Origin of the sequence: Cupriavidus pauculus, from assembly GCF_008693385.1 — a bacterium.
In the GTDB taxonomy this organism is placed as follows: Bacteria; Pseudomonadota; Gammaproteobacteria; order Burkholderiales; family Burkholderiaceae; genus Cupriavidus; species Cupriavidus pauculus_D.
The window spans coordinates 1,254,079-1,368,921 of the sequence record NZ_CP044065.1; the positions used below are offsets into that span (position 1 = coordinate 1,254,079).

102 protein-coding genes (2 of these 102 cut by a window edge) are annotated in these 114,843 nt (G+C 64.7%); 51 read left to right on the forward strand and 51 right to left on the reverse strand.

The window, feature by feature from the left end:
* Positions 1-1,108: the 5' portion of a J domain-containing protein gene (locus FOB72_RS32420; RefSeq protein WP_223851483.1), read on the reverse strand. 176 nt of this gene lie to the left of the window's left edge; 1,108 of the gene's 1,284 nt are visible here — the first part of the coding sequence; its start codon is at positions 1,106-1,108; its stop codon lies off the left edge, out of view.
* Positions 1,109-1,313: 205 nt separating this feature from the next.
* Positions 1,314-2,753, reverse strand: coding sequence for a PLP-dependent aminotransferase family protein (locus tag FOB72_RS05730; protein WP_150371653.1), 1,440 nt, complete (start codon positions 2,751-2,753; stop codon positions 1,314-1,316).
* Positions 2,754-3,094: 341 nt separating this feature from the next.
* On the opposite strand from FOB72_RS05730, the gene FOB72_RS05735 reads away from it, so the two are divergent.
* From FOB72_RS05735 to FOB72_RS05760, 6 genes are all read left to right on the forward strand, one after another.
* A complete protein-coding gene (locus FOB72_RS05735; RefSeq protein WP_150371654.1) occupies positions 3,095-4,702 on the forward strand; it encodes a cbb3-type cytochrome c oxidase subunit I in 1,608 nt (535 codons plus the stop codon).
* A gap of 3 nt (positions 4,703-4,705) precedes the next feature.
* A complete protein-coding gene (locus FOB72_RS05740; protein WP_191002200.1) occupies positions 4,706-5,305 on the forward strand; it encodes a cbb3-type cytochrome c oxidase subunit II in 600 nt (199 codons plus the stop codon).
* A 16-nt stretch (positions 5,306-5,321) separates the two neighbouring features.
* Complete coding sequence (locus tag FOB72_RS05745; protein ID WP_150371655.1) at positions 5,322-5,930, forward strand: c-type cytochrome; 609 nt, start codon at positions 5,322-5,324, stop codon at positions 5,928-5,930.
* Between the two features lie 46 nt (positions 5,931-5,976).
* The gene (locus FOB72_RS05750; protein ID WP_223851427.1) at positions 5,977-6,672 is read left to right on the forward strand and encodes an SCO family protein; all 696 of its coding nucleotides are present in this window, start codon (positions 5,977-5,979) and stop codon (positions 6,670-6,672) included.
* Between the two features lie 11 nt (positions 6,673-6,683).
* On the forward strand, positions 6,684-7,295 hold the full coding sequence (locus FOB72_RS05755; protein ID WP_150371657.1) for a hypothetical protein: 612 nt from the start codon (positions 6,684-6,686) through the stop codon (positions 7,293-7,295).
* 139 nt (positions 7,296-7,434) lie between these two features.
* Positions 7,435-8,619, forward strand: coding sequence for an HD-GYP domain-containing protein (locus tag FOB72_RS05760; protein WP_150371658.1), 1,185 nt, complete (start codon positions 7,435-7,437; stop codon positions 8,617-8,619).
* Between the two features lie 39 nt (positions 8,620-8,658).
* On the opposite strand, the gene purT is transcribed toward FOB72_RS05760, so the two are convergent.
* Positions 8,659-9,861: a formate-dependent phosphoribosylglycinamide formyltransferase gene (gene purT / locus FOB72_RS05765; RefSeq protein ID WP_150371659.1), complete on the reverse strand. Its 1,203-nt coding sequence runs from the start codon at positions 9,859-9,861 to the stop codon at positions 8,659-8,661.
* A gap of 43 nt (positions 9,862-9,904) precedes the next feature.
* On the reverse strand, positions 9,905-10,807 hold the full coding sequence (locus FOB72_RS05770) for a LysR family transcriptional regulator (protein ID WP_150371660.1): 903 nt from the start codon (positions 10,805-10,807) through the stop codon (positions 9,905-9,907).
* Positions 10,808-10,935: 128 nt separating this feature from the next.
* Here FOB72_RS05770 and FOB72_RS05775 point away from each other — a divergent pair, with 128 nt between their 5' ends.
* The 3 genes from FOB72_RS05775 to FOB72_RS05785 are packed head-to-tail and all read left to right on the forward strand — an operon-like array spanning position 10,936 to position 14,273.
* Positions 10,936-11,913 carry a Bug family tripartite tricarboxylate transporter substrate binding protein gene (locus FOB72_RS05775; RefSeq protein ID WP_150371661.1) on the forward strand — a complete coding sequence of 326 codons (978 nt, stop codon included), beginning with the start codon at positions 10,936-10,938 and terminating at the stop codon, positions 11,911-11,913.
* A gap of 40 nt (positions 11,914-11,953) precedes the next feature.
* Positions 11,954-13,324: an MmgE/PrpD family protein gene (locus FOB72_RS05780; protein WP_150371662.1), complete on the forward strand. Its 1,371-nt coding sequence runs from the start codon at positions 11,954-11,956 to the stop codon at positions 13,322-13,324.
* Between the two features lies 1 nt (position 13,325).
* Entirely contained in the window at positions 13,326-14,273 is a 948-nt protein-coding gene (locus tag FOB72_RS05785) for a D-2-hydroxyacid dehydrogenase family protein (protein ID WP_150371663.1), read from the forward strand.
* A gap of 128 nt (positions 14,274-14,401) precedes the next feature.
* On the opposite strand, the gene FOB72_RS05790 is transcribed toward FOB72_RS05785, so the two are convergent.
* The 4 genes from FOB72_RS05790 to FOB72_RS05805 all read right to left on the reverse strand — a co-directional run bounded on the left by FOB72_RS05790 (position 14,402) and on the right by FOB72_RS05805 (position 20,036).
* Positions 14,402-16,066 (reverse strand): MBL fold metallo-hydrolase, encoded by a 1,665-nt coding sequence (locus tag FOB72_RS05790; RefSeq protein WP_150371664.1) that lies wholly within the window; start codon positions 16,064-16,066, stop codon positions 14,402-14,404.
* 142 nt (positions 16,067-16,208) lie between these two features.
* Complete coding sequence (locus FOB72_RS05795) at positions 16,209-18,581, reverse strand: DNA polymerase II (protein WP_150371665.1); 2,373 nt, start codon at positions 18,579-18,581, stop codon at positions 16,209-16,211.
* 3 nt (positions 18,582-18,584) lie between these two features.
* Positions 18,585-18,971 (reverse strand): hypothetical protein, encoded by a 387-nt coding sequence (locus FOB72_RS05800; protein ID WP_150371666.1) that lies wholly within the window; start codon positions 18,969-18,971, stop codon positions 18,585-18,587.
* 69 nt (positions 18,972-19,040) lie between these two features.
* On the reverse strand, positions 19,041-20,036 hold the full coding sequence (locus tag FOB72_RS05805) for a Bug family tripartite tricarboxylate transporter substrate binding protein (protein ID WP_223851428.1): 996 nt from the start codon (positions 20,034-20,036) through the stop codon (positions 19,041-19,043).
* 234 nt (positions 20,037-20,270) lie between these two features.
* Between FOB72_RS05805 and FOB72_RS05810 the strand changes: the two genes are divergently transcribed.
* The 4 genes from FOB72_RS05810 to FOB72_RS05825 all read left to right on the forward strand — a co-directional run bounded on the left by FOB72_RS05810 (position 20,271) and on the right by FOB72_RS05825 (position 24,938).
* A complete protein-coding gene (locus FOB72_RS05810) occupies positions 20,271-20,573 on the forward strand; it encodes a DUF3649 domain-containing protein (RefSeq protein WP_150371667.1) in 303 nt (100 codons plus the stop codon).
* A complete protein-coding gene (locus FOB72_RS05815) occupies positions 20,570-22,249 on the forward strand; it encodes a PepSY-associated TM helix domain-containing protein (RefSeq protein ID WP_150371668.1) in 1,680 nt (559 codons plus the stop codon). The genes FOB72_RS05810 and FOB72_RS05815 overlap by 4 nt, the downstream gene beginning before the upstream one ends.
* Positions 22,246-22,635: a DUF3325 domain-containing protein gene (locus tag FOB72_RS05820; protein WP_150371669.1), complete on the forward strand. Its 390-nt coding sequence runs from the start codon at positions 22,246-22,248 to the stop codon at positions 22,633-22,635. The genes FOB72_RS05815 and FOB72_RS05820 overlap by 4 nt, the downstream gene beginning before the upstream one ends.
* Positions 22,636-22,766: 131 nt before the next feature.
* The gene (locus tag FOB72_RS05825; protein WP_223851429.1) at positions 22,767-24,938 is read left to right on the forward strand and encodes a TonB-dependent receptor; all 2,172 of its coding nucleotides are present in this window, start codon (positions 22,767-22,769) and stop codon (positions 24,936-24,938) included.
* Positions 24,939-24,979: 41 nt separating this feature from the next.
* Here FOB72_RS05825 and FOB72_RS05830 read toward each other — a convergent pair whose 3' ends face one another.
* Entirely contained in the window at positions 24,980-26,017 is a 1,038-nt protein-coding gene (locus FOB72_RS05830; protein WP_223851430.1) for a Bug family tripartite tricarboxylate transporter substrate binding protein, read from the reverse strand.
* 154 nt (positions 26,018-26,171) lie between these two features.
* Here FOB72_RS05830 and FOB72_RS05835 point away from each other — a divergent pair, with 154 nt between their 5' ends.
* Positions 26,172-28,202, forward strand: a complete 2,031-nt coding sequence (locus tag FOB72_RS05835; RefSeq protein WP_150371670.1) for a S9 family peptidase — start codon at positions 26,172-26,174, stop codon at positions 28,200-28,202.
* A gap of 6 nt (positions 28,203-28,208) precedes the next feature.
* Here the strand turns inward: FOB72_RS05835 and FOB72_RS05840 are convergent, their stop codons facing one another.
* The gene (locus FOB72_RS05840) at positions 28,209-29,132 is read right to left on the reverse strand and encodes a LysR substrate-binding domain-containing protein (RefSeq protein WP_150371671.1); all 924 of its coding nucleotides are present in this window, start codon (positions 29,130-29,132) and stop codon (positions 28,209-28,211) included.
* Between the two features lie 114 nt (positions 29,133-29,246).
* On the opposite strand from FOB72_RS05840, the gene FOB72_RS05845 reads away from it, so the two are divergent.
* The 6 genes from FOB72_RS05845 (at position 29,247) to FOB72_RS05870 (ending at position 35,353) form a co-directional block, all read left to right on the forward strand.
* Positions 29,247-30,032, forward strand: a complete 786-nt coding sequence (locus FOB72_RS05845) for an HpcH/HpaI aldolase family protein (protein WP_150371672.1) — start codon at positions 29,247-29,249, stop codon at positions 30,030-30,032.
* Positions 30,033-30,075: 43 nt separating this feature from the next.
* On the forward strand, positions 30,076-31,044 hold the full coding sequence (locus FOB72_RS05850) for a Bug family tripartite tricarboxylate transporter substrate binding protein (protein ID WP_223851431.1): 969 nt from the start codon (positions 30,076-30,078) through the stop codon (positions 31,042-31,044).
* Between the two features lie 130 nt (positions 31,045-31,174).
* Positions 31,175-31,819, forward strand: a complete 645-nt coding sequence (locus tag FOB72_RS05855; protein ID WP_150371673.1) for an HAD hydrolase-like protein — start codon at positions 31,175-31,177, stop codon at positions 31,817-31,819.
* A 107-nt stretch (positions 31,820-31,926) separates the two neighbouring features.
* Positions 31,927-32,934, forward strand: a complete 1,008-nt coding sequence (locus FOB72_RS05860) for a zinc-binding alcohol dehydrogenase family protein (protein ID WP_150371674.1) — start codon at positions 31,927-31,929, stop codon at positions 32,932-32,934.
* Between the two features lie 125 nt (positions 32,935-33,059).
* Positions 33,060-34,166, forward strand: coding sequence for an energy transducer TonB (locus FOB72_RS05865; RefSeq protein WP_150371675.1), 1,107 nt, complete (start codon positions 33,060-33,062; stop codon positions 34,164-34,166).
* Positions 34,163-35,353: a S41 family peptidase gene (locus tag FOB72_RS05870; protein ID WP_150371676.1), complete on the forward strand. Its 1,191-nt coding sequence runs from the start codon at positions 34,163-34,165 to the stop codon at positions 35,351-35,353. The genes FOB72_RS05865 and FOB72_RS05870 overlap by 4 nt, the downstream gene beginning before the upstream one ends.
* Before the next feature lie 103 nt (positions 35,354-35,456).
* On the opposite strand, the gene FOB72_RS05875 is transcribed toward FOB72_RS05870, so the two are convergent.
* From FOB72_RS05875 to FOB72_RS05885, 3 genes are all read right to left on the reverse strand, one after another.
* On the reverse strand, positions 35,457-35,807 hold the full coding sequence (locus FOB72_RS05875; RefSeq protein ID WP_150371677.1) for a hypothetical protein: 351 nt from the start codon (positions 35,805-35,807) through the stop codon (positions 35,457-35,459).
* 210 nt (positions 35,808-36,017) lie between these two features.
* A complete protein-coding gene (locus FOB72_RS05880) occupies positions 36,018-36,257 on the reverse strand; it encodes a DUF2789 domain-containing protein (RefSeq protein WP_150371678.1) in 240 nt (79 codons plus the stop codon).
* A gap of 43 nt (positions 36,258-36,300) precedes the next feature.
* Positions 36,301-36,708, reverse strand: a complete 408-nt coding sequence (locus tag FOB72_RS05885; RefSeq protein ID WP_150373763.1) for a PRC-barrel domain-containing protein — start codon at positions 36,706-36,708, stop codon at positions 36,301-36,303.
* 248 nt (positions 36,709-36,956) lie between these two features.
* On the opposite strand from FOB72_RS05885, the gene FOB72_RS05890 reads away from it, so the two are divergent.
* Positions 36,957-38,630 carry an S-layer protein gene (locus tag FOB72_RS05890; protein WP_150371679.1) on the forward strand — a complete coding sequence of 558 codons (1,674 nt, stop codon included), beginning with the start codon at positions 36,957-36,959 and terminating at the stop codon, positions 38,628-38,630.
* A 108-nt stretch (positions 38,631-38,738) separates the two neighbouring features.
* Positions 38,739-39,905, forward strand: coding sequence for an alcohol dehydrogenase (gene yqhD / locus FOB72_RS05895; protein WP_150371680.1), 1,167 nt, complete (start codon positions 38,739-38,741; stop codon positions 39,903-39,905).
* 14 nt (positions 39,906-39,919) lie between these two features.
* Here the strand turns inward: yqhD and mqo are convergent, their stop codons facing one another.
* From mqo to FOB72_RS05915, 4 genes are all read right to left on the reverse strand, one after another.
* Complete coding sequence (gene mqo / locus FOB72_RS05900) at positions 39,920-41,635, reverse strand: malate dehydrogenase (quinone) (RefSeq protein ID WP_150371681.1); 1,716 nt, start codon at positions 41,633-41,635, stop codon at positions 39,920-39,922.
* Positions 41,636-41,728: 93 nt separating this feature from the next.
* Complete coding sequence (locus FOB72_RS05905) at positions 41,729-42,163, reverse strand: cupin domain-containing protein (protein ID WP_150371682.1); 435 nt, start codon at positions 42,161-42,163, stop codon at positions 41,729-41,731.
* Positions 42,164-42,266: 103 nt separating this feature from the next.
* A complete protein-coding gene (locus FOB72_RS05910; RefSeq protein WP_150371683.1) occupies positions 42,267-42,878 on the reverse strand; it encodes a carbonic anhydrase in 612 nt (203 codons plus the stop codon).
* 30 nt (positions 42,879-42,908) lie between these two features.
* Complete coding sequence (locus tag FOB72_RS05915; protein WP_150371684.1) at positions 42,909-43,550, reverse strand: HD domain-containing protein; 642 nt, start codon at positions 43,548-43,550, stop codon at positions 42,909-42,911.
* A gap of 119 nt (positions 43,551-43,669) precedes the next feature.
* Here FOB72_RS05915 and FOB72_RS05920 point away from each other — a divergent pair, with 119 nt between their 5' ends.
* The 3 genes from FOB72_RS05920 (at position 43,670) to FOB72_RS05930 (ending at position 47,756) form a co-directional block, all read left to right on the forward strand.
* Positions 43,670-44,671, forward strand: a complete 1,002-nt coding sequence (locus FOB72_RS05920; RefSeq protein WP_150371685.1) for a GlxA family transcriptional regulator — start codon at positions 43,670-43,672, stop codon at positions 44,669-44,671.
* Positions 44,672-44,949: 278 nt separating this feature from the next.
* The gene (locus FOB72_RS05925; RefSeq protein WP_150371686.1) at positions 44,950-46,146 is read left to right on the forward strand and encodes an MBL fold metallo-hydrolase; all 1,197 of its coding nucleotides are present in this window, start codon (positions 44,950-44,952) and stop codon (positions 46,144-46,146) included.
* A gap of 122 nt (positions 46,147-46,268) precedes the next feature.
* A complete protein-coding gene (locus tag FOB72_RS05930; RefSeq protein ID WP_411859826.1) occupies positions 46,269-47,756 on the forward strand; it encodes a M20/M25/M40 family metallo-hydrolase in 1,488 nt (495 codons plus the stop codon).
* Here FOB72_RS05930 and FOB72_RS05935 read toward each other — a convergent pair.
* The 5 genes from FOB72_RS05935 to FOB72_RS05955 form a co-directional block, all read right to left on the reverse strand.
* Complete coding sequence (locus tag FOB72_RS05935) at positions 47,753-48,367, reverse strand: YitT family protein (protein ID WP_150371688.1); 615 nt, start codon at positions 48,365-48,367, stop codon at positions 47,753-47,755. The genes FOB72_RS05930 and FOB72_RS05935 overlap by 4 nt on opposite strands.
* A gap of 112 nt (positions 48,368-48,479) precedes the next feature.
* Positions 48,480-49,532, reverse strand: a complete 1,053-nt coding sequence (locus FOB72_RS05940; protein ID WP_150371689.1) for a porin — start codon at positions 49,530-49,532, stop codon at positions 48,480-48,482.
* 443 nt (positions 49,533-49,975) lie between these two features.
* Positions 49,976-51,307 (reverse strand): sulfatase, encoded by a 1,332-nt coding sequence (locus tag FOB72_RS05945; RefSeq protein ID WP_150371690.1) that lies wholly within the window; start codon positions 51,305-51,307, stop codon positions 49,976-49,978.
* 33 nt (positions 51,308-51,340) lie between these two features.
* Positions 51,341-52,312 (reverse strand): Bug family tripartite tricarboxylate transporter substrate binding protein, encoded by a 972-nt coding sequence (locus tag FOB72_RS05950; protein WP_150371691.1) that lies wholly within the window; start codon positions 52,310-52,312, stop codon positions 51,341-51,343.
* 54 nt (positions 52,313-52,366) lie between these two features.
* On the reverse strand, positions 52,367-53,728 hold the full coding sequence (locus FOB72_RS05955; RefSeq protein WP_150371692.1) for an arylsulfatase: 1,362 nt from the start codon (positions 53,726-53,728) through the stop codon (positions 52,367-52,369).
* A 77-nt stretch (positions 53,729-53,805) separates the two neighbouring features.
* On the opposite strand from FOB72_RS05955, the gene FOB72_RS05960 reads away from it, so the two are divergent.
* The 3 genes from FOB72_RS05960 (at position 53,806) to FOB72_RS32930 (ending at position 55,696) form a co-directional block, all read left to right on the forward strand.
* Positions 53,806-54,813 (forward strand): LysR family transcriptional regulator, encoded by a 1,008-nt coding sequence (locus FOB72_RS05960; RefSeq protein WP_150371693.1) that lies wholly within the window; start codon positions 53,806-53,808, stop codon positions 54,811-54,813.
* Positions 54,814-54,956: 143 nt separating this feature from the next.
* Positions 54,957-55,376: a YidH family protein gene (locus tag FOB72_RS05965; RefSeq protein WP_150371694.1), complete on the forward strand. Its 420-nt coding sequence runs from the start codon at positions 54,957-54,959 to the stop codon at positions 55,374-55,376.
* Entirely contained in the window at positions 55,361-55,696 is a 336-nt protein-coding gene (locus FOB72_RS32930; protein WP_191002202.1) for a DUF202 domain-containing protein, read from the forward strand. The genes FOB72_RS05965 and FOB72_RS32930 overlap by 16 nt, the downstream gene beginning before the upstream one ends.
* 20 nt (positions 55,697-55,716) lie before the next feature.
* Here FOB72_RS32930 and FOB72_RS05975 read toward each other — a convergent pair whose 3' ends face one another.
* Both FOB72_RS05975 and FOB72_RS05980 read right to left on the reverse strand, forming a co-directional pair.
* Positions 55,717-56,664, reverse strand: coding sequence for a Bug family tripartite tricarboxylate transporter substrate binding protein (locus FOB72_RS05975; protein ID WP_191002203.1), 948 nt, complete (start codon positions 56,662-56,664; stop codon positions 55,717-55,719).
* A gap of 146 nt (positions 56,665-56,810) precedes the next feature.
* Complete coding sequence (locus tag FOB72_RS05980; protein ID WP_150371697.1) at positions 56,811-57,635, reverse strand: aspartate dehydrogenase; 825 nt, start codon at positions 57,633-57,635, stop codon at positions 56,811-56,813.
* A gap of 127 nt (positions 57,636-57,762) precedes the next feature.
* On the opposite strand from FOB72_RS05980, the gene FOB72_RS05985 reads away from it, so the two are divergent.
* Positions 57,763-58,710, forward strand: a complete 948-nt coding sequence (locus tag FOB72_RS05985) for a LysR substrate-binding domain-containing protein (RefSeq protein WP_191002204.1) — start codon at positions 57,763-57,765, stop codon at positions 58,708-58,710.
* Positions 58,711-58,752: 42 nt separating this feature from the next.
* Here the strand turns inward: FOB72_RS05985 and FOB72_RS05990 are convergent, their stop codons facing one another.
* The 7 genes from FOB72_RS05990 to FOB72_RS06020 form a co-directional block, all read right to left on the reverse strand.
* Positions 58,753-59,595, reverse strand: a complete 843-nt coding sequence (locus tag FOB72_RS05990) for a carbohydrate ABC transporter permease (RefSeq protein ID WP_150373764.1) — start codon at positions 59,593-59,595, stop codon at positions 58,753-58,755.
* 32 nt (positions 59,596-59,627) lie between these two features.
* Complete coding sequence (locus tag FOB72_RS05995) at positions 59,628-60,527, reverse strand: carbohydrate ABC transporter permease (RefSeq protein WP_150371699.1); 900 nt, start codon at positions 60,525-60,527, stop codon at positions 59,628-59,630.
* A gap of 26 nt (positions 60,528-60,553) precedes the next feature.
* On the reverse strand, positions 60,554-61,873 hold the full coding sequence (locus tag FOB72_RS06000) for an ABC transporter substrate-binding protein (RefSeq protein ID WP_150371700.1): 1,320 nt from the start codon (positions 61,871-61,873) through the stop codon (positions 60,554-60,556).
* 66 nt (positions 61,874-61,939) lie between these two features.
* The gene (locus FOB72_RS06005) at positions 61,940-63,028 is read right to left on the reverse strand and encodes an ABC transporter ATP-binding protein (protein WP_150371701.1); all 1,089 of its coding nucleotides are present in this window, start codon (positions 63,026-63,028) and stop codon (positions 61,940-61,942) included.
* Positions 63,029-63,073: 45 nt separating this feature from the next.
* Complete coding sequence (locus tag FOB72_RS06010; protein ID WP_150371702.1) at positions 63,074-64,810, reverse strand: IlvD/Edd family dehydratase; 1,737 nt, start codon at positions 64,808-64,810, stop codon at positions 63,074-63,076.
* A 238-nt stretch (positions 64,811-65,048) separates the two neighbouring features.
* Positions 65,049-66,398 (reverse strand): MFS transporter, encoded by a 1,350-nt coding sequence (locus FOB72_RS06015; protein WP_150371703.1) that lies wholly within the window; start codon positions 66,396-66,398, stop codon positions 65,049-65,051.
* A 61-nt stretch (positions 66,399-66,459) separates the two neighbouring features.
* The gene (locus FOB72_RS06020; protein WP_150371704.1) at positions 66,460-67,503 is read right to left on the reverse strand and encodes a succinylglutamate desuccinylase/aspartoacylase family protein; all 1,044 of its coding nucleotides are present in this window, start codon (positions 67,501-67,503) and stop codon (positions 66,460-66,462) included.
* Between the two features lie 295 nt (positions 67,504-67,798).
* Between FOB72_RS06020 and FOB72_RS06025 the strand changes: the two genes are divergently transcribed.
* Positions 67,799-68,713, forward strand: coding sequence for a Bug family tripartite tricarboxylate transporter substrate binding protein (locus tag FOB72_RS06025; RefSeq protein ID WP_223851432.1), 915 nt, complete (start codon positions 67,799-67,801; stop codon positions 68,711-68,713).
* 14 nt (positions 68,714-68,727) lie between these two features.
* Positions 68,728-70,221 carry an N-acyl-D-amino-acid deacylase family protein gene (locus FOB72_RS06030; protein WP_150373766.1) on the forward strand — a complete coding sequence of 498 codons (1,494 nt, stop codon included), beginning with the start codon at positions 68,728-68,730 and terminating at the stop codon, positions 70,219-70,221.
* On the opposite strand, the gene FOB72_RS06035 is transcribed toward FOB72_RS06030, so the two are convergent.
* Positions 70,172-71,083 carry a LysR substrate-binding domain-containing protein gene (locus FOB72_RS06035; RefSeq protein ID WP_150371705.1) on the reverse strand — a complete coding sequence of 304 codons (912 nt, stop codon included), beginning with the start codon at positions 71,081-71,083 and terminating at the stop codon, positions 70,172-70,174. The two genes, FOB72_RS06030 and FOB72_RS06035, sit on opposite strands and share 50 nt — an antisense overlap.
* Positions 71,084-71,207: 124 nt before the next feature.
* Here FOB72_RS06035 and FOB72_RS06040 point away from each other — a divergent pair, with 124 nt between their 5' ends.
* The gene (locus tag FOB72_RS06040; RefSeq protein ID WP_150371706.1) at positions 71,208-72,083 is read left to right on the forward strand and encodes a LysR family transcriptional regulator; all 876 of its coding nucleotides are present in this window, start codon (positions 71,208-71,210) and stop codon (positions 72,081-72,083) included.
* Positions 72,084-72,134: 51 nt separating this feature from the next.
* Here the strand turns inward: FOB72_RS06040 and FOB72_RS06045 are convergent, their stop codons facing one another.
* A complete protein-coding gene (locus FOB72_RS06045) occupies positions 72,135-72,365 on the reverse strand; it encodes a tautomerase family protein (protein WP_150371707.1) in 231 nt (76 codons plus the stop codon).
* A 387-nt stretch (positions 72,366-72,752) separates the two neighbouring features.
* On the opposite strand from FOB72_RS06045, the gene FOB72_RS06050 reads away from it, so the two are divergent.
* The 3 genes from FOB72_RS06050 (at position 72,753) to FOB72_RS06055 (ending at position 75,436) form a co-directional block, all read left to right on the forward strand.
* Positions 72,753-74,183 (forward strand): sensor domain-containing diguanylate cyclase, encoded by a 1,431-nt coding sequence (locus tag FOB72_RS06050; protein WP_150373767.1) that lies wholly within the window; start codon positions 72,753-72,755, stop codon positions 74,181-74,183.
* 397 nt (positions 74,184-74,580) lie between these two features.
* Complete coding sequence (locus FOB72_RS32135) at positions 74,581-74,745, forward strand: hypothetical protein (RefSeq protein WP_191002205.1); 165 nt, start codon at positions 74,581-74,583, stop codon at positions 74,743-74,745.
* Positions 74,746-75,163: 418 nt separating this feature from the next.
* A complete protein-coding gene (locus FOB72_RS06055; protein ID WP_150371708.1) occupies positions 75,164-75,436 on the forward strand; it encodes a hypothetical protein in 273 nt (90 codons plus the stop codon).
* Positions 75,437-75,453: 17 nt separating this feature from the next.
* Here the strand turns inward: FOB72_RS06055 and FOB72_RS06060 are convergent, their stop codons facing one another.
* The 3 genes from FOB72_RS06060 to FOB72_RS06070 all read right to left on the reverse strand — a co-directional run bounded on the left by FOB72_RS06060 (position 75,454) and on the right by FOB72_RS06070 (position 78,993).
* The gene (locus tag FOB72_RS06060) at positions 75,454-76,905 is read right to left on the reverse strand and encodes an FAD-binding oxidoreductase (protein WP_150371709.1); all 1,452 of its coding nucleotides are present in this window, start codon (positions 76,903-76,905) and stop codon (positions 75,454-75,456) included.
* 24 nt (positions 76,906-76,929) lie between these two features.
* The gene (locus FOB72_RS06065; protein ID WP_150371710.1) at positions 76,930-77,904 is read right to left on the reverse strand and encodes a tripartite tricarboxylate transporter substrate binding protein; all 975 of its coding nucleotides are present in this window, start codon (positions 77,902-77,904) and stop codon (positions 76,930-76,932) included.
* Between the two features lie 162 nt (positions 77,905-78,066).
* The gene (locus tag FOB72_RS06070) at positions 78,067-78,993 is read right to left on the reverse strand and encodes a LysR family transcriptional regulator (RefSeq protein WP_150371711.1); all 927 of its coding nucleotides are present in this window, start codon (positions 78,991-78,993) and stop codon (positions 78,067-78,069) included.
* 123 nt (positions 78,994-79,116) lie between these two features.
* Here FOB72_RS06070 and FOB72_RS06075 point away from each other — a divergent pair, with 123 nt between their 5' ends.
* Genes FOB72_RS06075 through FOB72_RS06085 form a run of 3 tightly spaced genes read left to right on the forward strand, consistent with a single transcriptional unit; the run spans position 79,117 to position 82,881 of the window.
* On the forward strand, positions 79,117-80,007 hold the full coding sequence (locus FOB72_RS06075; RefSeq protein ID WP_150371712.1) for an oxaloacetate decarboxylase: 891 nt from the start codon (positions 79,117-79,119) through the stop codon (positions 80,005-80,007).
* Positions 80,004-81,500 (forward strand): M81 family metallopeptidase, encoded by a 1,497-nt coding sequence (locus FOB72_RS06080; RefSeq protein WP_150371713.1) that lies wholly within the window; start codon positions 80,004-80,006, stop codon positions 81,498-81,500. Before FOB72_RS06075 ends, FOB72_RS06080 begins: the two co-directional genes overlap by 4 nt.
* A 19-nt stretch (positions 81,501-81,519) precedes the next feature.
* Positions 81,520-82,881: an amidase gene (locus tag FOB72_RS06085; protein WP_150371714.1), complete on the forward strand. Its 1,362-nt coding sequence runs from the start codon at positions 81,520-81,522 to the stop codon at positions 82,879-82,881.
* A gap of 17 nt (positions 82,882-82,898) precedes the next feature.
* Here FOB72_RS06085 and FOB72_RS06090 read toward each other — a convergent pair whose 3' ends face one another.
* From FOB72_RS06090 to FOB72_RS06120, 7 genes are all read right to left on the reverse strand, one after another.
* Entirely contained in the window at positions 82,899-84,020 is a 1,122-nt protein-coding gene (locus FOB72_RS06090) for an NAD(P)/FAD-dependent oxidoreductase (protein WP_263364755.1), read from the reverse strand.
* Positions 84,021-84,078: 58 nt separating this feature from the next.
* On the reverse strand, positions 84,079-84,876 hold the full coding sequence (locus tag FOB72_RS06095) for a hypothetical protein (RefSeq protein WP_150371716.1): 798 nt from the start codon (positions 84,874-84,876) through the stop codon (positions 84,079-84,081).
* A gap of 255 nt (positions 84,877-85,131) precedes the next feature.
* Positions 85,132-86,469, reverse strand: coding sequence for a hypothetical protein (locus FOB72_RS06100; protein WP_150371717.1), 1,338 nt, complete (start codon positions 86,467-86,469; stop codon positions 85,132-85,134).
* Positions 86,470-86,679: 210 nt separating this feature from the next.
* Positions 86,680-86,970 (reverse strand): hypothetical protein, encoded by a 291-nt coding sequence (locus FOB72_RS06105; RefSeq protein ID WP_150371718.1) that lies wholly within the window; start codon positions 86,968-86,970, stop codon positions 86,680-86,682.
* A 1,131-nt stretch (positions 86,971-88,101) separates the two neighbouring features.
* A complete protein-coding gene (locus tag FOB72_RS06110) occupies positions 88,102-88,617 on the reverse strand; it encodes a hypothetical protein (protein ID WP_150371719.1) in 516 nt (171 codons plus the stop codon).
* Between the two features lie 8 nt (positions 88,618-88,625).
* Positions 88,626-89,768, reverse strand: a complete 1,143-nt coding sequence (locus tag FOB72_RS06115) for an XRE family transcriptional regulator (RefSeq protein WP_150371720.1) — start codon at positions 89,766-89,768, stop codon at positions 88,626-88,628.
* 139 nt (positions 89,769-89,907) lie between these two features.
* Complete coding sequence (locus tag FOB72_RS06120) at positions 89,908-90,216, reverse strand: helix-turn-helix transcriptional regulator (protein WP_150371721.1); 309 nt, start codon at positions 90,214-90,216, stop codon at positions 89,908-89,910.
* A 208-nt stretch (positions 90,217-90,424) separates the two neighbouring features.
* On the opposite strand from FOB72_RS06120, the gene FOB72_RS06125 reads away from it, so the two are divergent.
* The 5 genes from FOB72_RS06125 to FOB72_RS06145 all read left to right on the forward strand — a co-directional run bounded on the left by FOB72_RS06125 (position 90,425) and on the right by FOB72_RS06145 (position 95,963).
* Positions 90,425-90,880, forward strand: a complete 456-nt coding sequence (locus FOB72_RS06125) for an antitoxin Xre/MbcA/ParS toxin-binding domain-containing protein (protein ID WP_150371722.1) — start codon at positions 90,425-90,427, stop codon at positions 90,878-90,880.
* Between the two features lie 277 nt (positions 90,881-91,157).
* Positions 91,158-92,738 carry an amino acid adenylation domain-containing protein gene (locus tag FOB72_RS06130; RefSeq protein WP_150371723.1) on the forward strand — a complete coding sequence of 527 codons (1,581 nt, stop codon included), beginning with the start codon at positions 91,158-91,160 and terminating at the stop codon, positions 92,736-92,738.
* A 142-nt stretch (positions 92,739-92,880) separates the two neighbouring features.
* A complete protein-coding gene (locus FOB72_RS06135; RefSeq protein WP_411859827.1) occupies positions 92,881-93,099 on the forward strand; it encodes a phosphopantetheine-binding protein in 219 nt (72 codons plus the stop codon).
* Positions 93,100-93,113: 14 nt separating this feature from the next.
* Positions 93,114-94,886: a serine aminopeptidase domain-containing protein gene (locus FOB72_RS06140; protein WP_191002206.1), complete on the forward strand. Its 1,773-nt coding sequence runs from the start codon at positions 93,114-93,116 to the stop codon at positions 94,884-94,886.
* 294 nt (positions 94,887-95,180) lie between these two features.
* Complete coding sequence (locus FOB72_RS06145; protein ID WP_223851433.1) at positions 95,181-95,963, forward strand: H-NS family nucleoid-associated regulatory protein; 783 nt, start codon at positions 95,181-95,183, stop codon at positions 95,961-95,963.
* Positions 95,964-96,407: 444 nt separating this feature from the next.
* Here FOB72_RS06145 and FOB72_RS06150 read toward each other — a convergent pair whose 3' ends face one another.
* From FOB72_RS06150 to FOB72_RS06180, 7 genes are all read right to left on the reverse strand, one after another.
* The gene (locus tag FOB72_RS06150) at positions 96,408-98,690 is read right to left on the reverse strand and encodes a xanthine dehydrogenase family protein molybdopterin-binding subunit (RefSeq protein WP_150371726.1); all 2,283 of its coding nucleotides are present in this window, start codon (positions 98,688-98,690) and stop codon (positions 96,408-96,410) included.
* Positions 98,687-99,175: a (2Fe-2S)-binding protein gene (locus tag FOB72_RS06155; RefSeq protein WP_150371727.1), complete on the reverse strand. Its 489-nt coding sequence runs from the start codon at positions 99,173-99,175 to the stop codon at positions 98,687-98,689. Before FOB72_RS06155 ends, FOB72_RS06150 begins: the two co-directional genes overlap by 4 nt.
* On the reverse strand, positions 99,172-100,461 hold the full coding sequence (locus FOB72_RS06160; protein WP_150371728.1) for a c-type cytochrome: 1,290 nt from the start codon (positions 100,459-100,461) through the stop codon (positions 99,172-99,174). Before FOB72_RS06160 ends, FOB72_RS06155 begins: the two co-directional genes overlap by 4 nt.
* Before the next feature lie 372 nt (positions 100,462-100,833).
* Complete coding sequence (locus FOB72_RS06165; protein WP_150371729.1) at positions 100,834-101,775, reverse strand: GlxA family transcriptional regulator; 942 nt, start codon at positions 101,773-101,775, stop codon at positions 100,834-100,836.
* A gap of 37 nt (positions 101,776-101,812) precedes the next feature.
* Positions 101,813-103,255, reverse strand: coding sequence for an efflux transporter outer membrane subunit (locus FOB72_RS06170; RefSeq protein ID WP_150371730.1), 1,443 nt, complete (start codon positions 103,253-103,255; stop codon positions 101,813-101,815).
* Positions 103,256-103,264: 9 nt separating this feature from the next.
* Positions 103,265-106,432, reverse strand: coding sequence for an efflux RND transporter permease subunit (locus FOB72_RS06175; protein WP_150371731.1), 3,168 nt, complete (start codon positions 106,430-106,432; stop codon positions 103,265-103,267).
* 37 nt (positions 106,433-106,469) lie between these two features.
* Positions 106,470-107,645: an efflux RND transporter periplasmic adaptor subunit gene (locus tag FOB72_RS06180; protein ID WP_223851434.1), complete on the reverse strand. Its 1,176-nt coding sequence runs from the start codon at positions 107,643-107,645 to the stop codon at positions 106,470-106,472.
* A gap of 284 nt (positions 107,646-107,929) precedes the next feature.
* On the opposite strand from FOB72_RS06180, the gene FOB72_RS06185 reads away from it, so the two are divergent.
* From FOB72_RS06185 to FOB72_RS06195, 3 genes are read left to right on the forward strand one after another with little or no spacing between them, the layout of a single operon-like run.
* Entirely contained in the window at positions 107,930-108,250 is a 321-nt protein-coding gene (locus tag FOB72_RS06185; RefSeq protein ID WP_150371733.1) for a DUF3817 domain-containing protein, read from the forward strand.
* A complete protein-coding gene (locus FOB72_RS06190) occupies positions 108,247-108,663 on the forward strand; it encodes a DUF2269 family protein (RefSeq protein WP_150371734.1) in 417 nt (138 codons plus the stop codon). The genes FOB72_RS06185 and FOB72_RS06190 overlap by 4 nt, the downstream gene beginning before the upstream one ends.
* Positions 108,664-108,682: 19 nt before the next feature.
* Positions 108,683-109,639 carry a GlxA family transcriptional regulator gene (locus tag FOB72_RS06195; protein WP_150371735.1) on the forward strand — a complete coding sequence of 319 codons (957 nt, stop codon included), beginning with the start codon at positions 108,683-108,685 and terminating at the stop codon, positions 109,637-109,639.
* A gap of 72 nt (positions 109,640-109,711) precedes the next feature.
* Here the strand turns inward: FOB72_RS06195 and FOB72_RS06200 are convergent, their stop codons facing one another.
* Positions 109,712-110,614: a LysR family transcriptional regulator gene (locus FOB72_RS06200; RefSeq protein WP_109581052.1), complete on the reverse strand. Its 903-nt coding sequence runs from the start codon at positions 110,612-110,614 to the stop codon at positions 109,712-109,714.
* 138 nt (positions 110,615-110,752) lie between these two features.
* Here FOB72_RS06200 and FOB72_RS06205 point away from each other — a divergent pair, with 138 nt between their 5' ends.
* The 5 genes from FOB72_RS06205 to FOB72_RS06225 form a co-directional block, all read left to right on the forward strand.
* Positions 110,753-111,739 (forward strand): 2Fe-2S iron-sulfur cluster-binding protein, encoded by a 987-nt coding sequence (locus FOB72_RS06205; RefSeq protein ID WP_150371736.1) that lies wholly within the window; start codon positions 110,753-110,755, stop codon positions 111,737-111,739.
* A 66-nt stretch (positions 111,740-111,805) separates the two neighbouring features.
* Positions 111,806-113,065, forward strand: a complete 1,260-nt coding sequence (locus tag FOB72_RS06210) for an aromatic ring-hydroxylating dioxygenase subunit alpha (protein WP_150371737.1) — start codon at positions 111,806-111,808, stop codon at positions 113,063-113,065.
* A gap of 1 nt (position 113,066) precedes the next feature.
* Positions 113,067-113,540 carry an aromatic-ring-hydroxylating dioxygenase subunit beta gene (locus FOB72_RS06215; RefSeq protein ID WP_109581055.1) on the forward strand — a complete coding sequence of 158 codons (474 nt, stop codon included), beginning with the start codon at positions 113,067-113,069 and terminating at the stop codon, positions 113,538-113,540.
* 10 nt (positions 113,541-113,550) lie between these two features.
* Positions 113,551-113,865, forward strand: coding sequence for a non-heme iron oxygenase ferredoxin subunit (locus FOB72_RS06220; protein ID WP_109581056.1), 315 nt, complete (start codon positions 113,551-113,553; stop codon positions 113,863-113,865).
* 13 nt (positions 113,866-113,878) lie between these two features.
* A protein-coding gene (locus FOB72_RS06225) for an NAD-dependent succinate-semialdehyde dehydrogenase (RefSeq protein ID WP_150371738.1) crosses the window boundary here: on the forward strand, positions 113,879-114,843 show its 5' portion. It continues 487 nt past the right edge of the window; 965 of the gene's 1,452 nt are visible here — the first part of the coding sequence; the start codon lies at positions 113,879-113,881; its stop codon lies off the right edge, out of view.

A 114,843-nucleotide genomic window follows, 5' to 3' on the forward strand; every position in this document is an offset into this window, starting at 1 on the left:
TGCCCGGCGCGATATTCTCCATCGTGAACGATGTGCCGCTGCGCACGTAGCTCGTGCGGACCGGCAACGGTCGCGTGTTGTCCATCGACACGAGTTTCAGGAACACGTCGAACTTGTTGCGCGTATTGTCGATCGTCACCATCGACAGGCCGTCGGTGTTCAGCACGGGATAGCCGGGCACATAGCCCGAGCGTTCCGGCCACGGCTCGCCCTTCGGCGTGAGCGTCGGGCGGATATAGCGCGTCTCTTCGCGGGTGGAGATGATGCTCGACGCGATGGCGGCGGGCGAGGGTGGCGAGGGCGGGGGCGCGGCGGCTGCGGTCACCGCCGGCGCCGGGTCCGTGGCGGCATTGGCGGCGGGCGTCTCGATGCTCGCACCCGGTACCCAGTCGCTCAGCAGCACGAGGATCGCGGTCGCGGCCAGCGAATACACGATCAACGACCACGACCGGCCCGAGAGGCGCGCGGGCTGGAAGCCATCTTCGCGCATCGGACGTTCCTCGCGGCGCCTGTTGCGGCTTTCGCGCTCGTCGGCACGCTCCCGTTCGCGGCGGTCCCGGTCGGCGCGCTCGGCGCGGCGCTGCTGTTCGGCCTCGTGCTCGCGGCGCTCCCGCTCCCGCTGGCGTTCCTTCTCCTGTTCCCGTGCCTTCTCCCGCGCTTTCTCCCGCTCCTTCTCGGCCCTTGCCGCCTTCTCGGCTTCGGCCTTGCGCGCGCGTTCCCGCGCCGATTGCGCCGATTGCGCCGATTGCGCCGATTGCGCCTGCGACGGCTGCTGGGGCTGGGCCTGCGGCCGCGGTGGCGCCTGCGGGCGCGGCGCGGTACCGGCCGCAGTACCGGCAGCGGTGCCGGGCCGGGCCGCCGCGGGCCGCCGGCCGCGCTGGGCCTCGAGTTTCTCCTGCGTGGCGATCCAGCGGTCGTGTTCCTCGCGCTTGACCGGGTCGCTCAGCACTTCGTAGGCGGCGTTGATCAGCCGCATGATGCGGTTGGCCTCGTCGCCGTCCGCATGACGGTCCGGATGGTATTTCTGGCTCAGCGACTTGTACGCGGCGCGAATGACCTCGAACGGCGCGTCGCGGGAAACCTTCAGGTTGTCGTAATGGGTGTGCATCAACAGGGGGCGGCAAGGCCGGGAGTGGCCCGCTCGTGTTAACGGCAGGCTGGCCGAATTTTGAAGTGTCGCCGTTCCTGAAGGGGTTGGGAAGTCGCCTAATGTGGGGAGGCAGACGCACGGCCGCAGGTTCGTCCCCCGGCTTGTCCCTCGATCGGGTGCCTCGGTTCGCGTGCCTCGGTTCGCGCGCCTCAGTTCGCGCGCCTCAGTTCGCGCGCCGCTCCAGCGCCGTCTTCAGCCGGTCCACGCCCGCGCGGATGCGGTCGGTGCCGATGCCGCCGTAGCCGAACAGCAGCCCCGGCCGCGGCCGCGCCGCGACGTACATGCCCGAGATTCCGTAGACGCCCACGCGCGCGGCCGTGGCGCGTTCGATGACCATGGCTTCCGCCGTGGGGTCCGTGGCGCGGATCTCGGCCGCGAGGTGGATGCCGGCCGAGGAGGGCAGCGGCACGAGCCAGGGCGACAGCTCGTGCTCGAGTGCATGCCGCAGCAGCGCGCGGCGCGCCGCGTACTCCTTGTGCATGCGCCGCAGATGCTTGGAGAAGTAGCCGTCGAGCATGAACTTGGCCAGCGCGGTCTGCGTCATCGTGCAGCTGTGCCAGTCCCCGATCTGCTTGGCCTTGCGCATCGCCACGCCGAGCGGCGCGGGTGGAATCACGTAGCCGACGCGCAATTCGGGGAAGATGGTCTTGGAGAACGTGCCCACATAGGCGACCACACCGGCCTTGTCGAGGCTCTTGAGGGACTCGACGGGACGTCCCTCGAAGCGGTACTCGCCGTCGTAGTCGTCCTCGACGATCAGCGCGCCGTGATGCTGCGCCCAGTCCAGCAGCGCAAGCCGGCGCTCGAGGCTCATCGGCATGCCGAGCGGAAACTGATGGGACGGCGTCACATAGACGATGCGCGCCTCGGGGGGGAGCCGGTCGACGACGATCCCTTCGGCATCGACGGGCACCGGCACCACGTTCGCGCCGGCAGCGAGCAGGCTGGTGCGCGCCGGCGGATAGCCGGGGTCCTCCACCGCGACGATGTCGCCGGGCCGCAGCGCCACGCGCGCGAGCAGGTCGATGGCCTGCTGCGCGCCCTGGGTCATGATCACGTCCTGCCAGTTGCTGACCACGGCGCGGCTGAAGGCGAGGTAGCGCGAGACCGCGAGGCGCAGTTCCTGCTCGCCGGCGGGGTCGCGGTAGCCACCGGGCGCGCGCGCGAGCACACGCAATGCGTGGCTGACGCACCGGCGCCACTGGTCGAACGGGAACAGCGCCTTGTCGGTGACGCCGCCGATGAAGTCGAACTCGGGCGGCCGTTCCCGCGAGGGCATCGGCAGCACATCGGGCAACGATTCCCAGATTTCGACCGAGGGCTGCAGCATGGCCGTGCGCGGCGGCTTCGGCGCCAGCCGCGTCATTTCGTCGGCCACGAACGTGCCGTCGCCCGTGCGCGACCGCAGGTAGCCCTCGGCAATCAGGCGCTCGAACACGTCGAGCGTGGTCTTGCGCGAGACGCCGAGCTGCATCGCGAGCTCGCGCGTGGAGGGTAGCCGCTCCCCCGGCGCGAGGCGCCCGTCGATGACCCCGGCGCGCAACTGCCGGTAGATCTGGCCCGCCAACCCCTGGCGGCCGTGAATCGTCAAGTGCACGTTCATGGTGATGAAGGACGTTCGGTGCTTGGTTTTAGTGGTCACGTCACACATCGGAAGCGAGCTTGATTCTAGATACCGGTGGGCATCATCGCCAAGGCGGTTCCGTGCATTGCCGGGCAATTCTAAAAAAGATGCATTATCGGTGCAACTTATTTGTCGTCATGCGGCCCGCGCACCGGAGAAGCGTACGGGACGCTGCCGCACCGCGTCAAACGGGTGTTCGGGTGGTCACCCCAAAATCGAGGGAAGTGGCTATGTGTGGTTATCCAGTCGCTGCCGTAAATTCCGCAATGTCGGGCCTGCCCGCCCGGCGCGGCACGCGTCCGTCCATCACCGCCATTGCCATGAATACCATCGCTATCCTGCTATCGGCCTTTCTGCTGTCGGTGTTCGCACTGCTGGCATTCATCTGGGCCATGCAGCGCGGCCTGTTCGATACCTCGCCGGACGCCGCGCGCGTGATCTTCTCCGAAGGCGAGACCGGTCACCCCGAAGATCCTTCCGCGCCGAACGGCGGCCAGGGCATCGTCGATCCGTCGCGCGATGCGGCCGACCGCTCGTCCGCGCAGGTCGTGTTCCTGTTCCTGTGCTGCGCGATGGTCTGGCTCGTGGTCGCGTCGGCGGCCGGGCTGACGGCCTCCATCAAGCTGCACGAGCCGGATCTGTTCGCATCGGTGCCGTGGCTGTCGTTCGGCCGCATCCGTACCATCCACCTCAATGCCGTGGCCTATGGCTGGGCGCCGATGGCCGGGCTCGGCATCGCGCTGTTCCTGCTGCCTCGGCTGCTCAAGACGCCGCTCGTCGGGGGACGCTGGGCCGTGGTGGGCGCCGCGATCTGGAATGCCGCGCTGATCGCGGGCATCGGCAGCATCGGGGCCGGGATCTCGGACGGCCTCGAATGGCTCGAGATTCCGTGGCAGGTCGATATCCTGTTCGTCGCGGGCGGGGCGCTGGTCGGTATTCCGCTCTTGCTCACGCTCGTCAACCGCACCGTCAGCCATCTGTACGTCTCGGTCTGGTATATGGGGTGCGCGCTGTTCTGGTTCCCGGTGCTGTTCCTCGTGGCCAACTTCCCGGGGCTGCATTTCGGCGTGGAGCAGGCGACCATGAACTGGTGGTTCGGCCACAACGTGCTGGGCCTGTTTTACACGCCGCTCGCGCTGGCCTCCATCTACTATTGCCTGCCCAAGATCATCGGGCAGCCCGTGAGGTCGTATGGCATGTCGCTGCTCGGTTTCTGGGCGCTGGCGTTCTTCTACGGGCAGGTTGGCGGCCACCATCTGGTGGGCGGTCCGGTGCCGGGCTGGCTCGTCACGCTGTCCATCGTGCAGAGCATGATGATGCTGATTCCGGTCATCGCGTTCTCGATCAACCTGCACCAGACGCTGAAGGGCAACTTCCGCCGGCTGATCGACTCGCCAACGCTGCGTTTCGTGACGTTCGGCAGCATGATGTACACGGTCAGTTCCGCGCAGGGCTCGTTCGAGGCGCTGCGGGCCGTCAACCGTATCACGCACTTCACGCACTACACGGTCGCGCACGCGCATATCGGGCTCTATGCGTTCGTGAGCTTCGCGTTCTTCGGCGCGATCTACTTCATTCTCCCGCGCGTGATCGGCCGCGAATGGCCGTACCGCTGGATGATCTACTGCCACTTCTGGCTCGCCGCCGGCGGCATCGGCGTGTACTTCGTCGGCTTGTCGATCGGCGGCTGGTACCAGGGGCTCGCCATGCTCGACGCCTCGCGCCCGTTCATGGATTCGGTGACGCTGACCATTCCGTACCTCAAGGCCCGGTCGATCGGCGGCGCGATGATGCTGGTCAGCCATCTGTTCTTCGCCGCCAATTTCGTCAGCGCGATCTTCGGGCTCGGTCCCAATCGCCACCGGCCGGCCCTGTTCCATCAGGGACGCGATGGGCATGAGGGTCGAAACCCCGCGCAGGGAGTCTGAACCGTGAACAATGAAAGCGCCCTGCTGGCCGGGGGCATGACCATGCTGGCGCTGGCCACGAGCGCGCTGGTCGTGATTCCGTACCTCCAGCTCAAGGACATCAAGCCGACCGAAGGCATCAAGCCGTACACGGCCGCGCAGCTGCGCGGGCGCGAGGTCTATATCGCCAACGGCTGCATCTACTGCCATTCGCAGCAGCCGCGCGACAGCAGCTTCGCGCCCGATGCCAGGCGTGGATGGGGCCGGGTCTCGGTGGCCGGCGATTACTACTACGACAATCCGCATCTGCTCGGCACGATGCGGACCGGACCGGACCTCATGAATATCGGTGTGCGGCAGCCGAGCGCGGACTGGCACCTGGGCCATCTGTACCAGCCGCGCGCGTACGTGGGCGGCAGCATCATGCCGAGCTATCCGTACCTGTTCGACGTGAAGGATGCGGCCGAGCCCGGCGACAAGCCCGTGGCGCTGCCGCCCGGCTACGCGCCGCCGAACAAGGTGGTGGTGCCGAAGGCGGAGGCGCTGGACCTCGTGGCCTATCTGCAGTCGCTGAACCGGACCGGCGCGGTATTGCCGCCGGACGGCGGCATGTCCCCGAAATAAGCACGGAGCCTCGCAGATGGATGAACGATCCGAAACCCAGCAGGCCGCGGCGGCACGGGCGCGCGAGAACGTCGACCCGCATGAGGGCAGGGCGCCGATTCCCAGGACGGTGCTCGCGCTGATTGCGGGGCTGATCGCGTTTGGCGCGATCTATATCCTGATGGCGCCGATCAACGTGCCGTCGGGGCTCGGCGACGCGCGCACGACCGCCGATCTGGTCGGCAAGCCCAGGCCGGCCGGCGGCGCGGTGGATGGCGCGGCGGTGTTCCAGAGCCGCTGCGTGGCCTGCCATCAGGCCACGGGGCAGGGCCTGCCCGGCGTGTTTCCGCCGCTGGCCGCGTCGGAATGGGTCAATGGCAAGGACACCCGGCTCGCGGCCATCGTGCTGCGGGGAGTCAACGGCAAGCTGACCGTCAGGGGGACGGCCTACAACGGGGCGATGCCGCCGTTTGCGGACCAGCTCGGCGATGCGGAGCTGGCGGCCGTGCTGACGCATGTGCGCAGCCAGTGGGGCAATACGTCGCCGCCGGTCACGGCGGAGACCGTGGCGGCGGTCCGGGCCGAGACCGCGGACATGAAGGCGCCGTTCGATGGCGACGCGGCGCTCGGCAGTCCGGGTGGCTAGCGGGGCGAGCGTCGTTTCCCATGCCGGGGCGCGACCGCGCTGGCCGGTGGTATGGCTGCTGCTTGTCATTTCGCTGAGCGGCGCGGGGCTCTATGCGCTGACGGACGGGCTGACCGCGTGGACGCTCGATCAGCGGCGCGAGAACCGGATCGCGGCGGGGGCGATGCGGCTGCCAGCCGTGGCGGTTTGGGACCAGCAGGGGCGGGAGGCGGTGTGGTTCGGCGCCGACGCCAGCGATCTGCCCGATGCCCGTTTGGGGGCCGCCGCGTCGCCCCCGGCGCAGTCCTCCCCGCAGGACGCGATCTATCTGGTCGATGTCATCTACACGCGCTGCATGACCGTCTGTCGTGCGCTGGGCGCCGAGTTTGCGCAACTGCAGGCCCGCATCGCGGCCGACGGCTTGTCGGGGCGCATCGGATTGCGCTCGCTGTCGTTCGACCCGCGCGACGGGGTCGCGGATCTGGCGGGGTATGGGCGCGAGCACCGTGCGCGGCTACCGGACTGGGCCGTGGCCACCGCGGCCGATCCCACGGCCATGCGGGCGCTGCTGCGGGAGGCGGATGTGATTGCCATTCCGGACGGGTTTGGGGGCTTCGAGCATAACGGCGGCCTGCATGTAGTGGATGCACGGGGCCGTGTTCTCGGGACGTTCACGCTCGAGGCGTATCAGGACGCGTACGCGTTCGCGCGCGCCGCGTTGCCCGCCGCCGGCGCGGCGAACGTCGACGGCGGGGCGCCGTGATGCGCGGGCCGATGCTCCCCCGCGCCGCATGGCTGGCCGCCGCCGGCCTGCTCGCGCTCCCCCCCATCCGCACCGTGCTCGAAGGCTCGATGGCGTTGCAGATGCTGGTGCTTCTGCCAGCCGTATTCGCGCTGGGCTTCCTGCTGCCCGGCTTCCTCGCGCCCCGCACCCGCGGGCAACTGGCCGCAACGCTGCGGCCTGCCGCGCTGGCGCTGCTCGTCATCGCCACCGTCGGCTATGGCGCCTGGATGCTGCCGATCGCGCTCGACCTCACCCGTCTCTCCGTCCCCGTCAACCTCGCCAAATACGCCACCGTGCTGGCCGCCGGCATGGCTGCCTATGTCGCCTGCCGGGTCAGCGCGTGGCCCCTCGTGCTGTTCTTTGGCGGCAATATGGTCTGGATGGGCCTGACGGTCGGCGCGCTCTTCCTCGACGCCGAGACCCGGCTGTGCGCCAGCTACCTGATGGGCGACCAGCGCGTGGCCGGTGCCGGCCTGATCGCATGGTCCGTCGCGCTCGGCGGGTGGCTGCTGGTCTGGGTGGGCCGGCGCGCTAACCATTCCGGGCGCCCTAAAGAGTTGCGTGGATCTGCCGTTAATGCGGGCGACGTGGGTTCTCATTGATTGCAGAGCGTAGCGGCAGGCGTGCCGCCAGACGCCGGGGGCCACGCGGGGTCGATATGGCGTCGATGAAGGGAGCCACGTCAGAGCTTCCTCTCCGGGATCGCGAAAGATATCGCGCCCATCTCAAAGGGCTAAGTGCATGCTGAGAAGAATCAAGGCGGAGCAGCTGCAGGTCGGAATGTTCGTTGCCAGGCTCGGCGGACCCTGGATCAACCACCCGTTCTGGCGCTCCCGCTTCCTCGTCACGAGCGACGAGCAGGTCGAGCAGATCCAGGCGGCCAACGTGCAGGATGTCTGGATCGACATCCTCAAGGGCCGCAATTTGCCCACGCCCGCCACGCCGGATGCGATGGAGGCGGACGTCACGGACGACGACGGGACCGAGTTCGAGGACGAACTCGAGCGCGCGCGCGAACTGATCAAGTCCGCGCGGCAGCTGGTCGGCAACATGTTCGGCGACGTGCGGATGGGACGCGCGCTGGAAAGCCAGGGTGCGCTGCTGCTCGTGGACGCCGCATCCAATTCGCTGACGCGGCATTCGCAGGCGCTGATCGCGCTGTCGCGGCTCAAGGAGAAGGACGACTACTCCTATCTGCATGCGTTTTCGGTCTGCGTGCTGATGATTGCCGTCGGCCGTACGCTCAAGCTGCCCGATGGCGAAGTGCGCGAACTCGGGATTGCGGGCCTGATGCACGATATCGGCAAGCTCACGCTGCCCGAATCGATCCTGCAGAAGGGGCCGGACCTCACGCCGCGGGAAGAAGAGGCCATGCGGCGGCATCCGTCGGCGGGATACCGGATCCTGAACGAGGCGCGGCTCTATACCAATATTCCGCTCGACGTCTGCGTCCACCATCACGAGCGCGTGGACGGGCGCGGGTATCCGTTCGGCCTGGTCGAGCACGAGATCAGCGTGCACGCGAAGATCGCGGCCATCTGCGATACCTACGATTCGCTGACTTCGCCACGCCCCGGACATCTGCCGTGGTCGCCGGCGCGGGCCATGGAATATATCGCGGTGCGGGTCGATACGCTGTTCGACCGGCGCGTGTTCAAGGCATTTACGCGCACGGTGGGGATCTATCCGATCGGCACCGTGCTGCGGCTGCGGTCGAACCGGCTGGCGGTGGTGTGCGGGCAGAACGAGGACGAACCGCTACGGCCGCGGGTCATGGCGTTCTACTCGGTATCGGAATCGGTCGCGCAGGCGCCGCAATTGATCGACCTGATGCACAGCGACGAGACGGTCGTGGCGTTCGAGGACGCGCGGCAGTGGGGGTATTCGGACGAACAGCTGATGGCGATGTACGCGCCGCACGGATAGGGCCGGTCGCCCTCTCCGGGCGGGAGAGGGCGCTGCCGATCAGGCCACGCGCGGCTTCACGCGGCTGGCCGCGTCCTTCGCGCGCTCGCGCGCGACTTCCACGTCTTCCGCATAGGCCAGCGCCACACCCATCCGGCGCTTGGTGAAGCTCTCCGGCTTGCCGAACAGCCGCACTTCGGTCTGCGGCACGGTCAGTGCATCGGCCACGCCATCGAAGACCACACCGGTCGCATCCACGCCGCCATAGATCACCGCGCTGGCGCCGGGGCTCTTCAGCGCCGTGCTGACCGGCAGGCCCAGGATCGCGCGCGCATGCAGTTCGAACTCGTTCTGCCACTGGGTAATCATCGTCACCATGCCCGTATCGTGCGGACGCGGGCTGACCTCGCTGAACCAGACCTGTTCGCCCTTGACGAACAACTCCACGCCGAACAGGCCCTGCCCGCCGAGGTTGCCCGTGACTTCGCGCGCGATATGCTGGGCGGTCTGCAGTGCCTTCGGGTGCATCGGATGCGGCTGCCAGCTTTCGACGTAGTCGCCGCTGACCTGCACGTGGCCGATCGGCTCACAGAAATGGGTTTCGACATCGCCGTCCGCACCCTTGGCGCGCACCGTCAGCAGCGTGATCTCGTAGTCGAAATCGATAAAGCCCTCCACGATGATGCGGCCATGGCTCACGCGGCCGCCGGCCATCGCGTAATCCCACGCGGCCTTGACGTCCGCCGGGCCGTCGATCTTGCTCTGGCCCTTGCCCGAGCTGCTCATCACGGGCTTGACCACGCACGGGTAGCCGATACCGCCGTCGATCGCGGCCTGCAGTTCTTCGAGCGAATCGCAGAACTTGTACGGGCTGGTCGGCAGGTTCAGCGTTTCCGCCGCCAGACGGCGAATGCCTTCGCGATCCATGGTCAGGCGCGCCGCGCGCGCGGTCGGGATCACACGGACGACGCCGGCCGCTTCCAGCGCCTCGAGCGTCGGCGTGGCGATGGCCTCGATTTCCGGCACGACCAGATCGGGCCGCTCGGCCTCGATCAGCGCGCGCAGCTGGTCGCCATCGGTCATCGCGATGGTGCGCGCGTGGTGCGCAACCTGCTGACCCGGCGCGTTCTCGTAACGATCGACGGCGATCGTCTCGACGCCGAGCCGCTGCAGCGCGATCAGGACTTCCTTGCCGAGCTCGCCCGAGCCGAGCAGCATGACTTTGGTGGCCGAGGGGGAGAGGGGAGTTCCGAGCGTGGTCATGGCGGTGTACGGAGGGGGCAAATGAAAAGCGGCATTGTAACGCTTACGGCCTGCGACGCTCGGCACTGGTCTTCTGCAGCATCTCGTACAACTGCGCCGCCGCCGGCGACAGCGACCGTCCCCGCCGCCGGATCAGCCCCACCGTGCGCGTGACGGTCGGTTCCACCAGCGGCACGCTCTTGAGCGTCGGGTGCTTGCCCGGCGGCATCGCCAGCCGCGGCACGGCCGCCACGCCCAGCCCGGCCTCGACGAGGCTCACCAGCGTGGACACGTGCCGCACCTCGCAATACCACTGCGGCCGCACGGGCACGTCGGTCAGCGCCAGGTCGAGCAGCATCCGGTTGCCGCTGGCCTTGCCGACGGTCATGTAGTCGTACTGGCCAAGCTCGGACCACGTGACCTTGCGCTTGCGCGCCAGCGGATGATCGGGCGGACAGGCCACGACGAACGGCTCCTTGAGCACGGGTTCGAACTCGACGTCGGGCTCCTGCGTCCCGATGTAGTTGAGCCCGAAGTCCGCCTCGTTCCGCACGACCATATTGAGCACCTCGTTGGCCCCCTCGTCGATCAGCCGCACCACGATGCGCGGATATCGCGCGTGGTACTGCCGCAGCACCGCGGGCAGGAAATAGCGCACCGCCGACGGCACGCAGGCCACCGTGACCTCGCCCGTGATGCGCGTGGCGACGTCGCGAATACCCAGCAGCGATTCCTCCAGCCCATTGAGCAACTCGCGCGCCTTGCGCGAGAACTCGCGGCCCACGGCCGTCATTTCCACCGACCGCGTGGTGCGATCGAACAACCGGACGCCGAGCGCGTCCTCGAGTTTCTCGATACGCCGCGACAGTGCCGGCTGCGAGAGATGGAGTTCGGACGCCGCGGCGCGGAAGCTGCTGAGTTCGGCCACCGCGACGAACGCGCGCAGATCGGAGAGATTGAAATTCATGCAAACCTTGCATCAATCGTGAGAAAAGTTGCAATTCACAGTTTATCACCGGGCGTGGATGATACGGACTCGAAAGCAGGATCCAAGAAAACACGCCCGGTGCGGAACCGAGGCGCAATGGAGGAGACATGAACCCGACCCGCCGGACGCTGCTCAAGGCCAGCGCGATGCTGCTCGCCGTCCCTGGCCTCGCGGAGGCCCAGGACCCCTTTCCCAACAAGCCGCTGCGCTACGTCGTGCCGGTATCCGCGGGCGGCGGTTCCGACCTGATCGGCCGTACCGTCGCGGACCGCTGGGGCCGCGCGCTGGGCCAGTCGATGGTGGTGGAGAACCAGGCCGGCGGCGGTGGGGTGATCGCCTGCCAGATGACGGCCAAGGCCACGGCCGACGGCTATACCGTGATGCAGGGCTATGTGGCCACGCACGGCACGAACCCGGCCACGCGCAAGGTGCCGTACGACCCGGTCAGGGATTTCACGCCCATCGGCATGATCGGTGCCACGCCGAACGTGCTGGTGATCGGCGCGAACGTACCCGCCTCGAACCTCGGCGAGTTCATCGACTACGTGCGCAAGCATCCGGGCGCGGTGAACTACGGCTCGGCCGGACCCGGCTCGCTGACCCATCTGACGATGGAACTGTTCGCGCAGCAGATCAAGGCACAGATGACCCACGCCGCGTATCGCGGCATCGCGCCCGCGTTCAACGACCTGATCGGCGGCCAGACACAGGCGATGTTCCCGGGTCTCTCGGCCGCGCTCCCGCATATCCGCTCGGGCCGCGTGAAGCCGCTGGCCGTCACGGGCAACGCGCGCCATCCGCTGCTCAAGGACACGCCGACGCTCGACGAGGCCGGCCTCAAGGGCTTCGACGCCATGCAGTGGTATGGCGTGGTGGGCCCGGCCGGCATTCCGCCCGATATCGTGGCCAGACTGAACGGCACGCTGAACACGGTGCTCAAGAGCCCGGACCTGGCGGAGAAGTTGTCGTCGGAGGCGCTGCAGCCGCAGCCGATGTCGCCGGACCAGTTCCGCCGCTATATCGCCGACGAAGTGGCGCGCTGGGGCAAGCTCGCGCGCGAACGCGGCATCCATCTCGATACCTGATCTCTCCATCCCCCACGACTCTTATTCAAGGAAACGATTCATGGCCCGCAATACCCACGTCGCCGCAGACCACAACGCCCCGCCGGTGACCCGCATTCTCGGCAGGTACGTCGCCACGCATCCGTCGCGCGGCTGGAGCGATGCGGTCGATCACGAAGCGCACCGCACGTTCATGAACTGGCTCGGTTGCGCGGTCGGTGCCGCGCAGCACGAGTCCGCCGTGGCCGCGCTGGCCGCGGTGGCCGAACTCCAGCCGGCCGCGCAGGCCACGGTGCTCGGCCGCGCGCAGCAGGTCGATATGGCCAGCGCCGCGCTCGTCAACGGCATTACGTCGCATACGTTCGACTTCGACGATACGCACCTGAAGACCATCATCCACCCGGCCGGCCCGGTGGCGTCCGCCGTGCTGGCGCTGGCCGAGCACACGGGCGCGAGCGGCCGCGCGGTCATCGACGCGCTGGTGCTCGGCATCGACGTGGCCTGCCGCGTGGGCAACGCCATGTACCCCGACCACTACGACCGTGGCTGGCATATCACTGGTTCCACGGGCATGCTCGGCGCGGCCGCCGCGTGCGCGCGCCTGATGGGCCTCGACGAAGACAAGACCGTGATGGCGCTCGGCATCGCCGCCTCGCAGCCCGTGGGCCTGCGCGAGCAGTTCGGCACGATGACCAAACCGTTCCACCCGGGTGGCGCAGCGCGTGCCGGCCTGATGTCGGCGCTGATGGCCAGGCATGGCTACACCGCGAGCGCGAAGGCCCTGGAAGCGCCACGCGGCTTCATGCAGGTGATCTCCGCCAAGTCCGACTGGAACGAGATTACCGACGAGCTCGGCACGCGCTTCGAGATCTCGTTCAACACGTACAAGCCGTTTGCCTGCGGCATCGTCATCCATCCGAGCATCGACGCGTGCGTGCAGCTGCGCGAGCAGGGCGTCACGCCGGAGAACGTCGAGCGTATCGAGCTGATCGTGCATCCGCTGGTGCTCGAACTGACGGGCAAGAAGGAGCCGACCGACGGCCTGCTGGCCAAGTTCAGCGTGTATCACGGCTGTGCGGCCGGCCTGATCTTCGGCCGCGCGGCCGAGGAAGAATTTTCGGACCATATCGTCACGCGCGACGACGTGGTGGCGCTGCGCCGCAAGGTCGTGGCCACGGCCGATGGCGGCGTCGATGAGGCGGCCGCGTTGGTCAAGGCCGTGCTCAAGGATGGCCGCGAGATCAACGTGCGCGTCGATCATGCGATTGGCTCGCTGCAGCGCCCGATGACCGACGCCAACCTCGATGCCAAGTTCCATGCGCTGGCCGATCCGATTCTCGGCGAAGCCCGCGTGCGCGAGCTGATCGGTGCGTGCTGGCGGCTGGGGGACGCGGCCGACGTGCGGACCCTTACCGCGCTTGCGCGTCCGTAAGATGACCGGGCCGAGAATCGTCGTTCTGGGCGATTACGAACGCGCGCTCGCGCGGCTGGCGGACTGGTCGGCGATCGAGGCACGCGCCGACGTGGTCTTCCACCACGCGCCTGTGCGCGGCGAGGCTTTGGCGGCGGTCCTGCGCGAGGCCGAGGTACTGGTGCTCGTGCGCGACCGCACGCCGCTCGATGCGGCCACGCTTGCCTTGGCGGACAAGCTGCGATTCGTCGTGTTTACCGGGACGCGCAATACCACGCTCGACCTCGAGGCGCTCAAGGCGCGCGATATTCCGGTAGCCAATACGGAGTGGGGCCCGTCGAAGGAAAGCACGTGCGAGATGACGTGGACGCTGATCCTTGCCGCCGCGCGTCAGCTGGAGGCGCAGGTGGCGACGATGCGCAACGGCGGCTGGCGGCCCGCGCAGAGCCTGCCGCTGCCCGGCGTGCTCCATGGCGAGCGGCTGGGGCTGATCGGCCTTGGCGAGATCGGCAAGCGTGTCGCGCGGGTGGGCAAGGCGTTCGGCATGGAGGTGGTGACGTGGAGCCCGCGCATGACGCCGGAGCGCGCGGCGGAAGAGGGCGTGACGGCCGTCAGCCTGGAGGCGTTGCTGTCGACGTCGCGCGTGGTCAGCCTGCATCTGGTGCCGACGGCGGCCACGGCCGGGCTCATGAATGCCGAGCGGCTGGCGTTGATGCGACCCGATGCGATCCTCGTCAACACGTCGCGTTCGGCGCTGATCGACATGGCCGCGCTGCCGCAGGCGCTGGACCGCGGCCGCCCGGGGCTGGCCGCGCTCGACGTGTTCGATGTGGAACCGGTGCCGGCGGCGGACCCGCTACGGCAGCGGCCCGATTTGCTCGTCACGCCGCATATAGGATTTGTGAGCGAGCCTGTGTTTGCGATGTTTGCGAAGGGGGTGGTGGGGGCGTTGGAGGGGTGGCTGCGTTAAGCGCGGAAACAGTGCCTGCAGCGCTCAGGGCCCTCCGTTGGCCCTCTCCCCCGGCCCCTCTCCCCCAACCCCTCTCCCCGCCGGGGAGAGGGGAGCAACCCGTTGGCATGCGACGCGGTGCCCGCCCATCAGGCCGCGGGCGCCGCCAATCCCCACAATGCCCCGTTCTCCACGGCCACCCCATCCACAACAAGCTTCCGCAAATGCGCAAGCAGCGACCGCTGCGCCACCGGATGCATACGCTCCGGCACGTCGTCATAGACGCTGGCCAGCACCGTGGAAATATCCGCTGGCCCCAGCGCGCGCAGCGCATTCACGACCTTGGCCTCCCGCTGTTGCCGATGCCGGATCAGCAGACGAATCGCATCGTGCGGCTTTGGCATCAGGAAGCCATGACCGGGCGCGATCCATTCGAGGTCTTCGTCCAGCAGCGCATGCAGGCTGCCGAGGTAGGCATGCATATCGCCATCGGGCGGATTGATGACCACGGTCGAGCCCTGCATCACGTGGTCGCCCGTGAACAGCAGCTTCTCCTGTTCGAGCAGATAGCAAAGATGGTTCGACGCATGCCCGGGCGTATGGACCACGCGCAGCGTCACGTCCGGCCCGAGTTCGATGCGTTCGCCATGGTCCGGCGTGCGATCGGGCGCGAACGTCGGGTCCTGGCGGTCCTGCACGGGCGTGGTGCGCCCCAGCACCGTGGCGCCCGTCGCCGCGCGCAGCCGCACGGTGGCCGGCGAATGGTCGAGGTGCGTGTGCGTGACGAGGATCCAGCGAATGGGACCCGGCGCGGCGGCAAGAATGGCGTCGACGTGCGCGGCATCGTCGGGGCCCGGATCGAGCACGGCCCATTGGCCATCCGCGCCCGCGAGCAGATACGTATTGGTGCCCGGGCCGGTCATCACGTTGCCATTGTTGGCCGTCACGCGCATCACGCGATCGGACAGCCTGACGGGCACGTCGGGCTCCAGCGCATAACGCCCGCTCACCGCGCCATCGGGATCGATGCGTCCGATCTCGGCATACGGGGCTTCCTCGGGCATCACGGGCCGCACACCCTTGGGCCCGTTGGCAAGCCGCGGCATGATCCGCACGATGCTGCGCTGCTCGCGCGCATAGGCAATGCACGCCTCCGCGCCGCGGAAATGCGAGATCGACTGGAGCATCTTGCGCGTGACGTTGACGAACGACATGCCGCTGGATGCGTCGAGCGCCTCGGCGGGACGGATCCAGCGATGATCGACGGCCTCCACGCCATCGTGCGTCGCGGTCTGCCCCGGCGGCACGTGCGCGAGAAAGAATCGCGTATCGAAGCGCTTGGGCAGCCCCGGCGGCGTCAGCCAGTGGCTGACGTAGACCAGCCGGTCCACGGCGATGCGCAGGTTCAGCGTCTCGCAGACATGGGTCAGGCCCTTGCCACCGTAGCGCGCCGCGTCGCGCAGCGCGTCGAGCGTGGCGGTCTCCAGCGCATCGAGCTTGATCAGCGGCGCCGTGCCGGCCGGTGCCGACGCATCGTGCGCGAACAGCAGGCCCGCTTCCTCGAATGCCTCGCGAATCGCGCACAGGTAATAGTCGAGACCGCCGTCCTCCACCTCGAGCCGTGCATTGGCACCGTCCGCGTCGAGGCCCACGCAGAGCGGGTGGAGCGCGGCGTCCTGCGGGTCGAGCGTGCCGCCCGGAAACACCCACGCGCCGCTGCTGCGATCGTCGCTGCGTTCGGGGCGCTGCATCAGCAGCACTTCCATGCCGCGGGGGCCGTCGCGCAGCACGAGCACGCTGGCTGCCTTGCGCATGGCCTTGGGTGAGGCAGGGGAGGCAGGGGAGGCAGACGCTGCGGGGGACGGCGAGGGAGGCATGGGGAGGGCGCGGCTGGCGGAGATAGCTGGCAGTGTACCGGTTTGCCGCGCCGCCCGAACCTAGCAGTGCAGCATGGCTTCAGCCCCCGAACAGATCGCGCTGCCCGGTCAGCAGCGTATCGAAGTCGTCGCCGAGAAACGGCAGGATGGCATCGGCCACGGGCTGCAGCTGCTTCTCGACGTAATGCGCGTAGTCGATCGGGGAGCGGCGCGCTTCCATCGGCTCCGGCCCGGCCACGGTCATCACATAGCTGATCCACCCGCCATGCTGGTACTGGCGCGGGCGTCCCTGGCTCTCGTTGTATTCGTCGGCCATGCGCGCCGCGCGCACGTGCGGCGGCACATTGCGCTGGTAGTCGTCCAGCTGCCGCCGTAACCGCTTGCGGTACACGAGCTGGTCATCGAGCTCCCCCGCGAGCGTGCGCCGCACGATGTCGCGCACATACTCCTGATAGGGCTCGCGATCGAAGATCCGCTGGTACAGCGTCTGCTGGAACTGCTGGGCCAGCGGCGACCAGTCGGTGCGGACGGTCTCCAGTCCCTTGAAGACGATGTCGGTCGTCCCGTCGGCGCGGCGCACCTGACCGGCATAACGCTTCTTGCTGCCGAGGTCGGTCCCGCGGATCGTCGGCATGAGAAAGCGCTGAAAGTGCGTTTCGAACTGGAGCTCGAGCGCGCTGGCGATGCCGAACGTGCGTTGCAGATGGTCGCGCCACCACTGGTTGACGTGCGCGACCAGCGCCTTGCCGATGGCACCGGCTTCGGCCTCGTCATGGGCGCGCCGCAGCCATACGAACGTCGAGTCGGTGTCGCCGTAGATCACGTCGTAACCCCGCGCCTCGATCAGCGCGCGCGTCTGCCGCATGATCTCGTGCCCGCGCAGCGTGATGGACGACGCGAGCCGCGGATCGAAGAAGCGGCAGCCGCTCGATCCCAGCACGCCGTAGAACGCGTTCATGATGATCTTGAGCGCCTGCGACAGCGGCTTGTTGCCCTCGCGCTTGGCGGCCTCGCGGCCCTGCCACACGCGCTCGACGATCGCGGGCAGGCAATGCGTGCCGCGCGAGAAGAACGCGCCGCGATAGCCGGGAATCGCGTTCCTGGGGTCGGGGTCGGCCATGCCTTCGACGAGCCCGATCGGATCGATCAGAAACGTGCGGATGATCGACGGATACAGGCTCTTGTAGTCGAGCACGAGCACGGACTCGTAGAGCCCCGGGCGCGAGTCCATCACGAAGCCGCCCGGACTGGCTTCGGGCTCGCGCGCGCCGAGATTCGGCGCCACATAGCCCTGCCGGTGCATCAGCGGCATGTACAGATGCGTGAACGCGGCCACCGAACCGCCGCTGCGGTCGGCGGGCAGGCCCGTCACGCTCGCGCGTTCGAGCAGAAAGCGCAGCAGTTCGGTCTTCTCGAAGATACGCGTGACGAGCACGCAGTCCTGCAGGTTGTAGCGGGCGAGGGCGGGCTTGTCTTCCGCGAACATGCGGTCGATCTCGTCCATGCGGTCGTATGGCGTGCCGATGGCCTTGCCTTCGCCGAGCAGCGTCTGCGCGACGGCCTCGAGCGCGAACGACGGAAAGCTCCATGTGGCGGAGCGCAGCGCCTCGATGCCATCGATGATGAGCCGGCCCGCGGCCGCGGCGAAGTAATGTTGCTCGCGATTGCCATGCTCGCGCCATTCCATCTCGGCACCGCCGCGGCCGAGCCGCAGCGGCACATCGAGCTTGCGCGCATGTTCCTGGAGTACGCGCAGGTCGAACTGCACGAGGTTCCAGCCGATGATCGCGTCGGGATCATGCCGCGCGATCCACTGGTTCAGCGCTTCGAGCAGCGCCGCGCGCGAGTCGCAATACTCGAGCGCGAAGTCCGCATCGGGGTCGGGGGTGCCATTTGGCGGGCCCAGCACGTAAACCTGCCGCTGCCCGCAGCCTTCGAGCGCGATCGAGTACAGCTCCCCGAACGACGTGGTTTCGATATCGAGCGATACCAGCCGCAACGGCGGGCGGTAGTCGGGCGCGGGCTTCAGATGCGCGTCGCGCACCACGCCATCGGCACCGGGCCGGCCATCGAACCACACCGGCGCGGTGATAAAGCGCTCCATCAGGTAGCGTTCGGGCGGCCGGATATCGGCCTCGTAGACATCGACGCCGGCCTGCAGCAGGCGCTTCTCCAGCTTGATCAGTTGCCGGTGCTGCTGGACATACAGCCCAAGCACGGGCTGCCGCTCGAAGTCGCGCAATTGCAGCGGCCGCAGTTCCACGCCGCGCTCGTCGCGCAACACGGGCTCGGCGAGCGCGCGCTGGGCCTCGGGAATAAAGGCGGTGGAGGTCTGGACGGGCAGGCGCACGAGGCGCGGCCCGTCATCGGTGGCCAGCCAGAACTCGACCTCGGTGCCTGCCGCGGTATCGCGCCAGTGCCGGGTAAGGATGAAGCCCTGCCGAGCAGCCAAACGTCAGCGCGGTGCGTCCACGAGCAGCGCGGCGGACAGCCGGCGAATCCGGCGATCGACAAAATAGCCGCCACCCTCGACATAGCGCAGGAAATGCCGGCCGCAAATCGTGCAGCCCCACACATCGCAACGGTTATACGGGTAGTAACGCGGCGCGATGGGTGCCTCGGGCGACCAGAACTGCGTGCGCTCGGGGTGATATTCGTCGAACGTCGGCTCGTCGTCGGACTCGCGCAACGTGCCGGCTTCCTTCAGCTGTTCGTCGGGAAACGAGACGGGCTGGCTCTCCCACGCCGCGGTGAGCGACTTCGCGCACGCGCAGTCGGCGGTCACGGCATCGGATGCGCGGGCAAGCGCGAGCAGGGCAGGGTAATCGAGCAGGGCAGGCATATAGACGGCCGGGAGCGAGGCTCCCGGCGGTTAGTCAAACGCAAACGGGAAAGACCGAGAGGATACCCCTCAATCCACCGTCGCGCCCGATGCCTTTACCGCGGCGCCCCACTTGGTGATGTCGGTGGCGATGAACTGCTGGAACTGCTGCGGCTTCATGACCATCGGTTCCACGCCGAGGCCGGCCAGCTGGGCCTTGACGTCGGGCGAGGCGAGGATGGCCTGTACCTCGGTATTCATGCGGTCGGTAATCGCCTGGGGCAGGCCGGCCGGGCCGAGCAGACCGTACCACGGCTGGGCGTCGAAGCCCTTGATGCCGCTTTCCGCGAGCGTCGGCACGTCAGGCAGCGCCTGCGAGCGTTGCGCGCCGGTGACGGCCAGCACCTTGAGGTTGCCGGCCTTCACCTGCTGCATGATCGGCAGCGGGTTTTCGAACGCGAGCGGCACCTGGCCACCGACGAGGTCGTTCAGCAGCGGGCCCGACCCCTTGTACGGGATGTGCTGGATCTTGGTCTTGGCCGCCACGTTGAACATCTCGCCGATGATGTGCTGCGGCGTGCCGGAGCCCGCCGAGCCGAAGGCGAGCTTGCCTTCCTTGCCCTTGGCGATGATGTCGTTCAGCGAGGTCAGGCCCGACTTGGCGTTGACGGCCACGACGAAGCTCGTGCGCGCGAGCGGGGATACGGCCGTGAAGTCCGCGTCGGGACGGTAGTTGAGCTTGGGATAGAGCGCGCCGGCGATCACGATCGGGCCGCTGGCCGCGAGCAGGAAGGTATAGCCGTCAGGCTTGGACTTGCCGACGTAGGCGGTACCGATATTGCCGCCCGCGCCGGCGCGGTTCTCGACGACCACGGGCTGGCCGAGCTTTTCGCCGAGGCGCGTGGACAGCAGGCGCGCGAGCACGTCGGTCGTGCCGCCCGGCGCATACGGCGAAACCAGCACGATCGGCTTGCTGGGCCATGCTTCCTGTGCCTGCGCGGCGGGGGAGGCCACCAGTGCGGCGGTCGCGGCGATGGCGCCCATCGCGAGTAGCGCGGTCGCACCGCGTCGAGTCATGACTTTCATTACTGCGTCTCCATCGATCTCGGGATCGTTGTAATAGGGATTGAGGCCACACCATTCTACGCGCGTGCCAAGGGACGTCACCTGCGCAAAACCCGCAAGAGCATTTAGCGTTTTCGCTACATGTCTGCAAATGTCTCTATTCGTATCCCTTATTGACATAAGACAACTGACGACAATGGTGATGCGAACCATTATCATATGCGTTTGCAATTAGACGTCAGGTGACGCTTCAGCATGACCCAGGCCCTCACGGTCCGCTACCGCCTCGCGGTGGCGTCGCGCGCGCTAGCCGCCATTTTCGGCGGTTATGGACTGGCGGCCCTGTCCGCCGGCTGTCTCTCCCTGGTGCTGATCCGCTGGACCGGCATGCCGCGGTCGGAGGCCGTGGTCACCGCCACGCTGCTCGCGTTCGTCTGGTACGTGCTCGCCGTGATCTGGGTGTTCGCCACGCGCAATGCATGGCGCGCGTGGGTGGGCCTCGCGATACCGTGCGCGATCTTCGCGCTGGGCTGGTGGGCGATGGGAGGGCAGGCATGACCGAACTCGGAAAACCGCTGGGCCTCCGCCAGTCGATGTCCTGGCTGCACACGTGGTCGGGCCTCCTCGTCTGCTGGGTGCTGTTCCTCGTCTACTGCTGCGGTACCGCCGCCTACTTCAAGGAAGAGATCACGGTCTGGATGCGACCGGACTGGCACGCGAAGCTGGCCGCGCCGGTGCCCGTCGAGCAGGCCGCCGACAACGCGGTGGCCTATCTGAAGAAGAACGCCCCCGACGCCGAGCGCTGGTTTATCCAGCTGCCGACGGACCGCCGTCCCATTCTCTCGATGTTCTGGACGCGCAAGCCGAAGGAAGGCGAGAAGGCCACGCCCGCGCGTGACCGCCTGGAGCGCCGCAACCTCGATGCGGCCACGGGCGAGCCCCTCGCCAGCGCGCGGGAGACGCGTGGCGGCGAGTTCCTGTACCGCCTGCACTTCGATCTGCACTACATGCCCGTGCAATGGGCGCGCTGGATCGTCGGCGTCTGCACGATGTTCATGCTCGTCGCGATCATCAGCGGCATCATCACGCATCGCCGCATCTTCGCGGACTTCTTCACGTTCCGGGCACGCAAGGGCCAGCGCTCGTGGCTGGATGGCCATAACGTGGCCGCGGTGCTCGCGCTGCCGTTCCACCTGATGATTACCTACACGGGCATCGTCACGTTGCTGTTCATGTATATGCCGTTCGGCATCCAGGCCGCTTACCCGGGCGACGAGAAGACCTTCTTCACCGACCTCGGCTTTCGCGACCGGCAGGTCAAGGCCTCGGGCATCGAGGCGCCGCTGGCCCCGGTGGGACCGATGATCCGGCAGGCAATGGCGCACTGGGACGGCACGACGCCCACGCGGATCTCGATCGAGCGTCCCAACGACGCAAGCGCGAAGGTGGCGGTGGTCCGCGACGCGGGCCGCAATATGAATTCGCAGGCCCCGACCGTGGTCTTCGACGGAACCACCGGCAAGCAGGTGGGCGTGCTCAATGACGACCCCAGGGCCGCCAACCAGACGCGCGGCGTGATGGTGGGCCTGCATATCGCGAACTTTGCGCCGTACGCCATGCGCTGGCTGTTCTTCGTCTCTGGCCTGGCCGGTTGCCTGATGGTGGCGACGGGCGCGCTGCTGTGGGCCGTGAAGACGCGCCAGCATCATGCCAGGCGCATTGCGCAGACGGGGCGGACGCCGTTCGGCCTGCGCCTCGTGGAAGCGCTGAACATCGGCGCGATTGCCGGTGTGCCCATCGCGATGGCGGCGTACTTCTGGGCCAACCGGCTGCTGCCGGCCGAGCTTGCGCAGCGGCCCGACATGGAAGCCCGCGCGTTCTTTATCGCCTGGGCCGCGGTGGCACTGATCGGCCAGATCCGGCCGACGCGTGGCACGTGGCGCGTGCTGCTGTCGGCCGCCGCCGCGATGTTCGCGTTGCTGCCGGTGCTCGACATGCTGACCACGCCCGCCTCGCTCGGCGAGCTGCCGCTGCCGGTTCTTGCCTTCGACGCCGTCGTGTTCCTGCTCGGCGCGGGCTTTGGGCTTGCGGCCTGGCTCGTGGGACGGAAGAAGGCCGCAGGCAAGCAGATTACGGACAAGCAGATAGCGGAGAAGCAAGCGGGGAAGAAGCCCGCTGCGTCCGCGGTGGCCAGTACCGCGCCGGCGCGCGAGATGGCCGGAGACCTGCGATGAACGCCGGCGTCCTCGCTGCCACCGCCGCCACACTCGCCAGCCTGGGCTTCGCCCTCGGCGGTTTCTCGTGGCTCGGCCTGACCATCGGCCGCCATCATGCCGATATCCACGGCCGGGGCACCGAACCCGCGCGCGATCAGGTCGTGCGGTTGCGGCTGCTGGGCTTCCTCGCGCTCGCGCTGGCTCTTGCCGCCTGCGTGATGGCACAGGGCTGGGCGTTCGGCTTCGTGTACTGGATCGGCGTCCTCTCGATCTGCGCGTGGGTAGCGGTGGCCACGTTCGCCTGCGCCCCCCGCGTTGTCCGCCGCATCGCGCTTGCCGCGGTCGGCCTCGCCGTGCTCGCGGCAATCGGTGCCCTGAGCGCCGAAGTCCTCATGCGTACGTAATCCCATGATGCTCCGCCCAAGACGCGGAGCCAGTTCACACCGTCGACGACGTCCTTCGCCGCCTTGCGAAGGGGGACGCGCTCGGCCTGCTTTATCCAGAAACAAAGACATCAGATACCGGGAGCAACACCTTGTCTTACACCAACCCATCGTCTTCCGCGACGCGTCTGCCGGCGCGTCCGCGTCTGTGCTGCCTCGTTGCCGCGCTTGCGGCGGCTGGCACGCTGCCCACCCTCGCATTCGCGCAGGAAGCCACGCTACCCGCGGTGACGGTGCGCGCCGACGCCGGCACCGATGCGCTGCCGCCCGCCTATGCCGGCGGCCAGGTCGCGCGCGGTGCCCGCATCGGGGTGCTGGGCAACCAGGACTTCATGGACGTGCCGTTCAGCATCACGTCGTACACGGCGGAGCAGATGCAGAACCAGCAGGCCCGCACCGTGGGCCAGGTGCTGGCCGACGATCCCGCCATTCGCGTGAGCTCGGGCTTCGGCAACTTCTCGGAAACGTTCATCGTGCGCGGTTTCACGTTGACTTCCGATGACATCAGCTACAACGGCCTCTACGGCATTGCGCCGCGCCAGCTGGCCTCGACCGAAGGCCTGGAGCGCGTGGAAGTGTTCCGTGGCGCCAATGCATTCCTGAACGGCGTGTCGCCGGGCGGCAGCAGCGTGGGCGGCTCGATCAACCTCGTGCCGAAGTACGCGACGGCCGCGCCGATCACGCAAGGCACGATCGACTACACGAGCGACGGCCAGGCCGGTGCCCATATCGACGTGGGCCGCCGTTTCGGCGAGAAGAAGGAATTCGGCGTGCGCGTCAACGCGATGGCGCGCGGCGGCGATACGGCGATCGACAACGAAAGCCGTCAGCAGCGCCTGTTCACGCTGGGCATGGATTACCAGGGCGACAAGTTCCGCGTGAACGCGGACTTCGGCTACCAGAAGCAGCGCATCTATCAGGGCCGCAGCACCATCACGCTGAACGGCACGGCGCTGCCGCCGGTGCCCAACGCTTCCACCAACTTCGCGCAGCCGTGGACCAATTCCTCGCTCGAGGATATCTACGGCACGATTCGCGCCGAGTACGACATCGCGAAGAACTGGACCGCGTACGCCGCGTTCGGCGCGCACCAGACCAACGAGTTCGGCTCGTACAGCGGCGCCACGGTGGGCAACACGGGCTTCGGTACCGCGACCCGCCTGACCGTGCCGTTCGAACAGACCACCTACAGCGGCGAGTTCGGCGTGCGCGGCAGGTTCGTCACGGGTCCGGTCAGTCATACGGTCAACGCGAGCTGGTCGGGCCTGGAGCAACGCCGGGGCACGGCGTTCCAGAGCTCCCCCAGCTTCGCGACCAACCTCTACAACGCGCCGACGGTCGCCTATCCGGCCGCGCCCACCACGGGCAACATGAACGATCCGTTCACCACGCAACGGGTCAACCTCAACGGCGTCTCGGTGTCCGATACGCTGGGCTTCCTGAACGACCGCGTGCTGCTGACGGCCGGCGTGCGCCAGCAGGTGATCAACGTGCGCGGCTACGCGACGGCGACCGGTTCGCAGACCACGGCGTACAGCGAGTCGGCCACGTCGCCGATGTTCGGCCTCGTGGTCAAGCCGCTGCAGAACCTGTCCGTGTACTACAACTACATCCAAGGCCTTGCGCAGGGTCCGACCGCCGGCAACACCGCGGTCAACCGTGGCGAAGTGTTCCCGCCGGCCAAGTCGAAGCAGCACGAGGCGGGCGTGAAGTACGATGCGGGCAGCTTCGGCACGACGCTGGCCTTCTTCCAGATCGAGCAGCCGATCGGCACCACGTCCACGGCGACCAACGTGTTCGGCCTGCAGGACCTGCGTAACCGCGGCGTGGAATGGAGCATCTTCGGCGAACCGCTGCGCGGCCTGCGGCTGCTGGGCGGGGTGTCGGTCATCGATTCGGAATACCAGAACACCGGCAATCCGGCGACCGAAGGGAAGAAGGGCGTGGGCGTGCCGAACTACACGGCCACGGCGAGCGCGGAATACGATCTGCCGTTCCTGCAGGGTTCGACCGTGACGGGCCGCTTTATCCAGACGGGCCGCCAGAACGCGAATCCGCAGAACACGATCTCGCTGCCGTCGTGGCACCGCATCGACCTTGGCGCGCGTTATACGTTCAAGGCGTCGCAGGTCCGTTACACGGTGCGCGCGTTCGTCGAGAATGTCGCGAACAAGGACTACTGGGCCGCTGTCTCCACGTCGAACAACGTGCTGACGATCGGCAATCCACGGACGTTCAAGGTATCGATGACCGTCGATTACTGATCGGCCCAGACGTAATCGTCGCGAAACGGCGGGCGCCGCGATCAGTCGATCTTCGCGCCGGACTGCTTGATGGTCTGGCCCCAGCGCTTCTGCTCGCTGAGGATCGTCGCGGTAAACGCCTCCGGTCCCTGCCACGCCGGCTCTGCGCCTTGCTGCTCGAACTTGGCCTTGGTATCGGGGTCGGCCAGCACCGTGCGCAGCGCCCCCGACAGCTTGTCCACGATGTCCTTCGGCGTGCCGGCCGGCGCGAGCACGCCGTAGAAGCCGACGACCTCGAAGCCCTTGAGCCCCGCCTCTTCCATGGTCGGGACGTCCGGCAGCGCGGGCGAGCGCGCGTGCGAGGTCACGGCCAGCGCGCGGACCTTGCCGGACTTGATGAACTGCGTGAACAGCGGAATGGAGTCGGCCATCATCTGCGCCTGCCCGCCCATGACGTCCGTCAGCGCGGGCGCGCTGCCCTTGTACGGGATATGCACGATGAACGTGCCCGACGCCTGTTTGAACATCTCGGGCATCAGATGCGAAATGCCGCCATTGCCGCCCGACGCAAAGTTCAGCTTGCCCGGATTGGCCTTCGCGTACGCGATGAACTCCTTGAGGTTCTTCGCCGGAACGTTGTTGTTGACCACCATGACCAGCGGAATCAGCGCGGTACGGGCCACCGGCGCGAAGTCCTTCGGCATGCCGTACGGCAGCTTGGGGTACAGCGAGTTGTTGATCGACATCTGCCCGGTGTTCGCGATCAGCAGCGTGTAGCCATCCGCGGGCGACTTGGCAACGTTGTCCGAACCGATATTGCCGGCAGCGCCGGCCTTGTAGTCGAGCACGACGGTCTGGCCGAGAATCGGCTGAAGCTTCTCCGCGAGGATGCGCGCGTGGGTATCGACGGGGCCGCCGGGCGGAAAGCCCACGACCATGCGGATGGGCTTGTCGGGGTAGGCGGCCTGCGCCGTGGCGGGCAGGAACGTACCCAGCACCGCGAGCGTGCCGAGGGCGAGCGCGGGCAGGGTAGCGAAAAGCTGGCGGCGGATCGTGCGATGGCGGCGATGGGAAGGCTGGCTGGCGCGGGAAGGCGTCATGGTGTGTGCTCCTCTGAGTGTCGTCTCGCTCTGCGGCGAGGGTTGCGGGTATTGTGACGTTTTTATGACAACATGGCGAGCGTCGAACGCAGGGACCGGGGCTGGAGTACTCTTGCAGCTTGCTCCTTGCCAACATCGCCTACACCGGTTCCGCATGCCCAACGCACCTACCTCGCTCTCCGATTCGCTATCCGATACGCCGCTGATCCCGCGCGTCGAACTGTTCGGCAATCCCGTGCGCGCCGGCGCGCGTATCAGTCCCGATGGCCGCTATCTGTCATGGAGCGCGCCCGATGGGGGCGTCATGAACCTGTGGGTCGCGCCGCGCGACAATCCCGCGCAGGCAAAGGTCCTGACGCGGGACCGCCTGCGCGGCGTCTATACGAGCTGGTGGTCGTACGACGGCGCGCACCTGCTCTATGTGCAGGACGTCGGCGGCGACGAGAACTACCACGTCTACGCGATCTCGCCCGAAGGCGGCAATCCGCGCGATCTCACGCCGTTCGAGGGCGTGCGTGCGTCGGTGGCGGCGCTGAGCCACAAGCCCGCGCTGCGCGGCAAGGCGCTGCTGAGCGTGAACCAGCGCGACCCGCGCTACCACGACCTGTATCTGGCGGACATCGCCACGGGCGAACTCACCCTCGTGCAGGAGAATCCCGGTTACGCGGGCTTTCTGACCGATGACGATTTCCGCGTGCTGCTCGCGGTGGAAACGCTGGACGACGGCGGCGCGCGCTATCTGAAACCCCGCGCGACCGCCGACGCAACCGCCGACGCGACCCCCGGGGGCCAGGGCTGGCAGCCGTGGCTGTCGGTCTCGCCCGACGATGCGCGCACCACGCATGCCTCGCATGTCGATGTCACCGGCCGCACGCTCTATGTCTACGACAGCCGCGGCCGCGACACCGCGGCGCTCGTCTCGATTCCGCTCGCGGCCGAGTCCGGGGACACGGCCGTGCCGACCGTGATCGCCGAAGACGCGCGCGCCGATATCGGCGGCGCGCTGCTCGATGCATTCACTTACGAGCCGCTCGCCTACAGCCTCGAGCACGAGCGCCGCGAACTGGTCGTGCTCGCGGAAAGCCTGCGCGCCGACGTGGCGTTGCTCGATGGCAGGCTCGGTGGCGTGGATGGGGAGTGGGGCCTGGTCAGCCGCAGCGAGGACGACCGCTACTGGATCGTCGGCGCGGCATCGGATCGCGTGCCGGGCGCCGCATGGCTGTTCGACAGGCAGACGCGCGCGCTGGAGCGGCTTTACGTCACGCGCCCCACGCTGCTCGATCATTCTCTCGCGCGCATGCAGTCCACGACGATCCGTTCGCGCGATGGCCTCGACCTCGTGACCTACGTGACCATCCCTGTTCATGCCGATGCGAGTCTCGCCGAGGGCGGCAAGCCGCTGACGAGCCGTGTCCCCGTGCCGACCGTGCTGCTCGTGCACGGCGGCCCCTGGGCGCGCGATTCGTTCGGCTTCAACCCGCTGCACCAGTGGCTCGCCAATCGCGGCTATGCGGTGCTCTCGGTCAACTTCCGCGGCTCCACGGGGTTCGGCAAGCGCTTCCTCAGCGCGTCCGACCTCGAGTGGGGCGCGAAGATGGACGATGATCTCTGCGATGCCGTCGACTGGGCGGTCGCGCAGGGTATTGCCGATCCGGCGCGGGTGGCCGTCATGGGCTGGAGCTACGGCGGCTACGCCACGCTATGGGCGATGACGCATCATGCCGAGCGCTACGCGTGCGGCGTGGACGTGGTCGGTCCATCGAATCTGGAGACGCTGCTGGCCAGCATTCCGCCGTATTGGGAGAGCTTCCGTTCGACGCTGTACCGCGCCGTGGGCAACCCCGACACGGAGGCGGGCAAGGCGCTGCTGAAGGAGCGCTCGCCGCTGACCCATGCCGCGCGCATTGCCAAGCCGCTGCTGATCGGGCAGGGCGCCAACGACCCGCGCGTCAAGGAGGCCGAATCCACGCAGATGATCGATGCCATGCGCGCCAAGGGCATTCCGTTCACCTACGTGGTGTTCCCCGACGAGGGGCACGGCTTCCTGCGTCCCGCCAATTCGATCCGCTTCAATACGATCATCGAGACCTTCCTCGCCACGCATCTCGGCGGCCGATTCGAGCCCTCGCATCCGGCCGAGATCGAGGGGAATACCGCGGTGGTCGAGGCTGTCGAGCGTTATTGATCTGCGCTATGCGGGCGCGCGCACCTTGTACTGTGCCGCGGCCGCCAGCGCATCCTCGACGAACGGCAGCGTCATGGGATTGCCGATCTCCTTGTGGAATGCGATCCAGAGTTCGAGCGCCGGCACGTCCTTGCCCGATATCCTGCGGAACGCCACGCCCGGCACAGGCTGCGCGGCGGCCGAGGCGGGAATCACGGCAATGGCGATGCCCGCCGTGACGAGCGCCATCATCGCGTGATAGCGCGCGCCGTCGTGGATGCGCAGCGGTACCACGTTGTGCTCCGCCAGCCAGCCGAGCATCAGGTCGTGCGCATACTGGCCGTGCCGCCGTTCGAGCGTGGCCAGGCTCTCGCCATGCAGGTCGCGCACGCCCACGCTGCGCTGCGTGGCGAGCCGATGCCCCTCGGGCACGGCCAGCACATGGGTCTCGCGCATCAGCCGGCGTGCCTGTAGCCGCGCATCGGTGATGGGCGGACGCAGGATCGCCACGTCGAGCTCGTTGCGCAGCAATGCCTCAAGCATCGCCTCCGAACTGACCTCCCGCAGCGAATAGAGCGCGCCCGGCATGCGCGCGGTAAAGCGCCGCAGCATATTCGGCACGAGCGCGATGGCGGAGATCGCGGTCAGGCCGATCGCCAGATGGCCGACGTCGTCGCCACGTCCGGCCTGCACGACCAGTTGCCGCGTGCGGTGCTCGATATCGAACAGCTTCTCGGCCTGCGCGCGCAGCACCGCGCCGGCGGGCGTCAGCCGCACGCTGCGCTTGGTGCGCTCGAACAGCGGCGTGCCGAGCTGCGCCTCCAGCTGCTTGATCTGCAGGCTCAGCGGCGGCTGCGTCATGTTCAGGCGGCGCGCCGCGCGGGTAAAGCTCAGTTCGTCGGCCAGCACCAGAAACGAGGTGAGGACGCGGAATTCCAGCGGACTGTACATATACAGGGCCTGTATAAATCCAATACAAAAGTAATATTGGAAATATAATCCAGCCGTCGCGAGAATGTCTCCACCGGCCGCCCCCCATGAGCCGCTCAGATAACGAAGAGAGACATGACCATCCAGCACCCCCTCGATACCCGCCTGCCGGCGATGCTGCGCGGCGGTAGCCCGTTGCGCGGAATCTTCAGCGCGCTCCCCAGCCCCGCGATCGTCGAGATGTGCGGCTATGCCGGCTTCGACTTCGTGATCATCGACAACGAACACGGCGCGGCCGGGCTAGAGACTACCGAGCACATGCTACGCGCCGCGCGGGCCAGCGGCATCGTGCCCGTGGTGCGCTGCTTCGTGGAGAACATTGCGCGCATCCTCGACATGGGAGCGAGTGCCGTGCAGATTCCGATGGTGGAAACTGCGGACGACGCTCGCGAACTCGTGCAGCGCGTGCGGTATCCGGGCATCGGCCGGCGCGGCAGCGCGTTCAGCGGCCGCGCGGCCGGCTACGGCGCGTTTCCCGGTGCCGCGCATACCGAGCGCAGCAACGAGGGCATCGCGCTGATCGCCATGATCGAGTCGCCCGAGGGTGTCGCCAATGCCGAGGCCATCGCGGCCGTCGAGGGCATCGATGCGGTATTCGTCGGGCCGAACGATCTGTCCCACGCGATGGGGTTCGGCAGCGACTGGAAGCGCCCCGAGGTAGCCGCCGCCATCGAGCAGGCGCTGCGCGCGGTCGATCGGGCTGGCAAGTGCCCGGGCGTGCTTGCGCTGACCGCCGATGACGAACAGCACTATCGCGCGATGGGTGCGCGCTATTTCGCGACCGTGGCCACGAGCCTGATCACGGCGGCGTTTCGCCAGGCCGCCACGGCCGGACGCGCGGGAGGCAGCCTCTCGTACTAGCGCGACCCCGCACACCCCAAAAAGACAACATCAGGAGACGACAGTGAAGACACTCAGCAGCATCCTCGCGATCGCGGGGCTGGCCGCGGGCATGGCATGCCATGCGGCCGACCAGTGGCCATCGAAACCCATCAAGTATGTGGTCCCATTCTCGCCGGGCGGCGTTTCGGATGCCACCGCGCGCATCGTCGCGGAAGGCCTGTCGCAGCGACTGGGCCAGCCCGTGGTCATCGACAACAAGCCCGGCGTGTCGGGCATTCTCGGCACGCAGGCCGTCGCGCGCGCGGAGCCGGATGGCTACACGATCATGGGCGGCACGATCACGACGCATGCGGTCAATCCGTTCTTCTACAAGAAGCTTGGCTACGACCCGGTCAAGGACTTCGTGCCCGTGAACCTCGTCGGTACCGTCAGCAACGTGCTGGTCGTGGCCAACGACAGCAAGTACCAGTCCGTCGAGCAGATCGTGGCCGCGCTCAAGGCCAAGCCGGGCGGCCTCACGTTCGGCACGGCGGGGCCGGGCAGTTCGCAGCAGCTGTCGGGTCAGCTGTTCCAGAGCATTACCGGCACGCAGCTGCAGCAGATCTCGTACAAGGGCGGCGCGGCCGCGATGACGGACCTGATCGGCGGCCAGATCGACCTCGTGTTCGAGACCGTGGCGGCCGCCAAGCCGATGCTCGACGGCAAGCGCGTGCGCGCGCTGGGCGTGACGTCGACGCACGTGCTGCCGAGCCTGCCCGATGTGCGGCCGCTTGCGGAGCAGGGCATCAAGGGCTTCGAGATGCAGTCGTGGCAGGGCATTTTCGCGCCGGCGGGCACGCCGCGGCCGATCGTCGACAAGCTGGGCAAGGAAATTGCCGCGGTGGTGGCCTCGCCGGCCGTGCAGCAGCGGCTGCGCACGCTGGGCGTGGAGCCCGAGGGCAAGACGACCGATGCGTTCGCGGCGTTCCAGCGCGCGGAGGTCACGAAATGGGGCAAGGTGATTCAGGCGGCCGGCGTGGTCCCGGAATAAGCGGCTGACACGGCGGGCCTGCACCATTGCGGGGCCCCCGTTTGCTCGTTTGCGCGGGCGTTTGTCGAGGGTCCGGGGCGGCGATACACTGGGGGCAGATTCTGCCCATTCCCCTGCCCAGGAGCGATGCATGTCTGTCCGCCTCGCGATCTTCGACTTCGACGGCACGCTTGCCGATACGTACCCGCTGTTCTCCGAGGTGCTGAACGGCCTTGCGCGCAAGCACGGCTTCCGCGAGGTATCCGAGGGCGAGCGCCCGGGCCTGCGCCGGCTCAGCGCGCAGGAAGTGTTGCGCGAACTGCAGCTGCCGTTGTGGAAGGTGCCCGCGGTCATGGCGGATTACCGCGCGATCATGCAGTCGCGCATCGGCGAGGTCCGGCTCTTTCCCGGTATCGAGGAGGTCCTGCACCAGATGCTCGACGCGCGGGTGGCCGTCGCCGTCACCACGTCGAATTCCGCGGACAACGTGCAGTCGGTGCTCGGCGCCCAGTTGATGGCGCGCTTCCTCGCGGTCGAGTGCGGCGCCGCGCTGTTCGGCAAGGCCCATCGCCTCAAACGCGTGGTCAAGACCACGCAGGTGGACCGGGACCAGATCATCTATATCGGCGACGAGATCCGCGATGCCGTCGCGGCAGCGCGCGCGGGCGTATCGTTCGGCGCCGTGGCATGGGGCTATACCGACCTCGATGCGCTGCTGACGTCCAGCCCGCGCAAGGTATTCCGCCGCTCGGCGGATATGCTGGCCCTGTCTGCCGTGACCTCGGGCCAAAAATAAGCGAGCCACGCGGGGGTGTCCGAAAACGCGACGGTAAACGTCGTCGAAGAATTCGCGCCAAGCAGCAATGATATTGCCTGATCTCCTCAGCGATGAAAGGCAACATCATGAAAGCAGTCGTCTACGACAAGGCAGGGCTCTCCATCGACGATCCGCGCGCGTTGTACGACGCCGAATTGCCCCGGCTGGAGCCGGGCGCGCGCGATCTGCTGGTCAGGATCGACGCAATCGCGGTCAACCCCGTGGACAGCAAGCTTCGGCTCGGCGTGCAGCCCCCGGGCCCGCGCGTGCTGGGCTGGGACGCCGTGGGCATCGTCGAGGCCGTCGGCGCCGAGGTCGAGTGGTTCAAGGTCGGCGACGCGGTGTGGTACGCCGGCGATATCACGCGGCAGGGCAGCTACGCGGAATACGGGCTCGTGGACGAACGGATTGCCGGCCACGCGCCCAGGACGCTGTCCGCCGCGGACGCGGCGGCACTGCCGCTGACCGGCATCACCGCATGGGAATTGCTGTTCGATCGCCTGCGCATTCCCGAAGGCGGCGGGCAGGGGCAGAGCCTGCTGATCATCGGCGCCAGCGGCGGCGTGGGCTCCATCCTCGTGCAGCTGGCGCGCAAGCTCACGGGCCTGACGGTGATCGGCACCGCATCGCGTCCGGAAACCCAGCAATGGGTGCGCGAACGCGGCGCGCACCACGTGATCGACCACAGCGTTGCGCTGCAGCCGCAGCTCGCGGCAGCCGGCATCGCCCAGGTGGACCACGTCATCAGCCTGACGCATACGGACAGCTACTACACCCAGATCGTCGAACTCCTCAAGCCGCAGGGCCAGCTGGCGCTGATCGACGATCCCGCGACGCTGGACGCCATGCCGCTCAAGCGCAAATCCATTTCGCTGCACTGGGAGTTCATGTTCACGCGATCGATGTATCGTGCCGCGGATCTGGCCGAACAGCACAGGCTCCTGGAACGCGTTGCCGCGCTGATCGACGAAGGCGTGCTGACCACGACCGTCGGCCTGCATTTCGGCGAGATGACCGCGGCCAATCTGCGCCTCGCGCATGCGGCGCTCGAAGCGAACAAGACCGTGGGCAAGATCGTGCTCGAGCGAGGGTAGGCCACTGCGGACAGGCGAACCCCGTCGTTGTGCTGTCACAACATCCCCCCTGATGGGGCCTGCGGGGCGATCGGGGTGCTGCTACGCTGGCGTCGCACAAAAAAACGTCAGCAGAATAACAAGACATGACAGCACCTATGGCAAGCCGCGCACCACGATGCCGGTGGTTCACGGTCGGCGCGGCCGTCGCGCTTATCGTCACAACGCTGGCCGGCTGCGCGCCGGCAACGGTCAAGCAGACCAATCGCGCCACCGACTACACGGGCACGCCCAAACGGCTCTTCGTGATTGCCGGCAAGGGCATGGGGTGGGGTCCCGAGTTCAGCGATGCGTTCCAGCAGAAGTTCAGCGAGATCGGCAGCCAGTGCGGCATCGTCACCACGTTCGAGGAGGTGAGCGGGCTCGAGCTCGATCTGGAGCGGACGATCGCGAACCGCGCGACGCAGTTCAACGCCGATACGGTCCTGTTTATCGCGCAGGGCGGCGGCGTGGTCATGATGCCCGCGGGCAATCGCGTCTCTATCCATTACAGCGCCACGCTTCGCGATATCGCGCAGCGGCGCGCGGTCTGGCGCGGCGGCTTCGAGTTCGGCCGTGGTGGCACCGTGATTACGCTGGCCGAACGTGGCGCCGTGTTTGCGATCGACCTGTCGAACAGCCTCAAGGACGACGCGTTGATGCAAGGCGCGGACTGCCGGAGCGTTCCGCTGGGACGCGGGGAGCGGCTCGAGCAGGCGACTGGTGACGCGCCGTCCGCTACACCCGCGGCGACATCGTCGCCTGTCGTGCACCGTCCGCGACCGGTTCCCGCGACAGCACCGCCCGCACCGCCCGCACCGGCCACGGCGCCGACGGTCTCGCTCCAGGAACTTGGCGGGCTGCTCCCGCAAGCGGCCGCCAACCGCGAACGCAAGGCGGAGCTGGCAAGGCTGCAGGCCCTGACCCATGGCGCGGCGGCGACGGATGGGGCCGTCAGCTACGCCGAACGCATTCGCCGTCACGTGTTGCCCAACGTACGGGCCGATGGCCCGCTCGAGGGCAACCCCGTCGCCGTCGTGCAACTGGAACTCGCGCCCGATGGCACGCTGCGTGCCGCGACGCTCGCGAAGGCCAGCGGCAGCACCGCATGGGATACCGCGGTGCTGCGCGCGGTGCAGCGCTCGGCGCCATTCCCGCCCGCCGATAACGGCAGCGTCCCGCCCAAGCTCTCGTTGTCGTTCCGGCCGCAATGACCCGCCGACGCCTGATCGCAAGCGCCGCGCCGGTTGCATTTGCATTTGCCCTCGCACCTGTTGCCGCCATCGCGCAGATACAGACGCAGGCCGGACCCTTGCCACCCGAGACGCTGCGTGCCTTCGTCGATACGGTCGGCACACTGGGCCGCTCGTACGTCAAGCCGGTATCGGCGGAAGAACTGCTGCAGGCCGCCATCCGCGGCATGGTGCGCGAGATCGATCCCGAGGGCGGCGATGTGCTCATCCCCTCGGAGATGGAAGCCACGCCGTCCGCGACCAACACCATCGGTGGCGTGGGACTGGAGATGGTCGCGCGCGACGGCGTCGTCATGGTGGTGGCGCCGCTGCCGGGAAGCCCCGCGCAGGCCGCGGGCATCCACCCGAAGGACGTGCTCGTGTCCATCGACAGCGTCGCGGTGGGCACCCGTACCGCATGGGCCGTCAAGGCGCTGCGCGGCCCGCTCGGCAGCACGGTGGAGGTCGGTATCCGGTCGATCGGCGTGGAAGGCGTCCGCACGCTGCGCATCGAACGCGGCCGCATTCAGCCACGTAGTGCGGAGGTATCCATCGCGGGTGACGACGTCGCAGTGCTACGCGTGCCGGCTTTTTCGGGCAATACCACCGCAACGATCGCCACGGCGCTGTCGGCGCAGTGGCAACGCCGTCCGTTCCGCGCGATGGTCATCGACCTGCGCCACAACGCCGGCGGCCTGCTCGAAGCCTCGGTGGGCGTCGCCTCGCTGTTCCTGCCACCCAACGCGATGGTCGCGGAAACGGAAGGCCGCCTGGCGAGCGTCAACAACGTCTATCTGGCCGACGTGACGCGCTATGGCGGCACGGGTCCGATCCCGGATCTTCCCGCCGCGTTCCGCGAGATGCCGATCGTCGTGCTCGTCGACGAGGGCACTGCCTCCGGCGCGGAGATCCTGGCCAGCGCGCTGCGCGACAACCGCCGCGCCCGCATCGTCGGCCACACGACCTTCGGCCGCGCGTCCATCCAGACCATCCAGCGCGTCGGCCCCGACCTCGCGATCAGGTTCACGGCGGCGCAGTGGTACCCGCCATCGAGGCGAAATGTGGACAAGGTGGGCGTGTCACCCGATGTGGTGACGCGGGGGAAGGACGAGAAATCGGAGATGGATGCGGCCGTGGCGGAAGCCCGGCGAATGCTCGTCGCGAAATAATGCAAATCGGGGGACGCGCGCCTCCCGGCTCGGCGGTACTGGCACGCCAGCACACGCCTGCGCGTCCCCCGTCAGACTGATTCAGGCAGACCTGGCTACCCGATCACTGGCACTGGCTGATCGCGCCCGATGCCGTGGTATCGCTGCCGCGGAAGCCAATCCACGATCCCGGGCCGTTCGCCGACTTGCGGACGATCGCGGCCGAGCCATTCGGCGGCTGCTGGCCCGGCACGTACACGTCGAACGCCTGATCGTTGGCGAGCATGTACTGCATCATGACAGTCTGGTTGCTGCTGTTGGCCCACTGTTGTCCGATGCATTGCGCAGCGGCCTTGGGCGCGAGCTTGCTTTCACCGACGGCGGTGGTCGCCGACGTCGGCGGCGGGGTGTAGGGTGAGGCGGCGCAGCCTGCGAGCGCTGCCACGGCGATGGCGAAGATGAATGGCGTCTTCATGTTCTTTCCTCCATATCGGATCGCGGGGGGGGGGGCACCGGCAGCGCTTGCGTCGTGAGACAGGCGCCGGCGGTGCCGTCGGGGAACAGGAGCGGGAATATTTCTCGCCCCCGTACAACACATGAGTCTATGCAGCAGGCGAGATGACCGATGCCGCCTGCGTGGCTAACTTGGCGTCAGTGTTTGTCTGAAAGCGTCGGCCGCCAGGAATCAGGCCGGCGCGCGCAACGCGAGATTCAACTGATCGACCACGACGGCCCAGTCGGCATCCTCGACGAGCTCGTCGCGCAGCAGCGTGGCCTGAGCCGGCGTCCAGAAGGGCGCCTCCCACAACTGCTTGTCCTCCGGCAGCGGCGAATGCTCCGCAATAAAGGCCCGGATATCGGACTCGTCAGAAGACAGCCCGAGCTGCGCGAACAGTTGGGAGAACGGGTGAAATGGCTGTTCCATGGCGCCTCGGCTCGCTGGTTGATGATCTCGACAGGGCCAAGGATTACTTGGCCGGCTTGGCCTTCTTCGCGTACTCGAACTCTGGCAGCGCCTTCACCGCTTCCTTGGTCGCCCCCGGCAACACGATCTTGTCGCCCGACAGGTCGAACTGGGTCACAGGGATGGCCACGTCGTGGCGTCCCACGCCGACGAACCCGCCCGCGCCGATGATCGCGAACGACACCGCGCGATTCGGCGCAACGATCAGATCGACGACATTGCCAACCTTGTCGTTGTTCTCGTTATAGACGGGTTTTCCGAGAATCTGCTTCTTGACGCTCGCGCCCTGGATAACGATTCGAAGTTCTTCGACGGAAACCCCGAGCGAAGCTTGCCCGGCAACCTGGGCAAAGGCCTGCGGAGCAAGCGAAATGGAAGCAGCGGCGAGGGCAAGAGCGAGCGTACGTTTCATCATGACTCCCAGAGTTTTGTAGGTTTGGCGGTTCGGAAAGTGCCTTGTACTAGATTCCCCGAGATGGCCCTGTCCGTAAAAGCCGGCCTGTTCTGATTCATTTGTCAGACGAAGGCGGGCAAGCAACCTGCAAGAATCCACCTGCGCATCACTTTCCTGTCATGAACGCCCGGCATCATCGGCGCCCACAAGAGTCGGTGTACCGGCCAATCAGGGTCATCGAGAAATCAGCGCCAACAGGGAAGTTCATGCGTTACAGCAAAACCATCACCGCAGTCGCGGCCGGTCTGGTCGTGGCATTGGGTTTTTATGGCTGCGGCGGCAGCGACGATGCACCGGCCACGCCGGCCAGCCCGTCTTCGCCCAGCCAGCCGACCACCCCCACGAATCCAGCCACGCCAGCCGACCCCGCCAAGCCGGCCGAGGCCACGGGCCGCTGGACCACGGGCGATCTGCATATGCATACGATCGAGTCCGACGACGCGCAGGACAAGCTGTCCACGGTGCTCGACCAGACCTTCGACAAGTTCGGTCTGGACTGGACCGCGATCTCGAACCACCTGCGCACGTCCTCGCGCGACCAGGACGGCGTGGCGATCGCCGGCGGTCCGCTGCCGTACTCGCAGGCCATGGCCACCTACGAGATTCCCGCCGTCAAGCAACTGCAGGCCAGCGGCCGCTACGCCAACAAGCTGATCTTCTCTGCATTCGAATGGGACATGCCGACGCATGACCACGTGAACGTCGGCATCTTCACGGGCACGCCGCTCGCCACGGCCACCAAGGCCGCCAACGAGTTCGAATACTTCTTCACGAACCGCAACGTCGCGCAATTCAACGCGGTGGACGTCACCGCATGGAGCGCCAAGGGCCCGCGCGCATTCACCACGCACGCGGACGCGGTCAAGGCGTTCGCCTGGCTGCGCGACAACTTCCCCGACACCAGCTACGCGCTGATCAACCACCCGTCGCGCAACGTCGGCATGTACACCGCCGCCAACTACCGCGAGTTCAACGACACAGCGCCGAACATCGCGTTCGGCGTGGAGGGCATGGTCGGCAACCAGATGGAGCCGAACCGTGGCGGCTACACGGCCGCGTACGTCGACGCCAACCTCAAGAACCGCGTCTATGGCGGCGTGGACTACGTGGTCGCGCAGGTCGGCGGCATCTGGGACGCACTGCTCGGCGATGGCCGCCGTTTCTGGAACGTGGCGGACTCGGATCACCACTTCAAGGTCATCGGTGCCAACAGCAGCGGCTACTTCCCGGGCGAATACGCCAAGACCTACGTGTGGCTGGAAAACAAGTACACGGGCGTGAAGGCGGTACTCGAAGGCATGCGCTCGGGCAAGATGTTCTCGGTGTTCGGTGACCTGATCAACGCGCTCGACTTCAACGCCGGCAACGGTACGGCCAAGAGCGAGATGGGCGGCGAACTGAAGGTCAAGGCCGGCGAGACCGTGACCGTGACCATCCGCTTCAAGAGCCCGGACCGCAACAACTTCGAGTTCCCGCTAGACAGCGGCGTCAACGTCAACGTGCGTCCCACGGTGAACCACGTCGATCTGATTGCCGGCGACGTCACCCCGCGCGCGGCCTCGGGCACGGCCGAGTACAGCAAGGAAACCAACGACTCGACGAAGGTCGTCGCCACGTTCACGTCGGCCGACTGGAAGCTCGATGCGGACGGCTACAACACGATGACGTTCACGTACAAGGCGGCAAGGAGCCAGTACTTCCGCCTGCGCGGCACGAACCTCGGCATGAACGTGCCGGGCGAGACGTCGAACGGCAATCCGCTGCCCGACCTGCAGACGAGCGTGACCGAGGACACAGCCCGCTTCAATGCGATCAACGCGCGCAACTACAACGATCTGTGGTTCTACTCGAACCCGATCTTCGTGACGGTGGGGTCGTGATGTAGCGATTATGAAATGGGGTTTCTCAGTCCTTCAACGAAGATCGCTCTTCTGGGTGGGGGCGGTAGCTCTTATATTCCACGGAGTTTTCAAAAAAGGACGATCCCCATGTTCAACTTCAACCTGCATGCCCCCACCAAAGTCCTGTTCGGCAAGGACCAGATCGCGGGCATCGCCGCGGAAATCCCGGCGAACGCCCGCGTGCTGATCACGTACGGCGGTGGCAGCATCAAGCGGAATGGCGTGCTGGAAGCCGTGCGCAAGGCACTCGGCGACCGCGTCGTCTTCGAATTCGGCGGCATCGAAACGAACCCCGATTACGCCACGCTGATGCAGGCCGTGGAACTCGGCCTCGCGGAAAAAGTGGACTTCGTGCTGTCAGTCGGCGGCGGCTCCGTGGCCGATGGCACGAAGTTCATCGTGGCCGCCATGCACTACGACGGCGACGCGTGGGACATCCTCGCCAAGCGTGGCACCGGTGCCCAGAAGATCAAATCGGCCGTGCCGTTCGGCGTGGTGCTCACGCTCCCGGCCACGGGTTCAGAGATGAACGCCGGCGCCGTGATCAGCCGCCGGGAGACCGGCGACAAGCTCGACTTCCACTCGCCGCACTGCTTCCCGCGCTTCGCGGTGCTCGACCCCGTGACGACGTTCACGCTGCCGGCACGCCAGACCACCAACGGCGTGGTCGATGCGTTCGTCCACACGACCGAGCAATACCTGACCTATCCGGTGAACGCCAAGGTGCAGGACCGTATGGCCGAAGGCATCCTGCAGACGCTGATCGAGGATGGTCCGAAGGTGCTGGCCGACGGCGAGGACTACGACGCGCGCGCCAACATCATGTGGGCGGCCACCATGGCGCTGAACGGCTTTATCGGCGCGGGCGTCCCGCAGGACTGGGCCACGCACATGATCGGCCACGAGATCACGGCCATGCACGGCCTGGACCACGCGCAAACGCTGGCCATCGTGCTGCCGTCTCTGCTGAACGCCCGCCGCGATCAAAAGCGCGAGAAGCTGCTGCAATACGCGGAGCGCGTCTGGAACATCCGTGAGGGCAGCGAAGACGCGCGCATCACCGCGGCCATCGACGCCACCCGCGCGTTCTTCGAACGCATGGGCGCCCCGACGCGACTGTCCGCGTACGGCATCGACGGCAGCAGCATCGGCGACATCGTCGCCAAGCTCGGCGAGCACGGCATGACCGCGCTGGGCGAGCATGGCGACATCTCGCTGGAGGTCAGCCGCAAGGTGTTGCAGGCGGCGGTGTAAGGCGACTGCGGCCCTTACAGCGCGATATCCGGCACCTTCTTCACCACCCCGGGGTTCGCCATCGGGGTGGTGGCGGGGACGATGCCGTCGAGGCTCGGCGGTGCGATGGCCAGTTGCAGCGTTTCCGCCGTGGTCGCCCATTCCGTCGCCAGCATCTGCGGATTCTCGTTGAGCTTCTTGCCGTAGCTCGGCACGATCTCGCGAATCTTCTGCTGCCACGCCGGCGTCTTCATCTGCTCGGGGAACACGCGCTCCAGCAGCGACAGCATGATCGCCGGGGACGTCGAGCCGCCCGGCGATGCGCCCAGCAGCGCCGATACCGAACGGTCGGCGGACACCACGACCTCGGTGCCAAGCTTCAGTACGCCGCCTTTCTCGGGATCGTTCTTGATGATCTGCACGCGCTGGCCCGCTTCCCACAGGCGCCAGTCCTCGTCCTTCGCCTCGGGCATGTAATGGCGCAATGCCGCCATCTTTTCCTCGCGTGACAGCGCCAGCTGCTGCGCAAGGTATTTCACGAGCGCGAACTCGTGAACGCCGACCTGCAACTGCGGCACGATGTTCGACGGGGTTGCCGCCTTGGGCAGGTCGAAGTACGAGCCGTTCTTGAGGAACTTGCTGGACCACGTGGCAAACGGTCCGAACAGGATCACGCGCTTGCCGTCGAGCACGCGCGTATCCAGATGGGGCACCGACATCGGGGGCGAGCCCGTATCCGCCAGGCCGTAGACCTTGGCCAGATGGCGTGCCGCGAGCTCGGGCTTGTCGGTGACCAGGAACTCGCCACCCACGGGGAAGCCGCCATACTGCTTCGCTTCGGGAATGCCCGACAGCTGCAGCAGCGGCAGTGCCGCGCCGCCCGCGCCGATAAACACGTTGCGCGCATCCACGGTCTGGATCTTCGTGCCGTCGTTCACGTCGAACGCCGAGACACGCCATGTGCCATCGTCGTTGCGCGTGATCGAACGCACTTCATAGCCGGTGGTGACCTTCACGCCCGACTTGGCGGTCAGGTGCTTGTAGAACTGGCGCGTGATCTCGCCCAGATTGACGTCGGTGCCGAGCGGCGAGCGCGTGGCCGTGACCACTTCGTCGGGCTTGCGGCCTTCCATCATGATGGGAATCCACTCGGCGATCTTCGCCGGGTCCGTCGTCATCTCCATGCCGGCGAAAAGCGGGGAAGCCTTCAGCGCTTCGACGCGCTTGCGGATGAACTCGCGATTCTCCTGTCCGAAGACAAGATTCATATGCGGCGTGGAGTTGATGAATTCGCGCGGATTGCCCAGCACGCCCTTCCGGACCTGATGCGCCCAGAACTGGCGGGAGATCTGGAAGTTCTCGTTGATATTGATGGCCTGGGCGATATGAACGTTGCCTTTGTCGTCCATCGGCGTGTAGTTCAGCTCGCACAGCGCGGAGTGGCCGGTGCCAGCGTTGTTCCAGCCGTTGGAGCTTTCTTCGGCCACCTTGTCCAGGCGCTCGAACACTTCGCACGTCCAGTTCGGCTCCAGTTCCTTCAGATAGACGCCGAGCGTCGCGCTCATGATGCCGCCGCCGATCAGCAGCACATCGACGCTACGATCGGCCTTTGCGGCACGGTACTGGCTACCGAAAAAGTACGAATATCCGCCCCATACCGCCGCGGCGCCGATCGCTGCGCCAAGGAACTTCCGCCGGGTAAAAGGCTCACGGCCGCGCGTCGCGGCCGTGCTGTTGTCCGTCTGAGTCATGGGGGGCTTCACTGTTCAAAGTTGCGCAGATTGTACCCCACCACGAAGAAACGCTAGGTGAAAACCCTAATAAGTGCCGCGTACGGCATACGTTTATCGCTGCACCTTCGACCAATCGGGCAAACCATCGAGATCCGGGCGCATCGTCACGCTCTCCTGCTCGTTGGGATCGGTGCGCGAGATCAGCGCCACGCAGGGCTCGTCGGCGCTGAGGTTGTACGGCAGATGGGGCACCCCGGCGGGGATATAGAAGAAATCGCCAGCGTTCACGACCGCATGATGCTCGAGGCGGTCCCCATACCAGCAGCCCGAGGCACCGCTCATGCCGTAGATCGCGGTCTCGTGCTCGGCATGCATATGCGCCTTGGCGCGCGCGCCGGGCGGAATCGTGGCCAGCTGGAAGTGGATATGCCGGGCGCCGACGGTCTCCGCGGAGATACCCACCGCGTAATGAAGGCCCTGCTTGCCGACGAATTCGGCACCGGGGCGGACGAGTTGGCAGGTGGGGGCGGTCTGATCCGAGGTCATGGCGATAAAAGCGGGCTATCGATGTTCCGAAAGTAGCCGACCGCAGGCCGGCAGCCTTTCAGGAAAAAACGCTTCGATAGCGGAAGAACGCTGCAAGCCGTCGTTACGGCGTATCGCGGTCCGCCGGAACGTCCCGCACCACCTCCGTCAGCTTGCCCGAGTTCATCTCGTAGAAGAACCCATAGAGCTTCACGTTCTTCGGCACGGCGGGACTCGCGCGCAGCAGCTTGACGTCATGCCGGATGGAGTCTTCGTAGTGCCCGATCGCGAGGCTGTCGTGATCGAACAGGCTCTCGATATCGGCGTGATGATGGTCATGAAACTCGCCGATCAGCGTGTCCGGCGTAAAGGCCGTGGCACCGCAGAACGAGTGATGAACGACCACGACGTTCTGCACGCGGAAGAGGTAATCCATCGTGGCCACCGATTGCAGTGCCGCAATGGCTCTGCCGCCCGCGTTGGACACGGCAAACAACGTGCGCGTGTTGCCGATACGGTTGCCCGCCTCGTCGAGGATGTTCTCGCCCGGATAGACCTCGTCGCCGAAATAGTCGGCCACCGCCTGCGGAATCTCCGCGGCGCGGGGATCGAAACAGTGGATCACGATGGTCTTCATCGGGATGAACTGGTTGAACCGGTCCGTGCTGTCCGGCGCGAACCACGATGCATCGAACCACGGTTGCGTCCGGAATTCGTATTCGGAGAACTTCGTCATGTTTTCACTCCACTCGTTGATGGTCATGCATTAGCTTTCGAACGGCGCGTGGTCGAGCAGGTCGCACACATCCGGAATCGCGCAGTCATGCACGTGGCGCCGGCCGATATCGGCCAGCCCCGTGCCAATCGCGGTATGCGGCTTCTTCCTCACGACCTCCGCGAGCGCTTCCTGAAAGGCCGCCTTGAAACCAAGCCGCGGATAAAGCTGCAATACGTCATCGACGAGCGACGGCGCGAGCTCGTCGAGGTTCAGCCCCATCACGTCGATGTGCGCGCCCAGATTGACGAGCGCCACCTCGGGTTCGCGCCGGTCGGCGATGCCCGCGCTGGAATGCAGCGCGATGGCATCCCAAACCAGTTGCGCCCGCGCATCGGCGTAGCCATTGGCACGCAAAAAGCGGCTGGCCGCATCGGCCCCGTCGACCTCGAATCGCTGGTCGGCCATGAAGTCTTCGGTCAATCCGAGGTCATGCAGCAGCGACGCGAGGTAGACCGCCTCCCGGTCATAGGACAGACCACGTTTGCGCCCCAGCAGCTCGGCGAACCACCATGTGCGATGGACATGGTTGAGCATGACGCGCGAATGCACGCGCTCGGCCAGGGCGGCGGCCTTGCGAGACAGTCCGGAGTCCGGGGCGATCACGCCGCCGATCGTGGCAATGGTGTTCACGGTTGACGCTCGATACGAATTTGATGAGAGCAAGTGTAGGCATGCCCGTCATGACACAAATGACTGTTTTCGGTCGATTTGTGCCAGAATGAAAACCCTTCGTCGCCACCCGCTTCAACATGCCGTCCCCAGCACAACCCAGACGCGTGGTCATCCTCGGCCTGCCACCCGTGGATGCACTGGACGTGATCGGCCCGGCGGAGGTCTTCGCCAACGCGAACCGCATCCATCACGCCAGGAAGCCGCCATACGTGCTCGAGCTCGTCTCCGCGAACGACGAGACACGCGTGGAGAGCGAAACGGGCATCGCGCTGTTGGGCCACCGAACGCTGGATCAGGAGCGCAGGGCCGCCAGGCCGATCGACACCCTGATCGTCGCCACGGGATTCAGCGCGATCGGCGCCGCCGACCCCGCGACGATTGCATGGATCCAGAAGCGGGCAACAACGGTGCGCCGCATGTGCGCCATCTGCGTCGGCGCTTTCGCGCTGGCCGAGGCCGGCCTGCTCGACGGCCGCAAGGCCACGACGCACTGGGGCGCCGCACAGCGGCTGGCCGAGCGGTATCCCAAGGTCGACGTAGACCCCACGCCCATCTGGATCAAGGACGGCAACGTCTACACCTCGGCCGGGGTCTCGGCCGGCATCGATCTCGCCCTCGCGCTGGTGGCCGAGGACCTTGGCGACGAGATCGCACTGGCCATCGCCAAAGAGCTCGTGCTCTATCTGCGCCGCCCAGGCGGGCAGGCCCAGTTCAGCACCACGCTGCGCTCGCAGAACACACCGGGCTCGACTCTGGAACGGCTCTGCCGCTGGATTGCGGAGAACCTGAACGCGGACTTGAGCGTGGAAGCGCTAGCCAGCCGGTCCGCCATGAGCGTGCGGACCCTGATCCGGCTGTTCCAGCGGGAGCTGAACACCACGCCGGCACGGTATGTGGAAGAAGTCCGCATCGAGGCCATCCGCCGGGCGCTGGAGATGGGCGGCAGAACGATCGAGGACATCGCGCGGCGCCATGGCTACCAGAGCGTGGACGTATTGCGCAAGGCGTTTATCCGGCGCGTGGGCATCAGCCCGAGGGACTATCTCAAGCGCTTCACGTCGGAGCCGGCGTCTGGCTGACGTGCTGCACCGCACCGCGCAAATTTGTTCGCGCGGGGTAGAGCCGGGGTGGAGCCGGGATAGAGCAATCGACGCGCCACCGCGCTCTCCACATCCCCATCCCCGAGAAAGGCCGCCCTCCGAATGCGGCCAAGGTAATGACAGTGCACTGAACCTGCACTGCACCAATTCATGACGCGACGTAATGTCCATACGTTTGCGAATCAGCGTTCGATTCCTATGCTTCGTACCGCGAGCAAACCAACGGCTCGCGGGACGTTCTTTCAAGGAGACAAGCGATGAGAGCATTCCAGCTTGGACTGATTGGCGCGGCTATCATGGCGGCGATTTTTCCTTCCATCGGGGTAGCGCAGGGCAACGACGACGCGTCGTCGTTCCGACGAGGAAACTCCGCGCAGCTGGCCGCGATGGTTAAGGCGCGACAGCATTTCTTCGGCCCCGAGAATGTCGACGAGCGGACCGGCAAGGTCCGCGAAGACAAGGTCATCTTCTCGTGGTTCAGCGTGGCGTCGTTCGCCGTGGCCGCGAAAGGCCGCGTCTTCCTGCTCGACTCGTACATCTATCGGCTCGCGGACAAGCGCGCCTACGTCCCGGCGACCGTGCAGGATCTGGTCGACGTCCGTCCCGAATTCATCTTCCTCGGGCACGGTCATGGCGACCATGCCGACAACGCCGCCTATATCGCGAAGCTCACGGGCGCCACGATCTACGGTGCCGCGGAGCACTGCGATGCCATGAAGGGCGACGCCGCGCGCATCTTCGGCGCGGGCACCACCGTCAAGTGCGAGGCCATCACGACGGCCGGTTCCGCGCCGGGCGCCGAGGTCAAGACGCTGCGGCCGCTCGCGCCGGATCTCTGCATCACCGCATGGAAGCACGTCCATTCCGCGACGGTGCCCGTGGACCCCGCCTACCCGCCGAATCCGATCAACCCCGTGCGCGACCCGCGCGTGGACACGCTGTTCCCACCGAATCCCGCGCCCGCGCTCGATACGCGTACCAACGCGGGCGTAGGCGGCCCGATTCCGATCATGTACCAGTTCACGGTCGGCGGATCGGACTTCACGTTCACATGGCACGACACGGCCGGTCCGCTGAAGGAGCAGGCACCGGCGTTGCTGCAATTCTTCACCACACTGCCGAAGACCGACGTCGAACTCGGCGCGGGCGTGAGTATCGGCGAAGCGAATAATGGCGTGCGCGATATCACGATGTATATCCAGGCGTTGCAGCCCAAGGTCTTCTTTATGGACCACACCGATAACTTCAATATTGGCGCATCGATGTTCTATCTGCAGGCCATTCAGCGACAATTCGATATCTTCAATATCCCCGTCGCCGATCGCCCGGAAATACGCGGCCTGCACGATCCGTACGACTATGTGAGACCGGGCCTGATGACCTTCAATTACCGCGACGACTACTGGCGCGATTCCCGCCGTGGCAATCGCCATAGCCGCTATTGCTCGGGTTAAAGATCTGACGCGGCTTCGCATCGGGCGGATTTGGCCTTATGCTTCCATGGCTTACCACGACAAGGAAGATAATGAGAGCCAAATCCGCCCGCCAGATCGGCATGCTGGTCGCCACGTCATGCATGACCATCGGCGCCGTGCAGGCCGCAGCCCTGACACCAGAAGCCGCACAGACCCAGGCCGCGGCCAGCTACAAGGAATATCTGGACCTGCTGAGCATCCCCAACGATTCGATCGTCCCCGAGGATATCCAGCGCAACGTCGCGTGGCTCGAACAGGCGTTCAGGAAGCGCGGCTTCACGACGCAATCGCTCGACAACGACGGCAAGCCGATGCTGTTCGCCGAGTATCCCGGCAAGCAAGCCAATCGCAAGACGGTCCTGTTCTATATGCACCTGGACGGCCAACCGGTCATCCCGTCGCAATGGCAACAGAAGAGCCCGTGGACGCCGGTGCTGAAGCAGAAGGGCGCCAATGGCAACTGGGAAGAGATCGACACCAGCAAGCTGTTCTCGGGCACGGTGGACCCCGAATGGCGCGTCTTCGGCCGCTCGTCTTCCGATGACAAGGGCCCCATCATGATGATGCTGGCCGCGATCGACGCGCTGAAGGGCGCCAACGGCCAGCCGGCCGTGAACGTCAAGGTCATTCTCGACAGCGAGGAAGAAAAGGGTTCCCCGTCGATCGCCAAGGTCATGAAGGCCCACCGAGACCTGCTGGCCTGCGACGCCATCGTGATCCACGACGGCCCGATGCATGCCACGAACCGCCCCACGCTGGTGTTCGGCAACCGCGGCGCCGCCAAGGCCAGGCTGGTCGTCTACGGCCCGAAGTCGCCGCTGCACAGCGGCCACTACGGCAACTACGCGCCCAACCCCGCGCAGCGCCTGGCCACGCTGCTGGCCTCGATGAAGGACGACACGGGCCGCGTCACGATTCCGGGCTACTACAGCAAGGTCAAGCTCGGCGAAGCCGAACGCAAGATCATGGCCGCCGTACCCGACGACGAGGCCGCCCTGAAGCGCCGCCTCGGCATCGCGCAGACGGACAAGGTCGGCAAGAACTATCAAGAGGCGATGCAATACCCCTCGCTGAACGTCCGCGGCATGGCCGCAGCGGCGATCGGCGACAAGGTTGCCAACATCGTCCCGGACAAGGCCGAAGCCGAACTGGACCTCCGCACGACGCCCGATTCCGACGCCGCCTACCTCGGCAAGCTGGTGGAGCAGCATATCGTGAAGCAGGGCTACCACCTCGTCTCGGGCACACCGACCGACGAAGACCGCGCAAAATACGACAAGCTGGCGAGCTTCACGTATCAGAGCGAAGGCGGCAACGCGGCCGGATCGCCAATCGATTCCGGCGTGGCCAAGTGGGCGTACGCGGCGTTGACGGGAACGTTCGGCACCCACCCCGATCCGGTGCGAATCCGGATGATGGGCGGGACGGTGCCGACGGCGGAGATCGTCGAGGTCCTGAAGGTGCCGTTCGTGATCGTGCCTTTGGTGAACGCGGACAACAACCAGCATGCGGCGAACGAGAACTTGCGGCTCGGGAATTATTCGAGTGGGGTGAGGACGATGTATGGGCTGCTGACGGAAGGGTTCTAGGAGAGATATCGGCCCGCGTTGAAGTTCATGACGATGACCATGTTCAGCGCGGCCACCCCGATAAAGGACCATGCCGCGCTGGCGCCCCCGACGGACCAGGCCGAGGCGAGCAAGATCATCAGGTCGAATACGAGCAGGGTACGTCCGACCGGAAGTCCTCGCGTCTGGAACAGGCGCATGGCGACGATACTGGTGCCTCCCGCGCTGAAGCCGTGGCGGAAGATGATCAGGAAGCCGACGCCGAGCAGCAACCCGCCGGCGATGGCGGCATAGGCTGGGAACTCGGCGTCGATATGCAGCAGTTCCGGCTGCAGATTGCTGAGGGCGGAGAGGGTGGCGATTCCGGCCAGCGCCTTCACGGTGAAGATCCATCCCATGCGGCGCGCGGACATGACGAAGAAGGGAAGGTTGATCAGGAAGAATGCCGTGCCGAACGGCACGTGCCAGACGTAATGCGCAAGGAAGGCAAGGCCCGCCACGCCGCCCACGAGCAGATGGGACGCCTTGAGTATCTGCACGCCGAGCGCGGCGAGCATGGCGCCGACCAGCAGCGCGACGATATCCTCCAGATAGGAGTGTTGGGCGGCGCCGAAGCCAAAGATGTGTTTCATGATGCCGATGCGAGCGTTGATGTCGAGTGAGCGTCGATGTCGACCGTGCGGTACGGCCTGCGCCGTGCCCGAAAGCGGGCAGGCCGCAGGCCCCTCGTATGGGAAGCGACGATCAGAAGATGTGCTTGATGCCGATGACCACGCCGGTCTGGTTCGCGCCCGCGGCGACCCGCGTGCCGACAGCCGCGCCTGTGGTGGCCGTCCCCCGGTTGTTCACATAGGTGGCATTCGCGTAGGCCATCGTGCGTCGCGAGAGCCCGTACTGCAGCGCGAGCACATAACTCAGCGTGTCGTTTCCGGATTGACGCCTGTCGTTCCAGTAAGCGCCGCCGCGCAATACGAGCCTGGGATGGAACTTGTAGTAACCGCCGAGCCAGTAGAGATTCGCGCGATACTGCGGCGCGGTCAGGTCGCTCTGGAGATAGCGATAGCCCGCGACCACGCCGGCCGACGCAAAGTCGTAGCTCACGGCCGTCGTGTAGCGGCGCTCCAGGGAACCGGCGGACGCGACTGTGGTGCCGCGCCGTTGATCATAGGCGGCTGCCATCGATAGCGCATTGCCGTTGTACCGCGCACCGACGCTCATCTCCTGTCCCACGCGCAGGTTGCCGGGCACTTCCGAACCGTTCGCGATCGTCGAGTCATAGCCGGTGCTGTACAGCGCGGTCACGGCGACCGGGCCGATGTCGCGCCAGATCTTGACGGCGTTGTCGACGCGGTTGGTGAACTGCGCATCCTGCGCCAGAAGGCCGTAGGTGGTGTAGCGCGTCGGCTCGAACGCGGGAAACAGGTCATAGAGCGTGTTGACCTGCCGCCCCAGCGTGATGCGCCCCCAAGCGGAGTTCAGGCCAACCCAGGCCTGACGGCCGAACAACCGGCCACCTTGCACCGATGTCCCCGTATCGGTGGCAAAGCCGCTTTCGAGCGCGAAGATCGCCGACATGCCGGACCCAAGATCTTCCTTGCCACGGAGCCCCCAGCGAGAGCCCGCGGTATTGCCGGACGACACGCGGTACACATTGTCCTGGCCCCGCGCGTTTGCGTGGCTCATATACTCGATGCCGGTGTCGACCACGCCGTATAGCGTGACAGTGCTTTGGGCATGCGCTCCGGCTGCCGCGGCGATAACTGTGCCGACAACCGCGGCTTGTGGAAGAAACTTCATGTGTCACCTGATTGACTGGGCGGCGTTATGCCGCCGGGGTTCGATGGATCGATTGCGGCGTGCGCAATCATGGTGATTCCGGGAACGCGTGCTGCGTCGCATCTGACCTGCGTCAGCCGGATACCAAGAGAGAAAGCGAGTGCAGTGCCGGTCTTCATGCCTCTGCGGCGAGACTTCCATGCGAGGCCGGCATGCTGGACGGTATGGGCGCGGACGATCGTGGCTCGTTGCGATCCACAGCCGGGGTTCTCCCGGATGGCTACCCGATAAACGTGTCCGGCAGCGCGGACTCGGAGAATCGGCCGGGCTTGTCACCGCGATGCAGCGATCCGCTCAGGCACCGCGGCGCGCGCTACGGATCGGATTGGTGCAGGATGCGACGTGTTTGGGAGATCCCGCACGGCTGTGGAGCCGATGCAGGATGCGGGCGGCGGGGAGGGAAGTCAGAACGTCGCGCGAGGCAGTTCGGCTTCGGTAAAGACGAGATAGGCGCGGGCGTCGTCGGGAATCGGCGGCAGCGAAGCGTTCCAGTCCTGCCATTCGGCGCGCATCGCCGCAAGGCGCTCGGGGTGCAGGTGCCGCAGGTTGGCGCGTTCGCGCGGATCGGCATCGAGGTTGAACAGATACTCGTTGCCGTCTACCTGAAGATACTTCCAATCGCCGTGGATCAACGCACGTTGCATGCGATGCTTCATGCGCCAGCACAGATTGCGAGCGGGCATCGCCGTGCCGTCTCGCAAATGGGGCAGCAGGCTGACACCATCGAGCGGATAACTCGGATGCGGCGCGACGCCGGCGGCGTCAAGCAGGGTCGCAGTCCAGTCCATGGTGAGGTTGGGCGCATCGCTGACCCGACCGGGGGCGATGGCCCGCGGCCAGCGCGCGAGAAGCGGCACACGAATGCCGCCTTCGAGCAAATCCATCTTCTGTCCCACGAAAGGCCAGTTGTTGGAAAAACGTTCACCGCCGTTGTCGCTGGTGAAGACGATCAGCGTGTCGTCCGACAGGCCCGCTTGCGCAAGTGCCTCGAGGACCCAGCCGATGCCTTCATCCATATGATGGATCATGCGTTGGTAGGTCTCGAGCGAGCCGCCGTCCAGATGCTTGCCTACGCCTGCAATCCGCGCCGATTCCGCATGATCGTCGCGCGTCAGCCAGGGCCAATGCGGCGCACTGTAATGCAGGCTAAGCAGGAATGGCTGGTCCCTGGGCTGCTCGCCAATCCATGCGGCAGCCTTTCTGCTCAACATGTCCGTGAGGTAGCCGGCTTCGTCGATCGGCGTTTCGTCCTGCCAGAGGTCAGGCTGGCCGCGAGGATTGCAGTGCGCGAAGTAGTCGTTACCGCCAGCGTGGAAGCCGTAGAACGTCTGATAGCCCGATTGGCGAGGCGAGAAGTGGGGTGGATAGCCCAGATGCCATTTGCCGAAGAGGGCGGTCCGGTAGCCCTGCCCGGCGAGCAGCGAGGCCAGCGTGGGATGGCTCGGCGGCAGGCCGAGCACCTTGTCGGCCGAGACCGTGGGCAACGGCTCTTCGGCGCCGCCGCGCAACCGGTATTGCCAGCGGCCGGTCGCAAGCGCAAAACGCGTGGGCGAGCACACGGCGGAGTTTGCGTACCCGCGCGTGAATCGCACGCCTTCGCTGGCCATGCGGTCGAGGTTAGGCGACACATCCGCGGGCCTGCCATGGCGATCGCGGGCACCCGTACAGCCAAGGTCGGCATAGCCGAGATCGTCGGCCAGAATGAAAATCAGATTCGGGCGTGTTCCCGCTGTCATGGAGAGCTCCTTCCAATGCTGTGGCGATTGCACTCAGTCGAGGGAAATCTTCGCGCGGTGCGCGAGCGCCTTGAACTTGTCGAGCGACGTCACGGTGAATGCCTGCGATTCCTTGGGCGACAGCTTGCCGGCCACCTGCCCGGACGCTGAAAGAATCGTCTTGACCTCATGCGTCTGTACCGCGTCGTTGATCGCGGCATTGAGCTTTGTCACGATCTCCGCATCGGTACCAGCGGGAACGGCGGCGACGAAGAACTGCGCCGCATCGTAGCCCTTCAGGCCTGCCTCTTCCATCGTCGGCACATCGGGCAGGCTGTCGATGCGAAAGCGCGTCGTCACCGCATAGGCCTTCAGCTTGCCTGCCTTGATTTGCGCGAGAACCGGGGTCACACCGAGCATGCCGAGCGAAACCTGTCCGCCGAGCACGTCGCTGATGGCCTGGCCGCCGCCCTTGTAGGGGATATGGACCATCTGCGTGCCAGCGAGCGAGTTGAGCAGTTCGCCAGCCAGGTGCTGGCCGGTGCCCGTGCCGGAACTGGCGTAGCTCCATTTGCCGGGCTGCTTGCGCATGACGGCAATCAGGTCCTGCAGCGTGGCCGGGGCATTGGCCGCCGAGCCTACCAGCACGATCGGCCCCTGCGACATCAGCGAAACCGCGCTGAGCTCGCGTCCGATCTCGGGTTGACGCGTGGTCTGCAGGATGGGACCGGGGAACGTGACGAGCGTGTAGCCGTCGTGCGGGGCGCGCGCGGCGGCCTGCAAGGCGAGCGCGCCCGATGCGCCGGGCCTGTTCTCGATGACGATCGACTGGCCTATCTTGTCGGAAACCGTCTTGGCGATGGCACGTGTCAGCACGTCAACGGTGCCGCCGGGCGCGAAGCCGACGAACCAGGTGATGGGCTTGGCCTTCGGCCAGGCGGTGCCGTCGGCGTGAGCGGAGAGCGCGGCAGCGCAGAGGAGCACGGCAACGCCGAGCTGGCGGGTAACGAGAGATTTCAGAGACATGGCGTATGGAGAAGAAGCGTATCGGTCGTATTCGGGCGTGCGCTGGCCACTTTGCTAACGGCGTGCGGGCGCCGCGTTGCCCTCGGGATCGTCGGGTTCGCCGGGTGCGGTATTCGGGAACTCGGCGACGCTTTGGTTGAACGTCCGGATCAGCCGCAGGATTGGCCCCATGACCCAGGTGTTGAACACCAGGACGTCTGTCTCCTCCTTCGGGTCGCGCGTGATGTTGAACAGGTACGGCGACTCCAGCTTTCCTTTTCCTTCGTTGACTTCGGGTTCCCAGTAGAAGTGGAGCTTCCAGTCGCGCCACTTCACGGCACGGAGCTCGTTCTTGATATAGAAGGGAAACCCTTCCCGCGCCGACTTCGCGCCGTCGAGGAACAATCCGCGCTGATCGACGCCGTCGATGGGGCGGTCGTCGGGCAACGGGGCGCCGGCGAGGCGGATCAGCGTTGTGAAAATGTCCGTCACATGCACGATCTCGTTGCTGATGGCGGGCGCGATCCGGCCCGGCCAACGCACGATGAACGGCACGCGCAGGCTGCCCTCCATGGCCGTGTGGTACGTGCCGCGCCAGGGTCCGGCCGTGCCACGGTACGGCGCGCGAAATTCGGGACCGTTGTCGCTGCAGAACACGAAGATCGTGTCGTCGCGCTGGCCCAGCGCGTCGACGGCATCGATGATCTGGCCCACGCGATGGTCCATCTCCATCATGGAGTCCGCGAAGTCGCCGTGCCCGCTCTTGCCCGCGAAGTCCGGATGCGGCAGCGTGGGGAAGTGCAGGTGGACCAGCGGAAGATAGAGAAAGAACGGCTGTTGGCGATCGACGGCGCCGCGCATGAAGGTCACCGAGCGCTCCACGAGTTCCGCATCGATGGTGCGCCGGCTGTCGAGGTCATAGAGCCTGACGTTCTCGGAGGGCGTCCCCGCCTTGCCGGCCATGATGTAAGGGAGGTCCGCCACGGTTGGGTCGTAACCGACGCTCGACGTGAACTGGCTCTCGTCGGTGGTGCGCGGGATGCCATACCACTCGTCGAAGCCGCGATCGGAAGGAAAGCGGCCGTCGATATCGCCGAGGTGCCACTTCCCGAAGTGCGCCGTCGCATAGCCGGCCGCCGACAGGGCCTGCGCGAGCGTGCGTTCCGTGCGCTTCAGGCCCTGTGGCAGCCCGGGCGGCACCGATTGGAGGCAGCCCGTTCGGATGGGATGGCGCCCCGTCATGAGCGCCGAGCGTGTCGGCACGCAATCGCTCTCGACATTGAAGTTCTGCAGCAGCAACCCCTCTCGCGCGAGAGCATCGATGCGCGGTGTCGGCGCCCCGCGCAGCGCACCGCCTCCGTAGCAGCCGAGTTCTCCCCAGCCGAGGTTGTCGGCGACGATCAGCACAATGTTTGTCTTCGTTGTTGGCATGTTCATGGTTCGCTTTGGTATGGCGGTCGGCCGGCGGTCCGCGGCGTGCCTTGCGGCCCCGGCTCCGCACGCTGGCCCGCAAGATGCTTCGTCAGCATCGATTCCGTCCGGTCCTGCGCTTCAGATCAAGCAAGAGCCCGGCCCATGGCCATGCCTTGACGGGCATGCCTTCATGCACAAATAGAATGGTCTTCAATCCCGCCGATATCTCCGCATTCCTCGCCGTGGTCCGGCACGGCAACGTAAGCCGTGCCGCTGTTGACATCGGCATTACGCAGCCGTCGGTGTCGAAAGCGCTGCGCCGTCTTGAAGACGAAATTGGTGTCTCGCTGTTCGAGCGTGGCGCGCATGGCGCGCGGCTGACGAGCGAGGGGCACCTGTTTGTGGAGTCGGCGCACCGGTTTGAGCGCCAGTACGCCGAAATGGTGCGTAGTGCCGGCGAAATGCGTGCGCGCTATTCCGGCTTGCTGCGTATCGGTGTCACCAGTCCCGCGAGCGACAGCCTGCCGCTGCGCGTGCTGTCGGAGATGATCGGCAAGCGGCCCGGCATGCGCGTGTCGCTCGTCATCGGCAAATCGGATGCGCTCAATGTCGCCGTGGAGTCCGGAGACCTGGATCTGGCCGTGGTGCCGTCCTATCCGGGCTACTCGTTCAGTTGCGCGCAGATGGAAGTCGGGGAGGACCAGATGCGCGTGGTGGCGCGGGCAGATCATCCGGTGTTCGCAATGTCGAATGCCGGTATCGCCGATCTGCGGGAGTTCGGTTGGATCATGCCGAACCGGCGAAGCGTGGCGCGCAAGCTGATGGGGGAGATCTTCGAGCGCGAGGCCGCACCGTCACCCCGGGTCGTCGTGGAAGTGGACTATGTGTCCGATGCCGTCATGGGGCTCATCATGGCGACGGACCTGCTGGCCCTGGTGCCGGCGGCCGCGCTTCGGGGATGGCTCGGCCGCGTCGTGCCCGTCCAGATGCCGCAGATGCTGATCCAACGCACCTTCGTGCTGCTTTCCCATCCTTCCGGGAAATGGTCGCCGCTGATGCAGACGTTCCGCGACATCCTGATCCGATCGCGACCGGAAGCGCTCGAATAAGAGAACTCGCGTAAGAGCGGCGGGTGGTATATGCCCAGCAGGCATGCCATTCACGTTCGACGGGAATGTCGGACAGCGGCAGCGAGGGCTATAGTCTGCGGAACTCCGCTCCGCGGATACTCACACTACCGCTGACTATAGAGATGCCTCGTCCCCACGTTTTCTTGCATGAACGCGAACCGGTTCGGCCGGCGCCACCGTCGCTACCGAGGAAGAAGGATTGGCGTCTCGAGGGTGAGGACCCGGATTACCGGTTCACCCTCGCGAACGAGCGGACCTTCCTTGCGTGGATTCGAACCGCGCTCGCAATCCTGGCCGGAGGGGTCTTGCTCGAGCAGTTTGCAAACAAGCTCGCATCGATGACGGTCTCGGCGATATCCATCGGCATGTGCGCGGTGGCGATGGCGATGAGCCTTCAATCCTATCGTCGGTGGCGTGCGAACGAGATTGCGATGCGGCACAAGCAGAGCCTGCCGACTTCGTCCGCCATTCGCATGTTGTCCATCGGCCTGGTGGCCGCCGGCGCGGCGTTGATCGGGACCTTCGTGTGGACGACCCGGTAGGCGGGGCGCGCCTTCCCGATCCAGGTAGGCAACCGGAGCGGACAGCGCTGGCATGGACGAGAACTTCGGCCGCTGTCCTGGCCAACGCACTCGCCGTTCTCCGCGGCGGCCTTGCCGACGGTTCACTGCCCCTGATGCTGCTCGGCGCTCTTTGTCTCGCTGCGGCGTCCGGTGTCTGGTTATGTGGACGCCATCGATCGCGCGCGGTCCTTCTCCACACGCGCCGAAGCGCCGGTTTCCCGCCATGGATCGTTGCAGCCGCGGCGATGCTTTCCAGCATCGGCGGACTCGTCGAGGTCGTTGTTCGCGTCACGACCTGACGAAGCGTCGCGGTTGACGTTCACTCCATACCCATCGCGTTCTTGCGGATCACGTCTTTCCAGAGCGTGTTCTCCTGCGCGACATAGGTCGTCATCTCCGCCGGCGACTTGAGCAACGGCGTCATCCCCCGCGCGTTCATGGTTTGCACGATCGCGGGGTCATGGAGGGCGGCATCCAGCGCCGCGGCCAGCTTGCCGAGCACCGGGGCCGGGGTCCGGGCCGGGACGAACAGGCCGAACCATGTGCTGACCTCGAAGTTGGGCACGCCGAGTTCGGCGAAGGTCGGCACGCTGGGCAGCAACGGCGACCGCTTTGCGCTGCTGATGGCGATCGGCACGACCTTGCCCGCGCCCACCTGCGGCAACGTGGTGGGCAGCGGGTCCATCAAGAAGTCCACCTGGCCGCCCAACAGGTCCGCCATCGCCGGACCGCTACCCTTGTAGGGCACATGCAGCATCGATATGCCCATCTGCATATCGAAGTAGGTCATCTGCACATGATGCGAGGTACCGGGTCCCGCCGAGCCATACGTCAGGCTGCCGGGACGCTTTTTCGCTTCCGCCACCACGGCAGCGAGGTTCGGATACTTGTCGCCGCGCCCCGTGATCAGCACGCTCGGCACCGAAGCAATGCCACCGATTGGTGCGAAATCGGTCATCGGTGCATACGGGACGGACTTCATCATATGCGGGACCACCGCCATGGTGCTCGCCGCGCCCAGCAGTACCGTATAGCCATCGGGCTCCGCACGGGCCGCGGCGGCAGTACCGATCGTGCCGCTGGCGCCGGGACGGTTGTCGATGACGAAGCTGACGTTGAGGATCTCGCCCATTTTCTGGAAGATCGGGCGCGCCACCGTATCGTTGATGCCGCCGGGCGGGAACGGCACGATCACGCGGATCGGCTTCGACGGAAACGGCGTCTGCGCCGCGCCCAGCAGTGGCCAGCCCGAGGCGGCGGCGGCCATGCAAAGGACGGCAAGCCGCAAACGCTGGCGCAACCTGGTACGGCGGGGCAATGCGATGCACATACGAAAGCTCCTGTTTCCTGAGTGGGGTGACAACCGTGCCCGCATCCGTTTAGCGAGATCCATGCCTGACAGCGCTGCTGTCTTCAGGTACCCACGCGCAACGGGCTGCGCAGCTTGCGCAGCACCGCGAGTACGCTCTGCGCCGTAATGCGGCCGGTCTTGGGGTTCTCGGTGGGGATGTTCTGGATGCGCAGCGAGAACGAGGCCGCATCCGAGTCCACCTCGATCTCGTGCGTGTTGCGCGTCAGCGCCGGATCCGCCCAGATCTCGAGTTGCGTGCGGTCCGGACCGATGCCCGCCAGCGCCAGCGCCACCACGACGTTGAGGTTGGCGGGGAAGCCCTTCGCCGCTTCCCGCGCGGTGCCCGAGAAGATCTTGATCGGCTCGGTCACGTCGTCGATATCGATGTTGTTGTTCACGAGGTACGGCGCGCCAACCAGCCCGCGCACGGGCTTGCGCGTGATCATCCTGACCGAGTGGATAGTCCCTTCGGCGGCAGCGGTCACGGCGTCGAGCCCCAGCAGCGCACCGGTCGGCACGATGATCTGGCCGCCATGCGCGCGCGCCAGATCCACGAGGTCCATGCGGTCGAGCAGCGCACCGCAACTCAGCACGATGACCGTCTTGCCCGCACGCAGCACCGGTTCGGCGATCGCGCCCACCAGCTCCGCGGGTGCGCATTCGATGACGATGTCCGCATGCTCGGCCAGCTCCGCGATGTCGACGATGGCAATATGGCCCTTTACGCCCCGCAGCTTCTCGGCGGCCCGATGCTTGTCCCGCGCGGCCACGGCCGTCAGCCGCAGGCCGTGGATGCCCTGATCCAGTTGCTCGACCAGCTTGGTACCCACCGCACCGAGGCCCGCGATACCCACGCGCAATTCCCTGAGCTCCTTGTCGCCCGACATGTCGTTATCTCCTGCAAGATCGTTGGTTGTTCGTGTGCACAATGGTCAGCGCTGCAAGCGGTCAGGACAAACAACTTGAATGCAGCGACGCATGAGTTATAGTGATGCGTCACTCGTCCCCACGACCATGAAACGCCTGCTCCCACCGCTGGTATCGCTACGCGCCTTCGAGGCGGTGGCCCGGCATATGAGCTTTACGCTTGCGGCCGACGAGTTATGCGTGACGCAGAGCGCCGTCAGCCGCCATATCCGCAACCTCGAATCGCATTACGGCGTGAAGCTGTTCAACCGGCTGACGCGCGCGATCGAATGCACGGCCGAGGGCGCGCGGCTGTTCGCGGTGGTGACCGGGGCGTTTGCACAGATCGAAGCCGTGGAAGAAGAGCTGACCGGACGCCCCACCTCGCGCCAATTGCTGGTGAGCATTCTTCCGACGCTGGCGTCCAGCTGGCTGATGCCGCGGCTGGTCAATTTCACCCAGACGCACCAGCACATCGAGATCCGGCTCATCACATCCATCGAGGCCGTATCGTTCAGCCGTGACAAGATCGACGTGGCCATCCGTGTGGGCAAGCCACCGGGCAAGCGCGCGCGGCACGGTGCGCCGCGCATCGACCTCGTGATGACGGACGAGTGGCGCGGCGTGGCGGTGGAACCGCTATTCCCCGATGTGCTCGTGCCGATCTGTAAACCCGAACTGATCAAGGGCAGGCTACCGGTGAGCCCGGCCACGCTGACGCGGCTGCCGCTGATCCACACCGACTCGCGCTTGCGGGCCTGGACCGACTGGTTCGCGGCACAGGACATTGCCTACGAGCGCAAACCGGACGCCTTGCACTTCGGGCACTTCTTCATGTCGATGCGTGCGGCGCTCGAAGGACGTGGCGTGGCACTGGTCCCCGACGTGCTGGTGGCCGACGACGTGGCGAGCGGCAACCTGATCGTGCCGGTGCGCGAGCGCGTGCAGAGCGGCGGCGAGTACTGCCTGCTCTACCGGAAAGAACGTGCCGAGGACGATGCCATCGCGGCGTTTCGCCAGTGGGTCCACGCGGAGGTCGCCGCGATGGCGCGATAGCGCCGACCCGCTGCTTCAGGCGCCGACTCCTGTAATGGGCGTTTATTCCTTGACTGCGCCGGTCATGCCGGAAACGTAATACTCCACGAAGAACGAGTACACCACGGCCACGGGTAGCGAGCCGAGCAGGGCGCCCGCCATCAGCGCGCCCCAGTGATAGACGTCGCCCTCGACCAGCTCCGTGACGATGCCCACGGGCACGGTCTTCACCTCCGATGACGAGATGAACGTCAGCGCATAGATAAACTCGTTCCATGACAGCGTGAATGCAAAGATTCCAGCCGATATCAGGCCCGGCACGGCGAGCGGAAGGATGATCTTGACCAGAATCTCCCAGCGCGTGGCACCGTCGATAAGCGCGCATTCCTCGAGTTCATACGGAATCGACCGGAAATACCCCATCAGCAACCACGTGCAGAACGGGATCAGAAACGTCGGGTAGGTCAGGATCAGCGCCCAGCGGGTATCGAATAACCCCAGCTGGAAGACAATCGAGGCCAGAGGAATGAACAGGATGGACGGCGGAATCAGATAGGCCAGGAATATTGCCAGGCCGACCTGCTTCGCGCCCTGAAAACGCAGGCGCTCGATCGCGTAGGCGGCCAGCACGCTGGCGGCGAGCGAGGCGAACGTGGACACCGTGGAGACGATCACGGTATTCAGAAGCCATGCGGGGTAGGGCGTGTCGAACAGCAGCTTCTTGAAGTGGGCGAGCGTCGGCTTGAGCACGATCAGCGGGTTCGCGCTCTGCATCAACAGCTCGCCGTCGGGTTTGAACGCCGTGATGGCCATCCAGTAGAACGGAAACAGCAATACGAAGAGGAAGATGCCGATGGGAATATAAAGCGTGACCCAGCGCCGCGGAATGGACTGCAGATACTCCATTCCTTGCTGTTCGTTCTCGATGGTCGTCGCTTTCACTTGTCGCCCCCTTGTTGCCACGCGCGCCTCTGCAACCCGAAATAGGAAAACATGATGGCGGCCAGCAGGAACGGCACCATCATCGTGGCCAGCGCGGCGCCTTCACCTAGCGATCCACCGGGAATCGCTCGCTGAAAGGACAGCGTCGCCATCAGGTGCGTGGCGTTGAGCGGACCGCCACGCGTGAGCACATAGATGAGCTGAAAGTCGGTGAACGTGAACAACACCGAGAAAGTCATCACGACGGCAATGATGGGCGTCAGTAATGGCAGCGTGATATAGCGGAACTGCTGCCATGGCGTGACACCGTCGATCGACGCGGCCTCGTACAGCGTAGGGGAAATCGTCTGCAGCCCCGCCAGCAGCGAGATGGCGACGAATGGAATACCGCGCCAGACGTTGGCGGCGATCGTCGAGAATCTGGCCAGCCACGGGTCACCGAGGAAGTCGATGTAGCGATCGATGAGCCCGAGCTTGACCAGCGTCCAGCTGATCACGGAGAACTGCGCGTCATAGATCCACCAGAATGCAAGTGCCGACAGCGCCGTCGGCACGATCCACGGCAACAGCACCACCGCGCGGAAAAACGATTTGAATGGCAGGTTTCGGTTGAGCAGCAGCGCGAGCCAGAGGCCGAGCGCGAACTTCAGCACGCTGGCAATTAGCGTATAGAAGATGGTGTTGAAGAGCGCAAGCTGCGAGATCGAATCGCCAGCCAGGTAGCTGTAGTTGGCGATGCCGATCCATTCGCCGGCGCGGCCGATCTTGGCATCGGTAAAGCCCAGCCAGACGCCGAGTCCCAGCGGGTAAGTGAGGAACACCAGCAGCAACAGCGCGGTGGGCAGCATGAACAGCAGCCCCAGCGAATTGCGGTTGTTAGACAGGCGGGACAGCATGGCTCTCCTTGGCTGGGCTTGTTGGGCTAGGCCTTGTAGTAGCGCTCGGCACGCTGCGCCGCGCGCGCCGCGGCTTCCTTCGGCGTCCGGGAGCCGCTGGCGGCCTCCGCCACCATATCGAGCACGATATAGTCCGCCATCGACGCCGCCGAGGCAGTGCCAAGCGGACCCGCATGGCCGTTGTCGAGCATCAGCGATGCCGCGTCGCGATAGACCGTGTGCTTGGGATCCGACGTCCAGATCGGATTCGCCTCGTAGGCCTTGAGGGGCTGGCTTACATAGCCGATCGCGGCTTCCATCCAGGGGTTGTATTGTTCAGGCTCCATCATGAACTGAAGATATGCCTTCGCGGCCTTCGGGTACTTGCAGTACTTGAAGACCATCATCTGGGTGATCTGCATCAGCTCCGTCGGCTTGCCGCTGGACCCGATCGGGAAATGGGCGTGCTGGATATCTCGCGCCATCTCCTGCAATTTCGGCTCCTTCGAGTTCTTGGCCGCGTAGTAGACCGAGATGCCGTTAGCGGTCAGGCTGACCTGGCCGTCGAGGAAGGCCTTGTTGTTCGACGGATCCTGCCAGGACAGCGTTCCGGGTACGAACGTCGCGTACAGCTGCCTGGCATATTCGAGCGCGGCCCAGGTCTCGGGCGAATTGACCACGACCTTGCCCTTGCCGTCGACGAGCATGCCGCCGTGCGACCAGAGCAGCCAGTGCGCCCAGTTGTTGCCATCCCCGACGGCCTTGCCGAGTGCGAAGCCGCACGGCGTGCCCTTGGCTTTCAGCGCCTGGCATAGCTTGAGGAAGCCGGCCGTGTCCTTGGGAATCGCATCGAAGCCCGCGGCCTTGACGTGGCTTTCACGGTAGACCAGCGCATTTCCCACGACGCCGAGCGGCAGCGCGATCCACTTGCCGCCGTGCATGCCGTATTTTTTGCACACGTCGTACCAGCCGCCATGCTTGCCGGCGAGGTAGGTCGCCACGTCGCTGACATCGACGAGCTTGTCGGGATATTGCTGCGGATCGTCGAACCAGCCGAGGACGATATCCGGGCCGGTGCCTACGCTGGCGGCAACCGCGGCCTTGGGGCGTACGTCTTCCCAGCCTTCGTTATCGACGCGCACCTCCACGCCGGTCTGTTCGGTGAATTTCTTCGTGTTCGCCATCCACAGATCTTCGTCGCCCTGCACAAACCGCTTCCAGCGCAAAATGCGTAGCTTGGCGTCGGGTTCGGGTTTGGACTGCAACGCGGTGGCGGCATGCGCAGGGCTGCCTAGCGTCGTGGCGGCTGCCAGTGCCGCGGTGGACACGATGAAATCGCGTCTTGTGAAGTTGCCGGAATTGCTCATCGCCTGTCTCCTCCATGTTTATGGGTATGTCACCGCCGTGGATAACGCGATTGCTGCAGCATGGAATCATTGTCGGGGCAGTGCCTGTCCCGTCTCCGCATCGAACAGATGCGTGTGCTTGTGGTCGGGCACCAGATGCAGCGCCTGGCCCGCTACAAAATCATGTCGCTCGCGGAACATCGCGATGAGGTCCGTATCCCCAAAGCGCGAATACACCTCGGTATTGGCACCCGTGGGTTCCACCACCGCGACGCTGGTCGGAATGCCTTCGCCTGGCGCGCCACATTCCAGATGCTCGGGCCGCACGCCATAAATGACGCGCTGGTCGTCAACGCCGGCATTCGCCGCGAGCCGCTCCGGCGATGGCAACTGCGTGCCATCGGCAAGCTCCACCTTCATCTTGCCGTTCTGGCGGCGTAACACGCCGGGAATGAAGTTCATTGCCGGCGAACCGATGAAACCGGCCACGAACAGATTGTCGGGGTGGTCATAGAGCGCCAGGGGCCGCCCGCGCTGCTCGACGCGGCCTTCGCGCATGACCACGATCTGGTCGGCGAGGGTCATCGCTTCAATCTGGTCGTGCGTGACATAGACCGACGTGGTACGCAGCCGCTGGTGTAATTCCTTTATCTCGGCGCGCATCTGGACGCGCAGCTTTGCATCGAGATTCGAAAGCGGTTCGTCGAACAGGAACACCTGCGGATCGCGCACGATCGCGCGTCCCATCGCCACACGCTGACGCTGGCCGCCGGAGAGCTGGCGCGGATAACGGTCAAGCAACTGGCCAAGTCCAAGAATGCCGGAAGCCTTGTCGACCTTCTGCTTGATCGTGTCTTTGGGAATGCCGGCCAGCTTCAGCGAGAACGCCATGTTGTCGTAGACGGACATATGCGGGTACAGCGCGTAGTTCTGGAACACCATCGCGATGTCGCGCTCCTTTGGCGGCAGCCGGTTGACCACGCGGTTGCCAATGGCGACCTCTCCGGACGTGATTTCCTCGAGCCCTGCCAGCATGCGCAGCAGCGTGGATTTGCCGCACCCGGATGGGCCGACCAGTACCGTGAACTGCCCGTCCGGAATGTCGATGCTGACCCCGCGAATGACCGGCGTGCCGCCGAAGTTTTTCTTCACCTCCCGAATCTGTACCGATGCCATGCGTTCTGTCTCCTTTGTCTCGCGTGGTCTCGCACTTATGGGCTGCTAATGATTGTCCTTGGGGATGCCCGCGCCGCTCTTGCCGACGAGGAAGTCGAGGTCGGCGCCTCGGTTGGCCTGCTGCACGTGCTCGAAGTAAAGGCGCGTCCAGCCGCGTTCCATCGGCGCCTGCGGCGGTTGCCACGCCGCGCGTCGCCGCGCGAGCTCTTCGTCGCTCACGTGCAAATGGAGCTTGCGCGCCTCGACGTCGAGTTCCACGAGGTCGCCGTCCTCCACCAGCGCCAGCGGGCCGCCCGCGGCGGCCTCCGGGGCCACGTGCAGCACCACGGTGCCGTACGCGGTGCCGCTCATGCGCGCGTCGGAGATGCGCACCATATCGGTAATTCCCTTGCGCAGCAGCTTGGGCGGCAGGGGCATGTTGCCGGCCTCCGCCATGCCCGGATAACCGCGCGGGCCGCAGTTCTTCAGGACCAGCACGCAGTGTTCGTCGACGTCGAGCGCTTCGTCGTCGAGCCGTTCATGCATGTGGTCGCTGTTCTCGAACACCACGGCGCGTCCGGTATGCCTGAGCAGGGCGGGACTTGCGGCCGAAGGCTTGATCACAGCCCCGTCCGGGCACAGATTGCCGCGCAGCACGGCGATGCCCGCGTGGGGCTTGAAGGGTGTGTCGAAGGCATGGATGACGTCGCGGTTCCAGTTCGGTGCGTCCTTGCAGTTTTCCCAGAGCGTCCTGCCGTTGACCGTCGGCGCGTCGCGCGCCAGCAGCGGCCCCATTTCCCGGATCACGGCAGGCAGGCCGCCCGCGTAGTAGAAGTCCTCCATCAGGTGCCGGCCCGACGGCTGGAGATCCAGCAGGCAGGGCAGGGCGTGGCCGAGGCGGTCCCAGTCATCGAGGTCGAGCTCCACGCCGATACGCCCGGCGATGGCCAGCAGATGGATGACCGCGTTGGTCGAGCCGCCGATCGCCGCATTGACCTTGATGGCATTCTCGAATGCCGCGCGGGTCAGGATCGTTGACATGACGAGGTTGTCCTTGACCATCTGTACGATGCGTCGCCCCGATGCGCGCGCGAGAATGTTGCGGCGCCCGTCAACGGCCGGAATCGCGGCATTGCCGGGCAGGCTCATGCCGAGCGATTCGACCATGCACGCCATCGTGGAAGCCGTGCCCATGGTCATGCAATGGCCGTGAGAACGGTGCATGCAGCTCTCGGCTTCAAAAAAGTCTTCCTGCGACATGTGTCCCGCGCGGACCTCTTCCGACATCTTCCACACGTCGGTACCGGAGCCCAGTTCCTGTCCGCGGAACTTGCCGCTGAGCATGGGGCCGCCCGAGACACCGATAGTCGGCAGGTCGCATGACGCGGCGCCCATCATCAGCGCCGGCGTGGTCTTGTCGCAGCCCATCAACAGCACCACGCCGTCGATCGGGTTCCCGCGAATCGATTCCTCGACGTCCATGCTGGCCAGGTTGCGGAACAGCATGGCGGTGGGGCGGAGCAAGGTTTCCCCCAGGGACATTACCGGGAATTCGAGCGGAAATCCGCCCGCTTCCCACACGCCGGTCTTGACCTGCTGAGCGAGCTCCCGGAAATGGGAATTGCAGGGCGTCAGGTCGGAGTAGGTATTGCAGATGCCGATGACCGGGCGGCCGTCGAACTGGTCATGGGGAATCCCGCGATTCTTGAGCCACGAACGGTAGATGAAGCCGTCTCGATCTAGCCGGCCGAACCAGGCCTGGCTGCGTAGCTTTGGCCGGCGCCCATTGTCGTCGTCGTTCACTCGGGTCTCCTGCGTTCTGCTTCATACGGGGTGCAGATCCGGATACCCGCGACCACACCGCTGCGCCGCACGCATGCCGAGTCCAAGGCAGTCTAGGTCACGGCCGTGAACAGTTGAATGGGAATTACCAATAATGAGTGATAACCCGTACGCATCTCCGAACCCGGAAGCACGCGTGACCCGGATTTTGGAATGCAATTAATCGCTGGGTCAAAGTCGCCGCCGCCGTCAGTTAGACCTACGCTGCGGCAAGCGCCTCCACCTCAACGCGCGGCGTATTCCGCGTGGCAATCCAGTACAGCATGGCGCTCAACGCCGCGGCGGCCGTGCCCACGATGGCGAGCGCCGTGGCAAGGCCGTTCTGCGGATCGGCCAGCCGCTCGTTGATCCAGCCCACCGCGAAGGGACCCACGCCACCGCTGATGGCATTGGTCAGAAAAACGAGCAACGCAATGGAACGGCCGCGCATCCGGTTCGGAATGGCAATCTGCAGTGGCACCGGCGCGAGCGCCATCACGACACTTGCGGCGAACGCGCAGACGCCGTACATGGCGAGGGCGGCCATTGCCGAAGGGGCCAGTGGCGCGATGCACGCCGCCGGAACGAGCGCGGTGGCCGCGCACGCGGCGATGCGCAACACCTTGCGCAGGGCCCCGCGGTCGGTGACCTTCCCCACGAGCAGCGTGGCAGCGATCACGCCCGCCATCCCGCCGAGCATATACATCGGCCCCGCAAGCTTTCCCACTTCGCTGGCACTGAGTCCGAACCGTCGAATGACCATCGTGGGAAACCACGCCGCGTGCGAATAGAACAGCAGGATCAGCGCCACATAACCGAAGAAGTAGGGCAGGCAAAAGCGGTTGCGCACGAATAGTTCGCTCAGCACCTCGCGCAGCGGGGGCGCGTCGCCGGCATCGTCCGCATTGCGGGTGCCTTGCCGCGCGGGCTCCTTGATCGTCAGGGCCACCAGCGCGGCAAGCGCGATGCCGGGGAGTCCCACCGTAAAGAACACCATCTGCCAGGGGTGGAGGTCATGCGCGGTCAACCACGCCGACATCGCGGGCTGCTCCATCCATCCGAGCAACGCGCCGCCGCCGAGCAGCGCGACGCCGCCACCTGCATACGGGCCGAGCATGAACGCGCCGCTCGCACGCGCCACCTTGCGAGGGGGGAAGAGGTCGCTGAAGATCGACAACGCGGCAGGACTCAGCGCCGCTTCGGCGATGGCGGTTCCCGCGCGCCAGAGCAGCAGCTCCCAGAACGTCGTGGCGGTGCCGCACATGGCGGTGGAGACGGCCCAGATGGCCACGCAGGCCGCGCTGAGCAATACCCGATTGGACCGATCGACAAGCCGCGCCACGAAGACGCCCGCCGTCGCGTAGCACATCGTGAAGGTGATACCTTGCAGAAGACCGATCTGCATATCGCTCAGCGAGAGCGACGCCTTGAGCGGCTGAACCAGAATGCTGACGACCTGGCGGTCGATGTACGAGAACGCGAAGCACAGGAAAAACATCCCGACGATGTACGCATGGGAGAAGGCGCGATACGTCGTGGCTTCGGAGGAAGAAGGGTGGTTGTTCGGCATGTCGTTTTGCAGGGGGGAGGGGTAACGGCAGCGGAATAAAGAAAGTGCAATCGGCGGCGGGCTATTGCCAGCGCGCATCGGCCGCCAGCAGCGCGATGCAGTCGCCCGGCTCAACCCGTGCAAACGTACGCGCGCAGACCACCATGCCATCGCCGGCAAAATGCAGTTCGCGCGGCGCCTCCCACGGCGCGTGCGGGTCGAAGAGCCGCCCCGCCAGCTGGCCCGCGGCCACGGTGTCGCCGCGCCGGAAGCAGGGCTCGAACACGCCATGTCGCGGCGCGAACAGATAGTGACGGGCGCCGTCAACGCGAATCAGCGCGGTGGGGCGCGCTGCTGCCTCGGGCCGGTCGTCGCGCGTGAGCCCCGTCGCATGAAGGAATCTGCGCAACCCGTCCTCGACGATCTTCACGCCGTCGACGTTGCAGGCGGCGCCGCCCCCAAACTCGCCGCACAGGAACAGCGTGCCATGGCGCTCCGCCGCCGCGCCATAGGTCCGGTCTTCACCGAGCAGATCCATGATCATCGTGTGCGGCGCGGCGAAGGCGTCCACCAGCCGGATGTATTCTGCATGCCGTTCCGCATTGCCGGGCAGCGCGGCGAGCAGCGTCGGCATATGGTCGAACGATGCGCCGCCTGCATGCAGATCGAACACGATGTCCGCGCGCGGAAAGAGCTCCGTATCGACATAGTGCGCGATCATCGCCGTCAGCGATCCGTTTCGATCGCCGGGGAACATGCGATTCAGGTTGCCGCGGTCGATTGGCGAGGTTCGCGAGCCATTGAGGAAGGCGGGGAAGTTCAGCGCGGGGATGACGATCAGGCGGCCATCGATACGCATCGACGGCATGCGTTGCAGCAGCTTCATCAATGCCACCGGCCCCTCGTATTCGTCGCCGTGGTTACCGCCCGTCAGCAGGACCGTGGGACCGTCGCCATGCTTGAGCACGGCAATGGGCGTGGGGATATGACCATAGGCCGAGCGATCATGCGAATAAGGAATGCGTAACGTGCCCGTCTGGAAACCCTCGCGGTCATAGTCGATGTCGGTCGAGATCAGCGACTTCTGTGAGGGTTTGGAGGTGGGGGTGGACGGTCGTGCATGCATGGGGGGATCTCCTTGAGACGGGAACGGGCATGCATAAACTATTGACGATTTGATGACGGCGGACAATTGCCGTTGATTGCAGCCGCCGATGCCTTTCAGGCATCGCATCCAGCGTTTCTCTACTATTCCGTGTCGGAATACATCATCGACGAAACTTCACTAGGATCCGCCGTCGCCCTCTGGCGATACTCATCGTCGTGACATCAAGGATCGAGGAGAGTGAGAGATGATGCGTCCGACAAGAAGCGTCCTGGCCTCTATGGCCATCGGGCTGATAGCGCCAGCGCTGTCAGGGATGAGCGTCGCCCATGCCGCGTGGCCGGAGAAGCCTGTGAGGCTGATCGTGCCAACCGCACCGGGCGGCTCGCCAGACATCGTGGCAAGGCTGTTCGGAGAAGCGCTTTCCCGGCGGCTCGGGCAACCTGTGGTGGTCGAGAATCGGCCCGGAGCCGGCGGCAATATCGGCATCCAGGCGCTGCTGGCCGCGCCGGCCGATGGCTATACCGTGGCCTACGGCAACAATGCCACGCTGGCCACGAACCGCTTCCTGTACAGCAAGCTCCCCTACGATCCTGACAAGCTGCTGCCCATCGTCGGGCTCGTGACCACCTTCAGCATTCTCGCCGTCAATCCGTCGCTGCCCGTCAAGTCGGTCCAGGAACTGGTGAGCTATGCGCGCGCGAATCCCGGCAAGTTGTCGATGGGCTCGGCAGGTAACGGCACCACGAGCCATCTGGGCGGGGAACTGTTCAAGGTCATGACGCAGGTCGATATCACGCATGTCCCATACAAGGGAAGCACGCCGGCCCTGCAGGACCTTGTCGGCAACAGCGTGCAGCTGATGTTCGACAACGTGCCCTCGATCGGCCCCTACGTGTCGTCGCATCGGGTGCGTGCGCTGGCCGTGACGTCGCGCAATCGCTCGCCCCGTTATCCCGATATTCCGACGTTGTCGGAAGCGGGTCTCAAGGGCTATGAGGTCACCGCGTGGGCCGGGCTGGTCGCGTCGCCGGGCACGCCTCCGGAAGCGGTCGAGCGGCTGAACAAGGAGGTCAACGCGATCCTGCGCGATCCGGAGTTCCGCGCGCAGCTGGACCGGCTGTCGTTCGAGCCGCTGGGCGGGACCGCGCGCGACTTTCAGGCGCTGATCGCCGCCGAAACCGTGAAATTCGGCGAGCTCGTGCGCAAGAGCGGCGCCAAGGTGGATTGAGGATGAGCATGACCATTTCATTCGACACCATCATCCGCAACGGCGACCTTATCGACGGTACGGGCGCTCCGCGGCGATCCGCCGATATCGCGATACGCGGCGGGGAGATCGTCGCGATCGGCGACCTGCGCGATGCACGGGCCGTCACCGATATCGATGCCACCGGGCTGGCGGTGACGCCCGGCTTCATCGACACGCACACGCATGACGACTGGCTGGTGTTCCAGTCGCCCGAGATGCTGCCGAAGGTGACGCAAGGCGTGACCACGATCATCGCAGGCAATTGCGGCATCAGCCTGTTCCCGCTGGTGACCGACGCGATTCCTCCGGCGCCGCTCGATATCCTGCGCGGCGGCTACCGGTTCGAATCCGTGCAGGCGTACCGGGATACATTCGCCGCGAGTCCCGCCGCGGTCAACGTCGCGGTGCTGGTCGGGCAGTCCACCCTCCGTGCGCGGCACGTCGGTCAACTGGGCGCGGCTGCGAGCGACGCCGAGATCGATCGCATGCGGGAGGATGTGGAAACGGCATTGCAGGAGGGCGCCATCGGCGTGTCGACGGGCACGTTCTATCCACCATCGGCCGCCGCGTCCGAGGACGAGATCGTGCGCATGTGCGAACCCATGCGGCGGCTCGGCGGGGTCCTGGTGTCGCACATGCGGGACGAGAGCGACCGTGTGCGCGAGTCCATCGACGAAACGGCGCGAATCGGCAAGGCGCTGGGCGTGTCCACGGTCATCTCGCACCACAAGCTCGTGGGCAAGCAAAACCATGGCCGTAGCCGCGAGACGCTTGCGCAGGTGAACGCGCTGGCGCAGACCATGCCGCTGTGCATGGACTGCTATCCGTACGCCGCGTCGTCGACGATGCTGCGTCCCGAGCGCGTGGACCAGTGCGACCGCATCCTCATCACCTGGTCGGCGACCCACCCCGAGGTGGCCGGCCGGTATCTGGAAGAGATCGCCGAGGCATGGGGACGCACGCGTCGCGAGGTGGCGGAGTCGCTCACGCCCGGTGGCGCGGTGTACTTCATCATGGACGAGGGCGATGTCCGCGACATCCTTGCCTATCCGGACACGATGGTGGGCTCCGACGGCATTCCCTCCGACGAGACCCCGCACCCGCGTCTGTGGGGCACGTTTCCGCGCGTGCTCGGGTTGTACGCACGGGATCTGGGCCTGTTTCCGCTCGAGCGCGCCGTCCATAAGATGACGGGCCTCGCCGCGCGGCGCTTCGGCCTGGAACGCCGCGGGGAACTGCGCGTGGGGCATGTGGCGGACATTACCGTGTTCGACCCCGCGACGATCCAGGATCGCGCCACGTTCGACGATCCGGTGCAGCCGTCCGTCGGCGTTCTCCATGTGCTCGTTGCCGGTGAGGCGACGTTGCGCGATGGCCGGCCCACCGGCAATCGGCCCGGACGCTTCGTGGGCTCGACGCTTGTAAAAAGCGATGCGGTCAAGCCGCCGGCATCTCCTCCGAACGCTGCTCGCGCAGCCATGCAATGAAGGTGTGCATCGCGGGGTGGGCCAGCTTCTCTTCGAGGCAGACGAAGTAGTACGACTTCGGCGACACGTAGGCGGTGGACGACAGGCGGATCAATCGTCCTGCCCGAATATCCTCGCCCGTCACGTAGTCGGGCAACAACGCGACACCCATGCCGCCCAGCGCGGCCTGCAGGCCCATGGTCAGCAGGCCGTAGCGTGGGCCGTCGCGCGCGGGTTGCCGGATGCCTTGCTGCTTCAGATAGGACGGCCAGGCTTCGAGCGCCGCCATCTGATGCAGCAGCGGCAGGCGCTTCTTCGTGGCCGTGGCCAGCGTCGCTCCGGCCGGCAGCAGCTCGGGGGCGCAGACCGGAAAGAGCTCGAGCGGCATGACCTTCATCGAGTAATGCTGCGGCGGCGGGTCCGAACAGTACATGATCGCGGCATCCTGCTGGGCGTTCTCGAGATCGATGGGTCCGACCTTCGTGGTCACGTTCAGCTGGATCTGCGGCTGTTCTTTCGCGAACCGGAGCAGCCGCGGCAGCAGCCAGATGTTGCCGAGCGATACCGGCACGGAGAGGTTCAGCCTGCCTCCTGCGGCCCATCCGGATTGCACCTCGCGGGTCGCTTCCTCCAGCATCGCTAGCGCCTTGCGCACGGTCTTCAGGTACTCCTCGCCGATTGGGGTGGCGGCCATCGCGCCCTTGCGGCGATTCAGCAATCGCACGCCGAGAAAGTCCTCCAGCTCCGTGATCTGCTTGCTGACGGCGCCTTGCGTCAGGCAAAGCTCCTCGGACGCGCCCGTCACGCTGCCCAGGCGGGCAGTGGTCTCCAGGGCAACGAGATTGGTCAGCGCGGGAAGATGGCGTCCAGTGGTGCTTTTCATGGCGGTCGGGTGGTGGCAGTCGCGGGGTGACAGTTGCTCTCGCGGGAAGATACAACGTTTCTGCCTGCCCGCACCATGGCGTGACGGTATCATCGCCAGACGTTTCGCTCCGTTCGGGAACATCATGGAACTCCGGCATCTTCGCTATTTCACCGCCGTCGCGGAACTGCGCAGCGTGCGGGCCGCATCGGAACAGCTGCACGTGACGCAACCCGCCATCTCGCGGCAGATCCAGGATCTCGAAGAGTCGATAGGCGCCGCGCTGTTCGAGCGCACCCCGCGCGGCCTCAAGCTGACGCCGGCGGGGCAGGCTTACCTGGAGGAAGCGCGCGAGATCCTCGCGCGCGTCGATGCGGCCAACCGCCTCGCACGCAGGATCGCGGAAGGCGTGCAGGGCCATCTGCGTATCGGCTTCGTGGAGAACGCGGCCTGGAGCGGCGTCGTCTCGGACGCGCTTCATGCCTTCGAGCAAGCGGCACCGCATATCGCGCTCGAGCTCATGCCGATGAACACGCCGGAACAGCTGGAGGCGATTTCAGCAGGGCGCCTCGATGGAGGCTTCTGCTATCGCTTCGGCACGCTGCCGGAAGGCATCGCGAGCGTTCGCATCCTCGAGCAGAACGTCGTGCTGGCCGTGCCGGCGGCGTGGCCGCTCGCTCGCCTGGCCTCCGTTGCGGCCGCCGAGTTGGCGGGAAAGCCGTTCATCGCATTTCCGCGGCGCGTCTATCCCGCGTATCACGACCATTTGCTATCCGTGTGCGCGACAGCCGGTCTCACGCTCGATATCCGCCAGGAAGCCTCGACGGAGACTGCAATCCTGTCGCTGGTATCGGCGGGCATGGGCGCCGCCATCGTCAATGCCGCGAATCGCGACCGTCCGCCGGCGCGCGTGCGCTTCGTGGCGTTGCGGGACCTGTCGGTGCCGTTGCCGCTCGAGTTCTGCTTCGCCGCCGGGGAGACGAACGCCGCGCTGAAACGATTCGCCGCGCAGTTCGGCTAGCCTGGAGGCTATCCCCGTGTTTGCCGCGCCGGCGACGGATGCGACTGGGGACTACGCGCCGCCCTTGTCGGCCCGAGTTCCGAGCCCCATCTTTTCCAGCGTCAGCGTCTCGTCGGCGCGCCCCCAGCCGCCGTCCGCGACTTCCTCGACGAGCACCATCGAATAAGGGCGGACGCCCTCACCGAAATACTCGACGAACATCGCCGTGGTGCGGTGGATGATTTCCTCCTTGCGGGCATGATCGAGAATCCCCTCCGGAAACTTGAAGTTGGCGAATGGCATGGCAGTACTCCTGTGTGGTTGCGGTGTTGGTGCGACGAGTATTGAGGATCCTGGCTCGGCGATAAATCCCGTGCGCTGGTAACAGCATCCGGCATTCGCCAACAATCGACAGCCATTTGCGCCGGGGGAGGATGTCCCATCTTCATCTTTGTCATGCACCGCCGTTAACATGGAAGGTTGGCTATCGTCCCGCATGGCAGGCGCATGCCTCGGAGGTGTCTTTCCCGTGGGAGGAAGGCTTTTTGACGGGCATGTGACAAGCTGTCCTGACTTTTCATCGTGTTATCTCGTATTCACGCCAAAGCAGTTGCCCCCTGGGTGGGTCGCCATCCGGTGCTCGTCGGTGTCCTCGGTACCTTGCTGACCCTCGTCGCGTTTGGCATTTCCATGCTGACGCTCTGGTCAGCGCGTGAAACCGCGCTGTTGCATGCCCACGAGACGTCGAAGAACGTGGCTGCGGTGCTGGTCAACAACATTGCCAGGACCATGGACTCGTCGGACCAGTCGCTGCAAATGCTGATCGCGGCATTGGCCAGGCCGGGCATCCGGGCCATGGACCCGAAGACGCGCCATGAAGTGCTGTTCAACGGCACGGCGGCGGCCAGGTACGTGACGGGGATGGGCGTGACGGACGATCGGGGGCAGCTCATCGATGGCTGCTGCTCGAGCACGCACAAGTGGGACTTCAGCGACAGAGACTACTTTCGAATCCATCGAAGCAGGGCAGACGCGGGACTCTACGTGTCTGCCGCCTACCGGGCGCGCTCGCGCGGCGGCGTCGAAGCCATCGCCCTGAGTCGGCGAATCGCCCGGCCCGACGGGGAGTTCGCAGGGGTGGCGGTCCTTGCGATCGACGTCGATTACTTCCGGCAGCTCCTTGCCCAGCTCGATGTCGGCCGCCGCGGCGCGACGGCGATCGTGCGTATCGACGGCAGCGTGATCGCGCGCAATCCATCCTCGGCCGTCATGCCGGCGCCTGACCTCAAGCTGTCGCCAACGTTTCCCAGAATGGTGAGCCAGCAATCGGGCTTCTATGAAGCCCGTTCGTCCATCGACGGCGTCGTGCGGCTCTACACGTACCAGCGCGTGCCGGGGACACCGTTCATCGCGGTCATGGCACCCGCGAAAGAGGAGGCGTTGGCGTCCTGGACGCGGCTGTGCTGGGGCGTTGGCAGCGCGTCATTCGCGATCAGCGTGGCCTTCTGCACGGTCGTGTGGTTGCTTTCCTTCGCGCTCAGGGATCGGGTGAGGGCGCAGCAGCACCTGATGGAACTCACGCAAACGGATTCCCTGACCGGCCTGAAGAATCGCCGCGCGTTGTCCGCCGCGCTGGAAAGCGAGTGGGCGCGATTGCAGCGGAGCGACGGACACGCAGCGGTCCTGTCGGTGCTTTTCGTGGACGCGGACAACTTCAAGGACTACAACGACGCGTTCGGTCACGCCGTCGGAGACGAGGCCCTCAAGCGACTGGCCTCGCACCTTCTGCGTCATGCAGCACAACACAATGGCCTAGCCGCCCGCTACGGCGGCGAAGAATTCGTGGTCGTCTTACCCAACACCGACGAAGGCACCGGCATCCGCATCGCCGAGGCCATCCGCCATGACGTGGAACGTCAGGGGTCGTCAGCGCAGCCACCGTTCACCGTCAGCATCGGCGGCACCACGACCCGCTGGTCACCCGCCGGCTCCATCGACCACCTGACCAAATCGGCGGACGACGCCCTTTACCAGGCCAAAAGAGAAGGCCGGAATCGCGTCGTCTGGAGGGGGTGGCGGGACGGGGAGGCATGTGTGGAGGACGGGGCGTCGGTGGCGTGACGTTATTGGCGCAAGGCAGCACGTTGGAGCGCCTCGTCGCGGGATAGATCGTGGCCCCCTCAGCGGCCTTTCGTCACTTGCGTCCAATGGGACCAGACGGTGGTCGTGTCACGCATTGGTCTCTGAATCGAAGAGATCTCTAGTGGTCCGTGCTCACGCCAGTTGCGCTCAACACCGACCCGCGAGGAACGGCCTCGTCGCAGGCGCGCAGTGCGGCGGTATCGATAGTGTTTGTTATCGGTATAGATGAGGATTAGTTGGATGGGCAATCCTTTAAATGTTCCGCTTCACGTCTAGCAGATCACGCTGCACACGCGCTTGTATGTACACTGGCGACCTGCCACGCAGGCTCCGCATGCATGGCACCCGCGGTTACAGGATGAAATCAGGAGAAGCCATGACGCAAGCCACCACAATCCCAGGTACCGATGAGGCATGGGACAACGGTACACTGGGCGCGGATGAGCAATACGTGCAGGTCGCACCGAAGGCGCTTCAGGAGCAAGTCGATGCGTCTTTAGGCATGCAGGCAATTTCCATCCGCCTGCCGCGCGAAACGTGAGAAGGCCGCGCAGTTGAAGGGCGGTGGTGCACGCCGAAAGACAGCGTAGTCACTTGCACCCACTCGGGTGCAGGAAGTGCGGATCTGATGCGCCTTGCGCATCTAAGCTCTCAGTGCGGAAGGCTTTTTCATTTTTTGGGATCGCACCCCACTCTCTCTCCTTGCGAGGGATGCAAGTGTGTCGCCTCCTAGTCGATATGTTTCGACCTCCATTGTCGTCTTCCCGAGTAGGCGCTGCAGTTTCTTGATTTCCTTAATCGCGGCGTCAAGCTCCGATGCCGGGACCACAGTTTCGCAACGAGCTCATTCACGGCGCCGATGTGCCAGTCCGTGGGCCATCGGCCCTGCGCTAACCAGCACGTTCATCACGCCGTTACCGACCGTAATCTCGGTGCGTCGCTGTCAATCGCAGTCGCCGTTGAGCGACCCAGTACAGCGTCCGGAGGGGCGCCGCTTCTGCCTGGAGGCGTGCGGCCAGATCGGCAGGCGGCGAGACTCGCAAGCCGAACTCCACGGCACAGGCGAGTCCGATGACTTGTTGCCTGATCGTCCGCGCATTCATTTGATGTCCGAGGGAGGCGAGGACGAGCGGCCAGTACTCGCCTTCGCCCGCACTCCGAGGAAGGCGGTGTCGAGCGTCTCGCAGTATTTCCTGCCGCCGGTTCCTCACTTCATCGAGCAATACGGATAACTCTTCCTTGGGTGTCCTCAGTGGATGGCGCATGGGTCGTCGGGCTCGGGAAGTACACGCCCAGGGTTCAATAGATTCTTCGGGTCCAGCGCCCGTTTTACTTGCCACATCAACTGCAGTTCCACCTCAGACTTGTACTTCCGCAGGTCGTCGCGCTTCACCACACCGATACCGTGCTCCGCGGAAATAGAACCGTGCTCACGGTGTGCGAGGCCGTCGACGGTCTCCGATACTACCCTGTAGTGCCGCGCCAGAAACTCGGCCGCCTGCTGGTCTCGAGGCCTCAGAGGATTGAAATGGACATTGCCATCGCCCAGGTGACCGTAGATGACGAGGCGAATCTCGGGGTCGAGCGCTAGCACCTCGGCCGACGCGGCGTCGATAAAATCGGCAATGCGCGAGATCGGTACGGACACATCGCACTTGATACTGCCGCCCGCGCGCGTTTGCGCATCGGAGATGTCTTCGCGAATGCGCCAGAAAGCCTGAATATCGGCAAGGCTCGCCGCTATTGCGGCGTCTTCGATCAGCCCTTCCGCGAAGCCGAGCTCGAGAATGTCCAATAGTGCCGCGTGCAATGCCTCGTCGGTGCCGCCCGATGTCAGCTCCATCAGAACCATCCATTCGTGCGCGTGTTGCAGAGGCGATTTCGCATCGCCAAGGTAGTCCAGAACAAGTTCTAGCGCGGGAGCGGACACGAGCTCGAATGCGCTCACGGCGTTGCCAGAGCCGATTTTCGCGGCCTGAAGGAGCGCGACTGCCGCATGCGGGTTCTTTACCGCGATGAAAGCCGCCGCGGTAGCCCTCGGCTGCGGCGCGAGCTTCAGCACCACGGCGGTGACAATGCCCAACGTCCCCTCGGCACCAATGAAAAGTTGCTTGAGGTCGTAGCCCGTATTGTCTTTGCGCAGCCCCTTGAGCGACGAATAAATACGGCCGTCCGGCAGCACGACTTCGATGCCGAGCACGAGGTCTCGCATATTGCCGTACCGCAGTACGGCGGTGCCGCCCGCATTGGTGGAGACATTGCCCCCGATCTGGCACGATCCTTCGGAGCCAATGCGCAGCGGGAAGAGTCGCTGCGCGTTCTCCGCGGCCTCGCGCGCAGCCGCGAGGGTGACGCCGGCCTGCACCGTCATGGTGTCGTTGACGACATCGACCGACAGCACGCGGTTCAGCTTTCGCAGGCTGATGACGACGGCCGTGCCGGTATCGTCGGGGACCGCGCCACCCATCAGCGACGTATTGCCGCCCTGCGGTACGACCGGGACGTCGTGCCGGTAACACCACGATACGACATCGCCCACCTGCTGCGTCGAAACAGGCGTTACCACCACCATGGCCTCGCCGTGGAAGATGCCGCGGTAATCCGTGAGATAAGGCCGCTTGTCCTGTGCGGCTACGGTGCAGTTGGCGGCGCCGACCAGTTCGGTCAGGGCTTCAGCGGCGGTCTGGACTGAAACGGTCATGCTGGATGCTCGCATCGTGCAGTGTCACTCCGCGCTTGCGCCGGAGTTGCGGATCAGCGTTGCCCATTTCGGGATTTCCTTTGAGACATGCGCCTTGAACGCCTCGGCGGTGCCACCCTCGGGCGTGGCGCCCAGTGCCGCGAGTTTTTCGCGCAGGCTCTTGTCCTGCAGCGCGATATTGAGTTCCTTGTTCAGAGCCGCGACGATGGCCGAAGGCGTGGCGGCCGGTGCGAAGAGCCCATACCAGGAAGAGATCTCGTACCCGGGAAGTCCGGACGACGTCATGGTGGGCACACCCGGGAGAAAGCCCTGCGGCTGCGGGCTGGTGACGGCAAGCGCGCGCAGTTTTCCGCTCTGGACGAACGGCAGCACGGATGGCGCATTGTCGAACATCACCTGCACCTGTCCTGCCATCAGGTCCGTCAACGCTGGAGCGCTACCCTTGTACTGCACGTGCTGCATCTCGATGCCCGCCATGGAACGGAACATTTCGCCCGCGATGAAAGTGGAAGAGCCGAGTCCCGACGAGCCATAGTTGACGGCGTTCGGGTGCGCCTTCGCATAGGCAATGAAGTCGCTGACGCTCTTCACGGGAAGCGAAGGACTGACGACCATGATGTTCGGGAAACTCGCCACGAGCCCGATCGGTGCAAGATCCTTCTGCAGGTCGAATGGCAGCTTCTTGTAGAGCGTGACGTTGATGGTGTTCGCGTTCGAGCCAAGAAAGATCGTGTAGCCGTCAGGATTCGACTTGGCGACTGCATTGGCGCCGATGCTGCTTGCGGCGCCAGGCCGGTTGTCGACGACGAAGGTCTGTCCCATCTGGACGGACAGGCGATTGGCGATCAGCCGCGCGAGCGAATCTGCGGATCCGCCCGGTGCGTAGCCGATGATGAGCCGGACGGGCTTGGTCGGGTAGTGGGAGTCGGACTGGGCCTTTCCCAGTAGCGGCAGGAGCAGGGCGGTCGCGGCGAGAAGGGGGAGGGCAAGGCGCTTCATGATGGCAGTCATGCGAAATGGATGATTCGGGTAACGGTCGCGTGGCCGAACCTGCGGCCGGCGAACCTATTATTGGTTTCCGCCGCCCTCCGAATCAATGCAGTCGCCGCCGCTAAATCGTTGCCCTGTGGTCAACGATTCGGCGACACTGCGCCCCCCGACCTAGGTCCCGCCGGCGAAAAGCGGCATCTGCGTAATGCACCGCTGTACTTCCTGCAGGGCGGCCGAAGACGCTCGCCCGGCGCGAACGATCAGCTGGACCGTGGCGGCCTCCAGGATGCTGTTCCGGATAGGGATATGGACCAGTTCCCCGGTGGCGACCTCGCGTGCGACCGCGTTGGCCGACAGAAAGGTGACCGTTGCGCCGGATTTCACGTGATTCTTCACGGCGGCGAGCGAGTTCGAGCTGAAGTGCGGGACGAACTGGATTCCCTCCGCGTACTCGGCGGACACCAGCAACTGCCTGACACCAAACTGTTCCTGCATCAGCGCCACGCGGTGCGGCAGCACATCCTTAAGCGCGATGGGTGCCCGCATTCGTGCCAACGGATGCCCGGGCGCCGCGATCAGCCCCACCGGTAGCGATCGTGACCGCAGCAGGCGTACGGATCCACTCTCGGGCGAGCAGTACGCAATGCCGATATGCGCCTCGTCCTCCAGCACCATGCGCACCACCTCATAGCTGCTGACCTGGTCGAGCTTCAGGTTGATGTTCGGATAGCGCTTGCAGAAGTCGAGTGTCAGCGTCTGGCTGAGTTGTTCGAGAAATCCTTCCCCGGCGACGATGCGAATCTCGCCACGCTGTAGTCCCTTGAGCTCGTCGAGGCGCGCGAGAAGCAGCTCCTCGCTGGCCCAGCGGTCCCGGCAATGCTCGATGACCAGACCGGCAGCCTCGGTCGGCCGGACGTTGCGCCCGTGGCGTTCCAGGAGGCGGCACCCGAGCTCCCGCTCCAGTTGCTGGATCTGCCGCGTCACCACCGACGCCGCGACGTCGAGGCGCTCGGCAGCACCGCGGATGGAACCGGCTTTGACCACCTCGAAGAAGTATCTGAGCCGGTGCTCGTTGACGACCCGTCCTGCCTGACCCATTGCATCTCCAAGCTTGCGTTTCGGCAATTGTTGCCTGCGTAGCAACGAAATCGCAAGGGGGACGTTATTGTTCACGGGCTGGGGACCCCGCAGACTGTCGATTCTTCTCACTGGCAGCGATCCATGTCTGAAATCTTCAAGCTCGGCGCCGGCGACGCATTGCGCGGACGGCTCGAGACCACCGGCTTTCTACCGATGCCCTCGGTGTGGGACGGCCTGAGCGCGAGGGTGGCCACACAGGCCGGATTCGACGCGCTGTTCGTGTCGGGCCTGTGTGTGTCGGCCGCTCGCTTCGGGGGGCCGGATCTGGACCTCATCAGTTTCGCGGAGCTGCTCGACGCGCTCGTGATGGTGCGCGAAGCGGCGCCAGCCGCATTGGTCATGGTCGACGGCGACCATGGATTTGGGAATGCGCTGAACGTCGAGCGCACCGTCCGGGCGTTCGGCCGAGCAGGCGCGGCAGCCATCATGATCGAGGACAAGGCGTCTCCGCGTGTGCTGGATGCGCAGGAGAAGCTATGCCTGCCGCGGAAAGAAGCGGTCATCAAGGTCCGCGCCGCCGTCGAGGCGTCCCGCGAGTCCGGCATGCTCGTGCTTGCGCGGACGGATTGCCGGCCAACGCTTGGCCTCGACGAAGCGTTGGCGCGCATCGCGCTATTCGTGGAGGCGGGTGCGGACATCGTGTTGCTCGATGCGCCCGCCAGCGAGGAAGAGATCGTGCGATCCGTCGCCGCCGCACGCGGCCGGCCCGCTTTTGGGGTCGTGACTGGCGAACCATCGCGTCCGCCGTATTCCGGAAGACATGCGCAAAGCCTGGGACTGCGGCTGGGCACGTTTCCGTTTTCAACGCTGGCGCCCGCCATGCATGGCATGCGCGAAGCGTTGGCACAGCTCGCTTCGGAAGAGGGGCGACCCTACGCCTTCGATCGCGCGGCATTGCGCCACGTGCTGGGATACGACGCCTATGCGACTCGCGCCGAGGCATTCACCACGCAGCAGACTCTTGTCGAATGAAGCGAATCCTGATTGCTGGCTTCCAGCACGAAACCAATACTTTCGCGCCGACCAAGGCGACGTACGAGAGCTTCGAGCGGGGCGAAAGCTTTCCGGCCATGCGTCGCGGCGACGCCATTCTGGAACTGCGCGACGTGAATCTTCCGGTTGGCGGCTTTCTGCGGCGTATCCGTACACTGGGACATGCCGTACAGCCCGTAATATGGGCAGGAGCGAGTCCTTCGGCGCACGTCACGGAGGACGCGTTCGAGAAGATTGCCGCCGAGATCGTGGATGCGGCAAAGCAATGCCGCCCCGATGGTGTCTACCTCGACCTGCACGGTGCCGCTGTCTGCGAACATCTCGACGATCCCGAAGGGGAGTTGCTGGCACGGTTGCGCGATGCGGTGGGTCCAGACGTCAGGATCGTCGCATCGCTGGACCTTCATGCCAACGTCACGTCCGGCATGCTCGGCGCGGCGGATGCATTGGTGGCATATCGCACATATCCGCATATCGACCTGGCTGCGACAGGCGCCCGTGCCGCGGATCTGTTGCATCGCCTGCTGGAACGTCCGAGCCCCTGGCATCTGCACGCGCGGCGCGTCCCGTTCCTGATTCCCATCAATGCAATGTGTACGCAGATGGCGCCTGCCGCGGATGTCTACGCGGAACTCGCCCGTCTGGAGACGGGCGCGGCGGTGGAAAGTCTTTCGTTCACGCCAGGCTTCCCCGCCGCCGATATTCCCGAATGCGGCGGCGTCGTCTGGGGTTACGGGGCCGACGCGTCGGCCGTTGCCGCGGCAGTGGACCGTCTCCATGCCTGCGTGACGGCCGACGAGTCCGCGTGGGATGCGGGATTCCTTACGCCCGAAGCGGCGGTGGCGCGCGCGCAGGAGATCGTCCGAAACACCGGTGGGCCGGTGATCATCGCCGATACGCAGGACAACCCCGGCGCCGGCGCTGACTCGAACACCATGGGTATGGTTCGCGCCCTGCTGGCGGCGGGAGCGACAAATGCCGCCGTCGGCCTGATATGGGACCCGGAGGCAGCGCGCATGGCCCACGCGGCGGGTGTTGGCGCACGGATGACGTTGTCCATCGGCGGGAAGTCCGGTGTGGCAGGCGATGCGCCGCTCATCGCCCGATGCATCGTGCGCCATCTGTCCGATGGAAAGCTGCGTTACGACGGCGTGATGAAGCATGGATTGTGGACGGACATCGGGCCCGTCGCGGGCCTCGAAGTGGACGGTGTCACGATCTGCGTGTGCTCCGTCAAATCTCAGGTTATCGATCGCAATCTGATCCGTGCGGCCGGCGTCGAGCCCGCGGAGGTGGACATCCTCGTGGTCAAGAGCTCGGTGCATTTTCGTGCGGACTTCGAGCCTATCGCGCGCGCGGTGCTCGTGGCGAAGGCGCCGGGACCGATGGCCGCCGACCCTGGCGACCTGCCCTGGCGCCGCCTGCGGCCAGGCATGCGCGTGCGCCCGAACGGCCCAGCCTTCCTGTCGTAACCCTTTCGAGGTCTGTCATATGCATCCATCCGATGTCACTCGCCCCGTGGCGGGATATTTCGCGTCCGTCACGGCGACGGAGCTGTCGTCACACCTGCAACGTGGCACGCTCGAGAGCCGTGAGGTCGTCCAACGATGCCTTGACGAGATCGAGCGGCTGAATCCGCTGATCAACGCGTTTGTCCACGTCGACGCCGAAGGGGCCTGTCGTGCGGCTGCGGCTTCGGATCGAAGGCGGGCAGAGGGCCATGCGCTCGGCCCGCTGGACGGGTTGCCTGTCGCCGTAAAGGACAATATCGATACATTCGATATGCCGACGACCTATGGCTCCGCCCACTTCGCGGGCCATCGGCCGTTACGCGATGCCGCATGCGTGTCGTCGCTGCGTGCGGCCGGGGCGATCATCGTTGGAAAGACGCTGACCCACGAGTTCGCCTATGGTCCTACCGGGGACCGGTCCCTGCAGGGCGCCGCAAGAAATCCACACGACATGAGTCGCATGACGGGCGGTTCCAGCGCGGGCAGCGCCGCTGCCATTGCAGCTGGCATGGTGCCGCTGGCCCTTGGAACGGATACAGGAGGCTCAGTGCGGATTCCTTCGGCACTGTGCGGCACGGTCGGGTTTAAACCGAGCTTCAATACCGTGCCGATGGACGGCGTGTTCCCGCTCTCCTCGAGCCTCGATCATCTCGGCACGATGGCGAGGACGGTTGCGGACGCGGCGCTCATCTTTCGCGCGCTCAGCCCCGGAGCGGAAACCGTGGATGGCCCCACGGGGCGGCCGCGGGTAGCATGGATCGACGGCAGCGATCTCGGACCCGTTGACCCCGCAGTGCGCGCATGCGTGCGGCGTCATGCGGAGGAATGGCTGGCGGGGAAGGTGGAATCTTTCGATGCCGTGGAGGATGTTCAGCCCCTCTCCAGACGTCTTCTTGCGTGCGTCGCGGCGCTGCAAAGATCCGAGGCCTACGCGGTCCATGCCGCACGCATGCGGGCCGCCCCAGAGCTTTTCGATGCTGAAGTCAGATCGCGGCTGGAGGTCTCCGCCCAGGTCGCCGGATGGGAGTATGTGCAAGGCCTCCACGAGCAGCGATTGTTGCGCGAGGCCATGGCAACGTTTTTTACGCGCTACGACTTGCTCGTCATGCCCACCACGCCGATCACGGCGCCCCGTGTCGGCGAACGAGACATCATCGTCGATGGCACCCGCACGGATGCGAGGGCGGCTCTGCTGAGCCTGACCAGCCCCTGGAACGCGACGGGGCTCCCGGCGTTGAGCGTGCCCGCCGGTTGCGTTGCGGGGCTCCCTGTCGGGTTGCAGATCGTCGCGCCTTTCGCACGTGACGCATGGCTCTTGAGGCTGTTTGAATCCGTCGGCTGACTTCGCTGCGTTGGCGGCTATCGTTCAGCACCGGCCACAGATGCCTGATATCTGATGGCGAGCGTCACACCGATGCGGCGCAGCGGCTCTGGCGGCAACCAGCTCGGGCCCTCCAGCGCTAGCGCGTCTGCCAGCAACGGCGACGTTTCGCCCAGCGCGAGGTCAGCCAGCAGCCGTCCGTAGGTGCTGCCCTTGAGCACCCCTGCGCCGTTGCAACCCGCAGCCGCGAAGATGCCCGGCTGGATCGCGCCGAAGAAGCTGGCGCCATTGCGTGTAAGCGCTGTGGTGCCGCCCCACACGTACTCAAAGTCATGGGATGGCATCTGTGGGTAGCGGCGCCGATAGCTGTCGGTAAGCAATCGCAGCGTGGCGGCCGGAGTCTGCTCATGCTCGTACGAGTACGCGCTACGCACCATCAAACGGCCATCCGCGACGCGCCGCAACGTAGTGCCGAGCCGGTTGGCGGGGATCACGCCCCACTCTGGGCCCGCGCCGAGCTGCGCCAGTTCGGAGGGGGGCAGCACGGGCGTCAAGGCGGCATAGGTGTAGATTGTGATGAGCCGGTCTTGAAGCAGACCGAGCGATTTGGCAAAGCCGTTATTGGCGACGATCACGCGATCCGCGACGTAGCTGCCGCGCGACGTGGCGATCGAGAATGGCGCGGTCCGGCCTAGCGAGGTGACCGCTTCGTTTTCCGCCAATACGACGTTCGGCGGCAGCGAATCGGCCAGGCCTCTGATCAGCGCGGCCGGTTGCACGAACACGTTGTTCGTCGCGTGGAAGCCGTAGCGATAGTAGGGCGTTCCCAGCCTGGCGGCGAGCGCATCGGCATCGAGCTCGGTGTGCTCGACGCCCCATGCCTGATAGAGCGCCAGCGTGGCCTTGAGTGCGGCCACACCGTGTGCGCTGGCGGCGGCATGGAACTTGCCGGCGGGATTCCAGCCGCAGTTGATCCGATGCGCGCGGACCAGCGCCTCCAGCCACTGCAACCCCGCCTGGTACAGGCGCAGTTGCCGCTGCGCGGCATCGGTGGCGCGGCCGTGACCGGTCATCCCGGTATTGTGGGGGACGTTGATGACGAAGCCGGAGTTCCGTCCGGCCGAGCCTTCGCCGACCGACGTGGCATCGAGCACCAGCACGGCTTCGTCGGGACGCAGCTCGGCGAGCCGGCGCGCCGCCGTCTGCTGGCGACCTGCGTCAACTCAACGCTGCTAGGCTCTCGTCGTTGATCACGGATTTATCCCACCACCGTCGCGTCAGTCGGGGTCTTGTCGGAAACCGACTATCCCGCGGTTCGATATCGAAAGGCAATTTTTGCAGCGCCTCGCGGAGTGCCGTGTACCCCGTGATGGACGTCATTTCACGCTGTTCCCACGTCATATCGCTTCCGTGATTGTCGAAAGAGAAGCCAAGATGTCGCAGCGAATGTATGAAGCCATTAAGGTTGTTGCTTTCGAAAGGATGGCTAGGGTCTCCGTTCAAGCCGACGTAGTTCCAGCCCAGTAACCAGTAGGGAAAAGGGCGGTCACGCGCAGCGTTGAGGATCACGATCATGCGCGCGAGTGCGTGGACAATGTCATTCGGCTGCACATCGTCCATGTCCTGATAAATGCTGTGGTCGGCCTGCTTAGGATGGGTATTCTCGTTACGCACCTTCTGCGCTTTGTCCAGTAAATCGATGATGTCCGCAGGCAGTTGGGTTGACTGATCGCAAAAATTGGCAGGCCATTTACGGAGTTTTATACCCAGTCCAGGGCGTTTCAACTCGTCTCTTATCGTTCGTTCTGCTAAACACCGTACGGTCAGACGTTCGCGCATCGAGCGATTCAAATAGCCCTCGGCACACGCGCTACCGAAATACAAGGCGGCGCGCAAGTACTCATAGCGCATAAAGGCATTGGTTGCCTCGGCCGCCATAACGCTTTGATGCACGGTTGCGGAAAAGGTGTGCCACGTCACGTCCGCGTTGAACCGCCAATGGCTGCTATCGGTCATAATTTCCGCTGCCTGTAAAGTTGCGACAATTCAATCGCATTTAGAGGGCTCGCGCACCCGAGTACGCGGGCCAATGGCTTCTAGATCTTTGCCATTCGCGTTGAGCCCTGCATGGTGCGTCATGTCATTTTCCTTCCCCGCCACGCGCCGTCACCCCGAGGCACAAGCGCTCTCGAGTTTCGGCGTCAGTCGCGGCAAGGCTACGAAGCCAACCCACGCGGCGTTACCGGTTATCAGAACTATCCCGGCGGCGTATTAATCCGCGTCGACGCCCGTACCATTCGCTGCATTGATGGGCGTACCTGTTGCTGCACTGGCTGGTGCCTTCGGCTTGGACCGGGTCGTCGCCGCAGCGATGCCCTGTTTTGCCAAGTCCTTCACCTGGTCGGCAAAGTCGGGCACCACGCGCATCGCCTGTTTGACGACGTCCGACGACACGAACTCGTGCCAGGGGCTGCCGTGCGTTTCAGTCTCCACCAGTCGCAACGGCAGCTCGTCCAAGCGTGTCAGGGCCGAAGCCAGCACGCGGCTTTCCATGTCTTTGTCGAAGCGCGCCGCTTCCCGGCGGAAGCCCTCGTAGGCGCGCGAGATCGATGCCTTGAAGGCGTAGTCCTCGGAAAGCCGGAAGCGCTGCCCAACCTGCTTGGTGGCGAGCCACGAAAACCAGACGGGCGCCCCGACCGACAGCAGCGACAAAGCGAGATTGAGCACCAGGACAGAGGTCGGGGCATTGGGCTGGCGGAACAGCTCTGAGAGCGAGTGGAGTTGCTGAGAGCCGAAGAAGCTGCCCAGCGAGAGGGCGGCAATGAGACCGCCTACCCAGAGCCACATTGACTTCGAGAGGGACTCGGAGCGCTCCGTGAAGGCGGCGGCGAGGCCCACGCTGGTGGAGGCCGAATACGCTGTCTCACAGCGCTCGAGGACTTCGCCGGCCTCTTTCTGTTTCTGGCGCAAATCCGCTTCGAGCGCGCTCGCCTCCTTGCGCGTGTCCGCAATACGGGTGCCTTCCTCGGCGGACGCCTTCAGGATGGCTGCGAGCTCCTGCCGCGCCTCGGCGAGCGACTCGAGGTCCGTCGGGAGCTGGTCGGCAGCGCTGTAAGCCTTCTCGATGCGCTCGACCATGCCCGATAGGGTGGCAGTTCGTGGCTCGACGTTTGCCAGCCGCGCTTCGAGACCGCGGATCTTGGTGGCGAGCCGCCTTAATTGGACGGCGGCTTCGGCTGCCTTGGCGACCGCGTCGTCGGCTAGGACCGGGGCGAGCGCTTTGCGCAAGCCTTCGAGCGTGAACAGGTAGGCGGTGACGGCCTGGTTGGCATTGCTCCACATATTGGGAATGGTGCTCGTGTGCAGATGCGTCAATCGCCGCACATAGTCCTTGATGCGGGATTCGGCGCTGCCGAGGTCGTCGCCTCCGCGTTCATCGATAAGGTCGATGATTGATTGCGCTTCCTCGACCAGCTCGGTGCGGGTGAGGCCTGGGAAGCTCCAGTTGTTGTGAACTGTCCCCAATGGTTCGTCGCTGCCCAGATGGGCCTGCAGTTGGGCAGTGACCTTGCGGAGTTCCTCTTGAATCTGGACCAGTACAGGATGCATGCAACCCTCGTTCTCGTTCTTAGTGCCACGGATGGTCTCATCGGGCAGCACGCCCCGCCTACCCCAAGGGTGATGGGTATGCCGTCATTGGCCGGGCCCACGGCCGGAAGTCTGCCTTCGACGCGACGATCGCTTCGACGATGGCTATCCGTGGTTGTGTCCGGATGAAAGACAGACCTGCCGGGGAGGGCCGGCAGGTCTGTTATGTCATTACTTGGCGACAGGCAATCCCGACCAGGCGGCCAGGTTGTAATCGCAGACAAAAACCTGCGGAGTACCGCGCATCGGCGCGGCCTGTTTGGCCTGGTTCGCTACCAGTTGCTGAACCGCCGCCACCGCCTCGAAGCGTTCACCGACGTACGTAGCGTCCGGCAGGGAGTAGCGCACGCCGTTAGCGGCACGGATGACCCGGACAAAGCCGATGGCATGCATCCGCTGATGCAATGCCTCGTATTCGAGGTAGGTCCCATTGTGAATAGTGATACGGGCTAGGTATTGCATGACTTAAACCTTTCGCCGCAGGGGCGGCTCAATTTGTTAAGTACCGACTAGGAAGCGCCTTGGCTTCTCATGCGGCAGCGCATAAAATCGAGCCTCGAGACGCGCGCGGCCACCTTGGTTGCGTCCTGCGTTGTGCGCAGGGTTCTCGCGAACGAAGGCGGACGCACTGCGTGCGCGTCGTTCGAGGCAGTGCCTGGAAGACCCCAATCGCGTCCATCTCGCCAAAGTGAAGCGCGTTTGGGGTCTTTACTTTTTCGGCCCTCGGTATGGCACGGTTACCGAGGGCCATCAGCTCTGATCTGCATGGCACCACCACAACATCTTGTGGTCGTCGTTTAAATCAGATCTAAGTTTAGTGAAACATCGGTGTTTTACCAGTCGTGACAAGCGTGTTTCCAAGCCCAGAAAACCCAAGCTTCAATTTTTGCCGTTTTTTGCCAATTTCTGCCTGTTTTCGCACGTATTGATTTTTTTCTATCGCGCATTTTTTTCAATAGATGCACAAAAAACGGGCTTTAACTGCACTTTCGACTGAGACTCACCGCCCTGTTGTTGCGAGATTACCGCCGCTCTATTGGTGCGGTCGGCTCGTGAATACGCGCTTGAGCGTCAGCCCCACTCACACGCGCGCCGCGTTGTACGGGTAGGGTGAGTCCGATAAACCTCTAGGCGGATGACTTACCGTAGAGGAGTTGGTTGACTTCGGCGACATGTGCCTGGTCACGAGGCCGAAAAAGAGCATCCATCGACCGAGGCGTTCGGCGGCTGGGCCGCCCCTCGCGGGCCAGTGGAACGTTGCGACCCAAGCAGTCATCTGCTGCTGCAGCCTGTATCCGGTCATAGGCAGCGGGAAGCCCCCCTCGCCGGCGGGTCACATCAGGAACGCGAAGTTCCTTACGTATTCGTCCTGAGTGTGATCAACGAGATTGAAGACCGGATCCGGCCGCTGTCCGCAGCGCGAGAGCGAATTTGATTAGCCGGTGTTCCTCACCGGACTGAGGCTCGACGAGCGTTTTCATGGCCAATCTTCGCGAGTCTCGTGTCATGTCGTAATGCATGCTAGAGGCTGCACTGATAGGCAAATAAGGCCGGTAGTGCAGGGTATCGCGTGCATTGTGCCGATCACCGGCATCAAAGCATATTCATACGCAACTGCATCCGTACCGCCCCAAGCCAATCCTCGCTGAAGTGATGCTCCAACTTTTCCAACTGCTTGCGTCCAACACCGGCGCCTCTGCCAAGCTCCTGTAGAGACGTCACCCGATCCAGTAGTCGAAGCACATGCGCCGCACGAAGAGCAGCGCGGTCAGAGGTGGATATCACGGTGAGCACAGCCTCGGTTGGGTTGGCATGGAGCCACGCCATCAGATGCAATTCGCCATCATCGAGAGCGGGTAGGTCATCTTGCTCGATTGCGAGCGTTGCCAACATGATGTCGGTGACATCATGGACTCTAGCCATCCCGGCAACGAGATCTTCGCGCTGGATCGGGACGCGGCCAGGTTTCAATGGATCGCCAGCACAGCACTCGTCGACGCAGCACTGCACCGTCTCAACGTCGAAGGTTTGGCAAAGCGCCTTCCAACAGCTGATTCGGTGCGCTTCGATGATGACGCACGTATCCAACAGCACCCGTTGCTTCGTCATTTGATCGCCTAGATCGCGAAGGGCACCGACTTTCCATAGTCCCGCATCAGTTCAGCAAGGTCTTCAAGCGTCATCGAGAGGGCCTTGGCGGCCTTTCGGGTCGAGACGTGGCCGCGCGCGATGCCGTCGTGCAATAGCGTCACGAAGGACGCGGACAGCAGTTTCGGTGGCGTTGAAGCGCATCGCGGTGCGAGCGGTGGTTGCTCGCACAAGGCCTGACACGTGAGTTTGTCGATCATCTTCGCGTTGAATAGCCGGAAAGCCAGCGCATGCGTGGAGACCTGCAATTGCTTGGCAACCTCTGCGAGGTGTTGCGTGTTGGTGAAGCCTGCAGGATCGATGAGCTGAGACAGGGTCGCTGTCGGCATTAAGACCGCGGCGGCGAAGTTGTCGGCCAGCTGTTCGATTCTCCGGCTTCGCTTGACCGGCTTTGCGTCGGTGTCTTCGCGGTGCTCAGGCGTCAGCGCATCCCAGGTGAGCGCGTGGAATAGCTCGTGTGCGACGTCGAAGTTGCGACGGACTCTGGACTCTCGTCTGTTGATGACGATGACGCCGAGATCGGGGAGGCGGCACATGGCGCCTGATATGGCGTGGGTGCCGTTGGTGCAGACGTCCGGGTCGATATGCAGGACCGCGATGTCGAGCCTGGTCTCGATGCGTTCAGCCAGGACTTCAGACGGAATCGGGCCGAGGTCGAGTTCCTGCGCCACGGCTTCGCCCCAACGCCAGGCGTCCTCGAACGCGGGGTTGGGGGGCATCCGCAGGAATTGCCCGAGCGCTTTCGATGGGCCATTCAGCGCGATATTCAGGTGGCGGAACAGTCCGACGATCAGCCCGATCTTTGCTTCGTAGTCAGCGAGCGAGCTGTCGGTGACCGACTGCGAAACGCGCCACGAAAACTGTGCCTCGCCTTCGATGACGAACAGATCGATGAACCAGTCGAGTGGGCGCTCGAGGATCTGGCTGAGCTTGACGAGCTCGGCTGGCTGCACCTTCCGCTCGCCGGTTTCGATTGTCGACAGCGTCTGACGATCGGCGAAACCGAGGGCATCGGAGAGTTGGTGCTGGTTGAGGCCGCGTGTCTCGCGTGCTGCGCGGATGCGTGCGCCCATGGTGCGGGCGGGGGTGGCCTTGAAGTCGGGTGAGGTCATGGGCCAATCGTAATCTTGCAAATCTTGAAATGCAAGATATAGTGTGGTGGGTTAGCCACTTTTTCGACTCGCCATTTCCCTAATTCGGTCCTTACCCCCCCCCCAGCTGGCGGGCCCGTGGCTTCTTTTCGGTAGCCGACTACATCTCCTTTGGTTTGCGAGCGCGCTCCCTGACCTGACCGCGTTGGTTGAGCGCTGCGCCCGTGGGCAAGGCATCCGGAACGGCAGCGTCAAGGTTGCTGAGCATGTTGAGTGCGCGCATGACCTTGATGAGGGTCGAAACACGCACGTCTTTGCCGGCCTCGAGGTCGCCTATGGCGTTTCTTCCGAGGCCGGCGCGCTTCGCGAGTTCGTCGGTGGTGAGGTTGCGCTCGAGGCGCTTGACGCGTAACCGAGCGCCGATTTCTGCGGCAATCTCGTCACCGGTTGAGGAGTTGCGGATAGACATTTGCGGCAGGTGAAGACGTTGATATTGCACTCAATAGGCAGCACTAACGACAGACGGATAGGATAACGCATGGTATAGGGTGCGTTATGGTTCTACACCCGTCTTCGGGTGCGAGGATCGGCCCATAGGGCCGCAGGCAGCGCTCAAGCTAGCGAAGTTGCTAGCTTGGCAACTGGCCGCGAACATGGGCAAATTGCCGGAGCACGTCATGCCAACAATCGCTTTCCATCCTTCGGGGGCACCTGCCCCATACGAGCGCTACCTCGATAGGTTGAGCGGCTATCTGGGCATCAAGGTACGCGGCGGCGCCGACCTTGCGACGCTGGCAAGCGAGAGGCTACCGGTGGAGATACTCGAGCGCCTGCTCGAGGCGGGGCTCTCATGGGATGAGGTGGCCTTCATCGTCCCGCGCCGCACGCTCAGTCATCGTCGGGAGAAGGGACAGCCGCTGACCATGGACGAGTCGGACAAGGCCATTCGGCTTGCCCGGATCCTGGCGCAGGCGGTGAACACCTTTGGAGACGTCGAGCGCGGTCTCAACTGGTTGCGGCGGCAGCAGCGGCGGCTCGGTGGGCTTACGCCATTGTCAGTCGCTGGGACGGAGCAGGGCGCTCGTCTCGTTGAAGAGCAGTTGGTGCAAATCGACGACGGGTACTTTGCCTGATGATCCTTTGGCGAGTTAGCAACTACGCGGATCAGCGCCGCGTCGCGACCGCGGCGGGAACGACCCCTCTCGATTCTCCACTCGCGTGCGGAATGTACGCATCCACCAATGCTCCGCCGTCAGCGCATAGACGTTTCGAGCGCTATCGCACAGAAACCCGTCTTTCGAAAGTCTATTCTTCGCCGCAGGCGGACACCCAGGATGAAGGGTTGGATGCTGCAGACATCTGGCGCCGGTGCTCATAACGGTTACCCGGTCTCATGTTCCAGGATACGAGATGTTGCATTCATACTTTTTTGATTCCGCCGCGCGCTACAGTGACAGTCCAGCGTTATGGGTAAAGGACCGTCTATACAGTTACGGCGAGATTGAAACCCGGGCACGTCGTATCTCTGCAGGTCTTACAGCAATTGCGCGGGACAAGGACATTGGACGTTGTCTGCTGTTTGGATATCGCAGTGTCGAAGCCTATGCCGGCGTGCTCGGAATTCTCGATGCGGGGATGGCCTATGTGCCTCTCAATCCGAAGATGCCGGCTTCACGCAGGGCGACGATCATCGCGCAGTCCGGTGCGTCGTTGATGCTGGTTGATCGTGGTTGCGCCAGCGGGCTGGAGGATGTGCTGGCATTGCTTGACGAGCCCCCGCAAATTTTTCTGCTCGACGAGGACGCGCCCGGTTCGCACGTGCCTTCCGTCGCGTCCACCGTGTCTACGCTGCCTGTCGCGCCTTATGTGCGACCGCAAGGTGCCAAGGGCGACGTCGCTTACATACTCTTCACCTCGGGATCGACGGGGACGCCGAAGGGCGTGCCGATTACGCATTCGAACGCCGAGGCGTATATGAACGGGCAATTGCAGCTGCAAGAGCGAACCAGCCATGCACGTCATATCCAGCTCTGTGAGTTGAGCTTCGATCCATCCGTGCATGACATGTTCGTATGTTGGGCGAATGGTGGCTGCCTGTACGTGCCAGAGACTGTCGATCCCGTGTATAACGCCGACTTTATTAGACGTCATGAAATCACGCATTGGAGTAGTGTCCCGTCCGTGGTCGGCTTTATGCAGCAAATGCGCAAGCTGACACCGGGTGCCTTCCCGAGTCTTCGGGTCTCGATGTTTGGCGGTGAGCAGTTGCCTCGCTCTCTGGCGTTGGCGTGGGCGCGTGCCGCACCGAATAGCAGGCTGTTCAATATGTACGGGCCGACGGAAGCGACCATCGCCTCGACTTGCTTTGAAGTCAGCGCGGAATTTCTCGACAATCCGCAGCACGCGGTCATCCCGCTCGGGGGAGCACTCCCGGGGGTAGAGTTGATGATCGTTGACCCGGACCTCCGACCTGTCGCCGCCGAGCAGACCGGTGAGTTGCTGATCGCGGGCCCACAGATTGCCGGTGGCTATTTGTCAGCGGACGGCCCATCTGGCAATGACAGGTTCGTCTCGAAGCGTTATCCGGGCCGTGATGCGCACCGCTGGTATCGGACCGGTGACATCGTGCGGACGACTGAAGCGCACGGGATTGTATTTCACGGGCGTGTGGATACGCAGGTCAAGATTCGAGGTAACCGTGTCGAACTGGAGGAAGTCGAGCATATCGTCCACGCGCGCAGCGGTGCCGCGCTCTGCGCGGTGATTGCCTGGCCCCTCGATGAGGTGGGGCGGGCGGCTGGGCTCGTAGCCTTCGTGACAAATCCCCGAGTAGACACCGAGGCGGTCTTACATGCGTGTCGGCAGTGCTTGCCCGACTATGCGGCGCCCCAGCGGATCGTGTCACTCGACGCAATGCCGCTTAACGCAAATGGAAAAATCGACAGGAAAGCGCTAGCCGAGCAGTGCGCGCGCACCAAAATTCCTGCGTGAAGTTGACACCATCCCGAGCAGTACTAATCAGCCAACACTACGTGCGCGTGGATTGGCTATTCCAGATGGGAGGGAGTCATTGAAAGTCGCTCTGCGTAATATCCTTTCGGAGAATGCATGCCTCCATGTCCCGGTCGAAACATTGGCCGATAGCGATAGCTTGTACGACGCTGGCTTGTCCTCCCTCGGTACGGTCCGTGTCCTGTTAGCGGTTGAAGATGCCTTTGGCATCGAAATACCTGGAGAGTTGATATCGTTCGACTTGTTTCGCTGTATCGATTCGCTGGAAAGGTCTCTCGCCCCCCTCATGCCGGACGGTAGCCTGGCGGGCGCTGTATCTCATCGTAAGGGACACCAATGACTGGCCAGCCTACGATGAGACCGGTCACCTTTGGTGGCTGTTTTGGGTGGCTGCATCTCCCTGCGGGCGGCCGGGCTGCCACGGGCCTGGTATTGTGCAACCCGTTCGGCAATGAGGCGCTATGTGTGCACCGCGGATGGCGCGACTTCGCGGAATCGGTAACGGTAGCCTGTGGCATGCCCGTCTTGCGCTTCGATTATCCGGGGACGGGCGACTCCGAGGGCGACGAGGAGGACCCGGAACGCTTTCGCGCATGGGTTGACAGCATCATCGCCGCGGCGGAATACCTGCGGACCGCTACCGGTGTCACACGGCTCGCGCTCTGCGGCTTACGTCTGGGTGCGACGTTAGCAGCAGTGGCCGCCGAGCAGCTTGCCAATGTCGACAGCGTGATATTGATGGCGCCGATCATCTCTGGCAAGCGCTACATCCGGGAACTGCGCATGCAGGATCTAAGCTGCGTCAAGGCCCTCGCTGGCCAGGATGCAAAGCAGTCGCCGGAGGAAGCGCCGGGAGTGGGCGCGCTAGGATTCCGCATGTATGCCGACACGCTGGATCAACTCGCTTCCATCGACCTCACAGAGCGCCAGCGGCGTCCCGCGCCCCGCGTGCTCTTGCACGATATCGGCGTTAGCGAGTCGTTGAACAAGCTCGCTCAGTACTACCGTGGCCACGGTGCGAGCGCAGATCTGCAGATCTTTCCAGAGTACGATAAATTCCTCTTGCCCGACCCGACATTTTGCGTGCCGCCGCGACTGGCCTTCGATAGCGTGCTCGAGTGGCTCGGCGCTCAGTGCGGCACGACAGCGGCGCCTTCCGTCGAAATTCTGCAGCCGCCGGCGGATACAAGGATCGACTTCGCGGCGGGTCATGAAATACCTGTCGTGTTCGGAAACGGACGCTATGTCGGTGTCATTTGCAAGCCCCGCAATCCAAACGAGCATGCCCCAGCTGTATTGATCATGAACACAGCGGGCGTTCATCGCGTTGGCTGCGCAAGGCATTCCGTGTTGATGGCTCGGAGGCTTGCGGCACAGGGAATCACCTCTTTACGCATGGACGTGGGCGGCGTTGGGGACAGCGTGAATCACGACGGTGCGCCGACCATCGAGGCTGTATATGCCCGTCATGCTGTCGCAGACGCGATAGCAGGAGTGGAATGGCTGATCGCGGCTCGACATCCGGAGATTGTCATGTTCGGCGTCTGCGCGGGCGCATACGTCAGCGTTCATACGACGCTAAAGCATCCAAATGTGGTGGGCTGCATGTCTATCAACCTGCCGTTCTTCTTTTGGGGGGCACCCACGACGAAGGCGCGTGCCCCCAGTCAGGTGTATATGCGGTCCGTCCGGAATCCCCGTAAATGGCTTCTATTGTTGACTGGCCGATCGGATCTGCGCAGGATCGCAGTAAGCCTGATACGTCGCTGGTACGAGCGCTCTGCTGTCCGCCGACTCCTCGCGGACCTCGAGCGGAGGGACGTACGGACTTCACTGGTGTACGGTCCGCTAGATGCGGGGCTCGACGAACTCCCAAAGGCTGGTTATCTCGGAACGTACAAGAACGTCACGATGACCGTACTGGAGCAGTTGGACCACTCACTATATTCAAGAACCGCACGCGACGTCGTATCAAATTATGTCGAGGCGTTCTTGCATGAGAGGACTTTCCCGGTTGGCCGAGCCAACGTCCCAGACCACCAAAGCGCGCGCACGGCCTCTCTCAACGAGAGGGCCGGCTGGCGGCCCACAAGCGCGACTGGCGCCCATATGGCAAGGCCCGACTGAGCGTGCGCCGGCGGCGACGCAACGCGTTGCTGCGGTCGAGCGCAAGCGGTGGCCGGTTCCAACGGGCCCGACCCAGCTGCGAGCTGTGCTCTCCTGCATCGACCAACCAATATGGCGAGAGTTATGGTCCAGCACTGCCGCGGCGTGCAACCAGCCTTCGGCGGTCCAGATGTAGGTGAAGTCAGCCCACAGTTCCGATTTGGCGCGTCGGCCCGGCGAGGTTCCCGTGTCGATGAAACGCCATAACATCCACCACGTCGGGACGCGGCGTCATGCAAGGGGCAGCTGAAGTGATTGCTACTCCATACAAATGTGCTTAGAGCCTATCTTTTTTGTGCTGCCGGGCATCGCGACTCGGAAGCGATTGAATCCGACTTGCCGGAAGGGCCCATTGAAGCCATGCGCTTCGAAGCGACTACTGAAGCTGTGGCCGAAGCTCCGGTTGAAGTCGTGGCCATTGACGAACCGAGGGAAACTTCCGCCCCGGACGAATTGACCGAACCGGCTGCCCTGCTTGCGCCGCGTTACGCGCAAGCTTCGGAAGCTACGCCTGAAGAGACGCGGGCCCCGAAGCGCAATCGGAAGCCGAAAACCGTTGCCGATGTTGCTGCCGCGGAAGCCACGACTCAAGAGACGCCAATCAGGAAGGGCAGGCCGAAGCAGATAACGCTGCATGGAGCGGAGGCGGCCCCGGAAGCGCGAACTCAGAATACGCAAACTCGTAAGACGCGACAGAAGCAAAAAGTGCCTACTGCAACCCAAAGCCTGACCAGATCCACACTGCTCGCGCAACTCGCATCTGTCAATGCCCAGCTTGAGCGGTTGCGTCCCACGGAAGTGCCAAAGATCGTGGAGGGGATTCAGCAATTAATGCAGGAGTATGAACTGAGCATTGAGGACATTGCGGGCAAGCCCAGTGATGAGCCCGCTGGCCGCGCTGTTCCAACCAAGACGAAGGCCGCGCCGCGTCCCAAGTACCGCGACCCCAAGACGGGCCAGACCTGGTCGGGCCGCGGTAGGGCTCCCGCGTGGATTGGCAAGAAGCCCGAGCGTTTCCTAATCGATCGTTTGTACTGAACGACAGGTTGGCGGGCGCAGCCGGTCTGCCCCCTTGCTTGCGAACTTGGGCGGAGCAGGCAGCGAGCCGGCGGCCGCATGCGTGCCAGGCGGCACCCGCATCGGGGTGCACAGCGGCCATCGATACCGGGATCCGCAACCGCCCTGCTATGCCTGGAAGGCGTGCGCCCGATGCCAGGCCAGATATGGGCGAATGTCGCGGTGCTCCCCGCTTGTCAGCCGCATATGTGGCGTGACATTGAGCTGCACGAGGTCTCCGGGGGCGCAGCGACGAGCTCCGCAAGATCCGGAACTCGTTGTCGAAATTGATCAACCCTTTGCGGTTGACGACATCCCTAAGGCTTCTACGGTCAGAAAGCACTCTGAGCGGGAGTTCAGGCGAGCAATGGCCTCATCGATTTAACGGTGCGACCGTATCCGGGGATACGGCGAAAATCCAATCGGCTAAGACCCGATCAACTTGCTGCGCAGGCTTTCGCCCGCCAACGGCATATCGCGAAGCCGAAGTTTCGTGGCATCGAAGATGGCATTGCCAAGCGCACCCGCCGTGGGCCCCATGGGCGCTTCTGCGACGCCCAGAAACGGCGACCCCGGACGGTCAATAAGGTGAACGTTGACTTGGGTCGGCACGGAGGAGAACCGCATGATCGGATACGTCCCCCAATCGAAACTGCGTAACCCATTGGCGTCGAACTTCAGTTGTTCATAGAGAGTCCAGCTTGCCGACTGAAGGATGCCGCCTTCGATTTGATTGCGGACCCCATCAGGATTGACGATCTGCCCGCAATCAACAGCGGCTTCTGCATGAACGAGTCGGACCTTTCCAGTGTCCTTCTCAATCGCGACCTCCAGCGCAATCGCCATATAAGCCATGATGTTCTTGTACTTTCCGAACGCGAAGCCGTAACCGTGACCAGGTTTGCGTTTTCGATCGCTCCAGTCGAACTTGCTGGCGGCAAGACGGATGACATCGACAGCTCGCGGGTCGTCCATATGTTTTAGCCGGAACGCTACCGGGTCTTGACCGGCCGCCACGGCAAGCTCATCCATGAAGGTCTCGATCGTGAAGACGTTCATGTGAGCCCCCAGCGACCGCATCGCGGAAGTCCGAAGCGGCATGGTGGGCGAGAAGTTGTTCACGATATGGCGCTTCGGCAGGCGGTACAGCGGGATGGCGTTCCGATCGCCGCCGCCCTCTGGCTGCGTCATCGGCACAGACGGCGCAGGCTTGAAAGGCTTCGCGAGCAGCGTGGCCGGCAATAGTCGCCCCGCATTGACGACCCGTTCATTATGAGAGCTGCTCCACAGCGCATAGTCCCAGTTCACGATCGTCCCGTCCGCCGACAGCGATGCCTGGACTTCGGTGACCATTGCCGGTGTGTAGTGATCCCAAACGTGCTCCTGATCGCGCATCCACTGAACGCGCACGGGTCGGCCGGGAAGCGCTCGGGCAATCCACGCGGCATGGGCGGCGGAATCATCGGCGCCGTTGTGTCCATAGCATCCGGATCCGACGACATGGATGCAGCGGATTTTCTCCTTGTCCATCGAGAGCATTTCCGCCAGGCCATCGCGAAGGGGATACACCCCCTGAGAATGCGTCCAGACGGTCAGCGTGCCGTTGTCGAGATGAGCCACGGCCGCGGACGGACCGATCGATCCATGCATCAGGTATGGCTTGGTGTAGGTCGCCGAAAGCGTCTTCACCGCTTGGGGCATCGCCGCACTGTTGTCCGCGATCACGATGCGCTCGGTGGCAATTCCCTTGAGCTGCGCGTGTACGTCCTGGGGGCGTGGCAGGCTACGGCCCTTACCCCATTGGCATCCGGCAGACAGCACACGCTGCGCCTGTACGGACTGCCACTCATGCTGCGCGACAACGGCTAGCAGGTTGCCGTCGCGTAGCACGGCTACAACGCCTGGCATGGCGCGCACCTTCGTTTCGCCGACGGCTAGCAATGGCGCGCCGTAGACGGGAGGGAGAACCACTCGGGCGTGCACCATGCCTGGGAACCTGAGGTCCTGCACATAGCTCGCCCCACCGGTCACCTTTGCCGGAATATCGGTGCGCGGCATCGACTTGCCGATTACTGTGAACGATCCGGGTTCACGCAACGGCGAGGCAACTTTGGCGGTGACATGGAGGTTGACCGTCGGCAGAAGGTCGGCAAAGCTCACGGAGCGGCCATCCCGCGCGGTGATCCGGGCGTCGGCCACCGTCAGCGTGGAGACATCCACTCGAAACTTTCTGGCCGCTGCGTCGCTCAGCAACCCACGTACCTGTGCGGCGGCATTGAGCAATGCGCTCCCGCTGTCCGCCATCGTATGGCTGCCGGCTGTCAGTCCTTCATCCGGCGATCGCGCGGTATCTGCCGTGAGGAAGGTGATCAGATGGGGGGCGATCTGTAACTCTTCGGCGGCTACCTGATGCAACGCGGTCCGTACACCGGTGCCGAGTTCGACCTTGCCCGTGTAGACCGTGACGTGATTGTCGGGCGAGACCTTGATCCAGGCGTCGAGGAAAGGGTTGGTCTTGAGGCTACCCGCCAGCCGTTCCGTCTTTGTCCCGACCCGGACCGCCGCGCCCTCATCGGCAAGAACCAGCTCCGCCAGAGCATTGCTCGCGGGCAACAAGGAAAAGCCCACTACCAGCGAGCCGGACATCATCAAGGCGCGGCGCTTCGGGCTCTCGACATGATCCTCGTTCTGATCGTCGTGGTGGGTCATTGCTTGCTCTCCGGCTTCGACCGTGTTGTCTCGGGGGCGAGGCTTGCGGCACGGATCGCCGCCAGGATCCGCATATGTGTGCCGCACCGGCACAGGTTGGGTTCCATGTGCTGGAGGATCTCTGCGTCGGTCGGGCGCGGATTGCTTTCGAGCAGGGATTGGGCACGCATGATCATCCCTGCAATGCAATAGCCGCACTGCGCTGCCTGGTGGTCGATGAATGCCTGCTGGAGCCGCCCAGGCTTGTCGGCGGTGCCAAGGCTTTCGACGGTCCTGATAGCGCCATCGCCGACTGCAGCGACTGGCGTGAGGCATGAGAAAGTCGGCTTGTTGTCGACGATTACCGTGCATGCGCCGCACTGGCCCATGCCGCATCCGAACTTGGCGCCATTGAGGCCGAGGTGGTCGCGGAGGGCATATAGCAGAGGCGTCGCAGGATCGATCTCGAGGGCGTGCCTGGTGCCATTGATTGTGAGGTGGATCATCGCGATTGGTCTCCCTTCCGAATGTCGGCCGCGGTCTGCACGACATCCTTCCAGGGCGGCTGGTCGGTATAGGTCGCGCGTAGATAGTTAGCGATGTCGGCTATCTGGCGATCATTCAGCATGTGTTTGAACGGCGGCATGTAGTGCACCTCCCGCTCTCCTTGCCATTGCACGCCTTCCAACATCATTTGCACGGTATTGCGCGGCGTGGCCGCATTGACCGTGGTGCTTGTCGCGAGGCTCGGCCGTTGACCAAGGCTTTGCATGGGCGAGTTCTCACCGTGACACGCCGCGCATGCGGCCGAGAACAGGACCGCGCCTCGCTGGATGGAGGTCTTGTCCGCACCGGCATGATCGGGCGGCATAACGTCGCGGGTGCGCGGCTTCTGTAGCGATAGAAGATAGGTAGCGATGGCGTCCACATCCTCCTCGGGCACGGTGGCCAACTCTTGCGTGACCGGCAGCATCGGGCCAGCGGCGGCGCTGTGCTGCGATGACATGCCGGTACGCAGGTACGCGATCAACTGCGATTTCGTCCACGGGTGCGGCGACGAGGTGAGGGTGTTGAGCGAGGGTGCTTCCCAACCGTCCACCACGCCGCCATCGAACGCCTTCCCCCACTGTTCGCCGCCAATCGGGTTGAGAGGGGTGTGACATGCTGCGCAGTGGCCAAGCCCGTTCACCAGTTCGCGTCCGCGGTTCCATTTGTCATCGCGAGACGCATCCGTGGGTTCCGGGCCTTCTCGCAGGAACAGGACGTTCCAGAAAGCGACGAGCGGCCGGAAATTGAGGGGGAAGATGAGGGCGTTGTCGGGCGCCTTGCTAACGACCGGGTCGCGTTGCATCAGAAACGCATACGCGGCGGCGATGTCGCCGTCCGACATCCGCGTGTAATGTATGTACGGAAATGCGGGATAGAGCTGATGGCCGTCCCTCGAGATGCCACGGCGCATGGCGCGGGTGAAAGCCTCGAGCGACCATGACCCAATGCCCGTCTCCGCGTCCGGCGTAATGTTGGTCGTGTAGATGGTGCCGAACGGGGTAGCAAGCGGCAGGCCACCCGCGTAGGGCTTGCCGCCCGGTGCCGTGTGGCAGACCGCGCAATCACCGAGCGCCGCGACTCGCGAGCCATGCAGGACCAGTTGTCGGTCGAATGAGGAGGGCACGGGAGGGGCCGTCGGAGCCATCGCTTTTTCCCACGTCAGATAGATCGAGACGGCGACGGCAACGATCGCCGCGGCCGCCGCGAAGGTCAGTAGTGGGAAGAACCGATGTCGGGCTTTCATCGTTGTAGGGGTCCCGTTAAGTTTAGGAATGGCTCCTGCAATGCTAGGGATGCGGGTCGGTGGCGACAATGGACTGGTGGGTTCTATTCATTAACACCAAGGTCTAGATCCATTGAGACTTGATGTCCAGCGTGGCGCTCCTTCGAAGAGGCGCTGAATTGAACCGACGAAGCGAAGGGACCGACGACGCGAAGCAATCCAGGTGTGCGTCAATGTACGAGACGCATCGGCGCAGCACTATCATCTGGCGACGCAACACAGTTTTCGGCGCCGCGCAATGCACGATGCCGATTCCTGTGGGTCATCAACGTTGCGCTCCACGAGCCCGTCACGCATCCGCCTGCATGCGTGTCGAGCGGGATTGCGCCGGCGCTACGGTTGCTTGAATCGCTTCCTATAGGCCGAAGGTGTCAGGCCGACTACGCGCTGGAAGCGAGCGCGGAACGTGATGGCGGAGTCGAAGCCCGATGCTGAGGCCACCTGATCGACACTGGCGTCGCTCGTCTCCAGTAACTCCTGCGAGCGGCGGATGCGTTGCCGGATCAGCCACTGGATGGGCGTCGTCCCCGTTTGGTCATGGAAGCGGCGCGCGAAGGTGCGCGGCGTCATCCTCGCCTTGGCCGCGAGCGTGGGGACGTCGATGGGCTTGTGAAGATTCTTGAGCATCCAGTCGCAGAGCGGAGAGAGGCTCGACGCATTGCCGACCACCGGCTGCTGGATGAACGCGGCCTGTCCGCCATCGCGATGAAGCGGCGCGACGGCGAGCCTTGCCGCCTGCACGGCCATTGCCTGGCCATAATCACGCCCGACCAGATGCAGGCACATGTCCAGGCCCGCCGAACTGCCGGCGGACGTCACGATGTTGCCCTCGTCGACGAACAGGACATCGGTGTCCACGGTGAGGGCGGGATAACGTCGTGCCAGTTCTCCCGCCGCCGCCCAATGGGTTGTCGCGCGATGGCCGTCCAGCAGTCCTGCTTCGGCGAGCACGAAAGCACCGGTGCAGATCGAGGCGACCTGTGCACCGCCCTCGAGCGCGCTCCTTAACGTCCTGGAGGCACCTGGGGAGAGCCGCCGATCGATATCTTCCACGTCAGGCACGATGATGCGATCCGCGGCTAGTGCGTCCTCCAGCTTCCACGGCGCCCGGATATCGAAATGCCCGCCGGCATCCACCCGCGTCGTTTCGCCGCACACCATCACGCGGTATGCAGGCTTGCCATCGGCAAGCACAACGCGGGAGAACACATCGCAGGCGATGCCGAGGTCGAATGGCACGACGCCTTGAAGGGCCAGCACGGCGACGGTTATCAAAGCATCTCCTTGGATAGGACCGGACAGCGGGAACGCTCTACATTGTACGCAGCGGCTGAGACGCCCATCCGCCCCCCAGCGCCCGGAACAGGTCCACCTGGGCGTTGGCGATGCGTTCCTCTGCATCCGCCACCTGCGCTTGCGCGTCAGCGAATGTGCGCTCCGCATCGAGCAGGGCGAGGCTGTCGCTGCGTCCCTCGCGCTGTTGCGCGCGGACAATGCGTGCGGCGCGATCGGCCTGCTCGCGCGCCGCAGCGAGGGCGGTGCGCTGGTCGACGGCACGGGCATAGTTCGATAGTGCGGTTTCCGTCTCGGCCAACGCCTGGAGCACGCTGCCATCGAATGTCGCAAGCGCGCCCGCGCTGTCCGCCTGGGCGGCCGAGATACGCGCGCGGATGCGTTCCTGATTCGGGAACGACCACGAGATGCTGGGTCCCGCGAGCCATCGAAGCGGGCCGGCCCCGAAGAAGTCCCCCGCGCCGAACCCTGTCGATCCGATGGTCGCGCCAAACGATATGCGCGGATAGAGGTCGGCCGTCGCTACGCCGATCCGTGCGGTCGCGGCGGCCAGTCTCCGCTCCGCGGCGCGGACATCGGGCCGCCGGGCGAGCATCGATTGGCCGTCGCCGACGGGAATGGGCATATCGAGTGCCGGTAACGCGTTGAGGTCTGCTGCGGCGTTGAGGTCTGCTGCGTCGGCGGGCAGCTCTCCCGGCGCGCGACCGGTCAGGACGGCGAGCCGGAAGAGCGCCGCCTGCCGCTCGGCCGCGATGACCGGGATGTTCGAATGTCGCTGTTCCCGCAGCGCGGCGATTCGGGCGGTGTCCAGCGATGTCGCCATTCCCGCTCTCTCGCGGCCGTTCATGACACGCAGTGAGCGATCCAGCAGCGAGACGATCCGCTGCGCAACGGCAAGGCGCTGCGCAGCGCCGGCCGCGTTGAGGTACGCGCGCGTAGTGTCCGCCACGATGGCGACCTTGACGGCATCCCGGTCGGCTTGCGCGGCTTCGAAGTCGCCGCGTGCGGATTCGATGCCACGCCTCACCCGGCCGAACAGATCGATTTCATAGGCGATGCCAAAGCCCGCGTCGACGAGCGTGTGTTGACGATCCTGTCCGGGTAGCGCCTGGACGGCTGCCTGTCTCTGGCGGCTGGCCGTCGCATCGAATTCCGTGCCCGGATAGCGATCCGCGCCGGCATCGCGCAACATCGCGCGCGCGCGTTCCAACCGGGCGACGGCAACCCGGACATCGATGTTCGCAGCTAACGCGTCTTCGATCAGTCGATCGAGGATGGGGTCGCGATAGAGTCGCCACCAGTCGTCACGGGCTGGGCTCTGGTCATAGAGCGCAGGCGCCTCGCCGGCGGTGAAAGCGCCCTCGGCGCTAACGGGCACGCCTGGGGACACATAGTCGGGGCCGACGGCGCATCCGGTCAGGGCGAGTGCGAACAGGCAGAGCAGTGGCTTGAGTCGTTTCATGAATGCACCTCAATCGGCTTGCTGCACTGGCGTGGGCCCCGCCATCCGGCGGCCGGGGGACAGTCGTGCGCCAAGGGCGCGGCATACGACGTAGAAGGTCGGCGTATAGAGCAGCCCGAATCCGGTGACACCCAGCATGCCAAAGAACACCGCGGTCCCCAATGCCTGCCGAAGCTCGGCGCCGGCACCCTTGGCAACCAGCAATGGCACCGCGCCGAGAATGAATGCGAAGCTCGTCATGAGGATCGGCCGCAGGCGCGTTTGCGCTGCACGTACGGCCGCGGCGACCGGTGTCAGGCCATCCTGTTCTTCCGCCTGGCGGGCAAACTCCACGACCAGAATTGCATTCTTGGCCGCGAGGGCGATCAGTACCACGAGGCCGATCTGCGTCAGGACGTTGTTATCCATGCCGCGGAGCTGGATGCCGATCATCGCGGCAAGCAGGCACATCGGAACGATCAGGATGATGGCCAGCGGGAGCGTCAGGCTCTCGTACTGCGCGGCCAGCACGAGAAACACCAGCACGACAGCGAGCGCGAAGACGAGCGCAGCCGTGTTGCCGGCGATCTTCTGCTGATACGCAATACCCGTCCATTCTGTGCCGTATCCAGCCGGAAGCGTCTCCGTGGCCAGGCGCTCCATGGTAGCGAGTGAGCGTCCGGTGGAGGAGCCGGGCGCGGTGTCGCCGTCGACCTCTACCGCGGGGAACAGGTTGTAGCGGACAACGCGATATGGTCCCGTTTCGTCATGGAACGTGGCAACCGAGCCGACGGGTACCATCGCGCCTGCCGACGACCGTGTCTTGAGGTTGGCAATATCGGCCGTGGTGGCGCGATGCGCCTGGTCGGCCTGCGCCGTGACGCGGAACGTGCGGCCGAGCAGATTGAAATCGTTCACGTAGGCCGATCCAAGGTAGACCTGAAGCGCTTCGAACACACGCTCTGATGACACGCCCAGCATCTCGGCCTTGCGCCGGTCGATATCCGCGAAAACCCGCGGCGTCAGCGTATTGAAGAAGGTGTACACCTGCGACAGGCCCGCGGTTGCATTGGCTTTTGCGATGAGTTTTCCGGTTTCGCTGCCGAGTTCCTGATAGCCGTGGTCGCTGCGATCCTGCACCATCATTCGATAGCCGCCTGCGGAGCCGATGCCATCGATCAACGGCGGTGGAATGACCATGACACGCGCGCCATCGATATCCGCGGTCACTTTGCGTGCTTCCTCGAGAATGGCATCGGCATGACGCTGCCGCTCCTCGAATGGCTTGAGGGGGATAAACGCCGTCGCAGCGTTCGGCGAGTTGGTATTCGAAGCTGCATCGTAGCCGGGCAGCATGATCGTGCCCCGCACGCCCTCGATCGTCAGGAGCCGACGCGACACGTCCTGCAGCACGGCGTCCGTCCGGGACAGCGACGCGCCTGGCGGCAACTGCACCACCGTGATCAGATAGCTCTGGTCCTGCGGCGGAATGAAACCGGTCGGTGTCACCCAGAACAGCGCGAGGGTGGCCATGATGAGCCCGCAATAGGACAACATGACCCGCCTGGGGCGGGCGACCATCCATGCGGTCAGCCGTCCGTATGCGGCGCTGAAGGTGTCGAAGCATCGGTTGAACGCATCGCCCGCACGATGCAGCGCGCGGATGACCCGGTGATCGGCGGCCTTTGTCTCATGGGTGCGCAGCAGCTGCGCCGCGAGCGCGGGCGAGAGGGTGAGCGAGAGGACCAGCGAGATGATCGTAGCGCCCGATATGGTCAATGCGAATTGCTTGTAGAACGCGCCTGACAGTCCATTGAGGAAGAGCGTGGGAATGAACACTGCGCAAAGGACCAGCACGATGGCGACCAATGCGACCGAGACTTCGTCCATGGATCTGCGCGCGGCCTCGAGCGGACTGAGCCCGAGCCCGAGATTGCGCTCGACGTTCTCGACCACCACGATAGCGTCATCGACAACGATCCCGATGGCGAGCACAAGGCCGAACAGGGACAAACTGTTGAGACTGTAGCCGGCGACAGCGAGGAGGGCGAAGGTGCCGATAAGCGACACCGGGATTGCGACGACGGGAATGATTGCCGCGCGCCAGCGTTGCAGGAAGAGGAAGATGACAAGCACCACGAGCGCCGCCGCCTCCAGCAGGGTATTACGGACTGCGGCGATAGATTGCGCGATGAACTTTGTGGAATTCCACATGATGCGGTATTCGAGCCCATGTGGAAACGACTTCGCGGCCTCCTGCATCACGCGCTCGACGGTTTCCCCGGTCTCGAGGGCGTTCGTGCCCGGTCGCTGGAAGATGCCGATCATGATTGACGCCTTGCCGGAGAGATAGGCATTCGTGCTGTAGTCCGCGGCGCCAAGCTCGACGCGTGCTACATCCCGCACCCGAATTTGCCGGCCGTCCGCGTCGGTCCGGACGATGACGTCGGCGAACTGGTCCGGTTCGGAGAATCGGCCTTGCGTACGCACGTTCAGCTGGAACGCATCGGCGGATGCGCTCGGCGGTTGTCCGAGCGCGCCGGCGGCGACCTGTACGTTCTGCGCGCGCAGCGCGGCCACGACCTCGCCGGCGGTCAGATTGAGCGAGGCTGCCCGGTCCGGGTCGATCCATACGCGCATCGCGAATTCGCGGCTGCCGAAGATGATGGCGTCTCCGACGCCATCGATCCGGCTGAGCCGGTCGCGTACCTGCGTGAGGGCGTAGTTCGAGATGTAGTCCTGATCGAAGATGCCATCCGGCGACACGAGGTTTACCGCCATCAGCGCGCTAGGCGCCGTCTTGCGGGTGGTGACACCGAGGCGCTGCACGGCTTCGGGCAATCGCGGTGTCGCGGTGGCGACGCGGTTCTGCACGAGCATTTGCGCCGCGTCGAGGTTGGTGCCGACCTTGAAGGTCACCGAGATCGCTACCTTGCCGTCGCCAGTCGACTGGCTCGAGATGTAGAGCATGTTGTCGACGCCATTGATCTCCTGCTCGATCGGCGCCGCGACGGTTTCCGCCACGGTCTCCGCGGAAGCGCCGGGATATGTCGCGGACACGACAACAGTCGGTGGAATGATGTCCGGATATTGGGAGACCGGTAGTCGGAAGTAGGCGATGGCGCCGACAATGGTAATCACGACCGCCAGGACTGCGGCAAAGATCGGCCGTGTAATGAAGAAGCGCGACAGGCGCATGGGTGCTTTCCTAGGGAAATGGCCAATCAGGCCGCAATCAGGATGCGAACGTGGCTTCGCCCGATATCGCCGGGGCCGGCGCGGGACGAGCGGGCGCTGCGGGCTCGATGCGTGTCGGCTTCGTCAGCACCTTGCTGCCCGGGGTCGCCATCTGGATGCCGCCGACAACGACGTCGTCGGTCGGGGCAAGACCTGACCGCACGATGCGGAGGCCATCGACTGTGGGGCCCAGCACGACGGGTTTAGCTTCGACAATGCCTGCCTTGGTCACTGTCAGCACGACCTTGCGCGCCTGGTCAGTCTGGATGGCAGCGTCTGGAACGAGCAGGGCTGTCGTGGTGCCGCTGCTGGCCAGACGCATGTTGCCGAACATGCCGGGTGTCAGGAACAGATCTCGGTTGGGCACGACCGCCCGAAGCCGGATGGTCCCGGACCGTGGATCGAGACCGTTGTCGGTAAAGTCGAGCGCGCCGTGCCAGCGGTAATCCGTTTCGTCTTGCAGGCGGACTTCAATCGCCGACGTCTTGGCGCCATCCTGTCTTGCGCGTAGGGCCTTGAGGTAGAGCGCTTCGGACGCCTCGAACACGAAGTAGATTGGGTCGAGGGCGTTGACCGTCGTCAGCAGGGTGCCGCTTGTGCCTTCGCCGGTGGCGACGAGGTTGCCCGGGTCAACGCGCCGGTACGACACCCTGCCGGCGATCGGCGCACGGACTTCCGTGAAATCCAGTTCCAGCAAGCGCGCGCTGACGCGTGCTTGCGCTGCAGCGACGGCGGCAACGCCGGCCTGAACGCGTGCGTGGAGGCGGTCGAGCTCGCTTTTGGAGACGGCCTCGTCGCCGACCAGACTGTCTGCGCGTTGTGCATCCGCTCGGGCCAATGCGAGCTCGCTGCGCGCGCTAGCCAGGTTCGCGTTGGCTTCGGCAAGGGCGGCCGCGAATGGCCGTCGGTCGATGGTAAACAGCAGGTCGCCGCGACGCACGGTCGCGCCATCCGTGAAGTGCACCGCCACGATCTGCCCTGAAACCCGTGGGCGAATGTCAACCGTGCGACTGGGTTCGAATCGGCCGATGTAGGTGTCCCATTCGTTGATCTGCCGTGAGAGCGGGATCGACGTCGACACCGTCGGGGGCGTCATCGCCGCATTGGCGACCGGGGCCTTTCTGACGGATGCGAGGAATGCAATGCCGAGGAGAGCCAGGGCGATGCCTGCCATCCCTGCGGTTCGCCATCGTGATGTGCGGGGCCGGGAGCCCGATATGGCGGGTTTATCAAGTTTGGTGTGAGTGTTCATCCAATCGTCGATCGATGGTTGCCGAGTCGACCGGCATTTTCACCACCGTGGGGCCAAGGGAGAAAGGACGAACTTCCCTCGTTTCTGGTCATGCGACAGGTGTGGCAGAAAATGATCGTAATTAGTCATTTCTGCCACTCACGTCCTGGCCCGAGTGCGCGATATAAAGCTACGGTTTCGTTTTTTCAGACCGGGGGCTTTACTCCATGCAGTCGCCGTCGATACTTCGTCATCTCGAAATCGCGTCCGTGATCGAGGGCACCACGCTTGTTCTTCTGCTTGGCATCGCCGTGCCGTTGAAGCATCTGGGTGGGTGGCCGATCGGTGTACGGATTCTGGGTCCGTTGCATGGCCTCGCGCTGTTGATTTATCTGTGGATCGCCATACAGGCCGTCTCCGGCGCAGGGTGGCCGCGCCGCGAATTACTACGGGTGTTTCTGCTGGCGGTGCTCCCGCTTGGCGGCTTTTTCAACGCGACATTCATTGCCCGCAAGATCGACACGATAGAAAAGGGGCAGGCCCAATGAGTGCCTTGGCGCTATACCCCTGGATCAAGGCGTTGCATGTCGCCGCGTCGCTGATGTTTACCGCAGGCGTGATAGCTGTAGCGGCGTTTCTGTGGGCTGCCGGCAAAGCCGCGGCAGACGTCGCGTCGGTGGCAGGCGCGCTTCGTCGATGGGACAGGGCGGTCACCACACCCTCGATGCTGCTCGTGGTGGTACTGGGGTTCGTCCTCGTCCGATCTGGCGGGTGGTTTGGCGCGCCTTGGCTATATGGAAAGCTTGCCATTGCGCTGCTGGTCGCCGCTGCGCATGGAATGCAAGTCGCAAAACTTCGCCGGCTGGCCGGCGGCGCCGAGGTGACGCGTTGGCGGCTGGGTCCATGGCTAGTCGCGGCATTTGCGTGCATTGCGGTGCTGGCCGTGGCGAAGCCGGCATGAGCCAGAGCCCGTGTTGAGTATGGACGCTTCGCTCGCGCTTCGGCATATCGGTTTTTTCGTTTATCCAGGCTTTCAGATACAGGACCTCAGCGGTCCGCTCGCGGCCTTCGAATTGGCGGGATCCGGCGCCGGCGCGCCGCCATACCGTTGCCACGTGGTGTCCCATGCCGGCGGAGACGTTGCCAGCTCCGGCGGTTTGCGGATCATGACTTCGTTGATGCCATCGACGCTGGATACGCTGCTCGTCGTGGGTGGGGAGGTGTCCGACGATCCGGCCACGCTGCCGGCGATTGACGCACATCTTGCGACCGCGTTACAGAACGGTACGCGGCGCATCGGCAGCGTTTGCACGGGGGCATTCATTCTGGCCAGGGCGGGGTTGCTCGAGGGTCGTCGCGCGACGACGCACTGGAAGCACTCGCGTCAGTTGCAACGGATGTTTCCCGGCACCCGAGTTGAATCGGACCGCATTTACATCAAGGACGGCAATATCTGGACGTCGGCCGGGGTGACCGCGGGCATCGACCTCGCGCTCGCGCTCATCGAGGAGGACCTCGGCCACGCCGAGTCCCTGTCGGTGGCCCGACACCTCGTGGTCTATCACCGTCGGCCCGGTGGGCAGTCTCAGTTTTCCGCGCTGGCGGACATGGAACCGGAGTCGGACAGGATGCGGGAGGTGTTGAGCTATATGCGCGAGAACCTCAATGCGTCCTTGTCTACTGAAACACTGGCGTCGATTGCCTGCCTCAGTCCGCGCCAGTTCGGACGAACGTTTCTGGCCGAGACCGGCGAGACCCCCGCGAAGGCTGTCGAGCGGCTGCGCGTCGAGGTGGCGCGTCACCGCGTGGAACGGAGTGCCGAACCGATTGAAAAAATCGCCGAGGTAGTGGGATTCGCGGACCCTGAGCGCATGCGCAGGGCATTCATCCGAATCACGGGACATCCGCCGCAGAGTCTGCGACGGATGGCGGACTGATGTTTGGCATCACCATCTCTCACCTGAGCAGAAGGAAGCGCGAACAGATAGCCCCCTTTGCCTGAAGCCGCCTCATTCGCTGAACGTCTCGAATAGCAGTTCCCGCAGCCACCGGTTGCCGGGGTCGCGCTGATACTTGGTGTGCCAGAACAGGTTGATGGCGATTTCGGGTAGCGGCACGGGGCAGGGTACGTACGAGAGCCCGAACGGTTCGGCGCACCGTTCCGCGAAGCGTTCCGGCACCGTCGCCACGAGGTCCGTCTCATGCAGGATATGGCCCACCGCCACGAAGTGAGGCACGACCAGCCGGATGTCGCGCTCCACGCCCGATCGCTTCATCGTCTCGTCGGCAACACCGTGCCCCGAACCCGCCGAGACTACGACCACATGCTTGGCCGCGCAAAATTCCTCGCGCGTCAGCGTGCCCTTGTCCAGCGCGTGCCCCTTGCGAAAAAGGCAGACATAGCTGTGACGTAGAATCCGGCGCTGCATGAAGCCCGTCTTCATGTCCGGTATCCAGCCGACGGCCAGGTCCACACGGCCGGCCTCCATCTCGTCGCGCAGATTCACGGTCGCGTTTCGCACCGTGCTGATGGTCACGCCAGGCGCGATCTTCTCGAGCAACCCCGTCAGCGTCGGCAGTATATAAATCTCGCCGATATCGGTCATCGCAATCGTGAACGCGCGCTTGCTGGTCATCGGATCGAACTTGACCTGTTGATTCAGCGTGCTGTGAATCGTGCTGAGCGCGTAGCTGATGGGCTCCGCAAGCTGCTGGGCATAGGGCGTCGGCTCCATGCCACGCGAGGTGCGCAGAAACAGTTCGTCCCCGAGAAGTTTTCTCAGTCTGTTCAAGGCGTTACTGACGCCAGGCTGCGAGATGCCGAGCGTCTCCGCGACCCTGGACGCGCGGCGCTGCTTGAGCAACTCCGAAAATACGAGCAGCAGATTCAGGTCGACGTCCTTCAGATCCATGGTCCTTGGCCTCCTGAGGCGTTGGGCTATATCACGCGCAGTGATTCATTGTATTGCTGCCTTTCTATTTATTAATAGCGGGGCTTCTACCAACATTCAGTCCGACAACCCAACACGTCGGACCGAGGTAGACGCAATATGGAGCTGACCGTTCTCCCCACAGACCACAGGATTCCGATCGAATCCGGATCGAATCTGCTCGAGCTGCTGCGCAAGCACGGTGTACCCGTGTCATACAGCTGCCTGGCCGGCCGCTGCGGCACCTGCCGCTGCAGGGTCACCGAAGGCAAGGTAGTCGAATCCGGGCGCGACGTACTCTCGGCGTCGGTCAACGACGGCCAGTTCGTGCTCGCCTGCCAGACGACGCTGACAGGCAGTTGTGCCATCGAAATCCCCGAGGCGGACGAGGTCGTCGTGCATCCGGCGAAGCTGCTCAAAGGCGTCGTCACCGGCATCGACGCGCTCACGCATGACATCCGTCGGCTGCGCCTGCGCACCAACAAGCCGCTTTCGTTCTCGCCGGGCCAATACGCCACGCTCCAGTTCGCCTCCGGCCACATCCGGCCCTACTCGATGGCAAACATCGAGGGCGATGACGAGCTCGAGTTCCATGTGCGGCTCGTACCGGGCGGTCGCGCTTCGACCTATATCGCCGAGACGCTCAGGGAAGGAGACACCGTGCGCGTGAGCGGTCCGCTCGGCACCGCCTACCTGCGTCGCCTGCACAAGGGGCCGATGTTATGCGTGGCCGGTGGCACCGGGCTGGCGCCAGTGCTGTCGATCGTGCGTGGCGCGCTGGCAGCGGATATGGACAACCCCATCCGCCTTTATTTCGGCGTGCGTAGTCCGCGGGACCTGTACGGCGCCGACATGTTGCGGGACCTCGCAACGAGGCACCCGGGACTCGATGTGCACATCGTCGTCAGCGAGGATGCGGACGGCTCCGGCTATCGCGGTGGCCTGGTCACCGATGCCGTGGCGCAGGACCTGCCCGACCTGACGGGCTGGCGAGCCTATGTCTGTGGGGCCCCGCCGATGGTGGAGGCGGCGCAGATCCTGATGCGGCAGCGAGGATTGCCCCTCGAACGCATCTATGCGGATGCGTTCTACGCAACCGGCATCTAAGACTTTTACCCCCAAGAGAAACAGGGCGCTCCCACGCATAGGACGCCCTATTCGGAGACGACCGTGATGTCCGAACAACCCATCCAATTTGTCGATCGCAGGGCCTGGAAGCAGGACGGTTCAAGCCGCGTCCCTTTCTGGGCCTACACCGACGACGATCTGTATCGCCGCGAGCTCGATCGCATCTTCTACGGCAAGCACTGGAGCTATGTCGGCCTCGAAGCCGAGATTCCCGAGCACGGCGACTTCAAGCGCACCGAGATCGGCGAACGCTCTGTGATCATGGTTCGCGACAAGGACGGTTCGATCAACGTCGTGGAGAACGTCTGCGCGCACCGCGGCGTCGCGTTTTGCCGCGATCGCAACGGCAACCGCAAGGATCTCGTCTGCCCGTATCACCAGTGGAGCTATGACCTCAAAGGCAACCTGCAGGGCGTGCCGTTTCGGCGCGGCCTGAAGCAGGATGGCAAGGTCAACGGCGGCATGCCAAAGGACTTCTGTCCGGACAACCATGGTTTGACCAGGCTCGGCGTCGCGGTGCGCAATGGCGTGGTGTTCGCGTCGTTCGATCACGACGTCGAGCCGCTCGAGGAATTTCTGGGGCCCGACATCGTGCGGTATTTCGACCGCGTGTTCGACGGGCGCAAGCTGGTGATTCACGGCTACTCGCGCCAGCGCATTCCGGCGAACTGGAAACTGATGCTGGAGAACATCAAGGATCCGTATCACGCGGGTCTTCTGCATACCTGGTTCGTGACTTTCGGACTGTGGCGTGCGGATCAGAAGTCGGCCACGGTGATGGATGTGCACCGGCGTCACGGCGCGATGATGTCGCGCCGCAACTCGGGCGGATCGAGCGCCGTCACGCAGGGCATCACGAGCTTCAAGGAAAGCATGGCCCTGGAGGACGATCGCCTGCTCGACGTCGTGCAGGAAGACTGGTGGGGCGACCACACGGTCGTGATGATGACGCTGTTCCCGAGCGTGATCATCCAGCAGCAGGTCAATTGCATGTCGACGCGCCAGATTATCCCGAGCGGCCCCGATGCATTCGATTTCGTCTGGACGCACTTCGGCTTCGAGTCCGACAGCGAAGAAATGAAACGCCGGCGTCTGCGGCAGGCAAATCTCTTCGGTCCGGCGGGATTCGTCTCCGCGGACGACGGGGAGGTGATCGAGTTCTCGCAGGAAGGTTTCACGCAAAAACCGGGGCAGGAAACGATCGCGGAACTTGGCGGGGTCGACTACGAGAACACCGACCACATGGTGACCGAAGGTTTGATTCGCGGCATGTACGCCTACTGGCGCCGCGTGATGGAGGTATGACGTGCTCGATTTCCCGACTTATTCCCAACTGACCGGACTGTACGCCGACTATGCGGCTGCGCTGGATAACGGCGAATGGGACCGCTGGCCCGAGTTCTTCATGGAAGAGTGTGTCTACAAGCTGCAGCCGCGCGAGAACTTCGACCGAGGCTTTCCGCTAGCGACGATGTCGCTCGAAAGCAAGGGCATGCTGAAGGACCGTGTGTTCGGTGTTCGCGAGACGCTGTTCCACGATCCGTACTATCAGCGGCACGTCGTCGGCGCGCCACGCGTACTGGGCGACGACGGCTCCCTCATTCGCGCCGAGGCGAACTACGCCGTGTTTCGTACCAAGCAGAGCAAGCTCTCCGAGGTCTTCAACACCGGCCGCTATGTCGATGTCGTACAGCGCACGCCGCAGGGGCTCCGGTTCGCATCCCGCATTTGCGTGTTCGACTCCGAGATGATTCCTAACTCCATCATTTATCCGATCTGAGGTATCCGGCATGACTATCCATTGGCTGGTTGTCGCACCGCGCAGCGCGGTGCCGGAAGGCGACGTCATCGGCGTCCAGATCGAAGGGCGCGATATCGCGCTATATGACGTGGACGGCGAGGTATATGCGACGGACAACGTCTGCACCCATGGCAATGCCCGTCTTTGCGACGGCTTTGTCGACGGACACGAGATCGAATGTCCGTTGCATCAGGGCAAGTTCGACGTCCGCAACGGTCATCCCACCTGCGAACCCGTGACGGAGAAGCTCCGGACCTACGAGGTTCGTATCGAGGACGGCCAGGTGATGGTCGGAATCGATTGATCGGGGCCTCATCATGACGCATTCCAACGACGCGGCATACAACGTGCCGCAGCAGTACATCGACGGCATCTGGCGCGAGGGGACGGCCACCACCGCAACGCGTATCGTGAATCCGGCAACGGAGGCTGTGCTGGGCGAGTTGAGCCACGCATCCTCATCCGATCTCGACGAGGCCATTCTGGCCGCGAAAGCCGGCTTCGCGCTGTGGCGCAAGGTGACACCCTACGAGCGGGGCAGGCTCATCGAGCGAGCCGTGGCGCTGATGCTCGAACGTCGCGAGCACATTGCCCGCCTGATCACGCTGGAGCAAGGCAAGCCGCTCGTGCAGGCGCGCGCGGAAGTCACCGTTGCCGCGGACATGATCAAGTGGTACGGGGAGCAGGCGCGGCGGATCTATGGGCGCATTGTGCCGTCCCAGTTTGCAGGCGCCCAGATCTTCGTGCAGAAGGAGCCGGTGGGCCCATGCGCGCTGTTCTCGCCTTGGAACATGCCGGTGCTGCTGGCAGGCCGGAAGCTAGGCGGTGCACTGGCCGCGGGTTGCTCATGCGTCATCAAGCCCGCGGAAGAGACGCCTGCGGGCGTCGCGGCGATGGTGGCATGTTTTGTCGAGGCCGGCGTGCCCGCCGGCGTGATCAATCTCGTCTTTGGACAGCCCGCCGATGTTTCCTCTCGGCTGCTGGCCTCCCCGGTCATCCGGAAGGTCTCGTTCACCGGCTCCGTCGCGGTGGGCAAGCTGCTGGCGCGGCAAGGGGCCGACAACCTCAAGCAGGTGACGCTCGAGCTCGGAGGGCATGCGCCGGTCATCGTGATGGGCGACGCGGATATCGATAGTGCGGTCGCACAGACCGCGGCGGCCAAGTTTCGCAATGCTGGCCAGGTCTGTCTCTCGCCGACCCGCTTCTTCGTTCAGTCGTCTGTCTACGAACGGTTCGTCGATGCGTTCGGCAAATACGCCTCGCAACTGCGCGTCGGCAATGG

Excerpts from the sequence above, each read along its gene's own strand:
- FOB72_RS06080 (WP_150371713.1), top strand. The coding sequence starts at position 80,004 with ATGAAGCGAATCCTGATTGCTGGCTTCCAGCACGAAACCAATACTTTC.
- FOB72_RS06070 (WP_150371711.1), bottom strand. The coding sequence starts at position 78,993 with ATGGGTCAGGCAGGACGGGTCGTCAACGAGCACCGGCTCAGATACTTC.
- FOB72_RS05830 (WP_223851430.1), bottom strand. The coding sequence starts at position 26,017 with ATGACGCCTTCCCGCGCCAGCCAGCCTTCCCATCGCCGCCATCGCACG.
- FOB72_RS06185 (WP_150371733.1), top strand. The coding sequence starts at position 107,930 with ATGCAGTCGCCGTCGATACTTCGTCATCTCGAAATCGCGTCCGTGATC.
- FOB72_RS06160 (WP_150371728.1), bottom strand. The coding sequence starts at position 100,461 with ATGAAAGCCCGACATCGGTTCTTCCCACTACTGACCTTCGCGGCGGCC.
- FOB72_RS05890 (WP_150371679.1), top strand. The coding sequence starts at position 36,957 with ATGCGTTACAGCAAAACCATCACCGCAGTCGCGGCCGGTCTGGTCGTG.
- FOB72_RS05945 (WP_150371690.1), bottom strand. The coding sequence starts at position 51,307 with ATGACAGCGGGAACACGCCCGAATCTGATTTTCATTCTGGCCGACGAT.
- FOB72_RS06065 (WP_150371710.1), bottom strand. The coding sequence starts at position 77,904 with ATGAAGCGCCTTGCCCTCCCCCTTCTCGCCGCGACCGCCCTGCTCCTG.
- FOB72_RS06155 (WP_150371727.1), bottom strand. The coding sequence starts at position 99,175 with ATGATCCACCTCACAATCAATGGCACCAGGCACGCCCTCGAGATCGAT.
- FOB72_RS06220 (WP_109581056.1), top strand. The coding sequence starts at position 113,551 with ATGACTATCCATTGGCTGGTTGTCGCACCGCGCAGCGCGGTGCCGGAA.
- yqhD (WP_150371680.1), top strand. The coding sequence starts at position 38,739 with ATGTTCAACTTCAACCTGCATGCCCCCACCAAAGTCCTGTTCGGCAAG.
- FOB72_RS06000 (WP_150371700.1), bottom strand. The coding sequence starts at position 61,873 with ATGAGCAATTCCGGCAACTTCACAAGACGCGATTTCATCGTGTCCACC.
- FOB72_RS05855 (WP_150371673.1), top strand. The coding sequence starts at position 31,175 with ATGTCTGTCCGCCTCGCGATCTTCGACTTCGACGGCACGCTTGCCGAT.
- FOB72_RS06175 (WP_150371731.1), bottom strand. The coding sequence starts at position 106,432 with ATGCGCCTGTCGCGCTTCTTCATTACACGGCCGATCTTTGCCGCAGTC.
- FOB72_RS06140 (WP_191002206.1), top strand. The coding sequence starts at position 93,114 with ATGAGACCGGTCACCTTTGGTGGCTGTTTTGGGTGGCTGCATCTCCCT.
- FOB72_RS05930 (WP_411859826.1), top strand. The coding sequence starts at position 46,269 with ATGACCATCGGCGCCGTGCAGGCCGCAGCCCTGACACCAGAAGCCGCA.
- FOB72_RS06075 (WP_150371712.1), top strand. The coding sequence starts at position 79,117 with ATGTCTGAAATCTTCAAGCTCGGCGCCGGCGACGCATTGCGCGGACGG.
- FOB72_RS05860 (WP_150371674.1), top strand. The coding sequence starts at position 31,927 with ATGAAAGCAGTCGTCTACGACAAGGCAGGGCTCTCCATCGACGATCCG.
- FOB72_RS32135 (WP_191002205.1), top strand. The coding sequence starts at position 74,581 with ATGACGCAAGCCACCACAATCCCAGGTACCGATGAGGCATGGGACAAC.
- FOB72_RS06105 (WP_150371718.1), bottom strand. The coding sequence starts at position 86,970 with ATGCAATACCTAGCCCGTATCACTATTCACAATGGGACCTACCTCGAA.
- FOB72_RS05990 (WP_150373764.1), bottom strand. The coding sequence starts at position 59,595 with ATGGAGTATCTGCAGTCCATTCCGCGGCGCTGGGTCACGCTTTATATT.
- FOB72_RS05940 (WP_150371689.1), bottom strand. The coding sequence starts at position 49,532 with ATGAAGTTTCTTCCACAAGCCGCGGTTGTCGGCACAGTTATCGCCGCG.
- FOB72_RS06015 (WP_150371703.1), bottom strand. The coding sequence starts at position 66,398 with ATGCCGAACAACCACCCTTCTTCCTCCGAAGCCACGACGTATCGCGCC.
- FOB72_RS05980 (WP_150371697.1), bottom strand. The coding sequence starts at position 57,635 with ATGTCGGGCGACAAGGAGCTCAGGGAATTGCGCGTGGGTATCGCGGGC.
- purT (WP_150371659.1), bottom strand. The coding sequence starts at position 9,861 with ATGACCACGCTCGGAACTCCCCTCTCCCCCTCGGCCACCAAAGTCATG.
- FOB72_RS06110 (WP_150371719.1), bottom strand. The coding sequence starts at position 88,617 with ATGACGAAGCAACGGGTGCTGTTGGATACGTGCGTCATCATCGAAGCG.
- FOB72_RS06100 (WP_150371717.1), bottom strand. The coding sequence starts at position 86,469 with ATGCATCCTGTACTGGTCCAGATTCAAGAGGAACTCCGCAAGGTCACT.
- FOB72_RS05885 (WP_150373763.1), bottom strand. The coding sequence starts at position 36,708 with ATGAAACGTACGCTCGCTCTTGCCCTCGCCGCTGCTTCCATTTCGCTT.
- FOB72_RS05800 (WP_150371666.1), bottom strand. The coding sequence starts at position 18,971 with ATGCCTGCCCTGCTCGATTACCCTGCCCTGCTCGCGCTTGCCCGCGCA.
- FOB72_RS05905 (WP_150371682.1), bottom strand. The coding sequence starts at position 42,163 with ATGACCTCGGATCAGACCGCCCCCACCTGCCAACTCGTCCGCCCCGGT.
- FOB72_RS06040 (WP_150371706.1), top strand. The coding sequence starts at position 71,208 with ATGGAACTCCGGCATCTTCGCTATTTCACCGCCGTCGCGGAACTGCGC.
- FOB72_RS05810 (WP_150371667.1), top strand. The coding sequence starts at position 20,271 with ATGACCCAGGCCCTCACGGTCCGCTACCGCCTCGCGGTGGCGTCGCGC.
- FOB72_RS05770 (WP_150371660.1), bottom strand. The coding sequence starts at position 10,807 with ATGAATTTCAATCTCTCCGATCTGCGCGCGTTCGTCGCGGTGGCCGAA.
- FOB72_RS06125 (WP_150371722.1), top strand. The coding sequence starts at position 90,425 with ATGCCAACAATCGCTTTCCATCCTTCGGGGGCACCTGCCCCATACGAG.
- FOB72_RS05985 (WP_191002204.1), top strand. The coding sequence starts at position 57,763 with ATGAAACGCCTGCTCCCACCGCTGGTATCGCTACGCGCCTTCGAGGCG.
- FOB72_RS05785 (WP_150371663.1), top strand. The coding sequence starts at position 13,326 with ATGACCGGGCCGAGAATCGTCGTTCTGGGCGATTACGAACGCGCGCTC.
- FOB72_RS05775 (WP_150371661.1), top strand. The coding sequence starts at position 10,936 with ATGAACCCGACCCGCCGGACGCTGCTCAAGGCCAGCGCGATGCTGCTC.
- FOB72_RS05780 (WP_150371662.1), top strand. The coding sequence starts at position 11,954 with ATGGCCCGCAATACCCACGTCGCCGCAGACCACAACGCCCCGCCGGTG.
- FOB72_RS05875 (WP_150371677.1), bottom strand. The coding sequence starts at position 35,807 with ATGAAGACGCCATTCATCTTCGCCATCGCCGTGGCAGCGCTCGCAGGC.
- FOB72_RS06180 (WP_223851434.1), bottom strand. The coding sequence starts at position 107,645 with ATGGCAGGCATCGCCCTGGCTCTCCTCGGCATTGCATTCCTCGCATCC.
- FOB72_RS05760 (WP_150371658.1), top strand. The coding sequence starts at position 7,435 with ATGCTGAGAAGAATCAAGGCGGAGCAGCTGCAGGTCGGAATGTTCGTT.
- FOB72_RS06115 (WP_150371720.1), bottom strand. The coding sequence starts at position 89,768 with ATGACCTCACCCGACTTCAAGGCCACCCCCGCCCGCACCATGGGCGCA.
- FOB72_RS05815 (WP_150371668.1), top strand. The coding sequence starts at position 20,570 with ATGACCGAACTCGGAAAACCGCTGGGCCTCCGCCAGTCGATGTCCTGG.
- FOB72_RS06085 (WP_150371714.1), top strand. The coding sequence starts at position 81,520 with ATGCATCCATCCGATGTCACTCGCCCCGTGGCGGGATATTTCGCGTCC.
- FOB72_RS05755 (WP_150371657.1), top strand. The coding sequence starts at position 6,684 with ATGCTCCCCCGCGCCGCATGGCTGGCCGCCGCCGGCCTGCTCGCGCTC.
- FOB72_RS05935 (WP_150371688.1), bottom strand. The coding sequence starts at position 48,367 with ATGAAACACATCTTTGGCTTCGGCGCCGCCCAACACTCCTATCTGGAG.
- FOB72_RS05735 (WP_150371654.1), top strand. The coding sequence starts at position 3,095 with ATGAATACCATCGCTATCCTGCTATCGGCCTTTCTGCTGTCGGTGTTC.
- FOB72_RS06150 (WP_150371726.1), bottom strand. The coding sequence starts at position 98,690 with ATGACCCACCACGACGATCAGAACGAGGATCATGTCGAGAGCCCGAAG.
- FOB72_RS06190 (WP_150371734.1), top strand. The coding sequence starts at position 108,247 with ATGAGTGCCTTGGCGCTATACCCCTGGATCAAGGCGTTGCATGTCGCC.
- FOB72_RS05745 (WP_150371655.1), top strand. The coding sequence starts at position 5,322 with ATGGATGAACGATCCGAAACCCAGCAGGCCGCGGCGGCACGGGCGCGC.
- FOB72_RS05925 (WP_150371686.1), top strand. The coding sequence starts at position 44,950 with ATGAGAGCATTCCAGCTTGGACTGATTGGCGCGGCTATCATGGCGGCG.
- FOB72_RS05910 (WP_150371683.1), bottom strand. The coding sequence starts at position 42,878 with ATGACGAAGTTCTCCGAATACGAATTCCGGACGCAACCGTGGTTCGAT.
- FOB72_RS06195 (WP_150371735.1), top strand. The coding sequence starts at position 108,683 with ATGGACGCTTCGCTCGCGCTTCGGCATATCGGTTTTTTCGTTTATCCA.
- mqo (WP_150371681.1), bottom strand. The coding sequence starts at position 41,635 with ATGACTCAGACGGACAACAGCACGGCCGCGACGCGCGGCCGTGAGCCT.
- FOB72_RS05820 (WP_150371669.1), top strand. The coding sequence starts at position 22,246 with ATGAACGCCGGCGTCCTCGCTGCCACCGCCGCCACACTCGCCAGCCTG.
- FOB72_RS05805 (WP_223851428.1), bottom strand. The coding sequence starts at position 20,036 with ATGAAAGTCATGACTCGACGCGGTGCGACCGCGCTACTCGCGATGGGC.
- FOB72_RS05995 (WP_150371699.1), bottom strand. The coding sequence starts at position 60,527 with ATGCTGTCCCGCCTGTCTAACAACCGCAATTCGCTGGGGCTGCTGTTC.
- FOB72_RS06050 (WP_150373767.1), top strand. The coding sequence starts at position 72,753 with ATGCTGACGCTCTGGTCAGCGCGTGAAACCGCGCTGTTGCATGCCCAC.
- FOB72_RS05840 (WP_150371671.1), bottom strand. The coding sequence starts at position 29,132 with ATGTACAGTCCGCTGGAATTCCGCGTCCTCACCTCGTTTCTGGTGCTG.
- FOB72_RS06095 (WP_150371716.1), bottom strand. The coding sequence starts at position 84,876 with ATGACCGATAGCAGCCATTGGCGGTTCAACGCGGACGTGACGTGGCAC.
- FOB72_RS06205 (WP_150371736.1), top strand. The coding sequence starts at position 110,753 with ATGGAGCTGACCGTTCTCCCCACAGACCACAGGATTCCGATCGAATCC.
- FOB72_RS05790 (WP_150371664.1), bottom strand. The coding sequence starts at position 16,066 with ATGCGCAAGGCAGCCAGCGTGCTCGTGCTGCGCGACGGCCCCCGCGGC.
- FOB72_RS05965 (WP_150371694.1), top strand. The coding sequence starts at position 54,957 with ATGCCTCGTCCCCACGTTTTCTTGCATGAACGCGAACCGGTTCGGCCG.
- FOB72_RS05870 (WP_150371676.1), top strand. The coding sequence starts at position 34,163 with ATGACCCGCCGACGCCTGATCGCAAGCGCCGCGCCGGTTGCATTTGCA.
- FOB72_RS06005 (WP_150371701.1), bottom strand. The coding sequence starts at position 63,028 with ATGGCATCGGTACAGATTCGGGAGGTGAAGAAAAACTTCGGCGGCACG.
- FOB72_RS05950 (WP_150371691.1), bottom strand. The coding sequence starts at position 52,312 with ATGTCTCTGAAATCTCTCGTTACCCGCCAGCTCGGCGTTGCCGTGCTC.
- FOB72_RS05960 (WP_150371693.1), top strand. The coding sequence starts at position 53,806 with ATGCTTCGTCAGCATCGATTCCGTCCGGTCCTGCGCTTCAGATCAAGC.
- FOB72_RS06060 (WP_150371709.1), bottom strand. The coding sequence starts at position 76,905 with ATGACCGTTTCAGTCCAGACCGCCGCTGAAGCCCTGACCGAACTGGTC.
- FOB72_RS06120 (WP_150371721.1), bottom strand. The coding sequence starts at position 90,216 with ATGTCTATCCGCAACTCCTCAACCGGTGACGAGATTGCCGCAGAAATC.
- FOB72_RS06045 (WP_150371707.1), bottom strand. The coding sequence starts at position 72,365 with ATGCCATTCGCCAACTTCAAGTTTCCGGAGGGGATTCTCGATCATGCC.
- FOB72_RS06130 (WP_150371723.1), top strand. The coding sequence starts at position 91,158 with ATGTTGCATTCATACTTTTTTGATTCCGCCGCGCGCTACAGTGACAGT.
- FOB72_RS05845 (WP_150371672.1), top strand. The coding sequence starts at position 29,247 with ATGACCATCCAGCACCCCCTCGATACCCGCCTGCCGGCGATGCTGCGC.
- FOB72_RS06170 (WP_150371730.1), bottom strand. The coding sequence starts at position 103,255 with ATGAAACGACTCAAGCCACTGCTCTGCCTGTTCGCACTCGCCCTGACC.
- FOB72_RS06200 (WP_109581052.1), bottom strand. The coding sequence starts at position 110,614 with ATGGATCTGAAGGACGTCGACCTGAATCTGCTGCTCGTATTTTCGGAG.
- FOB72_RS05920 (WP_150371685.1), top strand. The coding sequence starts at position 43,670 with ATGCCGTCCCCAGCACAACCCAGACGCGTGGTCATCCTCGGCCTGCCA.
- FOB72_RS05955 (WP_150371692.1), bottom strand. The coding sequence starts at position 53,728 with ATGAACATGCCAACAACGAAGACAAACATTGTGCTGATCGTCGCCGAC.
- FOB72_RS06020 (WP_150371704.1), bottom strand. The coding sequence starts at position 67,503 with ATGCATGCACGACCGTCCACCCCCACCTCCAAACCCTCACAGAAGTCG.
- FOB72_RS05865 (WP_150371675.1), top strand. The coding sequence starts at position 33,060 with ATGACAGCACCTATGGCAAGCCGCGCACCACGATGCCGGTGGTTCACG.
- FOB72_RS05975 (WP_191002203.1), bottom strand. The coding sequence starts at position 56,664 with ATGGCCGCCGCCGCCTCGGGCTGGCCACTGCTGGGCGCGGCGCAGACG.
- FOB72_RS05880 (WP_150371678.1), bottom strand. The coding sequence starts at position 36,257 with ATGGAACAGCCATTTCACCCGTTCTCCCAACTGTTCGCGCAGCTCGGG.
- FOB72_RS06210 (WP_150371737.1), top strand. The coding sequence starts at position 111,806 with ATGTCCGAACAACCCATCCAATTTGTCGATCGCAGGGCCTGGAAGCAG.
- FOB72_RS06025 (WP_223851432.1), top strand. The coding sequence starts at position 67,799 with ATGAGCGTCGCCCATGCCGCGTGGCCGGAGAAGCCTGTGAGGCTGATC.
- FOB72_RS06035 (WP_150371705.1), bottom strand. The coding sequence starts at position 71,083 with ATGAAAAGCACCACTGGACGCCATCTTCCCGCGCTGACCAATCTCGTT.
- FOB72_RS05730 (WP_150371653.1), bottom strand. The coding sequence starts at position 2,753 with ATGAACGTGCACTTGACGATTCACGGCCGCCAGGGGTTGGCGGGCCAG.
- FOB72_RS05835 (WP_150371670.1), top strand. The coding sequence starts at position 26,172 with ATGCCCAACGCACCTACCTCGCTCTCCGATTCGCTATCCGATACGCCG.